Below are 115,343 nucleotides of genomic sequence, written 5' to 3'. Positions count from 1 at the left end.
AATTATTTTTTTGTCCCGCGCTATTTCTTCTTTTAAAAATTCTTGAGTTTTTTCCAGTTTTTTTATTTCCTTTCTTAATTCAAGGTGGATCAATAGCGAATTGGTATCAAAAAAAAGCATCCAAACAACAAAAACGGATAGTACCAATACATACATATTGGTCATGATCTTAAACCATTTTTTTTGTTTTAAGTCTTTGAATGCCATTACTCTTGCATAATTTTTTCGTTGATTATACTTTTAACTATCTCAACAGCTACCGTATTATATTTATTATTTGGAATAATAATATCTGCATACTCTTTGGTAGGCTCTATGAACTGCTCGTGCATAGGCTTGATCACTGCTTGGTATTTTTCTATGGTTTCATCTAAATTCCAACCACGTTCGTTTACATCTCGTTTTAGTCTTCTGATCAATCGTTCGTCTGTATCTGCATGAACAAATATTTTAATATCGAACATTTTACGAATAGCAGAATTGGTCATTATTAAAATACCTTCTACGATAATTACCTTGGTAGGGTGGGTAAGTATTGTTTTGGCGGTTCTGTTACATTCTAAAAATGAGTAGACCGGTTGCTCTATTGATTCACCATTTTTTAATGCAAGCAAATGCTGTTCCAGTAATGCAAAATCTATAGAACTTGGGTGATCAAAATTGGTTTTTCGTCTATCTTCAAGTGTTAGATGAGATAGGTCGTTATAGTAAGAATCTTGTGAAATTACCCCAACTTCTTCATTTGGCAATTCATTTATGATTTGATTGACTACTGTGGTTTTTCCACAACCCGTTCCACCGGCAATACCTATAATCAGCATACATTGAAATTTAATGCAAAAATACATATTTGAATCTCAAAATAGCATAAACTTAAAAATCAACTTTTATTAACATGGCTTGATATGTTAAGCCGTATTTTTGCACAATGCAGAATGAACAGGTAAAACCTAATTTTGAGTTTGTAGCCCTAATGGCTTCTTTGATGTCGATTGTAGCACTGACAATCGACGCTATTTTGCCTGCAATGGCAGATATTGGGGTGTCTATTAATAGTTTGGATCCTACCCGAAACCAGTTATTGGTGACCATGATATTTTTAGGATTGGGCGTAGGGCAGTTATTTTTCGGTCCACTGTCAGATAGCCTTGGTAGAAAACCTATAGTATACTTAGGGTTTATTGTGTTTTTAATTGCCAGCGTTATTTGTTTGTTTGCACCAAATCTTGAGGTAATGCTTGTGGGTCGTATACTACAGGGTATTGGTCTATCGGCGCCAAGAACTATAGGTATTTCTATTATACGTGATACGTACCGCGGTGATTATATGGCCAAAATAATGTCTTTTGTTACTGCTTTCTTTATTCTGGTTCCTGTGGTAGCTCCTGCCATAGGTAAGGCCGTAATGGGTATTATGGGGTGGCAAGGTATATTTTATATGCAATTGTTTTTTGCTCTGGTAGTGGGAATTTGGTTTTATAAAAGGCAAGAGGAAACGTTAAAGCCGGAATATAAGGTTCCTTTTTCTTTCAATGTTTTTATTAGAGGGACTAAAGAAATCTTTAAATATAAAGAGACGGTTTCTTGTACTATGATATCTGGTTTAATTACGGGCTCTTTTCTGGTCTACTTAAGTTCTGCCCAGCATGTTTTTGAAGAGCTTTATGGGCTAACGGAAACTTTCCCCTACGTTTTTGCAGGGTTGGCACTGTCCGTAGGGTTTTCTACCTTAATGAACGGCACGTTGGTGTTACGCTTTGGTATGCGTAATTTATCTTTTGCAGCTCTCGTGGCTTTTACCGTCATAGCTTTATCTTATGCCCTATTATTCTTGGATTCTAAAAATCCGAACATAACTATCTTGTTGATATTCCTTTCTCTACAATTTTTGTGTTTAGGTTTTATATGGGGTAACATGAGGTCAATTGCTATGGAGCCTATTGGTCATATTGCCGGAATTGGCGCAGCAATTACGGGCTTTATTTCAACGATTCTTTCAATTCCTATTTCTATTTTCGTAGGTAGTTTTATTGAAGATTCCGTATGGGCACTTTTTGCCGGTTTGGGGGTATGTGGACTAATATCGGTGATTTTGTTTATGACATTTAAAACGCGTCCGCTTTTTGCAAGTAACCGTGCTTTCTCCAATTGATGGATTTGGTAGAATGAAAGTGTAAGTCATTTTATGATATGAAAAATCCGTCAGTATATGTTTAAATAAATCTGACGGATTTTTGAGGAATTTAATTTTTTTTACAGTGAATTTTCCATAATTTCTTGAACAACTTCTGGGTTTAAAAGTGTACTGGTATCTCCTAAATTACTAGTGTCGTTGCTGGCGATTTTGCGTAAAATTCTTCGCATAATTTTACCACTTCTAGTTTTTGGTAGTCCAGATACAAATTGAATTTTATCCAATTTGGCAATAGGACCAACATGTTCTGTAATTTGCTGGTTGATTTCTTTTCTTAGATTTTCACGATCTCTACTTTCACCAGTTTCCTTAAGAATAACATAGCCATAAAGTGCATTTCCTTTAACATCATGTGGGAAACCTACAATGGCGGATTCCGCAACAGCCGGATGTTCGTTAATAGAATCCTCAATAGGAGCGGTACCCAAATTGTGACCAGAAACAATAATTACATCATCTACACGACCTGTAATTCTGTAATACCCAACGGCATCTCTCAACGCGCCATCACCTGTAAAATACATATTTTCAAAGGCAGAAAAATAGGTGTCCCTGTAACGGTCATGATTGCCCCATACCGTTCTTGCAATAGACGGCCATGGGAATTTAATGCACAGTCTACCATCAACTTGATTGCCTTTTATTTCTTTTCCATTTTCATCCATTAGTGCCGGTTGAATGCCAATAAATGGTAAAGTCGCGTATGTAGGCGTAGTTGGTGTTACGTACGGTATTGGTGTAATCATTATTCCGCCTGTTTCCGTTTGCCACCAAGTATCCACTATAGGGCTATTCTTTTTACCAACATTGTTGTTGTACCAATGCCATGCTTCTTCATTTATGGGTTCACCTACGGAGCCCAACACTTTAAGGCTAGATAAGTCGTGCTTTTCAACAAATTCCAAGTTTTCCTTTGCCAAAGCTCTAATGGCGGTAGGTGCAGTATAAAATTGATTTACCTTATGTTTTTCTACAACCTCCCAAAAACGTCCGTAATCTGGGTAGGAGGGAACTCCCTCAAACATTAATGTAGTGGCTCCGTTGGCAAGTGGACCGTACACAATATACGAGTGCCCGGTTATCCAGCCTATATCAGCAGTACACCAGTAGACATCATTTTCTCTGTATTGAAATACGTTTTTAAATGTATAGGCGGTATATACCATATAACCTGCCGTGGTATGTACCATTCCTTTGGGGGTACCGGTTGATCCGGAGGTGTATAGTATAAACAATGGATCTTCGGCATCCATGATCTCTGCAACACAATCTGCATAAGCTTCGTCCAATAAGGGTTGTAGCCATTTGTCCCTGCCATCTAGCATGTCTATTTTGGTTCCTGTACGTTTGGTCACTAAAACATTGGCTACACCAGGGCATCCTTCCAATGCTTTGTCGACAATTCCTTTTAGGTCGATAGATTTACTTCCTCTAAAAGAACCATCCGCAGTTATGACAACCTTACAATCAGAATCATTGATCCGTGTTGCTAGGGCATTTGAAGAAAATCCTGCAAATACTACGGAATGTATGGCGCCAATACGTGCACATGCCAATAATGCGACAGATAGCTCAGGAATCATTGGAAGATAAATACAGACACGATCTCCTTTTTTTACGCCATGGTCCAATAATACATTTGCCATTCGGCAAACTCTCTCGTGCAATTGCCTGTAAGTGATATGAAGAGCTTCTTCTTTAGGATCGTTAGGTTCAAATATGATGGCAGTTTTGTCACCTCTTGTGGGTAAATGCCTGTCTAAACAATTTTCAGTGATGTTGAGTTTTGCACCTTCAAACCATTTTATTTCAGGCTTTTTAAAATCCCAGCTCAATACATTGTCCCAGCGCTTGCGCCAGACAAAATGCTCCTCTGCAATCTCTTCCCAAAATGCTTCGGGATTTCTGATCGATTTTCTATAGACTTGATAGTATTCCTCAAGATGTTTAATGTGGTAATTACTCATGGTATGCGTTAATTAATATGCAAAGGTTGTTGAGGCCTTTGGTCGTTATTGTTTCTAATTGATTTATGTTGTTTAATGTCCCGTAGCTTCACCTGCACCACTGGGTATTCTAATATTTTCTACAATTTCTTGAACATCTTCTGGAGGTTCAGGAGTAAATTGCAGTATACTAATGGCTACTATAAAATTAGCTATCATTGCAATGCTACCAAAACCTTCTGGTGAAATTCCAAACCACCAATCGTTTGATGTTCCGCCCCCAAACCAACCGAATTTAAATTTGGTCATATAGAAGAGCATAAGTAAGATGCCAACGACCATGCCGCCAATGGCGCCTTCTTTGTTCATTTTTTTGTAAAATATACCAAGTACGATTGCCGGAAAAAAAGATGCGGCAGCAAGACCAAATGCCAGGGCGACAACAGCAGCTACAAAACCTGGCGGATTTATACCGAAGTACCCTGCAATTATTACGGCAATGGTGGCCGATCCCCTTGCGACCCATAATTCTGCCTTGTCAGAGATGTTAGGTTTAAAGACTTTTTTGACCAGATCATGTGATACCGAGGCAGATATAACAAGCAATAGCCCTGCTGCCGTTGATAGGGCAGCCGCCAGACCGCCAGCGGCAACCAAAGCAATTACCCAAGCGGGTAGATCTGCAATTTCGGGGTTTGCCAATACCATAATATCATTGTCAATAGTCAATTCATTCTTTGACTTTTCAGCTACGTATTGAATTTTGCCATCTTCATTTTTATCATCAAAAGATAATAGTCCGGTTTCTTCCCAATTTTTGAACCAAACAGGCATGTTTGAATATTCTTCATTACTGACCGTGTTGATGAGATTGGTTTTTGCAAATACGGAAACAGCCGGGGCCGTGGTGTATAAAATAGCGATTAGTAATAAGGCGAGTCCGGCAGATTTACGAGCATCTTTTACTTTTTTCACCGTAAAGAAGCGAACAATGACATGGGGTAAGCCTGCTGTGCCTACCATTAGAGCCAAGGTTATGGCAAAAATATCGGTGACAGATTTAGATCCATCGGTATATTCGTTGAAACCTAGTTCTGTAGATAATCCGTCTAGTTTATCCAATAAAAAAGTTCCAGACCCATCATTTAAGGTGGAGCCCATTCCTAATTGAGGTATAGGATTTCCTGTCATTTGTATGGATATGAAAATTGCGGGAACCATAAAGGCGAAAATCAGCACACAGTATTGTGCTACTTGGGTATAGGTAATACCTTTCATTCCACCTAACACAGCATAAAATAATACGATGATCATTCCTATAATCACCCCAGTATTGATATCTACTTGAAGAAATCTTGAGAATACTACACCTACACCGCGCATTTGTCCTGCCACATAAGTAAACGATACGATCAGTGCACAGATCACAGCTACAATTCTAGCCGTTTTTGAGTAGTAGCGGTCACCAATAAAATCCGGAACGGTGAATTTCCCGAACTTTCTAAGATAGGGGGCAAGTAAAAGGGCCAAAAGCACATATCCGCCTGTCCATCCCATTAAATATACAGAACCATCATAGCCAGCAAAAGAGATGATGCCTGCCATAGAGATAAATGAAGCTGCCGACATCCAATCTGCTGCGGTGGCCATACCATTGGCTAATGGAGAAACACCGCCACCCGCAACATAAAAATCTTTTGTAGAACCTGCGCGAGACCATATAGCTATACCTATGTATAGTGCAAAGGTGAGTCCTACTAAAATATATGTCCAGGTCTGTACACTCATTTTGTTAGTTTTAGTTGGTGTGATTAATCGTTGTATCCGTATTTTTTATCCAATTTGTTCATGAGTCTTACATAAACAAAAATTAGGATGACAAAGATGTAAATAGACCCTTGTTGCGCAAACCAGAAACCTAATTTGAAACCGCCGATCTTAATAGTGTCCAATGCTTCCTTAAATAAAATGCCGGCTCCAAATGATACAGTAAACCAAATGGACAGCAAGATGAATAAATAACGTACATTTTCTTTCCAATAAGCGGTAGCTTTCTTTTGTTTTTCAGACATGTTATATGCTATTTTAATGAGTGAATACGCTTAGAGTGCACTAAAGCCGTATTCGTTTAAAACTTGTACCATGACAGGGCAAAGGCTCTATTATTTTAAATTTCGATTATCAAGTAAATTAGGCATAAAAGTTTAATTAGGTATGAACAATACTCCACTTGATGAATCTTTTTTTGCTCCAGTTACAGAGGAAAGTGCATTTGTTAGTTGCTCAACCCTTAAAACGCCCATTAAAGCAAATACCAAAGCTTCTTTGAACTCTATAATTATTTTTTCGGGCACCACTACAGTTGTGGTTTCGCCCAATTTAGCTTGTAATGTTTCGGTTAGAAAGGAATTTAAAGCTCCGCCACCGGTTACCAATAATTCTTGGTTGTTGTGTTTAAAATTCAATTGAATCTGTTGTGCCACTTTATCGCAGATATGATGAACGCTGGTGTGTAACAAGTTCTCTAAGGTATCTTTTGTATCTTCTACAATGGGTACTACCTCGGCTAAAAACCACTCATACCCAATAGATTTTGGGTGTGGTAATAAATAGTACTCTAGACCATTTAACCTTTTTAACATGGTTTTGTTTATTTTGCCCTTGCGGGCTAGTTTACCGTCCTCGTCATATTCTAGATTTACCTTTCTTGTAATATAGTTGAGAATCATATTCGCTAAACCAATATCATAAGCTATGCGCTTTCCTTTTACATCAAAAGATATATTACTGATGCCACCTAAATTTAAACAGAAATCATATTGGTTAAAGAAAATACTATCTCCAATAGGTACTAAAGGAGCTCCTTGACCACCCAATGCCAGGTCATTTGTTCTAAAATCACAGATGACTTTTATGCCGCAAGCATTTGCCAAATGCTGTCCTGAGCCAACTTGAAATGTAAGCCCCATCTCTGGTCTATGGTGAGTGGTATGACCATGACTGGCAATATAATCTACTGCCAATGAATAGTCGTTAACAAAGGTCAAAACCTGTTCTCCTAGCCAAGTACCATAGGTGTTATGCAATTCTATAAGTTTTTCTGCAGATAAATCAATGGCATTTTTTAAGGTGTTCAACATTTCAGTTGAATACTTAATGCTCTTGGTTTCTTTGATTTCAAATTGCCAAGTTCCTTTTTTCTCCCAAATGTGACAGTAGGCTAAATCAAGGCCATCTAATGATGTGCCTGACATGAGACCGATAATTTTATATATTTTCATTTCTAATGGGTTGCCGTTTTTTTACTTGATAATAATAAATGATCAGTGCTGCCAGTGTTAGTTCTGTTATTAAAGAAAAAATAGAGCCTTCAAAACCGAATTGCCCTCCGTTCATCATATTATTTTCTGGAACAGTGAACTCTATGATACTATAGATATCTTGCCCGCTTACATTAAAGCCGAACAAGGATTGAAATAGATTCCAACTAAAATGGAAGGCTATAGGGTACCATAAATTTTTTGTGTAGATATATGAGACCCCCAGTGCAATTCCTGCTAAAAAAAAGCCTGTTAAACTGAAAAGACTAATATTTGGATTTGCACCATGAGCTATAGCGAACACTATAGAAGAAATTATAAGTGCTATATACTTGTTAAAGGATAGCATAAGGTTCTTTAGAATATACCCTCTAAAAAGAACTTCTTCTAAAATGGCTACAAGTATGAACAGTAATGTGGTATAGATTAACTCTAATACATCAAAGTTAAATTCAGTATAGATAATTTCTTCGGCAACCCATAAACCAACATAGGCCAATCCCATTATGACCAACCCAAGTAGAGTACCTATTAAAATATCGTTTTTTCTGTTTTTAATCTGAAGCCCAACGTCCATAAAATTTTGCTTGTCCATATATTTCATGAAAATCCAGACTAAAAGTAGCGTTCCTAAAAACGAGAAAAATGTCATGATCAGTTGCTGAAGAGAGGTTTCTTGAAAATCTTTATCTCCAAGTGGAATACCGGCAACGAAGGCACCGGCAACATAGAATAGACCAACTATTATAAAATATGGAAATATCAATGCAATTACTCTAGCCCATCCACTATGATTCATAAGATTCTAATTTAGTTTTACAGGTAATTTTCCTTTTGCCTCTAATGTACCCATAAAATGTGCTGTGGCAACGTCTTGAAACTCTTTGAAATTCTGATATGCAATTACGGTAGCCGTTGTTTTATCCGTTTTAAAAGATTGTAAAGCATATGGGTTTCCAAAATGATATAGGACCACTTTCTTGGTAGTGATTAAATCATTTACAAAATCTATTTCCTCTTGAAGAAAACCAAAATTATTAGTTGGTTTTATTTGAGGGGGAGTTAGCAGCAAAAGAATCTCGGTTTCATTTTTAACTTCTTTTCGCATTGCCGTAATATTTTCAACAATATCTTGGTTCGTTTGGTCTTTGGTAAACCTTTTAAGTGTCAATGTGCAGAAATTGGTTGTTCTAAAATGTTCAATATCTTGCGCAGTGCCGTTATGTAAGGTGATTGATCGCTCAGCTATTTGTTTGTTCAGAGCACTTGGGGCTGTTAATTCTAGAGTGGAATCAACTTCTGGTATTGCCTTTGCTTTCAGCTTCCAAATACGTTCTATACTCTTGTTAATTTGTGCTTCCGATGCATTTTTTAAAATACATTGAATGCCTTCTTCTATATGCTCGGCAAAGCATAAAACGTCACTACCTGCATTAAAGGCCAACCATTCCAATTCTCCTTTGGTCGGGTAGTTTTTAGATACTGCATGCATGTTCAAGGCATCTGAAATGACTACTCCGTCAAATCCCATATCATGTCTTAATACACCGGTTATTATATCTTTATTAATGCTAGATGGTAATTTTGGGCTAGTGGTCAGTGCAGGCACGGATAAATGACCTACCATCACGGAATCCACACCTTCATCTATTAATTTTTGAAAAGGGTAGAGCTCAGTTTCCAATAACTCGGCTTTTGTTTTCTCTATAACAGGAAGCCCCAAATGTGAATCTGTAGCCGTGTCTCCATGTCCGGGAAAATGCTTAATGCTTGTGAGTATACCTTCGGACTGGGTTCCTTTTACAAATGCTTTTGCCAATGAGGTTACTTGTTCTTTGTCATCACCAAAGGATCTATACCCAATTACAGGGTTGTTAGGGTTTACGTTGACATCTACTACAGGAGAAAGATTCCAATGTATACCTGCGGCTTTACAATCTTTGGCAATGTTCTGGCCTACTTTAAATACTAAGTCTTTATTGTCCTTATTGGCTCCTAAGGTAATGGCGTACGGATATTGGGGGGTGTTTTCTATGCGCATGGCCAACCCCCATTCTGCGTCAATGGAAATCAATAGGGGGTAAGTAGCCGCTTTTTGATATCTTTTGATGAGGTTTTTTAAAGTTTCAAAACTATTTTCATTGACAACAATTTTCTTTTTGCCTTCAAAGTTAGTTGCCGCACTTGCGCGTGAATGAAAAAAACAAAGCCCGCCAACATGGTGTTCAGAAATTAATTTTTCTAGCTGCTGTATTTCTTCTTCGGTATCATTTATAAAAGCTGCGGGCATAAATAATTGACCAACTTTTTCTGAAAGTGAAAGTTTCTTTAAGGCTTTATTTGTAGGTAGTAATCTATTCATTGGTAACCGTTGTTTTTTTACCGAAATCTGCTGGGTAGGTAATAAATTTTAAAAGTAAGAGTGCTGGTAGGGCCGCAATGACTACCCAGACAAAAAAGCCGTCATACCCCAGCCATTGCTGCATGTAACCGCTGATCATACCGGGTAGCATCATCCCTAAGGCCATAAAACCGGTGGCAATGGCGTAGTGAGATGTTTTAGATTTGCCCTCGGCAATGTAAATGAGGTACATTAAAAAGGCGGCAAAACCGAAACCATATCCAAATTTTTCAAAAACCACTGTTGCCGTAACGGCATAGATACTTGTAGTATTGGTCATGGCCAAAACGGCATAAAGAATATTAGGCAGGTTCAATGAAAGTACCATGGGTAACATCCATTTTTTTAAACCATCGCGTGAAATTAAGATACCCCCCAATATACCGCCAACGGAAAGAAAAATAACTCCTACGGTACCGAAAATAGTTCCTAATTGTTCAGTAGAATATCCTAATCCGCCTTTATCAGGTGAGTCTAATAAAAAAGGGGACGCCATTTTTACCAATTGTGATTCACCTAAACGATACGTAAGAATAAAAGCTAACGCAATACCTATGCCCGGTTTTTTAAAAAATGATGCGAATACCTCTAAAAAGCCTGCTGGTTTTTCTTTATCCTCTGTATTTTCAGATTCATATTTTGGTGTAACAAAAAAGTTGGCAACAGTCATGATCAACATTAAAAAAGCGGCAGCTGACATGGTTATGCTCCAAGCTTTGGTGTTGTCGCCATATTTGTTTTCTAAGAAACCGGCAAGTACAACTATTAAACCTTCGCCCGTTACCATGGCAAGTCTATAGAAAGTACTTCTCATGCCAACAAAGAACGATTGTTTTTTTTCTGTTAGGCCAAGCATGTAATATCCATCTGAAGCAATGTCATTGGTGGCAGAGGCAAATGCAGCCATCCAGAAACAGGCCAAAGATGAAACAAAGAACATATTAGTGGGCAATGTTAAACCCACACCTAACAATGCAATAGCTATTAATAGTTGCATACTTAAAAACCACTTTCGTTTGGTGCTTTTTAAATCAACGAACGGACTCCATAATGGTTTAAGTACCCATGGTAAATAGAGAATACTGGTGTATAAGCCTATGTCTTCATTGCTGACCCCTAATTTTTTGTACATGATTACGGAAACCGTAACTACCAATACATAGGGCAATCCTTGTGTGAAATAAAGCACAGGTACCCATGCCCAAGCTCCTTTGTCTTTTTGTACCATACTACTTATTCACTTGTTTTAGATTAATAATTATTGGAGTGGTCTCTTTACCGTAAACATCTATGAAACTAATGGCGTTGTACTTTTTCTTCAGCTGGTCAAGTGGTATGTTTAAGGTTGTGTTATTGTTCTCAACATAAATTTTTGATCTTAATTTCTTTATGTCATAGGTGTCTTTGACCTTTATGCCAGATGAGTAGACTAAAGCAAATCTTATATTGTTCAAGTCATTGAACTCTAGTGATAGTTCAGTATCGTTTTTACTTGCACTTACTAATTTTGGTGCTTTCGCCTTATGGTTTTTGGCTAAGCTAGAAATAGGATTCAATGCTGGTCTCTTATAGTATTTTTTGTGAATATATTCTACCACATCATCTTTGTCAGTCATTAATGATTTGGCACTGAACATGATATTGCCTTGAATTTGTGGTGTGTTACGCGCCAACTCTAATTGCATGGGCAATTCCTTTTTTTCTTGCCAAGCTTTATCGCTGTTATTTCTAATTTTATAAGGTCCGTTACCTACATATAGATTAGTGTTATAGTTGTTCTTTGCCCACCAATCAACAATTTTTCTGTGCGATGCTACAGGTAGATTCATACTCCAGTATACTTGGGGTGCTAAATAATCTATCCAACCTTTTTCCATCCAAAGCAATGGATCTGCATACAAATCTTCATAAGTAGTTTGCCCTGCTTTGGTGTCAGAACCTTTTGGATCTGTACTATTATTTTTCCAAACCCCAAACGGACTTATACCAAACTGAACCCAAGGTTTAATTGATTTTATAGTTTTATGAGACTGTCTTACTAAAGAGTCAATATTACTACGTCTCCAATCATCAAGCTTTTGATTTTTTAATGCATAGGTTTTAAATGCTAAGGAGTCGTTAAAAACAGCATCCTTAATGGTGTAGGGATAAAAATAATCATCAAAGTGTATGGCATCTACATCATAATTAGTCACTAACTCCGCTATAATATTTGAAAAGTGGTTGCGAACTTCTGGCAAACCTGGGTTGTAATAATTTTTCTTGCCGTAATGTACGATCCACTCTGGGTGGGTACAGTAGTCATGGGTTTCTGATAATACTTCAAAATTTTCATCGAAAGTTGCCCTGTACGGATTTAACCATGCATGGAACTCCATGCCTCTTTCATGGGTTTCGTTGATTATCCATTCTAGGACGTCTGTATTCCATTTAGGGGCTGTACCTTCTTCTCCTGTTAAAAATCGTGAATATGGCGCATAATCAGATTGGTAAAAGGCATCGCCGGCTGCACGTACTTGAACTATTACGGCGTTATAATTCTCTCTTTCATAAAAATCTAAAATCTTTAAAAAATCGGTTTTTTGTTTTTCTGCGGAATCATTGCCATTCTTTGGCCAATCTATATTGACCACAGTAGCGATCCAAACCCCTCTAAATTCTCTTTTAGGGTATTTTTCATATGACTTGAAAATGCCACATGAATTAAGAATAAGTAGTAAAGCAAATAGTGTTAGCTGTTTTATCATAAAGTTGAAGCCGATTAAATGACTTTTAACAAAAAAGGCCCATTTTAATTTTAAAAATAGGCCTTTTAATTCAATTCAGTTGTTAGTTGAATTTATGTCTTACAAAGGCTTCCATTGCTGCATATGATGATAAGCCCATTGCTTTGTATTTATTAGCGGTATCTCGATTTCTTTCTTCGGCGCGCATCCAGAATTCTCTTGAATCATCTCCTTGAAACATTACGCCATCTTTTTGGGATTGGTGACAGAAAATAGCATTACGCTTTTTCAAAACTTGACCCGGACTCATTGGTACTGCCATTTCAATTTCATTGATGTCCCACTCATGCCAAGCGCCTCTATAAAGCCATAACCAACAATCTTTCATAAAGTCTTCGGTCTTTAGTTTTTCGCAGGCTGCAAACACTGCATCTAAACAAACTTTGTGCGTGCCGTGTGGATCGGCAAGATCACCAGCTGCATATATTTGATGGGGTTTTATATCGCTTATAATATTGGCGACAATGGTAATGTCTTCATTGGAGAGATTTTTCTTTTTTATGGTGCCCGTTTCATAGAATGGCAGATCTAAAAAATGCACATTTTCATCTTGTAAGCCCATGTATCTTGTTGCTGCATAAGATTCTCCTCTTCTTATCTTGCCCTTTAAATTTCGAACTTCTGGCGAGTCTATACGGGTTTCATTCTTTTCAGAAAGAGATTTGATGATTTTATTAGCTTCGTCTGACGGACTGATTTGTAAAGCTATTTCTGCATATTTCCTGGCGTCTGTATCAGAAACCGCTATGTTACCAGAGGTTTGATATACAATATGCACCTCATGGCCTTGTTCTACAAGCCTGTCAAACGTACCGCCCATAGATATGACATCATCATCTGGGTGCGGACTAAATATTATCACTCTCTTTTTTGCAGGAGTGGCACGTTCTGGGCGGTGAGTGTCATCTGCGTTAGGTTTTCCGCCAGGCCAACCTGTGATGGTATGTTGCAGTTTGTTGAACATTTCAATGTTCAGGTTATAAGCATCATTTAGAGCCAATAAGTCTGCCATACCGTTATCGTTGTAATCTTTATCAGTTAAACTTAAAATTGTTTTTCCGGTAGTCTCACAAAGCCAAACGATAGCTTTGGCTTTCAATTCTTCTGTCCACTCACAGGCATCTACCAACCACGGAGTTTTGTTTTTTGTCAATTCGCTTCCGGCACCCGTATCAAGAACAAAGGTGCAATTGTCATGCTCTTGCAAATATGTGGCCGGTACGTGTGAAGATATTTCCCCTTCAATTGTTTTCTTAATAATGTTCGCCTTGTTTTGACCCCAGCCTAATAAAACAATACGTTTAGCTTTTCTTACAGTTGCAATACCCATGGTAATGGCTTTTCTAGGTACATTGTCTATGCCTAAAAAAGAAGGTGCGGCATCTACTCGTGTAATATGATCTAATGTAATTACCCGTGTGCCGGAATTAAAATGGGATCCAGGTTCGTTAAAACCAATATGCCCTGTTCTACCAATACCTAATAGCTGAAAATCCAGTCCGCCATGTTCTTTAATTTTACGCTCATAGCTTAAGCAGTAAGCCGTAGTTTCTTCATTGCTTACCGTGCCATCTGGAATGTGAATATTCTTTTCAGGTATATCTACATGGTTAAATAGATGTTCGTGCATGAAGTAGAAATAACTTTGAATATTATTTGGCTCCATGGGTAAATATTCGTCTAAGTTAAAAGTGATTACATTTTTAAAACTTAGACCTTCTTCCTTATGCATACGAACCAACTCTTCATAGACCCTGATCGGTGACGATCCTGTGGCTAAACCCAAAACGCAGTTTCTTTTTTGACCTTGTCTCTTTTTGATCAAAGCGGCAATTTCACGTGCCACTTGTATAGAGGCTATGTTTGAATCTTCAAATATTACATTGTGTATCTTCTCGAAACGTGTTTCTTCAAATTGCCCAATAGGCTTATGGGCAATATCCATTTTAGAATCTTTCAAAGTATTTTTCATCAGGCAGCAGTGGGTTTTAGTTCTTTTAAGCTTTACAAATATATGCGTTATTTTATCAACTTGCAGTTTTTTGCCATAAATTATGCCGTATTTTGCCGTTAAATAATCTTTAAATGATGTTTTCATAATATAAACGTCATAAAACGGCATGATTTAAAAATCCCTATCTTTGTATGATTCATTGGTAAAAATGCTTTTAACATGCTAAAAGAAGAACGGCAACAGACTATTTTAAATGAGGTGGATCTGCATAATAGAATTCTTATTACAGATATAGCAGAGGCACTGGACGTTTCTATAGATACTATAAGAAGAGATGTGAAGGAGCTTGATGCAGAAAATAAACTACGCAAGGTTCATGGCGGTGCAATTTCAATGGGGTATATGACCGATAGCGCCAGAAACACCAATATTTATAAATTAGACGATAAAGTTACTATTGCAACCAAGGCAGTTACCATGTTGCGAGATGGTGCGGTTATTTTTTTGGACGGAGGAACCACGTGTATGGAATTGGCGCGAATAATACCTGAAAACTTAAATCTTACCTGTTTTACCATAAGTCTGCCCGTTGCCATGGAACTTTCTCATAAAGCCAATATCAATGTAATTTCTATAGGAGGGCAAATTTCAAAAGAAGCACAGATCGCTATTGGTGCAAATGCCATTCACCATATTTCTGAAATACGGTTCGATTTTAGTTTCATAGGTACAGGATATGTAGACGCCACTTTTGGGTTAACGGAATTTGATTGGGATATTGTACAGATTAAAAAAGCGGTAATTAAAGCATCGAAAAAAACGGTGTTGCTATCTATTTCTGAAAAACTCAATTCTCAACATCGGTATAAAACGTGCGATATTAATTCGATCAATACCATGATAACAGAGTTAAAGCCCGATGACAAGTTGCTGAATGCTTTTAAAAATCACGACATAAAAATTTTATAATTATATGGATTACAAAAAAATTACCGAGACTCCGTCCAATCATGACAATTTAGAGTTGATGGATACCACAACTATTCTTCAAAAAATGAACGAAGAAGATAAAAAGATTGCCCATGCTGTAGAGAAAACGATACCTCAGGTAACTAAATTGGTAGATGCCTTGACGGAAAGATTCAACAAAGGAGGAAGACTTTTTTACATAGGCGCCGGTACCAGTGGTAGACTTGGTATTTTAGATGCCTCTGAAATTCCGCCAACGTTTGGTATGCCACATGAACGTGTAGTAGGTTTAATTGCCGGTGGTGATACCGCTATTAGAAAAGCTGTTGAAAATGCCGAAGATGCTACCAAACAGGCATGGCTAGATTTAAAAGCTCATAACATTAATGATAATGATGTTGTTGTAGGTATTGCGGCATCGGGTAGTACGCCATATGTGGTGGGTGGATTGGAAGATGCAAAGAAAAATGGAATTTTAACGGCTGCAATTACCAACAACCCTGGCGCTCCTATTGCAAAAATTGCGGATATTCCCATTGAAATTAATGTGGGACCTGAATTTCTGACCGGTAGCACTAGAATGAAAAGCGGTACATCTCAAAAATTAGTATTGAATATGATATCTACTACCTTAATGATTAAAATAGGTAGGGTGAAGGGGAACAAGATGGTAAACATGCAATTGAGCAATGATAAGCTTGTTGATCGTGGTACTCGTTATATTATGGAAGGTCTTGATATTGATTATACCGAAGCTGCTGCCTTATTGAAAAAGCATGGGTCTGTTAAACTGGCTATAGATGCAGGTAAACAATAAAGGCGATGATTACTTCTAGCTAAAGAGAAAGCCTGAATATATAAATTTATATTCAGGCTTTTTTTATGCTTTAGCTTTTCGGTATCAATTTGTAGATTCCTTTTCCTTCAACAGCTACATAAATTAATCCGTCCGGACCTTCATGTACGGCACGAACTCTTCCCATACCGTCCATTAATTTTTCCCTTGCAATTACTTTGTTACCATCCAAAATCAATCGTTCTAAATATTGGAAAGCCAAAGATCCTACCAATAAACTCCCTTTCCAGTTTTTGTAGGTGTCACTGGTAACATAAGTCATGCCACTAGGTGCAATAGAGGGTACCCAATAATGAATAGGTTGTTCCATACCTTCCATTTCGGTTTTGTCAGTGATAGGTGTTCCGCCGTAATTAATACCGTAGGTAACTAAAGGCCATCCGTAATTAGCACCTTTTTTTATGATATTGATTTCATCTCCACCTCGCGGTCCGTGTTCATGGTCCCAAATTTCTCCTGTTATAGGATGTTTTATAAGACCCTGCGGATTTCGGTGTCCAAAGCTATAAATAGCTGTTTTGGCACCTTTGACATCCTGAAAGGGATTATCTGCTGGTATACGTCCATCATCGTGCAAACGGTAAATTTTGCCCCCATCTCTTTTTATGTCTTGCGGGTTGATATCCCTATCGCCACGTTCCCCAATAGAAAAGTAAAGATAACCGTCATTGTCAAATGCTATTCTAGATCCAAAATGTTGTCCTTTGGTAGTATTGGGTACTGCCTTGTATAAAATATGTTTTTCGGTCAAAGAACTGTTTTTCAATTTTGCCCTCATAATTGCCGTATGGCCACCCTTTTCTTCTCCGTCAGTTGATGCATAAGTAAGGTAGATCCATCCGTTTTTTGTGTATTTGGGATGGAGGGTTATATCCAATAATCCTCCCTGGCCTCTATTATAAACCTCGGGAACATTGTTAATAATCGTTTTTTTTCCATTCGCAAAACGAATCAATTTTCCCTCTTTTTCAGTAATTAAAATACTTTTATCAGGAAGGAAGGTGAACCCCCATGGAATCTGTAGCTCATCGACGAACAGTTCAGCTGAAAAAACAGACTCTTTTGGTGTAGTTATCTTGTTGTCAGTATTTTGTGCGCAAGAAAAATTTAGCGATACAACGAATAAAAGGTTGAGAATAATACTATTTTTCATATACGGGCGTTAGAAATATATTAGAGAACACATGATTATTTAAAAGATAAAATATAAGCAAAAAATTACACCAAAGAACTAATTAGATCCCAAATCGACTTTGTTCTTAAAAACGAACCTTAACCTATGCTTCCAAAACAACAGCGGTATGCGCTGTATGTACTTCTTCTGATTGTTATTTCAGTAATTGGTACTACGGCTCTGGCCAACTCAAAAGTAACTACGCTTTATGAAGAGGTGGCTCATGTAATCGAAAAGGCTGTTTCGGTTTCTACCAACAACCAAACTACATTAGAAAATAAAATTGCATCCAAGTCTAGCTTAGCGGCTCCGGCAATGTTTACTACACCAATAGTAGGCGCGGACAATACGGTTACTTGTAACGATAACGGATTTACGATTGCACGGTTTAATTTATGTGGAGATTTCGATGATCGTATAATAAGTCTTACCGGTGGTCCTTATAGCTCAGTTTCATGGCAGGTATTGGGTGGTTCTTGTTCAGCAGATGTAAATGTTGAATGTCCTAATACAACCAATTCTTGTTATACAGAAGTTGGAACCGGACAAACTTTTAATCTAGATGCCAGTTCCGTATCAGCTACTTCAGGTGCTGAATATAGAGTTGAAGTAGATAACCAACCATATTACTTTAAAGTAAAGAAAAGTACTATAACCCAAACATATGTTAAGCAAGATTATATCTGTGGTGTAGATGGTAGAATACAGATAACCAATCTTTCCAGTGCTTATGAGTTTACTATTGATGGAGGTTCTTCTTGGCAAGGTGCTATATTTTCTAACTTGACACCAGGTACCTATAATATTCTAGCAAGATTAAGAAATACGGCAAATACTTGTGAGTATCCTTATGAACCTATAGTAATAGAAGAAAAGGAGATTGAAATTGCCACGACTTTTACAGATGCATTGTGTAGTGGAGATACAGGTACTATTACGGTAACGGCTTCTAATGTTCCCGGACCTTATAAATATACATTATTGAATTCTAGTGGTGTTGCCCAAGAATTTACGGCATTCATTCCAACAAATCCCTACACCTTTTCAGCTGTAGGCTTTGGTACATATACGGTACAAGTTGAAACGCAACAATGTACTGGTGATCCATTGAACGGAATAGATCCTCCAAGACAGAGTTTAGATATCAATGGAAACCCCATGACAATTGGTGCAGGGGCTTCTGCTTTAGATGCTTCTACAGAGGTAAATAGTAGTTTTGGCTGCTCTAACATTTCTAGTGTAGATATTACCTTAAATACATCTGGTGGTTCTGCGCCTTATACATTTACCGTAAACGGCGGACCGGTGCAGCCTTCATTTGGTGATGTCGCTACAGACTCCGGTACTACTACATATACCGTAAATGCAGCAGGAACATATGATTTTGTGATTACCGATAGTAATGGCTGTATTATAAATGCTTCTTCCGATGTTGAAGATTTATTACCACCAGATGTTACGGTAGCAGGTATTGATGGTACTTGTAGTAACGGAGGTGCCAAATTAGAATTTACTATAAACAACGGTAGGGGTTATAATATATCTTACAGGGAAAGTGCATCTGACCCTTGGGTAAGTATACCACAAATTTCAGTTGCAGCAGGTACATATAATGATATTGAAGTAAGATACCAACAAGGCGGTTTCGAATGTACTTTGGCATTGCCATCGGTTACGGTAGATACCGTTGGTTCATTGACAGGTTCTGCTACTAAGGTTGCTGATGTAACTTGTTCTGGAACAGGAAATATAGGTGGACAGATTGATTTTGTAGGTCCGTTTACCGGTGGTTCCGGAAGTGGTTATGAATTTAGTATAGATGGTGTTAACTTTTCAACCATTACCACTTATACTGATTTAGCTGCGGGTACTTATACCCCTATTATTCGTGATGCAGGCGGATGTAGATTAGAATTAACGGCAATTGAAATTTTAGATGTTGATCCACCTACAAATTTAGATTTTGCACAAAGTAATACTAGTTGTGCTGCCGGTACTACAGATGTGCAGTTGACACCAACTAGCAATGCAGCAATCAATAGATATGAAATTATTAGTCCGGCGTATGTAGATAACGGTACTAATGATACATTTACCGGGTTAATGACTTCCCAAGCATATATTTTTCAAATTACCGATGTAAACGGTTGTTCTTACACCGAAGGTTTTAGACCTGTAGAAATAAGCTCTATTAGAGTTCAGGTTAAATCTGGTGGAGACCTTAGAGTATGTAACGGTGCTACCGATGGTAGTGGAACTTTTATTGTTGATGGTTTTGCAAACAATTATACTTTTGATATTAATGGCGGTGCAACTAGTGCTCCACAAAATGATCGTGAAGTAGACTTGCCATTATCTGGTGCAGGAACATACACAATTACGGTAACCGACGCCGATACTGGTTGTACGGATACGGTATCTTTTGATATTAATGAGGCTCCAGTATTAGATTTATCTACCAGTACGGTTACGGCTATGAGCTGTGCCAATGGTAATTTAGGAGCGGTTAGAGCTAACGCAACGGGAGGTTGGGGTACGTTTAGATATACCCTAACACAACCGGTAGGTCCACAAATTGGTCCAAAATCTGGTAGGACCTTTAGTAATCTCTCTGCAGCGGGAACATATACATTAACTGTAGAGGATGCTGAAGGTTGTACAGATACTTTTTCTTTCGATCTAAATCCTATTGATGCGCCAGGTATAGCTTTGGACGGACCATCGTCAGATTTTTGTTTTGTAGCAGGTACTGGTGCAACGGTTGCCGTAACCTCTACAGCGGGTACAGCAGCAATTGGAACACATCAATATAGAATTAATGGAGGCGCACTTCAACCATCTCCAACTTTTGGCGGACTTTCACCTGGTAATTATACGATTGAAGTAGTTGATGGTAATGACTGTACAGATAGTATTGCGGTTACCATTGCTCCTCAATTAAGAGTAAATACAAATATTGAAGCGGAAATACCTTGTGGTGGAGCTAATGGTACCATTAGAGTAAGTGTTAATGGAGGTTATTTATCTGGTGCTGGAGCAAAACAGTATGAGGTTAGTTCTGATGGTGGTGCTACTTTTGGAGCTGCAATTCCACTAACTACAAATACATTTGATTATAACACAAATGTACCTGGAGATTATGTTTTCAGAATTACAGATAATAATACGACAAGTAGTGGTTGTGTAGCACAGTCTGTTGCCATTACATTAAATCCTCCTCAAAATATTGCTGCTGCATCTTATGTTGCTAGACCGGTTAGTTGTAGTTCTACAAATAACGGTTCTGTAACTATTATACCAGATGCAACTAGTGGTGTACCACCATACGAAGTTAATTTCAACGGAACGGGTTGGGCTTCAGAAACGGTATATTCCAACTTAACGGTAGGTACATACTCATACTTGGTTAGAGATGCTAGAGGTTGTGAAACCCCGGCCGATACGTTTGATATAATATTGGATACCACAGCACCACCAGCAACTACGGTTTCTGAAGTACAGGCTGTTTGTGGAGGTAGCGGACCAGTTAGTGGTGGTGTCAATATTGATGCTGTAACTGACGGTACCGCTAATTATACTTTTGTAATAGAAGATAATACAGGAGTAGAAATTACGAGAATGGAAGATGTTGATCCTTCTGCCTTACCGGTACAAATTTTAGATCCACTTTTAGTAACTGGAGATTATACGATTATTACCATTGATGCTAATGGCTGTACAGATATCGATACCGTTTCAATTACTTCTAATGAAGTAGTGATAACGCCAATACCGCCACCGGCACCAGCAGATTGTGATGATTCATCATTTACTTATGCAGTTACGGTAAGCGGAGGTTCTGGGACCTATCAAATAAGATTATTAGATCAACCTGGTTTTTACGCATTAAATAATACGCCAGCGGTTAACGATCATACTTTTAGTAATACTTCGGATAGTATTCAATACGGAGTTGCTTATACTGTGGTTGTTTTAGACGTGGTAACAAATTGTACCTATGAGCAAGAAATTCCTCCTATAGATGCACCTTCAACTTTAGATGTTACGGCAACATCAACACCTGGGGCTTGTGATGTAAATAGAAATGGAGAAATTGTTTATGATGTCATAGGTTTTACAATTGGAGATGTTTTAAAAATAGAGTTGATAGATAATTCGGATGGCTCAAGTACTATCTTGGAAAATTCCGTTGTCACTACCGCATTACCATATACTGGTTCTCATGCTGAATTACCAGGTAACTTTCAGATTTTAGTTGAGAATTTAACTGATACATGTACAGATGCAGCTCCTGTTACAATACTTCAGAATTTACCTGATATCGATATTTTACAAGAGGTTCCTGCAAATTGTAATGCTTTTGGCCAGGTAACCGTGCAAGGTAGAGGTGGTTCTGGTGGACCATATGAATTTGCTTTTATGGACAGTGGTGTAGCTCCTACGGGTTGGACTACAGATACGACATTCTCAGCGCCTGATGGTACGTATGATGTATATGTAAGAGATGCAAGTGGTTGTACTTCTTTTGATATTGCAACAATTATTTCATTAGATCCAGATTTACCGGTACCTACTTTTGCGGTAGTAAATCAATGTGATCCTACTTCGACAGCATTTGATATTACGGTAAGAGTACCAAGTTCAGTGAATACTCCTAGATTCACTTTGGGTGGTGATGAGCAATTACCAACGGTAAATGGTGCATTTTGGGAGTATACTTATGTTGTTAGTAGTCCTGGTGATTATGTAGTAGATGTAGTAGATGCCAATGGTTGTACTAGTGAAGGTACTGCTACGGTTTATGACTTCTTATCGGCAACTGGTAGATTTTCAACAGACAGTACTTGTAATGACGCAGATGGGGAAATAACAATTTCAACTACTGGTGGTAGTGGTGATTTTGAATTTGAGTTAACAGGTGTTGATTATAATTCTAACGCCGTTGGACCCGTAACACAAAATAATAATCCAGTTTTTACAGGACTTGCTCCAGGTACATATGAGGTTTTAATAACTGACAATATTGTAAACGATGGTGCTGGTTTCTGTGAAACAACCGTATCGAACATTATTTTAAATCAAGCGGCACAGCCGGTAATTGTTTCAGAAGAAGCAATTGATATTAGCTGTAGAGATGAAAATGATGGGTCTATTGAGATAGTAGTTGGTCCGGCAAATGCATTAGTGCCATTCACATCTCAAGACACTCCAATTACTTACATTTTAAATGATGTTAGCTCAGGAACTACTGAGGTGACCAGAAATAATACTGGTGCTTTTTCAGGTTTATCAGCTGGTGATTATCAAGTACAGGTGGTTACGGCACGTAACTGTGAGGTGCTATCTGCTGTTCATACCATTACAAATCCTGATGCTTTTAGTATTACGGCAAGTGCTGCGGATTTTGCGTGCGAGCCAGGTGCTAATAGATATAGTTCTACCATCATTACCGTAAATGTTGTAGATGCGGGTACGGTTGGGTCAGGATATCAATATAGTATCACTGGTTTTGAGAATTATCAACCTGGGAATACATTTGAAATTATTGATGACGGTAGCGCACAAAATATCACTGTTTATGCTATTGATGGTAATGGTTGTCAAACAACATTTGACGTTCCTACTATCAATCCACCTACAGATGTTGTTCCAACAATTGTTGAGGTAGATATTTTAAATTGTAGAGATGATGAGCGCGTACGTATAGAAGTAGCGGGTACAACTGATTTTACCGTTAATACAGTATCGGTTACAGCGGTTGCTCCTGTAACGAATACTTCTGGTAATAACTATGTAGATGTGTACTTGCCAGATGTGGGTGATTACTTATTCGAGATTGTAGATAATACAGTGGGTTGTACATACCCAATGCCTGTACATACGGTAAATACTCCAATAGCGCCAACAGTATCAATTACGGAGGCCAAACCGGTTAGTTGTGCAGTACCCGGTGATGATGGCGCATTGTTCATAACGGTCAGTGATTATGTTGGGGTGTATGATTATATTGTTTATGAGGCTACTGATGATGCTAGAACAACACCATTGGCTTCAGGGACTTTTGATACCAATAATTTTCCTGATATTAACGGGGATGAGGCTAGAATTGATAATTTAATTGGCGGTAATTTAATTATCGACATCGTCTCAATAGATACACCGTATTGTTCTGCTACAAGTAATGTTACCAATATTAGAACCCCTAATGGTGAACTTCAGGTTACGGCAGAATCTATAGGTAATGTAAGTTGTACTAATGATACTGGTGAAATTATAGCTACCGGCTCAGGTGGTTGGGATACTACTGCGTATGAGTACAGATTATTAATGAGTACTGATGGTGGTGCAAGTTATACTACAGAGATTGCTACATTCTCAAATGACAATGAATTTACAGGATTATCTTTTGGATTTTACGAGGTAGAGGTAAGAGATGTTGAGGGTTGTACAAATACCGTAGAGATTGAATTGGAAGAAGTTCCGCAAATAGTAGCGGGTATAAGGGAGCCTCAAAGTTTAGATTGTCCTAATGGTAACAATGCAGTTTTAGAGGCTTATGATATCACTACCGGTGATGCCATTACGGCCACACCTGGTGCAAGCGGTGGTTTTGCCGGCGCAGGTTATAACTACACATTGTTATATTTAAGTGGAGATGATAATACAGCCGTTGTTTCTGAAAGTGGATTGCAAAATACACCTACTTTTATTGGGGATAGTGGTGGTTATATTAGCGCTGGTTGGTATGCAATAGAAGTTTCCTCTAGTTTTGGGTGTTCCTTTGTTACGGATGCTTACTATGTTGATCCACCACCACCAGTTCAACCGGTTTTGGTACAGATTAGAGTACCTGGTTGTGGAGGCGATGGTGAGATAAGACTGACGATCGAAAATCCTGACCCATTATTTACGTATGAATATTTAAGGGTTGAAAATGGCGTAACTATTGGAACATATATGCCATTGACGGGGAATTCTGTGACAGTAACAGGAGTTCAGGGCATTACGTATCAGTTTGATGTTAGAAAAGTAAACGGAGCAGGTACTTGTCCTGCTATACGTTCTAATGGTATTACTATGACCGATGCTTCTGATCTTGAATTTTTGCCTAACTCTCCAGTAGATCCCATTTCATGTGCATCTGAATTGGATGGTAGAATAGAATCTTTTGCAAGTGGCGGTGTAGGAAATAATATGTTTACGCTGTATATAGGTCAACCAACAGATGGTTTTAATCAAGGAACGGCAACTATATTTAGGGGCCCGCAGTCTGAAGGTACATTTGAAGGTCTTCCCGAAGGTTCGGATTATTGGATTGGTGTTACTAGCGGGCTAACCTGTGAGGCTATAGACGGACCGTTTGAAATCATTAGGCCAGAACCAATTATTTTCGATGCAGTTGCAACAGATGTTACCTGTAACGGTGAAGAAGATGGTACAATTACAGTTTCTGTAAGTGATGGTGGTGTTGGTTTAATTCAATTTGCAATTGCACCAAACTTTAATGAATTTTTTAGTGATTCGGATAACCCAGGTGTTTATACTTTTGATGAACTTGCTGCCGGTACTTATGAAATTTTGATTAAGGATGATAATGGCTGTTTTGAAAAGGATTTTATTACGGTAGAAGAGCCTGATCAATTGGAAATAATCAATATTGAGACAACAGATGAATTATGTATTGGAGCAAATGACGGAACTGTAGTTTTTGATATTGTTGGTGGTACTCCTTTTAATGATGTTTTAGTGAATCCTACTCCTTATTTTGAGTATAAAATAGAAATGGTTGATCCGGTAGACGAAACGGGAACGGCAGTTTTTGCACCTTATAACGGAGAAATTATAGAGGATTTACAAGGCGGAGCGTCGTATATTATATATATACAAGATGCCAACTTGTGTACAGCATCAGAATTGTTCACTATTGATATTGGGGTAGATTTAACTGCAGAACCACAAGTACAATATGGTTGTGAGGGTATTTTTCCGAATAGTACAACAACTATTCAGTTAGATAATACCAATTTACTATCAGAGTTAATGTTTGCATTAGATCCTATAGATCCTACCGATGCGATAACCGCAAATGCAAATGATGAATATGTTTGGGGAGATTTACCTGCAGGTGATCATACTGTTTATATCTATCACGAAAACGGATGTACTAACTTTGTGGAGTTCAGTATAGATGCCTATGAGCCTTTAAGTTTGGTAGTTGATAAAACAGGACCAAATGAAGTTCAAGCTTTTGCAGAAGGTGGATATGGAGATTATGAATTCTTCTTTAACGGACAATCTTACGGAGGTGAAACTACATATACAACCAACGAAAGCGGAATAGTAAATGTTCGTGTTAGAGATGCAAGAGGTTGTGAGCTAGAATTAAGTGTACCGTTCGAATTTACAGGTATGCTAGAATTCCCTAATTTCTTTACTCCTGATGGAGACAACCTTAATGATATTTGGTCACCAAAGAATAGAGAGCTTTTTGATGGCGTAGAAGTCAGAATATATGACCGTTACGGTAGGGTAGTGGCTGTTTTAGATGAAGTTAGCGGTTGGGACGGTACCTATGAAGGAAAAGAAGTACCTACAGGAGATTATTGGTATGTGGTAAATGCCAACAGCGATGAGCTTAAATATGTAGGTCACTTTACTTTATACAGATAAAAAAATAGAAACATAAATTTAAAAAAGAGGATGCATTTTGCATTCTCTTTTTTTGTTTTATCATTTAACGATTAAGTTTTTAAAATCTTTACGGTCTAACTTTCTGAACGCAAATTAACCTAAAACTACAATTACTTTTAAGGCACTTGTTTTTAGGGTACATTTGATAGTAAATTAAGATTTCACAGATGAGGGCAATTGCATATATTATTTTATTGGTTATTTTTCAAAGCTGTGCATCTCAGGCAAAGCCTATTCTGATCGATTCGGAAATGGAAACTAACGTAAAAGAGAATCTTGCCTACTATTTATATTACCCAGAAGATTATGAAGAAGAGCCAGATAAGGAATTTCCTATTTTATTGTTTTTACATGGAGGTGGTGAGTCTGGCGACAGCCTTGTTACGGTAAAGAGAAACGGTCCGCCAAAATTAATTGTTCAAGGTAAAAAGTTCCCTTTTTTAATATTGGCTCCGCAAAATCCGAATGCTAAAAAATGGTGGAATACCAGGGCGGTTAAACAACTGCTGGATTCTATTGTGGATACTAATCGAATAGATAAACGTAGAATATATTTGACCGGACTTAGTAGAGGAGGAGGTGCTGCTTGGGAAATGGCAGTACAATATCCAAATACTTTTGCCGCCATGGCCGTAGTTTGTGGCATGGCACCTTTGCCTTACGCTTCATGGATAAATAAGAATATGCCAATTTGGGTATTTCATGGTGAAAAAGATAAATCCATTCCCTTTTCGGAATCTGAGACTATGGTGGCCAAATTAAAGGAAATGGGCTATGAGGTTATATTCACGAGATACCCTAACGTTGGGCATAGCGCTTGGATAAAAGCTTATGAAACCGAAGCCTTATATGATTGGTTTATAAATCAGGAGCTGCGGTAGACTCCCGTATTCTTTAATTCTTCTGAAAAACCCGTAAAGAATCTCTATTTTGGGTAACAACATAATAAGGCTTTTCTTTAATATTGCTGTTTACCTTTGTGATGCTTTTTGAATCACCGGGTACTAAAAATCCACTTTCAGCTGTATCGATTGTTTTGAATTTGCCGTTTTGGTCATTTTGTAATAAAAGACCATTAAAGGCATCGTTTCTACCAATAAAGACTTCATTTCCAAAATTGTTGCCCACCAACAATAAATCTTGGTGATCGTCATTGTTAAAATCTAAAATTTGTATGCCGTTTATAGGAGCTGTTTGAGCTTCTATGGGTAGAGGGCTATATTCAAATGTACCGTCTCCGTTATTTTTAAGAACTATACTCTTATCATAATTGCCAATTAATTTGATAGAACCTTCTAATTCTTTTTCAGTTAATAAAGTTGATATGGTTGCTTTGGAATACCCTTTGAAAGTATTGAATTTTGCCCTGAATATTGGGCTTTGACCATTTAAGTCTCCCCAGAAATTAATGGGGAACGCCTTATAGATGGGGTTATTAAAACTTTCTTTAAAATGAGCGAACATAACTGGGTCTATAGTACCATTATTATCAAAATCTTTCGCTATTACGGTAACTGGTCTTTTTGCAGAAGGTTGATAAAAATTATTCATACCTAGATTACCTACAACAAAGTCAATATCGCCATCATTGTCTATGTCGGTTTTAGAGATAGTTTCCCACCAACCTGAAAGTTCTTCAACTCCGGTTTTATCTAATTTTTGGAAACTGGTGCTATTATTTTTAAAAATGGAAATAGGCATAAATTCGCCAACTACAATTAAATCCTCATTCCCATCTAAATCAATATCCGCCCAAACAGCATCTGTAACCATACCTATGTTTCTTAAGTCAGGAACAAAACTTTCTGTAACATCTGTTAATATGCCATTGTCGTTTTTCAATAAGAAACTGTTTTCTGCATTTGGGTATTTTGAGTAAGGGGTTCTACCACCAACAAATAAATCCATAAAGCCATCTTTATCAAAATCTGTAGCCGTCACTATTGAGCCGCTTGCATTGATCAAAGGCATTTTATCCGTGGTTATTTTAAAATTACCTTGACCGTCATTGACCAATAGACGATGATTATAGTAGGTACTGCCTGAATTAAATTCATTACTGCCAGAAACTAAGTATAAATCTAAATCACCATCGTTTTCTAGATCGAACAGAACAATACTTTCCTCTTCAAAAGTTTTGTTTTCATCGTCATTAAATAATGCTGTTTGAGTGAACTTGCCATCGGTATCCTGAAAAAACAATTGTGGAGAAGCCCCCGAAGAACTGCCGATAACGAAATCCTCGTTACCATCGCCATTAATATCACCAACAGCTATTGCCGGACCGTTTTGGGTTAATTTATGTGGTATTGTGCGTTGAATATTATAATCAATAAAGTCTTTTTCTTTATGTAAATATGAAATTCCTATTTTACTTGAAACCTCTTTCAAAATTGGTTCCATTTTTTTGGCAACGAGCGGAAATTTTAAGTCTTGTGAAGATATCGCAGTTGCTTCGTCATATTTTATGATCAATCTCTGGTTGCCTTCTATGTACTCTAATCTCTGAAATTGATTATCTGCCCAAAGAACTTCAATAGATTCTATTAGTTTTTTGTCTCCTAAACCAAAATGAGCTATATCTTCAACAGTAGACATATACCCTCTGTAGGTATGATAGTCTTTATATTGAAATGTACCGTCGCTAAATCTTAAAACAATTTTTGTTCCTGTTTTTTGGGACTTTGAAGAAGAATCTTGGAGCTCTATGCTTAAATAATTATGTAGACCATCTTTTAAATCGGTTTTGTTTTCAAATATTAGAGCTTCATCGTTTATATTATTTATGATATAGTCCAAGTCGCCGTCATTATCTAAATCTGCAAATGCTGCACCGTTGGAGAATGATGGTATTCCAATTCCCCAATCTTCGCTAACATCTGTGAATTGATTGTTGGTATTGTTTTTATATGCGTAATTAGGAATTTTTATTTTTGGAATGGAATCTAAAATTTGAGCGGGACTTAAATACCTACTAACGTTAAATTTAAAGTCACCAAAATCTAAATCTGTAATATCTCGTGGAAAACCATTTGTAATCAGTAAATCTTCATAACCATCGTTATCCATATCTGCAAATAGGGGAGACCAGCTCCAATCTGTTTTAGATACGCCAGCCATTAACCCAATTTCACTAAACGGTACGTTGTTTCCATTACCTTTTTGTAACATGTTTCTGGTATGTTGGTATTCATAACCAAAACGATCGTTTAGAATATATTCTGTGTATTTATTTCCTGCTAATGTAGTTTTTAACCTTTCATTTGTTTCACCAAGCATATCTAGAGTGATGATGTCCAGGTAACCATCGTTGTTGAAATCGGAAATATCATTCCCCATAGAAAACTTACTCTGGTGTTTAATATTCTCTTTTATTTTATTAGAAAATGTACCGTCTTGATTGTTAATGTATAGAATATCATTTGAGAGGTAATCATTACTTACATAAATGTCTGGCCAGCCGTCATAATTTAAATCTGCAATAGAAAGCCCTAAACCGTAACCTTCAATTGTTATACCGGCCTCTATAGTTACATTGGTAAAAGTACCATCGCCATTATTTTTATATAATTTGTCATTACTTAGTGCAGAACCATCTGTTATTTTTTTTCTAAAATTAGACGGTAATATATGTACATCTACATTGTTTAAAACATATAAATCTAAAAGACCGTCTTTGTTATAATCTAAGAAAGATGCACCCATACTATTACCAGATTCTTCAAGACCATATTCACTAGCTTTATCTATAAACGTTGGTACATCATTTTCATTTAAACCTTGGTTTAGGTACAACATGTTTTTCTTTTCATCATCGCTGTCCAACATAGCGGAACAAACGTAAATGTCAAGAAAACCGTCATTATTAATATCTGCAAGAGCAACGCCGGTATTCCATTTATTGAGCGCCTCTATTCCAGATTCTTTGGAAATATCTTTAAATTTAAAATTACCTTGATTTAGGTACAGCTTGTTCGCAACTTGATTTCCGCTAAAAAATATATCGGGCATCTTATCATTGTTGAAATCGCCAATAGCTACACCACCACCGTTGAATATATATTCACTTGTAAGAATGTTAAAGCTATCCGTTTCTATAATTTTATTGTTGAAGGCAATTCCAGATTCAGAACTTGGTATAACATGAAAAAGGCTAGATTTTTTTTCGTTACACGAAATTATGGTAAGTGCAACAGTTATTATGGATAATGCAGTAATAATACGCATGGGTGTAAGTTTAAAAGGGTATAACTAGTGTTTAAAATATAGATGTTGGTATTGTTGTTAGGGTTTTAAATTGTGCTGTTTGATATTAAAATATGAACATTAAGATGTTATGTTTAGTAACAGCAAAATAGTGTTTTAGAATTAATATTGGAGGTCGATTAAAATTACTTTTTTTAACTTTTGTTATCAATATAATATACAGAACCAAGAAGTATAGTTTTTTATCTTATTTTGGACTTGTATTATTACCAAGAAATTAATTTTTTAATTAAGAAGAATTATAAAAAAAATAGCAGGACATCTTAAAAGATGCCCTGCTTTATAAAATTGATAACTAGTTATTAATAACCAGGGTTTTGTTGAAGTATACCTCCACTTAAATCTATTGCAGATAAAGGAATTGGTAAAACTTCATTTTTAGCTTCAAACGCGTTAGCCTTAGTACCAAAGTTTGCAATTGTACGACTTTCATTAGAAATATACTCATTGATTACTTCAACACCGTTACCCCATCTATATAGATCGAATAGACGGTGACCTTCCATACCAAGTTCTAAACGACGCTCATGACGAACCGCTTTTCTTGCAAATGCTTGATCGGCAAAACTTGTATAGGGTTCTATAACATAGTTAGCCGCATCTGCATCACCTGCTTCATTTTGAACATAGGTCATATTCTTAGCTCTATTACGAACCATATTTACCCATGTAAGGGCTGATGCTAAATCATTAGTTTCTACCGCAGCTTCTGCACCCATTAAAAGCACATCCGCAAATCGAATTATGTGGTAGTTGATGCCGGAATGCTGTTGCCCCCAAGCACCGGTACCTTGATTATCGGTATCGCCACTTTGGTAAACGTTTTTAGCTGGTAAATAAGGTCCGGAAATATCCGAAAAAGTTGCGCGTATCCAAGAATGACCTGGGAAAGTGCCGTAGCGATTATAATCAATGCCTCTTCTACCTACAGTGTAATCTAATCTTGGGTCTAATGGACCAGTATGTGGGGTAAAGGCATCTTCATCCTCAATACCGTAATCATTAGCTACATCTGACTGGTTGAAAGTGTCTAAAAGTGGAAGACCTGTAGTTTCATCAGTTTGAAATGCATTTACTAAATCTTGAGAAGGTTGGTAAAAACCACAACAAGAGCCAAATGGACCTGGATTTGGGAAATTTAAAACCCCACCAATGTTACCGTTGAACGATTGACCATCATCAGCAGTGAATTGAATTGCAAAAACAGCTTCTGAGCTATTTTCACCTGCACTTTCAAAATTTGCGACAAATTCAGGATTCAAACTATAAGGACCGTTGTTGATTACATCTTCTAAAAGAGCAAAAGCTTCTGCCCATTCAGATTGCTGCAAGTGAACTTTACCTAAATATGCTTGCGCGGCCCAAGAAGTTGGTCTTCCTGATTGCGCTTGTGTGGCAGGTAAATTATCCATTGCAAATTGTAAATCTGCTTCAATCTCATCCCAGATTGGACCAGGATTAGGTTGATTGAATTCTGTATTTGCATAGTTCTCTTCAGAAATGTAAGGTACATTTCCATAGATTCTTTGTAATTCAAAATTAAAATGACCTCTTAGAAAACGTGCTTCTGCTAATTTTCCAGATAAATCAGCGTCTTCAATCGTTCCGATCAAGGCTATAACAGCATTGGCTCTGTTTATACCAGCAAATATAGATGACCATTTACCTAAAACATAAGGGTTGCCCGTAGTCCAGTTGTAAATTTCCATTTCAAAAAGGTCAGCTTGATCACCATCGGTACTACCTTTATGTGCGTCATCTGCAATAACGTCAAACCACCAGTTATCTCCACTTGCTGCAAATCCATTTCCAGCAAGGTTGTTTCGGATACCATCAAGTGTGGAATATGCTCCAATTAAAAGGAGTTCTACACCATCTTCATTTTGTACCGCAGCGTCACTAAGAGCACCTACTGCTGGCTGCTCTGTAAAATCATCACTACATGCACTTATAACAGCGAATAGTGAAAATAAATAAATTAATTTCTTTTTCATTTTTTTACAATTTTAGATTAAATCCAAGTGTAAGAATTCTAGATTGAGGAACAACCTGGCTATCTACACCTAATGTTAAGTTATTACCGGTAACCGATGAAATGATTTCTGGATCAAAGCCATCATAACCCGTAACAGTAAGTAAATTCGTGGCTTGTACATATACACGTAGTAAGTCAAGGCCTATCTTATTTGCTACTTTATCAGGAAAAGCATAACCTAACTGAACATTTTTTAAACGTAAATAAGAACCGTCTTCAACAAAGTATGAGTTTGGTTGTGTTTCACTGTTTTGAATAGAATTACTTAATGCTGGTAAAGTAGCATTTGTATTCGTTGGTGTCCAAGAATCTAAAACTCTTACACTTCTATTACCATCAACAAATGTTGGGAAATCAGTAAAGATCTTAGTGTAATTGTAAATGTCATTTCCTTGAGAACCTTGTAAGAATAATGAAAGGTCAAAAGCTTTGTAGCCTAAATTAAAGTTGAAACCATATGTGAAATCTGGGTGTGGAGAACCAATAAATGTTCTGTCGTCATCATCAATTACGGTGTCACCGTTAACATCTCTGTACTCAAATCTACCTTCATCCGTAAAACCGATTACTTCTCTACCGAAGAAAGAAGAAATAGGCTGACCAACTTGGGTTCTAGATACTGCACCACCACGGAAACTGTCATCACCAGTTTGGAACTCACTGATCCAATCGGTTACTTCATTTTTGTATTTTGAAAAGTTTACATCAAAGCCATATTTCCATCCTGATTCAGTTTCGTCCTTGTAACGTAGATTGATGTCAAAACCAGTATTGGTAACATTACCTGCATTTACATAAGGTGCTCCTGCATCAATTGCTGTTGTACTGATCAAACTGTTGTCTTGAACAATTAAATCTTTTGTTTTAATGTTGAACCATTCAAAATCTAAATTTAATTTATCATTGAAGAATCCAAGTTCAATACCTGCATTGATTGCTTCACTGGTTTCCCATTTTAAATTTGGGTTTCCAACAGCGGATAACAATGCCCCTGTGGCGATTGAGCTTCCGTCAATAGCATAGTTGGATAAACTTTCATTTAGTGAAGAAATATTTATTGTAGGATTACTGGCCGGCAATGATTGATTACCCAATTGCCCCCAAGAACCTTTTAATTTTAACCAGCTTAAAGCTGAGTCAGATGAGATAAAATCCTCTTTACTTACTACCCAAGCACCACTAATTGAAGGGAAGGTGTCACTTTTATTATCTCCGGCAAAACGTGAAGAAGTATCATTACGTAAAGTTCCTGTAATAAAGTATTTGTCGGCATAAGAGTAAGTTGCAGATCCAAATAATGAATAAAGGCTTGTAGCTGCGTCATACGCGTTATCAATATTTGGTGTACCACTACCATTGTTCAGTAAATAAAAATCTGGTGTTTCAAATAAGAAACCGGTTCTACTTACCTGTTTACCTTTAACTCCATCTTCCACAGCTTCGATACCTACCAAAGCATCAATTTTACTGTTTTCAAAAGTTTTTTTATAATTCAAGGTATTCGTAAAAGTCCAAGAATAACCGTCTTGGTTCAGTTCTGTAAGTTGATTTGTGCCTAAAGGTTCGCTATGTTCTGGATCCAATGCTTGAAAACTACGTGTATTGAAGGAGTTTATAGTACCACCAAAGTTGGTTTTGAAGGTTAGTCCATTCGCTATTTCAGCAGATAAATAAATGTCACCTAAAACTCTAATTGTTTTGTTAAAGTTGTCACTTGCTCTGCCAAGTTGCGCTAACGGGCTTCTTGAGTTACCAGTACCTTGTGCCCCGGTACCTGCAAAATTACCATTATCGTCATACAATGGTATTAAGGGGCTACTACGAACAGCTTCCTCATATCTAGCTCCGGCTCCACCTTGGTTTCCATTAGAGTAAGCTGTGCTAAAATGCTGACCAACACGTACTTTGTCACCAAGTTTAAATTCTGAGTTTAATCGAATTTGACCTATTTTATAGAAGGTATTTACAAGATTACTTGGGTTGTTCAGGTAGTTTGCAGAAAGTGAATATTTGCTGTTTTCTTCACCATTAGCAACCGAAAATGCAACACTTTGAATAATTGAAGTTCTTGTAATCGCATCTATCCAATCCGTACCATTAGGATTTACGGCAGCAGAAGCATCACCTCTTACTATGGGATCATAAGATACTACTCTGGTATAACCATTTAAGGATGATGGGACAACTGCAGATGAACCATTACCAAATTGAGGGTGATCAAACACAGTTCCATCGTTTGCGGAACTTTGAAACAAAACATCACCTAATTGTTGTGCATTTAAAAAGTCAGGTGTGTTGGCTATTGAGGAAAAACCAGTGTACGTATCAACAGATACAATTGGCTTATCCATATTGTAACCACCACCTTTAGTTGTAATAATTACTACCCCGTTAGACGCTCTTGCACCATATATGGCAGCTGCACCGTCTTTTAAGACGTTCATTTGATCAATGTCGTTCGGGTTGATACTGTTCAATACAAATGGGTCATCTGTTTGTAGACCATCAATAATAAACAGAGGGTTGGTATTGTTACTAGTACCAAAACCACGAATGTTAATTTTTGGTGGGCTACCTGGTGTTGCATTTTGTACAACAGTTACACCACTTACACGACCTTGTAATGCAGATGCAGCATTTACAACTGGTGCTTTGGTTGCTTCAGAAACATCTACTGATGCTACAGAACCAGTTAAATCACCTCTTGTTTGTGTAGAATACCCTAATACGATAACTTCGTCAAGAGCTGCAGCATCTTCAGCTAAAGTTGCGTTAACACTTGATTGACCGTTCACGGCAATCTCCATACTTTTAAATCCTATATAGCTAAAAACTAATGTAGCACCATCAGATACATTTAAGCTATAGTTACCGTCAAAATCTGTTTGTGTACCATTGGTCGTACCTTTTTCTACAACATTGGCCCCAGGTAATGGTTGGCCGGTGTCATCTAAAACGGTTCCCGTAATAGTAGTTTGAAAGGTTTTTACTTCAACTTCGTTTGAAGTACTTGTGTTTTCATTTGCTTGTACCATTTGTGTACCTAGGCAAACGAGCATTGATAAAACTCCAGATTTAATAAAGGATGACCTTTTACTGAATTTCATCAACGTGTAATCACGTTTTTGATTCATAATAGTTGTTGTTTGTTAGTTTAAATTAAATACTTGGAAATCGAGTTTTTAAAATTTTTAGTTGCAGTTGTTAAATGTTAAAAAAATCAAAATCCACTATAATAATAGTACTTTTCCTTTAAATATCTATAAATCGTTAGTGTTAATTTGAAAAGGTCATAAAAGCAATATGGTGTATTGTTATTGTAATTATCTGTATTAATAGGCGTAAATATTGAGTAATCAATAAATTAGCCACAGTAAAATTTGGAAATTAGCACGTTAAATTTTTAACATTTTTATTTTAAATTGTAGACAAAAAAATCAAAAAAAATGAAAATTACAACGTTATAGTTGAGTCTGTTTTTTGGTGTTCTAGCTATTTTTTAAATCTCTATTTAAAGATAATTTACTATGATATTAGATCTGAGAACAAGAAATTATAATCAATTTCTCGTCTATGTTGGTGGTGAAAAAAAGGTAGTTGTCTCCACCATCTTTAATGCTTAATTTTTTTCTTATTTTTTCGACAGAATCAGGAAAGTTTCTCGTAGTAATATTGGCTTTAAACAGACCGGTTTTTTTGAATACTTTTTTAGAATAATCGTAGACTTTTTCAATTTTAAATATTCGGCCAGGAAATTCAAGTAGTGTTTCTGAGGTATAAAGATGAGAATTGGGGTGAAGTTTATGTAGGTTAAAAGATTTGCCTACAAACTGAAATGAACCAGATTTCAATATAGAGGCATTTGGTTCATATAGATAGTTTAACGGTTCTGAAAATTGGGAGAATGTATTTTCTTCATCGCTAAAATAAAAGTCAAATTTCTGTATATAGTTTAACTTAAAATTTATTGTCTTAACAATTGGTTCGTTGCTAAAGCCTTTTTGAATGACCCAAAGAAGTTCTTTTACATCATTGTTTACCGCAATAATATGAATCTCTTTTACAAATGACAGTTCTTTTAATCCACTTTTAATATCCAGTAGTGGTCCGGTCTTTATAATTAGGTTAGCAGATTTTGTCAGTAAAAGGTGCATGTTGCTAATTACGTTGGGTTCGCAATCAGATAGATAATATACTTTATTGTTTTCTTTATCTCTTCTAGATGGGTCTACATATAACCAATTGTAAGTTTCTGAGGTCTTCTCTAAAAACGCTAATCCATCTTCAGGTATACATGTAATATTTAACACCCCCATTTTTCCAAAATTGTATTTGGCAATTTGGGATAGTCCTTTGTTCTTTTCGATATGGGTTACTTGTTCTACTTTCTTGGAGAATGCGTATGAATCTACCCCAAAACCACCGGTGATATCAATTAGAGATGCGCCGGCAATAATTTTGGCTTTATAATTTGCCGTGATCTCTGATGATGTTTGTGAAAGATTTAGTTTGTTGGGGTAATATATATTATTGGTATTGTACCATGTGGGTAATTTTGTTTTAGCTTTAACTTTTGATTCAATTTGTTCAACTAGCTCTTTCTGGGTTACGTTTATAAACCTGGGTTTTGATAAAATAATTTTATGAACATCGGTCTTAAGATTATCACCAATAAACTTCTGTACTTCATTGTTTAAAATATCTATATTCACGAATATTTAAAGATTATGGGTCAATGATTTTACGATTTGGTTATCGGACAGGAATTCTTTTAAAATTACTTTAAGTGCCGTATAGCCGGGTACGGCTACAATCATTCCTACGGTACCAAATAACAGACCGGCAATGATGATTACCAAGAAAATTTCTAGAGGATGAGACTTTACGCTATTTGAAAAAATAAACGGCTGAGAGAAAAAATTATCTACCAATTGCCCTATCAGTAGCCCTATGAATACATAGCCCGTTTTTGGTAAAATTACTTCACTAAAATCTGATCCTAGATTGCTGGTCATGGTCAATGTCAGCATTATAACACCACCTATTATTGGTCCTATATAAGGTATAATGTTAAAAAGTGCGCAAAGAAATGCAATTACTACCGCATTCTCAATACCAACTATTAATAGCACTATGGTATAGATAACAAATAGAATAAAAATTTGAAGTAGTAGGCCAACAAAGTATCTTGACAACAATCCGTTTATCTTGCTAATGGAATTGGTAGTTCCCTTCTTTTTATCAATAGGAACAAATATTAATAACCCGTGTTCAAATAATTTGCTGTCCTTTAAAAAGAAAAAAGAAATGAAAAGAACTGAAAATAAACCAATACTTGCCGTACTCAATATATTTAAAAAAGAATTTAAAAAATTTGGAATAAAGCCTATATCCAAACCTTGTAATATATTTTGTTCTAATCCAGAATCATCAATTACATCTTCTACTATATGCGATGAAAGTCCAAGGTAATTCGTGATTTGATGGTATAATGTGTTTAAGCTGGTTTGTAGTTCATCAATATCAAGTAACGAAAGGTTTTTACCTTGTTCTGTTAATAATGGAATAAACAAAGCGACTATACCTACCAATACACCTACCATTAAAAGCATGGTAATAATAACTGCAAGTATATTTGGCAGTTTTAGGCGCAATCTAAAAAAACGTACCAATGGGCTGCCTATTAGTGCCGTTACAGCGGCAATTGCCAAATATGCTATTACAGATTGTATTGTATATAAAAAATATAGTAAAAGGGCTATACCCACTAATACACCTATAGCTCTTAGTATGCCTTGCGAAATAGTTTTTGAAGTCATTGATCAATTTTTAAAGGCATAAGTTATAATATTCGCTCCCATTTGTAACGCTTTTTTTCTTACTTCTGCCGGATCGTTATGTACTGTAGGGTCTTCCCAGCCATCACCTAAATCAGATTCTGACGTAAATAATAAAATGACTCTATTGTTTTTTGAAATGGCGAATGCCTGTGGTCTTTGACCATCATGTTCATGAATTTTTGGTAGTCCTTTTGGGAAGGAATATGTGTTTTTGAATATTTGATGATCAGCACCTAGCTCCTCTAATTCCATATCTGGGAAAAGCCTTTTTATTTCTCTTGTAACATACGGTTTCATTCCGTAATTATCATCGATATGTAAAAATCCACCGGATAGAAGGTAATTTCTTAAGTTTTCTAGTTCCTGATCAGAAAACACAACATTACCATGCCCTGTCATATGCAAAAATGGATATTGAAAAATGGAGCTGCTGCCAACTTCTACCGTTTTTGGTTTATTGATTAAGGTGGTGCCAATATTATCGTTACAAAATTTTATCAAATTTGGTAGTGCCGTTGGGTTGGCATACCAATCACCACCACCTTGATATTTTAAAATTGCTATTTCTTGTGATCTTAAGTTAAGGCAAGTAAACGTAACCGTAAGTATAAGATAGATAGTAAGGTTTTTCATTTTATTTCGAATAATAAAATATAATCACATTATTATGATTGATAAAAAGATTTGTGTTTCTATATTTTTAATAGTTGGTTTATTGTTGTCAACCATTATTTGGGCTCAATCGAGTAAAGATAATAAAGTTGATGCTGCATTGTTTTCTGAACAACCGGAAAAATTAAGTAAAGGTATTGTAGTGCTTGAGCTTTTTACCTCTCAGGGTTGTTCCAGTTGTCCGCCTGCTGATGAATTGTTGCAAGAAGTTAAAATGACTTATTCTGATAATGTATTCGTGCTTAGTTACCATGTTGATTATTGGAACTACATAGGTTGGGAAGATCCATTTAGTAAAAAAGAGTTTACGGAACGGCAAAGCAGTTACAATAAAAAGTTTGGTTATAACGGAAACTATACACCTGAATTAGTGGTCAATGGAAAAGAACATTTGGTAGGTTCTCATAAAGCTAAAGTTGTTAATGCCATTAAAAAGTATTCTGCTACAACATCGGAGAGCCAAATTCTAATTAAAAATTTTAAGCGACAAGAGGATAAAATATATTTTGATTATAATATTATTGGTAATACATGGGCTAAAACCGTGAGAGCTGTTCTGTTATTAAAAGAAAGAAACACACAGGTGAATAGGGGAGAGAACAGGCAAAAAACTTTAGTGAACACAAATATTGTTATTACCGAAAAGACTATTGATATTAATGATGATAATCCTTTTGGTTCATTGGCTGTTCCTTCAATGGTTAAAGAAGGAGAAGAACTTGTTCTAATGTTAATAGTGGAAAATATAAGAGGCGATATTCTAAGCGCCGTAAAAAAGGATTTCTAAAGTTACCCGTTGTTTATTGTTGCAACAATAGAACAGGCTACAATTGCGGCCGTTTCTGTCCTTAATCTTGTTTTGCCCATGGCAACAGGGGCATAGCCTTTCTGCATGGCATTTTTAATTTCTTCGGGAGAGAAGTCACCTTCTGGCCCAATTAAAATTGTAAGATCTTTATCTGCGGCCACCCTTCTTTTAAGCTCGTGGCGCTCCGTATCTTCACAATGGGCTATAAATTGCAGTTCTGTCATTGGTTTTTCTAAAAATTCCGAAAAGCTAATGGGTTCGTTTAATTTAGGTAAATACGTTTGCAACGATTGTTTCATGGCAGATTCTATTACTCGCTGCATTCGTTCTAACTTTATGACTTTGCGTTCTGATCTTTCGCAAATGATAGGCGTAATTTCGTCAATACCGATTTCCGTGGCTTTTTCTAAAAACCACTCAAACCGATCGTTCATTTTTGTAGGTGCTACAGCTATATGTAGCCAATGAGATTTTGGGTGGGTTTTCTTAGATGATACAAGCTCTACTTCACACTTTTTTAAATTATCTCCAATTATTTTTGCTTCAAATAAATAACCATTACCATTGGTGATCCATAATTGATCGCCATTTCTTTTTCTCAACACTTTAATGATATGTTTGCTTTCATTGCTGTCGAAAATGAAAGTTGTATCAATGGCCGTGATGTTTGGGTTGTAAAATAATTGCATTTGGGTCGTTTTTAACTAGGATATAACGTACCTCGCCTTAGCCGTAATATCTTGCTTGGAAAATTTCTCGTTCTTAAATTTATAATAGCCTACAATACCGATCATGGCAGCGTTGTCCGTACAGTATTCAAATTTTGGAATATAGGTTTTCCATCCAAATTTTGTTTGTGCTTCAACTAGTGCACTTCTAATACCGGAGTTAGCAGAAACCCCGCCACCAATAGCAACCTCTTTAATGCCAGTTTGTTTTACTGCTTTTTTAAGTTTTTTCATCAATATAGTTATGATCGTATATTGGATTGATGCACAAATATCTTCCAAATTGTTCTTGACAAAATCAGGATTTTCTTTTGTTTGTTTTTGAATAAAATATAGGATATTGGTCTTTAAGCCGCTAAAGCTAAAATCTAAATCTTTAACATTGGGTATGGTAAATTCAAATTTGTGAGGATCGCCCTTAACCGCGTGCTTATCAATTAATGGGCCGCCGGGGTAGGGCAGTCCTAAAATTTTAGCGCTCTTGTCAAATGCTTCGCCAACGGCATCATCCAAAGTTTGTCCAATAATTTTCATATCAAAGAAATCATTCACCTGAACAACTTGTGTGTGCCCTCCACTTATGGTCAATGCCAAAAAAGGAAAAGACGGTGCAGTCATACTTTCGTCATCTATAAAATGAGCTAAAATATGGGCTTTCATGTGGTTAACTTCAATTAGCGGTATGTCTAAACCTAAGGATAAAGATTTTGCGAATGAGGTGCCAACAAGTAATGAACCCATAAGTCCTGGTCCGCGTGTAAATGCTATGGCTGATAATTGTTTTTTATCGATATTTGCTTTGGCTATGGCTTGATGAACGACTGGGACAATATTTTGTTGATGTGCTCTAGAGGCAAGTTCTGGTACAACCCCTCCATATTCTTCGTGAATAGCCTGGGTGGCCACAACATTACTGAGCACCTTATCGTTCTTTAAAACTGCCGCAGAAGTGTCGTCACAAGAAGATTCTATAGCAAGTATATAAATTGGATCGGGTTCAGGCATAATTGGAATAAAATTTGAATAACAAAGGTAAAACATAAAGACCTATCAAAAAACTGAGAAAAATATTGGTTAGAACATTATTGGTGCTTTTGCTGATATGTGTTTTGGGTACCATCATTTTTTCCCTGCCAGTGGTACAGACCTTGTTGGCACAGTTTGCTACGAAAAAAATTAACGATCAGTATGGTACACATATCAATATAGAACGTCTAAAGGTTTCCTTAATTTCTTGGAATACGGGACTAGAGGGTGTTTTTATAGAAGATTATAAGCAAGATACTTTGTTTTATGTCAATGAGCTTAAGACCTCTATTTTGAGTATAGGTAATTTGGTTCAGGGAAATTTGGAATTTGGGGATATTGAGGTAGATGAATTAAATTTTAAGCTAAAAACATATTTTGGCGAAAAGAATACGAATCTTGAGGTTTTTGTTGATAAACTAGATGACGGTAAACCCAGAGCGCCCGGTACGCCGCCTTTTAGGTTGTCTTCTTCATATGTAGATATTGAGAAAAGCAGGTTTAAATATATCGATGAAAATCTAAATAACGCCACTGTTTTAAATTTTGACAGTCTTAATATCAATGCCGGCAATTTTTTAATTCTTGGCCCTGAGGTATCTGCAGATATTCAAGAGATGTCCTTTTTTAGTAAACGAGGGTTAAAGGTAAATAAGTTGGCAACGAACTTTAAGTATACAAAGCAACAAATGCGCTTTGATTCTTTGAAGATAAAAACGCCACTTTCCGCTCTGGATGGCAACTTGGTTTTTAATTACAACCGAGAAGATTTTGCCGATTTTTTAAATAAGGTAAATGTTGTTGCAGAGTTTAAGGAATCCAAGGTGGGTTTTGATGAAATTAATTTACTCTATAATGAATTTGGTAAGGGTAAAGAAGTAACCTTTAATGCCAACGTTAACGGAGTTTTAAATGATTTAAATACGGATAATCTTTTTTTGTTTTCTGACGATACAGGTATACGTGGTAATTTCAATTTCAAAAACCTTTTCAATAAGCAAAAACCGTTTAGCCTAAGTGCTGACATGAAAAATGTAACTAGCAGTTACTACCAGTTAAATGCCTTATTGCCCAATTTAATAGGCAAATCATTGCCGTCTACTTTTAGCAAATTGGGGCAATTTACAATTCGTGGTAATGCCTTTGTTACCAATTCGTCCGTTGATGCAAAAGTAAATCTCAATACTGCTGTTGGCAGTAGTTATGCGGATATTGTTCTAAGTGATTTTAATAATATTGATAACGCTACTTATAAAGGGTTTATATCTTTAATAGATTTTGACCTAGGGGATTTTGCCGAAAATAAAAACTTAGGAAAAACAACCCTGGATTTTAATGTTGAGGGAAAGGGATTTGTAAAGGAAAAATTGAATACAGAGGTCATAGGGCAAATCTACTCCATTGAATTCAATAATTATAACTATCAGGATTTGCGAGTATCAGGTATTATAAAAGATCAGCTGTTCGATGGTTCGTTGATTAGTAATGATGAAAATTTTAAATTTGATTTTAAAGGACTTGCCAACGTTGCCGAAACCCGGAACAATTTCAATTTTATAGCTTCTGTGGACTATGCGGATTTAAAAAAGTTAAACTTTATCAATGATAGTGTTTCGGTGTTCAAGGGTAATGTAAGTATGGATATTACGGGTACTACCTTAGATAATATTGTTGGTGATATAAATTTTACCCAAACAAGTTATCAAAATGTCAACGATACCTATTATTTTGAAGATTTCGCGGTAACATCAAACTTTGGCGAAGATCGCGAGCGCACCATAAATATAAATTCTCCTGATATAATTACAGGGTTTATGAAAGGGAATTTTAAGGTGCGGGAATTGGGTAGACTTGTGCAGAATTCTTTGGGAAGTATTTATACTAATTATAGGCCTTTTCAAATATCCAACGGCCAGAATCTTTCTTTTAATTTTAAAATATATAACAAAATTGTTGACGTATTCTTTCCTGAAGTTCGTTTTGATCCCAACACTTTTATAAAGGGAAATATAGTTGCGGATGAAGGTGATTTTAAGCTCAATTTTGCATCACCAAGTATAGAGGCCTTTGGTACGGCTGCAGATAGTATTGAGGTAAGGATAGATAATAAGAATCCACTGTTCAATACATTTGTCTCGGTCGGTGAATTAGATACGCCTTATTACAATTTTAAAGATTTTAACCTGATCAATACCACCTTAAAGGATACTTTGTTCTTTAGGTCAGAGTTTAAGGGGGGTAGTGAGTTTAATGATTCCTATAATCTAAACTTTTATCATACGTTTAATAAGGATAATAAATCTGTAATAGGTCTTAAAACTTCAGATGTCAATTTTAAAGGCAACAAATGGGTATTGAACAAAGATGGGGATACCAAGAACAAAGTCATATTAAATAGGTCACTGGATAGCATTATGATTCAGGAAATTGTAATGAACAATGAAGAAAAAGAGCAGATTCGTTTAAAGGGACAATTGGCAGATTCTACTTATAAAGATTTACAGCTGCAATTTAAAATTGTATCCTTGGATAAGATCACGCCTGTTATAGATAGCTTAAAATTACAAGGTGAAGTCAATGGTACGTTGAATGTTTTACAAAAGGACGGAATCTATTTACCTTCATCTAGTTTAAATATTGATCAATTTGGTATTAATAATATTCCGCTAGGTGATCTGGCAATTAATATTATCGGAAATAAAGACTTAACGGAGTTTCAGGTAAATTCTCAGCTATCGGATAATAGCGTAGAAAAATTTAGTGTCGTAGGTAGTATTGAAAATAAGGGAGAAATACCAAAAGCAAACTTAATCGCTAATTTTAATGATTTTGGGTTAGAGCCCTTTAGCCCCTTAGGAGAAGGTGTTATTGATAATATTAGGGGTAATATTGACGGTAGGGTAAAAATAAATGGTAATGTAGATAACCCTAATTTTAATGGTTTATTGACTTTGGATAATGCCGGTATTGCCGTGCCTTATTTAAATGTTGATTATGGTTTTGCTCCACGTTCAAGGGTAGTGCTGGAAAATCAAACATTTGATTTTGAAAATATAGCGTTGCAGGACGTAGCTAAAGGCACTCGCGCAAATTTAGACGGTACTATTACCCATAGTTTTTTTAAGGATTGGGTCTTAGATCTTAATGTAGATACCAAAAATGATAAATTCTTAATACTTAATACGGAGTTTAAAGAGGGAGAATTGTATTATGGTACTGGTTATTTGAATGGAACGGGGCGTATTTATGGTCCAACTACGGCGTTGAACATTACGGTCGATGGATCTACGGCAAAGGGCACATCACTTAAAATACCTTTAAGTGACGTGGTAAGTGTAGGAGATTATTCTTTCATAAATTTTTTGGAAAAGAAAGATAAGTTAAGAATTGAAAACCAGCGGCAACTAAAAGACTATCAGGGTCTTGAACTAGAATTTAACCTTGATGTAACGCCCGATGCCGAAGTTGAAATTGTAACCGATACCAAAACAGGTAGTTCCTTAAAAGGTACTGGTGTAGGTATTATTTTAATACAGATCAACACTAATGGTAAATTTGAGATGTATGGTGATTATGTAGTTGTAACGGGTGAATTCAATTATAAGTTTGGTGGTATCATAGATAAGAAATTTACAGTAGAGCCTGGTGGTACTATTAACTGGGATCAAAAACCTTTAGAGGCAATTTTGGATATGGAAGCGGTGTATTCGTTAAATGCAAACCCGGCCCCTTTGCTTGATGATGCCGGATTTACAAGAAGGATCCCTACTGATGTAATTATAAGCCTTACGGGGCAACTACAAAAACCGGATATTGATTTTGGTATTGATTTTCCAGGTACAAATTCTATAGTAAAATCAGAACTTGAATATCGTCTTCAAGATCCCACGGTAGAAGAAAAAAATGCAATATTTCTTTTGGCACAGGGAACTTTTGTAAACTCCCAAAGTGGTATTAACCAACAGGCAATAACAGGTAATTTGGTCCAAAGCGCATCAAGTATTTTAAATTCCATATTAAGTGGGGGTAATGATAAGTTTAATCTTGGTCTATCTTATGAACAAGGTATATTGGATCGATCGGCAGATATAGAAACAGATGATAGAATAGGGGTAACGGTATCTACGCAGATATCAGATAGAATATTGTTTAACGGTAAAGTAGGGGTGCCGGTTGGTGCATCTAGTGAAACTTTGGTTGCCGGCGATTTTGAAATTCAGGTATTGCTGAACGAAGAGGGTACCCTAAGCGCCAATTTTTTTAGTAGACAAAGTGAAATACAGGCCTACTTATCCGATCAACAAGGTTCTACACAGGGTGCCGGTATTTCTTATGAGGTAGATTTTAATAATTTTAGGGAACTTTTTCAGAAAATTTTAGCTACTAAGCCAAAAGTGGAGGAAGAACCTGTAAAGATAATTGAAACACCATCTTCCGTAATGGGCAACGATAGTCTTATTCGTTTTTACGATAAGCCCAAATCATTGAAATGATAATCGAATTCTTCTACTTTTGTAAATAAATAACAAATTTTAATAATTTGATTATGAATATGTTAAAGCGAAATCCTTTTCGTTGATTTTTTCTTAAAATGCGACTGAGTTTTATTCCTATTTAGACTTAGATTTCTTAATTTCGTTGGCTTAAATTTTTCCATGTCTTCAGAAATAAAAAAAATAGCAGTACTGACTTCAGGAGGTGATTCACCAGGTATGAACGCCGCCATAAGATCAGTTGTTCGTACGTGTGCCTACATGAAGGTAGATTGCGTTGCGGTCTATAGAGGGTACCAAGGTATGATAGAGGGGGATTTTAAACCCATGGACGCACGTAGCGTAAATAACATTATTAATAAGGGAGGAACCATTTTGAAATCTGCCCGTTGCGATGATTTCAGGACTCCGGAAGGTCGTAAAACAGCTCATGATCAGCTTGTTAAGGCGGGTATTGACGCGTTTGTGGTTATTGGTGGTGATGGTAGCTTTACAGGTGCCATGATTTTCAACAGGGAATATAATTTTCCGGTAATCGGTATTCCCGGTACTATTGATAATGATATTTTCGGTACCACGTTTACGTTAGGTTTTGATACGGCATTGAATACTGTTGTAGAGTGTATCGATAAAATTAGGGATACGGCAAGTTCTCATAACAGACTGTTCTTCGTAGAGGTAATGGGTAGGGATGTTGGGCATATTGCCCTTAACGCTGGCGTTGGTGCAGGAGCTGAGGAAATTTTGATTCCGGAAGAAAACTTAGGATTGGACAGGTTGCTGGAGTCTTTAAAAAGAAGTAAGGAATCTGGTAAGTCGTCAAGTATCGTAATTGTTGCGGAGGGAGATAAGTCTGGTAAAAACGTTTTTGAACTAAAGGAATATGTTGAAGAACACTTACCTATATATGATGTTCGTGTCTCCGTATTAGGGCATATGCAGCGTGGTGGTGCACCTTCTTGTTATGACCGTGTTCTAGCCAGTAGAATGGGGGTCAAGGCCGTAGAGGCATTATTGGAAGGCAAGACCAATTTAATGGTGGGTATTCAAGACAATAAATTAACATTAACGCCTATCAATAAGGCGATTAAAGGGCATACAAAAATTGATAAGGAGCTTATACGAGTTTCGGAAATAATGACTACATAATATTAAAAATTAAAAATAGAGAAAATGTCAAATTTGAAAATAGGGATTAACGGTTTCGGTAGAATAGGTAGATTAGTGTTCAGAACTACTATTAAACGTGGTGATGTTGATGTAGTTGCTATCAACGACTTGTTAGATGTTGAGCACTTGGCTTACTTATTAAAGTACGATTCAGTTCACGGTAAATTCGATGGTACTGTTGAGGTTGAAGATGGTCAATTGATCGTAAATGGTAAGACAGTGCGTATTACAGCAGAAAGAGATCCTAAAAATATTAAGTGGGATGCTGTTGGTGCGGACACCGTTGCAGAATGTACAGGTATTTTTACAACCTTGGAAACGGCTCAATACCATATTGATGGTGGTGCTAAAAAAGTAGTTATTTCTGCTCCTTCTAAAGATGCTCCAATGTTCGTAGTTGGTGTAAACCACAAAGATGTAAAAGCAACTGATACTATAGTTTCCAATGCTTCTTGTACTACAAACTGTTTAGCGCCATTGGCTAAAGTTGTTAATGATAACTTTGGTATAGAAGAAGCTTTAATGACAACGGTACACGCAACTACTGCTACACAAATGACTGTTGACGGACCTTCTAAGAAAGATTGGAGAGGTGGTAGAAGTGCTATGTTGAACATTATACCTGCATCTACAGGTGCAGCTGTTGCCGTGACCAAAGTTATTCCTTCGTTAAAAGGAAAACTTACAGGTATGGCCTTTAGAGTGCCAACTGCAGATGTATCTGTGGTAGATTTGACCGTAAAAGTTAAAAAGGAAACATCTTTAGATGAAATTAAAAAGGCTTTTAAAGCAGCTTCTGAAGGTGAATTAAAAGGTGTGTTGGGGTATACTGAAGAAAGTGTTGTTTCTCAAGATTTTATTGGTGATCCAAGAACTAGTATTTTTGATGCAGGTGCTTGTATTGAGTTGAACCCAGGTTTCTTTAAGTTGATTTCATGGTATGATAACGAAGCTGGTTTTTCCAATAAAATGGTAGACCTTATGCAACACGTAAATACCTTATAACCTTCATTTTAGTATAACATAGATATATCCTGAAAATGAGGCGGTTTTTCCTTATTTTCAGGATTATTTTTTAAAGACATTCGGTATATGATTTTAATAGTAGATAGTGGTGCAACTAAGTCTGATTGGATTGCATTGGACGAAAATGGCGAACAACTTTTTTTAACACAAACTTTAGGCTTAAGTCCGGAAGTATTGACAAAAGATGTTATTGAAGATCGTTTAGCGAATAATTTTGAAATCTCTAAAAATAGAGAAAAGGTAACCCATCTTTATTTTTACGGTGCAGGTTGTGGAACCGATCGTATGAAGTCTTTCTTAAAAGCTATTTTTAAAGACTTTTTTCCTAATGCAAAAGCAGATGTAAAAGAAGATACGTATGCGGCTATTTTTGCAACGACTAAAGTTGGCCATCAAGGTATTGTCTGTATTTTAGGTACAGGTTCTAATTGTAGTTACTATGATGGTAACCAATTATTTCAAAAAGTGACCTCATTGGGTTACATACCTATGGATGACGGAAGTGGAAACTTTTTTGGGCGTAAGTTGATACGTGACTACTATTTTCATAAAATGCCGGCAGATTTGGCACATAAATTTGCGAAACAACATGATTTGGATCCAGATGTTATAAAGGAAAATTTGTATAAGCAGCCCAATCCAAATACGTATTTGGCAACCTTTGCCCGTTTCTTGATCGAAAATAAAGATCACCCGTATTCTAAAGGAGTTATAGATAAAGGCTTTCAGCAATTCATAAATAATTATGTAATGCAGTTTGAGCTTGCTACAAAAGTGCCTATTAATTTTGTAGGAAGTGTTGCGTATTACTTAAGAGAAGAATTGACTTCCGTACTTTTAAGAAACGATTTAATAGTGGGTGTAATTCGACAAAAACCTATAGAAGGTCTTGTGGAATTTCATAAAGCGAATATGTAAACCATTATTTTACGGCAATCATAGAAATTTCAACATTTACAAACTTAGGTAAGTTTGCAACTTCTAAGGTTTCTCTTGCTGGTGCGGTATCAGCATTAAAGTAAGAAGCATATACCTCGTTAACTTCCGTAAATTGATTCATGTCACTAAGGAAGATCGAGGACTTAACAACATTTTCAAAGGTCATTTCAGCTTCGGTTAAAATGGCCTTTAAATTTTCCATAGATTGTTTTGTTTCAAGCTTAATATCTCCAGAAACCAATTCTCCTGTTTTGGGGTCTAAGGGTATCTGTCCTGATATATATAATGTTCCGTTACTTAATGTTGCCTGATTGTAAGGTCCAATAGGAGCTGGAGCGTTTTCGGTATTTATTATTTTCTTCATTCTAGCTAAATTTAGAGTTAGTTTTGACTTCGGTTTTCCCACTTAAGATCTTTAAGTATAGATGAATCTATACCTATAAAGAAATACCATCTTTTATAGGTTCCAAAAGGCGTCCAATTAAAGCGCATGGTAAAACTTTTCAGATCTCTTTGAAAACGAAGTTGGGTAAGGGTAAAACCTTGGTTTTTAAAATCGTAACCGGATGAGCCGCCAACAGACCATCTTGGTGCTAATTCAATATCTCCGGAGAACATAAGTGAATGACTGCTAAATTCACTTTGTCTTGCAGAATTGCTATAGTTGGCCGAGTATGCCAATCTAAAGTTCCAAGGAATTTTTGTTCCAAAAATGGGGTTTTCTACATCTGCATCTTTTTCGTCTCTTCTTACGGGATTAGCGTTAAAGTCATCTGCCCTACCAAATAGGTCGTCCTCTCTACCACCACTTTGTGCCACATAATCGAAAGGGTCTAACTCTTCTTCTTCGTCCCTATTTTTATCGTCTTTTTTGCCGAACATTTCGCTGCTTATGGCGTATGATATATTCGCATTTGCCCTTGTAAGTCTAAACAAGCTTCCGCCGTTATCGATATTCCAAGTATCAATTCTTCTTCCATTGTTGTCAATGGCATAGGGGTCAAGCCCTGCAGAAAAGTTAATGGACATTTTGTTGTCAAGTATATTGGTACCTCCGTTTATACTAAGCGGATTCAGTTTTAATGAATCCGATTCAAAATTATATCCACTTGAAATATTGAAATTGCTTAATAGGGATATTTTTTTAGGTTCAACCTTAGTGGAATCTTTGTCCCTAACCTTTGCTTCTAGTGTGTTGGCCAAAGAAAAGCTTAAATTATTAGATTTTCCTAAGGACGGTGCACCGTTCAGTGTACCTTGAAAACGGCTATATTGAACTTCAACATCATCTCCTATTAAATACTCATCATAAAACTGTTCAAAAGAAGGGGCGTAACCATAGCTTAAAGATGGTCTCATGGTGTGCCTGATCGCTTGAATCTTTTTGTCTTCTCCAAAATTAAACGTTCCGTACAGAGTAGTACCTACACTGGCGCTAAAATTATAGGTGTTGTACCTGTCAAAACCACTTACGGTATCAATGACAACTTCTTCCAGTTCATTGTCATAACTTCTGTTATAGGTTTCCAGTGCCCAAACATCTTCATAACTTCCGCCCATACTTACACTAAAAAATTTTGCTACTTTAAAATTTGTGGCTACCGGTATACTATGGCTTACTCCTGCACGGGCATTATCGAACATTTTTGTGGTCAAAAAATCTTCGTCGTTCGTGGTCAACCTGTTCTGTGCGTTTACGTTATATTGAAAGTTGATGTTGTCTATAATCCCTTTTTTTATTCCATCTCGTTTTACAAAGGGATATATACGCTCTACACTTGCCTGAAAGGTGGGTAAGGTCATGGTTATATTGTCTGTGTCCGACTCTGTTGCCGTTGCCGAGGTAAGCTGGGAATGGGTAGCGGTTAAACTCATGTTCACCGATGGGTAATTGGGGAACGTTTTAGAATATGATATGGATGATGATAAAGTGTTGTTTTGCGTGTTAGGTAAATTTCGTTGTTGCAGGGAATTTCTATAATATTCACTACTACCCAGGTTTACAGATGCCGAGAATCTTGAATTGGGACTGGATTTTGTATCCTGCGAATGCGAAAATTGAATGTTGTAATTTCTGGATAGGCTATAATCACTAAATCCTTTTTGACTGGTTACCTGGTTCTCGAACCTTAAGTTGACATTACCCCTGTATTTATATCGTTTGGTATAAATAGATGCTGTTCTAAAGGCATAACTGCCATTGGTATAAAAATCTCCGGATAGGGTTATATCTGCATAGTCGCCCAACGGAACATAGTATCCCATATCCTGAAGGAAATAACCTGTATTGGGGTCATTACCGAACGAAGGCATCAACACCCCTGCCGATCTGCCCTGAGAAAGTGGAAAATAAGCAAACGGCATGGCAATAGGCGTAGGTACATCTGCAATATATAAATTGCTGAAACCGGCAATTACTTTTTTCTTAGGTACAAATTTTGCCTTTCTGACCCTTATATAATAATCTGGATTTATAGTATCCGTTGATGTGGTAAGTTTTCCTTCGCTTAAAAAATAAACCGAGTCATTTTCTTTTTTGGTAATTTCTGCATAAACCTTCATTGCATCACTGCCCAAGGCACCGGCAGCTGCCTGTTGTTCCGTTCGGGAATTCCAGATCAATGCTTTTTGTGTATCGAAATTAAATCGAATAGAATCTGGTATTACAATGTTTTCCCCCTGTTTAAAATAAGGTAATTGCGTATAATTGCCCAAAGAATCTACCATTCTACCGGCATAGACTTCGTTTTTTATATAATCCATTATAATGATACCGGCCTTTAATTCTGTATCTTGATAGTAGATTTCTGCTTCGTTATAGAGGTATATCTTATTTTCTTTTTGACTTAATTTTACGTAATCTTTGGCTTTGTACGTTATCTTGTCCAATAGTAAAGGGGGCTTTCGGTTCAATGAATCTGCAGCTAGGGAATCGTTTGCTATAGAGTCTTTTATAGCGCTTGGCGGAAATAATGGCGCTATTATTGTATCTCTTTCAGCTTTAATATTGAGCGGAGTGATTTTTCCTTCTTGACCGATGGCAAAAAAACCACAGACAACAACCATGAATAGGAAAAGTAAGTATTGTTTGTTTGATTGCAAGGCTATATATCCTATTTTTGTAAAGGTTTGGCGGTCCAATGAGCCGTTATTTGAGATGTCAAACTTACATATATTTTTTAATCTGTATGTAGGGTCTTACAATAAATTTAACCATTATAAGGGCGATAAAATCCCTAATACTTATGAAAATTAAACTCTTTAGCATTTCTTTAGTTTTAACCACAGCGTTATTACTTCTGTCTTTTAAGGGTCCTGGCGAAGAAATTCAATCAGATGATCCATTTATAGTTGTTCTTGATGCAGGACATGGTGGGCACGACCCCGGTAATTTAGGTAATGGCTATCTAGAGAAAAAAATAGCCTTGAACATTGTTTTAAAAGTGGGTGAAATTCTTTCAAAGAACAAGGATATAAAAGTTATTTACACACGAAAGGACGATACTTTTATAGATTTATATGTAAGGGGTGAAGTTGCAAATAAAGCCAATGCGGACCTTTTTGTATCTGTGCATTGTGATTCTCATACCTCAGATGCCCATGGTGCTGGTACTTTTGTATTAGGTCTACATGCCAACAAACAAAATTTTGAAATTGCCAAGAAAGAAAACTCGGTAATCTACTTAGAGGATAATTATGAGAACAGATATGCCGATTATGACATTAATTCACCTGAATCCGTTATAGGGCTAACCATAATGCAAGAAGAATTTTTAGATCAAAGTGTTGCATTGGCTTCAATGATTCAAGAAAATTTCTCCAAGAAACTTAAAAGAACGGACAGAAAGGTAAAACAGGCAGGCTTTATAGTATTGCATCAAACTTTTATGCCAAGTGTTCTGGTTGAAACAGGATTTTTGACCAATAAAGATGAAGGTGCCTATTTAAATTCTACAAAAGGCCAGAATGAAATGGGAGATGCCATAGCTAAGGCAATTTTACATTACAAGGAAGGTGTTCAGCCAGCCTCATCAAATGTAGCACCAATAGTTACAAAACCTACTGTGCCTCCTGTTAAAGAAGAAGTTGTTGAAAAGGTAGAAGAGAAAAAAGAAGCTATTGTTGAGCCGATCACGGAAGTTGTTTCCAAAATTGATGAGCCAAAGGAGGTTGTAGCTACACTTGAAAAAGAAACCGTAGATGAAGTGGTGGAAGTGCCGGTTGTGAAGGTAAAAGAAGCAATAGATGACAAAGAAGTCGCAAATTCCATTGTTTTCAAGATTCAATTGATGGCAAGCAGTAAGAATGTTCCGCTTAATTCAATTAATTTTAAAGGATTGTCTAACTTATCTCAGGAGCCGTATAAAAATTTATATCGTTATATGTATGGAGAGACAAGGTCATATAGAGAGGCAAAAATGATGCAGAACCAAGCTCAGGAAAAAGGGTATAAAACTGCTTATATTGTCGCTTATAAGCTAGGAGAGAGAATTCCAATTCAAAACGCAATTGACGAGGTTTCTAATTTTAGACCATAAAGTGTAAATTTTATTCATAATTTTGAGAGGACTTAAAATAAATTTGCTTGAAACTATCTAGAGAATTAAAAACAGGAATTATCGTTATTGGTGGCCTACTATTGTTCATCATGGGGTTCAGCTATTTGAAGTCTACCCCTATTTTTGATAATAGTAAAACCTTTTTTGCTATCTATCCTAATGTTGGTGGCTTACAATCTGGTACAACAGTTTCTATAAACGGCTTTAGTGTAGGTAAGGTCAATGATATTAAATTTTTAGATGAGAAAGGAAATTTATTGGTAACGTTTACGGTTGGCAATGAATTCAAATTTTCTAGAAACAGTACGGTTGAGCTTTATGATACTGGTATTATTGGTGGTAAGGGCTTGCAAATTAAACCAATTTTTGATGAAGCTTTGGCACAATCTGGAGATACGTTGCCTACAGAAACAAGACCGGGTATTACTGACTTGGCACAGCAAAAACTAAATCCGTTGGTACGTAAGGTTGAATCTGCCATATCTGATGCAGATTCTGTTTTGGTCAATGTTAATTCTGTTTTGGATGAAAAAACTAAAAAAGAATTGAAAGAGGTTGTTGGAGGTCTAAATACATTAATTACCAGTCTTAACGGTAGTGCTACTCAGTTAAATTCTGTTTTAGATGTAAATAAGGATAAATTGAATAATTCTTTTGAGAATTTTGAGCAGTTGACCGCTAATTTTGCAAAGCTTTCAGATTCATTAAACTCGGCAGGATTAGGTAGAACCCTGGCTAGTTTGGAATCTACTATGGCTAGTTTGGATCAGGTTACGGCAAAAATAGAAAATGGTGATGGCTCACTTGGATTGCTTATGAACGATAAGGAACTGTATGATAACCTAAATAATGCATCACGTGAGTTAGATTTACTGTTGCAAGATTTTCGTTTAAACCCCAAAAGGTATGTTAATGTTTCTGTTTTTGGTAAAAAGCAGAAAGAGTATGAGTTGCCAGAAAATGATCCAGCAACAAATGCTATAGAAAACTAAAGAACATCGTGGCGTGTCTGCGAGAAATTGAATTAAATACATAATTATTACTTCGACACAACTGTCGGAGGCATTAAAATCTCGATTATCGAGTAAAGAAGACTAAATTATATGCAATATCTCCCAAATGTAATTTTTGTAATACTGCTTATCGCAGGTATTGGTTTTTTCGTGAAGAATGTTTCAAAATTGAAGAGGAATATTTTTTTAGGAAAAGAAGAATCTTTAACGGACAATAAGCCACAGCGGTGGAAAAACATGGCCATGATAGCCCTTGGGCAATCAAAAATGGTAGTAAGGCCTATTGCCGGTGCCTTACATATTATCGTCTATGTTGGTTTCGTAATCATTAATATAGAAGTATTAGAGATTATTTTGGATGGTATTTTTGGCACACATAGAATGTTTGCCGTGTTAGGACCTGTTTATGACTTCCTTATCGGTTCTTTTGAAATACTTGCATTACTTGTAATAATAGCGGTAGTACTATTTTGGACCAGGAGAAACGTTATTAAACTAAAACGATTTTTTAAACCGGAGATGGAAGGCTGGCCAAAAAATGATGGTAACCTTATTCTTTATATAGAATTGGTGTTAATGATACTTTTTTTAACCATGAACGGTGCTGATTATCAATTGCAACAAATGGGCGCAGCGCATTATGTTCAGGCTGGTGCATTTCCAATTAGTAGTATGATAGCTCCTGTTTTTGAAGGTATGTCCATTTCAAGTTTGGTTTTGTTGGAAAGAGCTGCTTGGTGGTTGCATATTGCTGGAATTCTATTTTTCCTGAACTACCTTTATTACTCAAAACATTTGCATATTTTACTTGCATTTCCAAACACATATTATGGTAAGTTGACACCTAAGGGACAGTTCAAAAACTTACAGTCCGTGACAGATGAGGTTAAAATGATGATGGATCCAGATGCCGATCCTTATGCTGAACCTGCTGAAGATGCTGCCGTTCCAGATAAGTTTGGTGCTTCTGATGTGCAAGACTTAAGTTGGGTTCAACTCCTTAATGCTTACACATGTACGGAATGTGGGCGTTGTACCAGTGAGTGCCCGGCAAATCAAACCGGGAAAAAATTATCTCCTCGTAAAATTATGATGGATACGCGTGACCGACTAGAAGAAGTTGGTAAGAATATCGATGCAAACAACGGTGAGTTTAAAGATGACGGTAAGCAATTATTGAACGACTATATAACCCCCGAAGAATTGTGGGCATGTACATCTTGTAATGCATGTGTACAGGCTTGTCCTATAAGTATTGATCCTCTTTCTATAATTATGGATATGAGACAGTATTTGGTCATGGAACAATCTGCAGCTCCTACAGATTTAAATAACATGATGGGTAATATTGAGAATAATGGAGCACCTTGGCCATTTAACCAAATGGACCGTTTAAATTGGAGTAAAGAATCTTAAAGATAGATATGGCAAGTGAATTAAAAGTGCCTACAATGGCAGAATTTTTTGCGTCGGGAACTGTACCTGAAGTGTTGTTTTGGGTAGGTTGTGCTGGTAGTTTTGATGATAGGGCAAAGAAAATAACGAAAGCTTTTGTGAAAATTTTGAACAAGGCCAATGTTTCTTTTGCTGTATTAGGTACAGAAGAGAGTTGTACGGGTGATCCTGCAAAACGCGCAGGTAACGAGTTTCTGTTTCAAATGCAGGCAGTGACCAATATAGAGGTTTTAAATGCTTATGAAATAAAGAAAATAGTTACGGCATGTCCTCACTGTTTCAATACCATAAAAAATGAATATCCGGGCTTGGGCGGCAACTATGAAGTGGTTCACCATACACAGTTTCTAAAAGACCTATTGTCTGAAGGTAGAATTTCTATGGAAGGTGGATCTTTTAAAGGAAAGCGTATTACTTTTCATGACCCGTGCTATTTGGGTAGGGCAAATGGAGTATATGAAGCGCCTAGGGACTTAATAAGAAAATTAGATGCCGAGCTTATTGAGATGAAAAGCTGTAAGCAAAGAGGTCTTTGTTGTGGAGCAGGTGGAGCGCAAATGTTCAAGGAACCTGAAAAGGGGGATAAGGATGTTAATATAGAACGTACAGAACAAGCTTTAGAGACTAAACCGGAGATAATAGCTGCAGGTTGCCCATTTTGTAATACCATGATGACAGATGGTGTTAAGAACAAAGAAAAGGAAGCAGATATTGCAGTAATGGATATTGCCGAAATGATTGCGGCCGCCGAAGATCTATAATTTAAAAAAAAAGTAAAATTTGCTAGTAGAATTTAATACGTTACCTGAGACTGCAAGAGTTTGGATATACCAATGTAATCGATCGTTTTCTGAGAAGGAAATGGATGAAATTGAAGCAGATTTAAAAACTTTTTTAACTACTTGGACAGCGCATGGCAATGATTTAAAAGCAGGTTACGAGATTAAATATAAACGATTTATTATCATAGCCCTAGACCAAACATTACAAGGTGCTACAGGCTGTTCAATAGATGCATCTGTGCATTTTATTCAGGCATTGGAAAAGAAGTACGATGTCTTGTTGCTGGACAAGATGAATGTATCCTATAAACAGGGTGAATTTGTAGCTTATAAAAGCTTAGTTGATTTTAAGGCTATGGCGAAACAAAAAGCGATTTCAAAAAACACAATCGTATTTAACAATTTGGTTGCCAATAAAGGGGAGTATTTGCAGCACTGGGAAGTACCTGCGTCCGAGAGCTGGCATGCTCGTTTTCTTTAACATAATTTCTTCTTAACTGTCGGAATTTATTGGGTTTTATCGATGAAATGCAATAATTTCAATCCATAATAGTTATCTCAGTACATATTTTTTTATGCGCTATATTTTTATTCTTATTTATGGGTTGTTTTGCTGTTCTGTTGCATTGGCTCAAAACCCTTTAGTAACTAAAGACAGTACCGATCAACAGAGATGGGTAGATGCTCAGTACGCTAAAATGAGCCTTGATCAAAAATTAGGTCAGCTATTTATGGTAAGCGTAGCTTCTAATCAAAGTAAGCAAGCAACAGATATAATCAAGAACTTAATAGTAAAAGAGCATTTAGGCGGGGTAATATTTTCTAAGGGCGGACCTGTAAGACAGGCAAAACTTACCAATGATTATCAAGCGGCTGCTAAGATTCCATTACTCATAGGTATGGATGCGGAATGGGGGCTCTATATGCGATTAGACTCTACATATGCTTTTCCTTGGAATATGACCTTGGGTGCTATTCAAGACAATTCTATTGTAGAAAAAGTGGGCTATCAAATAGGCAAACATGCAAATCGCTTGGGAGTGCATATTAATTTTGCTCCTGATTTGGATATTAATACTAATCCTAAAAATCCAATTATAGGTAATCGTTCCTTTGGGGAAGATAGGGATAATGTGGTTGCAAAAGGTACCGCTTTTGCAAAAGGCATGGAGCGCGCCGGGGTTTTGGCCAACGGTAAACATTTTCCCGGCCATGGCGATACAGAAGTAGATTCTCACCACAATTTACCGGTAATACCGTTTTCTAGGAAAAGGCTGGATAGTCTGGAACTTTACCCATTTAAAAAATTAATAAATTCTGGCTTAAGTAGTATTATGGTGGCTCATTTAGAGGTGCCTGCGCTTGAAATGAAAAAGGGACTGCCTTCTTCATTATCAGAACAAATAATATCTGGCATTTTAAAAGAACAATTGGGGTATAAAGGATTAATTTTTACAGATGCCCTGAATATGAAAGGGGTTTCTACAAAAGGTAAAGATGGTAGTGTTGAGTTAGATGCGTTTATGGCAGGTAATGATATGTTGTTAATGCCGGAGAATATAGTTAGTGCTAAGGAAAAATTGGCAAAAGCTTATGACAAGGGTAAGTTGACCGAAGAGCGATTGGCATATTCCGTCAAAAAGATTTTAATGGCAAAATACAAAGCAGGGTTAAATAAGTATAGGCCTATTGGTTTGAACAATCTTTACGAAGACTTAAATAGCCTTGAAGATGATATTATTTATGAGCAGGCTATTGAAAATGCGATTACGGTTGTAAGGAATAAGTTAGATATATTGTCCATTAAAAACCTTGACAATAAGAAAATTGCTTACGTTAAAATGGGTGATTCTGATAATGGAGCATTTGTAAAAGGCTTAAGGAATTATGCAGATGTTACCGTAGTTGAAGCGAATGATATCAATACTCTAAAAGCTAAATTAAAAGATTTTAATTTGGTTATTGTGGGGCACCACAAAAGTAATGACAGTCCATGGAAATCATATAAATTTTCTACTAAAGAATTAAACTGGTTACAAGCAATAGGTAACGAGCGTACTTCAAACTTAATACTTTGCGTGTTTGCCAAACCTTATGCTTTAACCGATATCAAGTCTTATGATATGATCGATGGCGTGGTCATGTCTTACCAAAACAGTGAGATAGCTCAAGAGAAAACTGCAGAGGTTTTGTTCGGAGCCGTCAGTGCTACGGGTAAATTGCCTGTTTCTGCACATGAGGAATTTCCTGTGAATACCGGTGCTCAAGTAAAATCTTTAAGTAGATTGGGCTATAGCATACCTGAACGTGTTGGTATGAGCTCAAAAGGACTTAAAGAGATTGATGAATTAATGAGCCATGGTTTGGATAGTTTAATGTTTCCGGGTGCTCAGGTCTTAGTAGCAAGAAAGGGAAAGGTCATCTACCAGAAAAGTTTTGGTAAACCTACCTATGATAGTAAAGAAAAGATAACCAATGATTACCTATATGATCTTGCATCATTGACAAAAATATTGGCAACCCTGCCCATGGTAATGAAAATGGAAGAAGAGGGTAGAATAGGTTTAAACAATACTTTTGAAGAGTTGGTTCCAAATTACTCAAATACCGAAATTAAAAATGTGACCGTTTTAAAAGCACTTTCCCACTATGGTCGTTTGCCTGCTTGGATACCTTTTTACATTAATACGCTAGACGAAAATAAAAAACCCTCAGGTGAATTTTATAGAAACAGGCCGCTGCCTGGTTTTTCAACAAAAGTGTATGATAATCTTTATTTGGCAGATGCCTACAAAGATTCCATTTATAATAGAATTGGTAGGCAAGATCTAAAGTCTAATAGATATCGTTACAGTGATGTACCTTATTATGTGATGAAAAAGGTCGTAGAAGAAAGCTACGGTCAAAGGTTAGACGACTTAACCAGTAATTTTCTTTATAAAAGAATAGGGGCAAACCGTACTACATATAACCCACTAGAGAAGTTTAATAAAGCTATGATCGTACCTTCAGAAGAGGACAATTATTATAGATACGGTACCGTACAAGGTTACGTGCATGATATGGGAGCGGCAATGCAAGCCGGTGTTGGCGGTCATGCGGGCCTTTTTAGTAATGCCAATGATATTGCTAAAATTATGCAGATGTATCTTCAAGACGGTTATTATGGCGGCACTAAGTTTTTTGATTCTAGAACTGTTAAAAAATTCAACACCTGTTATTTTTGTGATAATAATGTTCGTAGGGGTGTAGGTTTTGATAAACCTCAGTTGCAACATAGCGGTCCTACTTGTGGTTGTGTATCTAGAAAAAGTTTTGGTCACAGTGGTTTTACCGGTACCTATACTTGGGCAGATCCAGAAGAAGAAATTGTGTATGTATTTTTATCGAATAGAACATATCCTTCCGCATCTAACACGCTTTTAGTTAAATCTGGGTTAAGAACAAGAATTCAACAAGCCATTTACGATTCAATTCTGAATTAAAAAAGGTAATTTTGTTGTAATGAAAATAGCAATAGTATGTTACCCTACTTTTGGTGGTAGTGGTGTTGTAGCAACAGAATTAGGAATTGCATTGGCGAACAGAGGTCATGAGATTCATTTTATTACTTACAAACAACCCGTTCGTTTAGAACTGTTGAGTAACAAGATATTCTTTCATGAAGTTCATGTACCGGAATATCCACTCTTTCATTATCAACCTTATGAACTTGCATTGTCAAGTAAGTTGGTAGATACGATAAAGCTTCATAAAATAGATCTTTTACATGTACACTATGCCATACCTCATGCATATGCAGGATATATGGCGAAAAAGATGTTAGAAGAAGAAGGTATTTATGTACCTATGATTACCACGTTGCACGGTACTGATATTACTTTGGTAGGTAAACACCCGTTCTATAAACCGGCAGTTACGTTTAGCATCAACCAATCTGATGTGGTAACTTCTGTTTCGGCCAGTTTAAAACAAGGAACGTTGGATACTTTTGATATTCAGGGTGATATTGAGGTCATTCCCAATTTCATAGATGCAAAAAAATACAGCACTACTTTTACTGATTGTCAACGATCTAACATGGCTACAGAAGAAGAGCGTATTGTAACACATATTAGTAATTTTAGAAAGGTAAAACGTATACCTGATGTTATAAAGATTTTCAGTAAAATTCAATTAGAGATACCTTCAAAATTGATAATGGTTGGTGAAGGTCCTGAAAAGGCTGGTGCTGAGCGATTATGTGAAGAATTGGGTATTTCTGATAAAGTGATTTTTCTAGGTAATAGTAATGAGATAGATAAGATTTTATGTTTTTCTGATTTGTTTCTCTTACCATCACAATCGGAAAGTTTTGGACTAGCAGCCTTAGAAGCTATGATAAATAAAGTTCCGGTTATTTCTAGTAACGCAGGCGGTATCCCAGAAGTAAATACAGAGGGCGTTAGCGGATTTTTAAGCGATGTTGGCGATATTAATGATATGGCGGCCAAGGCAATTACCATTTTAAAGAATGATAGTGTTTTAGAGCGCTTTAAGCTGAATGCTTTAAAAGAAGCTCAGCGTTTTGATATTCAAAAAGTTGTGCCTTTATATGAAGAGGTTTATGAGAGAGCTTATAACGGAAGATTCAAAAATGTTTAAATATTCTATTTGTCTTTTATTGGTCATAATACTTCAATTAAATTCTTGTAAAACAACGGCCCAACACAGTTTACAGGAATCTAATAATAAGGAAATGGAACTTCTTTTAAATGAAAATTATAGCGGCTTTGAAAAAGAAGAATATATTCTTATAAAAAGTCAGAAAGAGTTAAATGCTTTTTATGGCAAAATAAATCGCACTAGAAAACCGGGATTAACACCTCCAGAAGTAGATTTTAATTCTGAAATGATTTTAATTTGGTGCGGAGATAATTCAGCATCAAACTACGCTAATTTAACGTTAAACGAAGATGATGAGTTTTTAGGGATACGTAAACTTAAGTCTAAGACTTCTAAAGACGAAAGTAAGCTAGTGGTCAGCCCTTTTAGCATCTATAAGCTACCGCTAAGCGCAAAAAGTTTAAAAATAGAAAAGTAATTAGTCGATAATTCTTCTACATTCAACTATCGGACGATTTTAATTGCTGTATACGGTAATAATTTGCTAAGGACCTTGTATACAATTAATTTTACGTTTTGTCACCCCAAATTATATATTATGAAAACTACTTCTATTTACAGTTTTTTAGTCTTTTTTATGCTTTCATCTTTATCTTTTGCCCAAGATGAACTACAAATTACGGCAAAGGATAGCATTGTTCAAAGCTCTTGGATTTTTGGCGTAGGCTTAAATGCCGTTGATGATTCAGGTAATGTTTTTGATGAACTTTTAAATTTTACGGATGAATGGAATCTTGTTCCTTATCCATCTAGAGTAAGTATAGGTCGTTATTTTAAAAGTGGTCTGGGCTTAGAAGCAATTGGTACGTATAACCAATATAAAGAGGGCAAAAATGTTGATGGAGAAATTTTAACTGAAAATATTAGTTATTACGGCATTGATGGAAGAATAACGTATGATTTGAACAAAATAATCGGTGAAACAGGCTGGTTTGATCCTTATGTTGGTATCGGTGCCGGTTATACGGACGCCAATAATAGAGGTAGGGGAACCTATAATGCTATTGTAGGTTTTAGAACATGGTTTTCAGATAGATGGGGCTTAGATTTAAATGCCACCGGTAAATGGGCTATGAGTGAGAGTGAAGGTGTTTCAAATCACTTACAGTATGCAGCAGGTGCCGTTTATCAATTTGGAATTGAAAAAGGTCTTTCTAAACGCGGAGAAGAGAAGTTGGAACTATTGGCGGCCATTGCCAAAGAGAAACAACGACAAACAGATTCTATTAATGAGGTTAACCGTTTAAAAGACGAAGCTTTACTGGCAGAAAGACTTAAGAAACAAAAAGAAGCAGATGCCTTGGCTGCTGCCGAGAAAGCAAAAATTGATGAAATAAATAAGCGTAAAGCAGAAATTAAATCTAAAATTGAAGATTTAGGTTATGTTTATTTTGATCTGAATTCATCTTATCTAAATTCATCTTCTAAAAAAGTGTTGGAATCTTTAGCAGATGTATTGATCGAGATACCTACTTTAAAACTAAAGATAACCTCACATACAGATTCTCGAGGAACATCCAAATATAATGATTGGTTATCTCAACGTAGAGTAGATAAAACAAAGGAATATTTAATATCTAAAGGTGTTTCAGAAGAAAAACTGACAACCGAAGCCTATGGTGAGTCTATGTTACTTAATGATTGTAACGACGATACGTATTGTCCAGAAGAGAAACATGCGGTAAACAGACGATCAGAGTTTATTATTCAAGAATTCTAAAAGGTTATTTTATAAGAAAAGCTCGATAAATGTTTATCCATTTATCGGGCTTTTTTGTTTATGTTAAATTAAGCAAGAGTACTTTTTTCTTATGTTTTAACTTAAGTTTCTCTCCTCTTATCCTACGCTAAAATTAAAAACTTCAGAAGTTGATTCATTTCCTACACTATCTTTAGTTACAACTTTCCAATAGTAAACTTTACCAGCCTCAACCGGAATGTCATTGAATCTAGTTTCGGTAAGATCTGTTCCATAGAGTTCAGGGTCTTTCACTTCTCCAAAAAATAAATCGTAAGAAATAATATCATTATCAGGGTCTTCTGACGCCCAAATTAAATTGACAGTTGTACTCGTTTGTGATATTGTAGCACCACTAACTGGTGATATTGCCGTGGCAGGATACGGTATAGTAGATTCTAACCCGGGTCCTTCATTGTAAAAATTCCAGACCTCACTAGAACTATTGATGTTACCTGTCACGAACCAAGAATAGGCGACACCTCTGTCTAATACAATAGCAATATTTGTGTCATTACTTGCAATTAATTCAGTTTGTGAACTTAAGAGGTTTGTTAAATGAACGGTGTACGGACCATTGTCATCGTTATCTTCCCATTTAAAAACTAGTTCGCTCTGTGTTTCGGAAACGATAACGCCTTCTGTGCATTCAGAATCATTTTCGGGAAAAATAAGCGTAATGTTTATTTCGTCATTGGCGTATTCCAGAACATCTGAATCTACACCGCATGACTGAATTAATAAAAATAGAAAAACTAAAAATCCGCTTCTTTTCACTGTTTTATTAGTTTGAAGGATTTATTAAAACCATCATTCTTCAATTTTAAAAAATAAATGCCCGAACTTAAATAGCTGGTATTTATTTTAATAATAGATTGTTCAACTTTAAGATTGCTAGAATGTAGTAAAACTCCCGCTTCGGTAAAAATAGCTATTTCAAGCTTATCTATTGTAAGAGATTTTAAATCAATTGACAGTATGTTGCCCACAGGGTTGGGATAGATTATTGGCGTATTTCCTAAATATATAGTTTCTTCATATTTGCCTTGGCAAAGTTGACCAGTACTAACGCTAATATTGTTGATGTCTTCATTAAGTGGCAGGGTAATTTGAGATTCTTTAGTTTGAAAACTTTTACCGTTAACTTGAACGGTATATTCTTCTGCACCATTCATATGAATATTGGCTTCATTTGTTAGAGCATTAAAATCTAAAAATACATTCAAGGGTACAGGCTCGGTTATGACTATTTTAGAACATGTTTGATAATTTGAAGAATTGATAGGGGATATGCATAAATTATAATCCCCGTTCGCTAAATCTTTTATAGATAGGGTTTGGGTGAAGGGTATTGTACTATTTACGCCCTCACCGGTAATAGTTGCCGAAAATTCTTCAGTAGTTATGGATTCTATTAAAACTGAGCCGTTTTCGGAACCAATACAAGAAGTACCGGTAGAAGTTATCTTAAACTGATTGTTAGGGTATGAAGCAGCTATGCATCCATTTTCATCCACAACTTCTCCGTTGGGTGTATTAGGGCAATTATCATCAGAATTCAATACTCCGTCGCCATCATCATCGTCATCATCAATACTAATAGTATCAATGATCAATGTAAAATTTCTGGTACATCCTTCTACCGTAGTAAAGGTGTAAGTACCAGCCTGTGCTTGGCTTACGTTTTCTATTAAATAATCATTTTCAACAATATCGCCCCCGGGAAGGGTGATTGAAAAAGGGGTATTGTTGGGTAAAATGCTTAAGGTAATATCCTCACCTTCAGTAATCGTTAAGTTGTCACTGCTACTATCCCAGCTACCATTTATGAAATATTCTGGAATTACGTTTTCATCAGTACAAAAAACTTCTGCCCATATAGAAATATTGTTGGCGTTCACATTTCCCGCTACATCAAAGTTACCGCCAACTAGAAGCTGGGTTTCATCCTTTATAAATTGTAAGGTGTTTACTCTGGTATTTACACCTACATTGGTATCTGTTCCTAAAGCTTCCCAACCACTTTGTTCGCTCCAGCGGGCAATATTGTTCATTACTTTATCAATAGATCCATTATCACTTGCAGTATCAAATGTACCTCCTACATAAATATACGGGCCACTATGGGTAATAGCATTTATGTTTCCACTTACCCCTGTTCCCATAGCTTGCCATGTATTACTGTTTTTATCAAATCTGGCTATTCTATTTACTGTTTTGTCCCCGGCAATGGCAAAGTTGCCTCCAACATATAAATAATTACCTATAGATTCTATTGCTTGTACAAATCCGCTGGTGCCAGATCCCAGGGCAGACCAATTAGTACCGTTCCATAGAGCGATTCTATTTGCGGCAATACCACCGGCAGTGTCAAAATTACCACCCACATAAACCTGACCGTTGTCTTCTATATGAATGGATCTTACTTCATTATTAACTCCTGAAATAGTAGTGGTATCATCTGTAAGCAGGCTCCAGGTTTCATTTTCCCATTTTGCTATATTATTGGCATTTAAGTCACCAGCAGTAGTAAATACACCGCCAACGAACAAAACTCCATCTTCATTAAAATCTATTGTAGAAACTTGACCGTTGGTTCCGGAACTCAAAGATGACCAAGTGCTACCGTTCCATTTTGCTATATTATTGGCTTCAATACCATTTACTGTTGTAAAATCCCCGGCTATATATAATGTCCCGTCCGTTGCCATTGCAGTAGTTAATATAGTTCCTTCTACAGCGACACCCAATGTGGCCCATTGTTCGTTTGTACTTAAAGTGGCCAAATTGGATACATTTATTCCCCCGGCACTAGAGAATGAACCTGCTATGTAACTTAAGTTATTTGAAGAAGTTGTAATAGTTTCTACAATTCCATTTGTTCCTGAGGATAGTGATTTCCATTCACCAATTCCATTTACAGGTGTTGTCACGGGACCGGTTACAGTTTCCGTAATTTTAAAAATTTTTACATTTTCTCCGTAATCGGAGAAATATAACTCACCAGCTTCATCTTCACCAAATGAGGAAATGAACTCTCCATTGGTTTTAAAAAGTAGTTCATTGGATATGGCGCCGTTCAATGGATTATATTCAAGAGCCCACACACGCCCTGAAACATAGTCGCCATAAATATATTTATTTTTTATACTGTTGCTAGTTAAGGAACCATAGTAGGTATAGCCGCCGGTTATGGAAAGGTCAGATGCATTGTGGTCATAGAAGAAAATAGGCTTAATATCAGGTGATGTGGCAAGTAAGGTTTCACTTCCATAGCTAGGTTCTGTATTGGCTTCAAACTTATTCCAGCCATAGTTGCCGCCTTTGGTAATAATATTAATTTCCTCATAGGAATTTTGACCTACGTCCGCTCCCCACAGGTTACCGGTAGGGTCAAAAGAAAATTTCCATGTATTCCTTATTCCCCAAGCATAAATTTCATCTAATCCTGATAGGCCCACTCTTGGGTTGTCACTTGGTATTTCATAATTGCCATTAGGTAATTCTGGGTTTGATTCAATTGGGTTGTTTCCGTCTAAATCAATATCAATTCTAAGTAAGCTACCAAAAACTGTGTTTAAATTTTGTCCATTTCCTTGCGGGTCGCCACCACCCCCGCCATCACCAATAGAAATATATAAGTAACCATCAGGACCAAAAGCAATTTTGCCGCCATTATGGTTGGAGTCTGATTGATTTTTGGTGTATTGTGCAATAATTGTTCTAGATGAAGAATCGATCAAATTAGGATTGGAACTATCTACGGTATAACGCGCAATATTAATTCTGTAATTACTGGGTTGATCAATATAGTAAACAAAAATATAACCGTTAGTAGCATAATTGGGGTGAAAAGCTAGACCTAAAAGTCCTATTTCCTGGCCGGAGCTATACGCTACATTAGATGAAATATCTAAAAATGTAACCAGTTCTTGGGTGGTTACATCTTCTTTATTTGGAAAAACTTTTATGAAACCTGGCTGCTCAACGACGAACATACGATTGGTACCGTCCACACTAGCTTGGATTTCAGTAGGGAAATTGAATGAAATGTTCGGGAAAGCCTCCTTATAAGATAATTCTTGGCTATGAGCGAACAAGAATACCAAACAGAAAATAAAAAATAAAAAGTGCTTGTGATTAACCATGAAATATTCGGGGGTATTGATATTAAAATCACTAATTAAAACTACAGCTTAGTTTATGATTATCAATAAGCTATGCGAAAGTAATAAATAATTGAATTTAAAGAATCAATTTAACCGAAGCGGTCAAAAAAAACTGTTATAGCATACTAAAAAATATGCTAATGAAATAGGACTTTTAAAGTAGTTATGATTAGTAAATTATGTGTTTTGTTCTATAAAACTAGGTTTCATTTTTTTATTTAAAAAAATGTGAACTACTATTAATACCAAAACTAATGGTACGGCCGTAAGTAATTGTAGACTTAAACTTTCGTGTATTACCAATAGCACAATGGTGTTAACTAAAATCTGTGTTATAGCGTAACCACCAGCAACGGTCAAGTGATTAACGGATCTTAAATGTACAAGGTTTTGATAAAGATGACTTTTGTGTGGTTTAAGAATATTCTCCTTTTTTATTAATCTAGAAATAATGGTAACACCTCCATCAACCAAATAAACGGCAATGAACATAAATGGTAGGGGCGTATTCAAATTAAAAGAGAATAGCAATAGTAAGAAGGTGATAAAAACTCCAATAGAAATACTACCAATATCGCCTGCAAAGAAAATGGCTTTTTTCCTGAAATTAAAGAAGCCAAAAACCAAGATTCCTAAAATTCCAAAAACTAAAATTTGATAGTCAATTAGATTAAATGAGTAGTTCAATACCAAAACGGAAAATAACCCAGCTAAGGAATAAAAGCCTGTAATACCGTTTATGCCGTCCATGAAATTATAGATATTTATAATTCCAAGACAGAAAATTAGTAATGGCAATATCCAGAAAATAGCATTGTCAAAAAGGTTTAGTTGATAAAAAACTAAAATAACAGCAATTATCTGTGCCCCCAATCTGCTTAGTGTACCAAGAGTTTTTAGATCATCTACAAAACTTATAAAGGCAACTAAAAATATTGCGGCAAATAAATAGGGTAGTGGTAGGGATTGCGTAAAAAAATAAATGAATAAGGATATTACGAAAAGTATACCGCCCCCTCTAATAGTATTTAGCGTATGTGAACTTCTATGATTGGGCACATCTTCAATCCCAAATTTTTGCGCTATTTTAATGTATAAATAGGCGCAGAAAAATAGAATTAAAAATGTGATTACAAAAAGAGTAATTGAACTCATTTATTTTCTTGTGGTTGAATGTTATCTTTCTACTACGATATTTTCCATAACCAAAACATCCATAGCCGTTCTTTCAAAACAAGCGTAGGCTTCAGCTGGCGTGTTTACTATTGGCTCATTTTCGTTGAACGATGTATTAAGAAGAATAGGAACACCTGTCTTCTGTCTAAAGGCTTCTATTAAGTTGTAATATCTTGGTGAAACCTCTTTATCTACACTTTGTAATCTACCTGTACCATCAACATGTGTAACAGCGGGTATTTCTTTATGTTTTTCTTTTTTAATAGGAAAAACTTTTTCCATGAAAGGCACATTTGAATCATATTCAAAATACTCACCCACATATTCCTTTAAAATAGACGGAGCAAAAGGTCTAAAACTTTCTCTACGTTTTATTTTAAGGTTCAATAATTCTTTTGCTTTCTCATTTCGCGGATCGGCAATAATAGATCTGTTACCTAATGCTCTTGGACCAAATTCTGCCCTACCTTGATACCAGCCTACTACAGAAGGTACAATTAGCTTATCTGAAATGTAATCATACAATTCTGCATCTTCCATTTTTTTATACGAAACACCTTTGCTTTTTAAATATGCTTCTATTTCATCATTATTGAAATGAGAACCTGTTGAAGCAGATTTTTGCTCTCCGGCTCTTGGAAAGTCTAAAGTTTGATTGTAATGGTATAGTGCCGATCCCATTGATATACCGGCATCATGACCTGCTGAAGGTATATATAGGTTATCAAAATCCGTATTTGCAATTATTTTTCCGTTTGCAACAGAGTTTTGGGCAACCCCACCTGCAATACAAATATTTTTACTGCCCGTAGCTTTTTGCAAATGGTTTGCCATATGGAAAATTACATCTTCAGTAGCTGTTTGAACGGACTTCGCCAAATCTTTATGATATTGCGTTAACTCTTCTTTTGAACCTCTAGGTGTTCCAAAAAGCTCTTCGAATTTTTTGGTGAAGAATGGCTCAACTATAGGTTGATTGTTTTCATACAACGCTTTGATCTCTCCAAAATATTGTTTTTTCCAAGTCCAAAGACCTTTTTCTTTGAATTTAATCAACTTCTTTACCTTGTCTACATATTTTGGCTCGCCATATGGTGCTAGACCCATTACTTTATATTCGTCTCCATAATGCGGGAAACCTAAAAAGTGAGTGAATGCCGTATATAAAAAACCTAATGAAACCGGATAATCTATAGAATCTAATACTTCAATTTTATTGCCTTTTCCATAAGCGAACATTGTAGTTGTAAAATCACCTGATCCATCAATTGATATAATGGCAGATTCTTCATACGGGCTAGCAAAAAATGCCGATGCTAAATGTGCCCTATGATGTTCTACGTTAACTAATTTGGCATTGATAATATCTTGGGGAATATTAAATGCATTTTCAAATTGCTCGGCCATAGAAGAAATATCCTTTCTATTTTCCCAACGGTTTTTTAATAATGATGTTCCGGTCTTTAAATTGGTAAGGGCATATAAGGCCTTCTTGTCAATTTTAGCTTTAGGGTCCCTACCTAAGGTTATATAATCTACCTCCTCTAAGGTAGTATTGGCCTCTTTCAAACAAAACTTAATGGCCTCGGCAGGAAAGCCGGCCCAATGTTTTATTCTTGTAAAACGCTCTTCTTCTGTAGCGGCAATTAATTTACCATCAACAAATATGGCTGCTGAAGAATCTGCGTGGTGTGTGTTTAATCCTAAAATTATCATTATTTATAGTTTTAAAAAGGTCTTATTTTAATTTATCCATAATTCAACGTTCGTCACTACTTTTTTTGGCCGCCAACCTATTTCAGTAGCCTTATCTGAACTGAACGTTAAATCAGTTGTCATTTGTTTTAATTTTTTTGTTGAAAAAGGAGCTTCTTTTTTTAAAATCATTTCAATAGAATCTCCAATTTTCGCAATTCCCTTGGCTAACCAAAGAGGCATATTTTTAACTCTTTTTTTATTCTTCTTTTTAGAAATCACATCAGATAATTGATGAAAACTTGCATCAAAACCATCCGTTAAATTATATACGCCACCAATAGTAATTAACGCTGTTGAAAATTCCGCTAGATCTTCCGCTAATACTACCGATCGTTTTGCATTACCGTCCGCAATATTAAAATATCGTCCCTTTTCTATTCCGGTAATCATCTTACCTAAATTTCCAGGAGCATTTTTTCCTATTATTAAAGGTGGTCTTATTATAGATACAGTAATCTTTTGCTCTAAACCCCATTCCGTAATAATTTTCTCAGCTTCAATTTTTGTTTTTCCGTAACTATCCGTGGCTTTTAATTCGTTTTCTTCTGTAATGTCTGATCCATCTTTAGCACCGTATACTGCTACACTGCTAATAAACATTAATCCTTTTATTCCTTTATTTTCTAAACCTTTAAGAAGATTAACTGTTCCATTTACGTTTACATTATAAAAATCGTCTTCATCGGCCTTCGTTTTTGGTACACTATGCGCCTTACCGGCAATATGAATAACATAATCTATATCCTGTTCAATTTCAGGTATTTCTGCCTGAATATCACATTTTATATCACTATTGTCTCCTCTGCCCAAGGTTAATACATTATGCCCTTTGCCGTTCCAGTGTTTAACAAAATAGCTACCTAAAAACCCGTTACCACCAGTTATTAGAACTTTCATTTAAGAAATTGTTTTAATTTGGGTAGTAATCTATATACGGGGTAGACCGCTGAAACTTTTAAGTCATTAGCTTTAAACGCTTCTACGCACTCTTTATTTCCTTGTAAAATATTTTTTAAACTTTTATTTGTAGCACCACCAAGTCTCATTCTAACCATAGGTGAAGGTATGTACTTACCTTTTATCTTATTACCTTCTAAAAAGCGTAACATTAATTCAAAGTCGGCAGCAAGACCAAAGTTTAGATTAAAATATCCTAATTTTTTATAAACTGAATTTCTTACAAAAAATGATGGGTGTGCAGGATGCCAGCCTTTTCTAAATGCATTTTCTTTATAAGGTCCTGTGACCCAATTTCTAACTACTTTGTCCGTATTTAATTGCTCCACATAAACTAGATCACCGTAAACACAATCTATGTTAGGATCCTCAAACGCTTCAACCACATTTTGTATTACTTCCTCAGAATTATAAAAATCATCAGAATTTAAAATACCTAATATTTCACCATCGGCTAATTTTAAACCTTTGTTCATGGCATCATAAATGCCATCATCTTTTTCTGAAATAAGTTTAGAAACCCTATTGGGCATATGCTCTATTATAGAAACTGTATTGTCCTTAGAGTTACCATCTATAATAATATGTTCAATATTTTTATAGGTTTGGTCATTAATACTTTTTACACAGTCACCAATAAATTTAGAGCTGTTATAAGTACCTGTTACAATACTTACCAATGGTTTTATATCTTGCTTTTCTGTATTCATTACAACATTTATATAAACTTATTGGTTTATTAATTCTTTATAGAAATCAAATGTTTTTTGAAATGTATTTTTCCAAGTAAACCTTTTGACATTTTCTAATCCTTTTGCTACTAAATCGTTTCTATAGTCTTCATCCAGTAACAATTTTATGTGACTTGCTATTAGTTCCGGAGATTCTTCTTCCAATAGAATACCGCTTTTTTCTACAACTTCTGGTATAGAAGAGGTATTCATTGCAATAATCGGGCAACCTGCGCTTTGAGCTTCTAACAACGGAAGTCCAAAACCTTCATACGATGAAGGGTACACCAAACAAAGTGCTTTATTATAAAACTCGTTCAGTTCTGCATTGGATACACCATTAAAATGGACGTAATCATCTGCCTTTAATTTAGAGTTTATATAAGTTTGTTCTTTCTCTGTCAAAGGGCTACCACCAATAATGGCCAAAGGTAAGCCGCTTAATTTACTGGCCTTAACCGTAAGTTTAAAATTCTTGTATATGGCTTTACGGTCTCCTACATATAAAATAAAGGGCCTGCCATTAAAATAGTCTTTGCTACTTAAATCTTTTTTATCAATCTGATAAAAATGTTTTCCAACACCGTGTGGAATAACAATAGTCTTCTTTTCAGCTAGTTCTGGAAAGAAGTGGAGCATATCTCTCTTTGTATTTTCCGATACGCAAATAATTCCGTCTGAATGCGCTAAAGCTTTTCTCTTTTGATTGGTATGTGCGTACAATTGAATACCAGTGAAAAAATGTTCATACGTAAAATCATGAACGGTGGTAACATTTAAATGTTTAGAATTCTTTGAGTATCTATAATAGCTAGAATGAAATATAGCTTGTTCACTTAATTGAGCAAGTTTTGGATTGGTGTATCTACCAACTAATCCAGGACTTTTGCCTAATTGTTTAAATTTTGAAAGATTCAATTCTTGCCTAAAAATATTGGAAGATTTTTCTGAATCATCAAATAAATATATGCTTAAGCCCTCTTCTTCTTTAATTCTTTTTAAGATCTGATACCAATAATTTGATATACCTCCTGCATCTTGTAAAGAAAATATAATGTTATCTAAAATTAAGTTCATTAAAGGACTTTTTCAATTTTCAATTGTTGATTTTGAAAATATTAATTTTTATTATAAGGCTAATACGTAATGTCTAACGTTAATTTAAAAGAGATTGGTATAGTTCGTCGTACTTTTTTAACTGAAAACTTTTGTCGAACTTCTTAATTGCATTATTTCTAATGGTTTGCGAATGCTCTTTTTTAAATGTAGCGCCCATTTTGTTAAATACTTTATATGCTTCTAAATAATTTCCTTGTTCTATAATAGCGCCGTTATAGTCTGTTATTTCTTCTACACTTCCCCCTGTTTTATAAGTAATAACCGGTGTACCACAAGAAAATGCTTCTAGGTTTGTGGTAGGATAAGTGTCCGCATATGTTAAGTTCATGAATACATCTGCCAATGAGTATAACTGAATCAATTCTTCTTTAGAATCGGTTCTTTCTATTCCAATAATATTTTTAGGTAATACCTCTATCTGTTGTTTTGATAGACCTACAAGTATAATTTTTTCGTCGTCTTTTAAATGTGGTGCAATTTTTATAAAATCTTCCCATCCTTTGGTTTTGTCCCACACACTTGCAACACCTAGTATAATTTTAAAATTGTTCCAGCCCTTTTCAACTTTATAAGTTGTAGTATTTTTAGGCTCAAAAGTTGAAACGTCAATACCATTTGTTATGGTATGGATAGGGTAGTGGCGTAAAAAGGATTGTTCTACCTTAGTGCCCAACCATTCAGAAACCGGTACTAACGTTAAGTTTTTTACTCCTGTAAAAGAAGCTTTCTTTTGTGCGAAATTTTTTGAAGAGCGATCTACCAACCAACTTTTAGGATACGTATACGTTAGTGGACATTTGGTACAGGCCGTTTTATATTTTTCACAGTCAATATATTCAAAATGGGTACAGTGCCCAGTAAATGACCAACAATCATGTAAGGTCCATACTACTGGTATATTTGTTTCTTTTATAAATTCAAATAACAATTCATAATTAATATAATATCCGTGAATATTGTGCAGATGAATTAAATCTGGTTTTAAAACTTTCAGCTTATTTAGAAAATCTTTTGTAGCTTTTTTAGAACCAAGCCCATGTTTGTCAAAAATTCGGGTATTTAGTATGTGCAGATAGTAGTCCAGCTTTGTTCCTATTTGGTAGGTGCTGTTACTGGTATCTCTATGTATGGGACCATGTGCAATATGAGGTTCATTTTCATGAGACTCTAGGTAATCGCTAATGTTCACACAAATTTTACCTGTAGAACCAAAATTAGATTCTACATTTATTTGAACTATATTTTTTTTGCGTAATACCAAACGTTCTATTTAGTTTTTAGACCCACCATCATTAAAAACTTTGATCCAAAATCTTTGAACATGGCAATGTAGTCTTTCTTGTAGTTAGATTTTCTTAGTAATGCATCGTGTACCGTTTTCAAGTATTCGTCTTCTGGTAATAATGTAAAATCATTTCCATTGGTAAGCATACCAAATAATTTATCTAAACCGGTATTCTTTTCATTAGGTAGGTGCCAAATGGCAAGATTAATGTCATCTGGCTGTACATTTCTAAAATAGTTTCTGTTCGTCCACAAACGTTTTATGTACTTATCCATGCCGGCCATTAATGCTTTGTGTTTGTAAAAGTAATAACTAAGTACGTGGGCTTCTTCATTAAACTTTATTCTTCCTTCTTTGTGTCGCTTTAACATATCGTCAAAAAGTTGAGGAAAATCGTTTGAAACATTTTTGATAAAGGCTCCTTTGGCAAATAGAAGCTCACCACCGCTATAATATGGATTTTGGTCTACTACCACGCCAAAGTCCTTAAAAATCTCTTTCATATTATCACCACTAACTCCATGTATCATATAATCGGTTTCATGGTCTACTACGTAGGTAATAGCCATTTCTTCCGCCTCTAGTTCTTTAAAGGCGTTATCCATTGGTTGGGTAAAAATACAATCGGAGTCCAATAGTAGAAAGCCATCCTCATCTTGCATACGGGTAGCCATATGATCAATAATGGAGAATTCAAAATATTGGTTTCTAAACTTACCAAAGTAGTTATTAGGTAATGGATATTTATTACTTAATGTAATAACCTCAATATTATTTTCTTTAAAAAAGATGCTTAAATCCATACCGTCAATGGTAGGTATATCAGCAGTATTCGTAAAAATTAAATGGGTAGCATTTTTATTGAAGCGTAAAGAAGTTTTAAAAAATAGAACAATACAGCGCCAATAAACCGCTTGGAATTCTGGTGTAGTAGAATCTCCTTTATTGTTTGGATATTTTGATTTTTCAGATGATGAATCTAAATAAACCCAGGTGGCTATATATTTGGTCATGCTTTTATTTTGAGACAAATTTTAGATAAAAAAGACGAATACTAAGTATTAATCGGTATATAGAATATATAATAGATGTAAAGCTTTTATAGTATCAGTGGATTAATTTTCTTACAATGTAAATGAATTTTAAAACCTAAATAATTTTACTTATTTGAAATAATTAGGTTTTAAGCAGTAATGCTTATCAACGGTTGTTTATCTATTCTTTCTTAATCCCTTTACGTAAATTGAGGGCATAAATAATTTCAGCCCTGCACTAAATAAAACAAAAGGAACACGTAATGGAAAGTGCCGTAGCATTAAATTAAAATTAGATTTAAAGTCAAGTGCCAAAGGACTTTTTAATAGAGCAAGTCGTTCAGAAAATGTCTTTTCTGGAAAGGTCATATAAATATCACTGTGATCATCTGTGCAGGTACCTGAATAGTTAGGTGTAATCAACACAGGGATATTTTTTTGGATGGCTTTTAGGGTGTAGTCATAATCGGCTACACCGTGTATATAACCTTCAGAGAGTATGCCTATTTCATTAACGACCTCTTTAGGTACTAACATAATATTAGCATTGCCTAACTCACAATTTTGAAATTTTCCGTTAGGTGTAAGAAAGTGATACTTGAACATAAATTTGTTAGTGAGCTTAGCTCCACCATAGCTTATTTCTTTAGTATTTTCATCATAGGTAGAACCTAAATAAATACCTTGGCGACCAAATTGTTTAAGACTATATTCATGAGCGTTTAAAAGCTCTTGAAATACGTTTTCGAAGACATTGGTGTCATCATTTAAAAGTAAATATGCATCAAAATTACCTTTCAAAGCTTCTCTCCAGGAATTTCGCATACCACCTGCCCAGTATAGGTTTCCGTTACCTTGTAGTATAATCGCTTCTGGATATTTTGCTCTTACTGCTTCCCCTGTACCGTCCGTAGAGCCATCATCGGTTAGGTAGACTTTTAAACTTACTTTTTCTGAAACAGTTTTATAAGCAACCATCAGTTTATAAAGCGCTTTTAAAGTCTTTTCTTTTCTATTAAAACACGTAAGTAGAACGGCAATTGTCATATTCGGGCTAGGTATTAAACTTCTAGGATTAACTAATAAACATTTTTTAATAATATTTATTATACTAGCTCATGAGATTTACCAATAGATAGACTTTCATTTACAATACCTTGAAAGAGACAATAAAAAACAAAAAGTTGGATAGAACCATCTAATATGGGTTCAACAAAAAACTGAAGATAAAAAGCAATAAAATAAATGAGAATTAAATTTTTAAGCCGTAAAGGTAAAATCTTATATTTAGTTACTTTGTAAACATTGATTGTTGATCTTATGGAAAACCATACTAAAAGTATGAAGCAAATAACTGTTCCAACTCTGGCTGCATCTAACCATAAATTATGTGAATATCCGAATTCTTGAACCTCCCAGCCTAAAGGTTTTTCAATTAAATTATCTATTGATTTGCTCCAACGCTCGGTTCTTCCTCCAGCAGTTCCGGCTCCATATTTTTTGCTATCCATTCTATCTGCATAAGCAGAAAAAATATCTGACTTAGAATTGACAGAAATATATGAAATTGAAAGTATTGTAAATACTGTTAATATTATCAACGATATAGCTCTTTTTACAATGCTCTGTTTTGCTAAAAAATAGAATATTGAAACGAACAAAGTAATTAAAGTTATACCCAACTGTGTTCTGCTCCCAAGTCTCAGGACGGCAGTAATTGATAAAATGTAGATGAGGATAAGAATCAGATTTTCTGAATGTTTATTATTTCTAAAACTAAACAGAATAATTCCGGGTAAACACATATTTGCGAATAAATAGGCAGCCATACCAGTTGCGTTCATAGGGTCATGACTCCATATCATTGAAACATCCCTGTTCACTTGATAAAAACCTACATTGTAAATATTTAAAAGTACAGATATCAATGCTATAAATGAGTAAATCGTAGCAATTAATAAAAGTATTTTATATATATTATCAAAATTGTTTATTTTATTGGAGATTAATTTACCTAATAAATAAAAGGTTGGAGGAAATAGTAAATAGATAAAGATAAATTGTGATCCACTTATGGGGTTAAAACTATAATAAATAGCATAAACAGCTGTAAAGAGCGTTATGAAAACAATATCTTTATCTAATAGCGGTAATATTGCTTTTCCGGAAAGGAAAAAATAAATAAAAATTAAATATCCAAACGCGAATCCAAAATTGAACGGATCAATTAAATATAGTGTTAAAAGTATGAATGGGCTTAGACCAACTTGTTTGATCAATGATAGCATAAAAAAGTTGTTATAATGTTATTAAGATATTATTCTTCAAATCTATGGCAATATTGCAATTTATTTGGAGTTATGAAGAGTAAAATTATTTTTAACGCTGAAATCATAGGAAATTCCTATGAAAATTTAATTTAAAATTATTTATGATTTATTTAAAACCTATTGGAGGACTTTGTAATCGTTTACGTACTATAGATTCTTTAATTTCTATTTGTAAAAAAAGTGGACAGGATTTAACCGTACTATGGGTTTTAGATGAATCACTAAATTGTAGCTATGAAGAACTATTTGATATTCCAAAAATTAAGGAATTTAAATTATTGATTTTAGATTGTCCGGTTGGATTTCCAGAATCATTTTTGAAGAGTTATGGAAAGAAAGAGGATGGTACTTTTGTCTATAGCAGTCGTGAATACAAAGTTGTTAGAACTTTAAAAAATGTTTTGAAAAAAAGATTTTTAAATAAATTACAAAAATCTATAATATCTAAGATTCGCAACTTGGATTTCGAACACGTTATTGTTAATGAACAACTTTCGGTTTTGTATAATTCTCAAAACATTCATTTGTCGGCTAGACAGTTAGATCAAAATTTTTTAAATAATATTGGAAATAAATTTATTAATTTGACTGGAGATTATTATATCTCATCATGTTATAGACTTAATCCTATTGAAAATAATTATAATTATTTTCAACCTGTATCTGATTTATTGTTGAAAATAAATAGAAAAAGGAAAAATTTTAAAAATACTTTTGGTTTACATATAAGAAGAACAGACCATACTATTTCTAAAGATATAAGTACTACAGATCTTTTTGTAGATAAAATAAAAAAAGTTTTAAAGGATAACAAGAATGCCTCATTCTTTTTATCAACTGATGACCAAAAAACAAAAGCAGAATTACAATTACAATTTGAAAATAAAATTTTGACAAATCCAGTTTCAAATTATAATCGCAACCACCCAGATGCTATTAAAGATGCGGTTTTGGATTTATATTGTTTAAGTAATACGAAAAAAATATATGGGTCTCATCATAGTTCATTTAGTCAGACAGCTGCAGATATAGGCGGTATAGAAGAAGAAACGGTTAGTTAATTTATGTTGTGTATATAAATATTTTTATAAATTTCTAAATTACGATTTGCGTTTATTTTTCTATTGTGCCTTAACTCTCCAGATACAATAGCATTAGAGCTTATTCTTTCACATAACTCATGTTTATTAAAAAGTTTAATTATTAATTGTGCTAAAATTTCTGATTCTTCAAATCTATACAAATAACCATCATGACCGTGATTTACTAAATTGTGATTTCCACCTACATAGGAAGCTATTGAGGGTACACCCAAAATTTGAGCTTCCCCTAAAGAATTAGGACTGTTTTCAATACTTGACGGACATACAAAAACATGACTTTTCAGATATTGGTCTTTCATTTGATGTTCATTTAAAATGCCCAAAAAATTAATATTATCCTTTAAGTTATATTTAGTTATTAACCTTTGAATTAATTTTGCATAACCTGTTATTTTAATTTTATTCTTTGCAAGAATATTTTCACCTGCTATATTTAAAGTCACATCAGGATTATACTTTTTTATAATAGTCAAAGCTTCAAGCATCTGATGTAAACCTTTTATAGGATAGGAACATTGACTTAAAAAAACAGAAAATTTTTCAATTTTATTAAATTTCCATTTGACTTCAGTATAAAAAGAGTCTCTAAGTGTTTCATTGCAAAAATGATAATTTACCTGTTGGTTAATACTTTTTGCATGAGCAAAATCCCAGTCAGTTCTACCCATCACGTTTTTTGTCTTAGTTAGGTATTGCAGTTCAAATTTTCCTCTTTTTTTGTATTTGGATTTTCCTTGCCAAATTGTATCGAATCTAATAACGTCTCTGAAACTTACATTTTTTAAAATTGTAGAAAAAGAAAGATTGGCTAAATAATATTTCACATAAACACTTACCAAACCTTGGATAGATATCACATATTTTTGATTAGGACAAGAATTCATCAATGCTAAACCGTGTGCATATTCTGTTCCATGAATATGTATTACATCCGGTTGTACTTCTGATATTAGCACTTTCCACTCTTTTTCTAAATTTTTATCATAGTCCTGATTGTTTTTTACAGATGGGACTACATGAAAGTTGATTTTATTATCATAAAACTGTTTTATACTATCAACTTGATGAACAGTAGAAATATGTAATTCAATAGATTCTTTAGTTTTAATATTATTGGCTAAACCATTAACCCAACCGCCAACATAGGACGTTTCTAGTTTTAGATAATCAGCCACTTCAGGAAACAATTCATTGATAACCCATAAAACTTTAATTTTCTTCATGTAGGAATATTTCTTTTAATGTAAGCATTTGTGATCTTGGGTTCCAGTTCTCATCAATAACGTTATAACATTTAATTCTAGTTTTATCTCTAATTTCAGTATTTAAATTTAACCAAGGCATAATTTTTTCCAATAAATCGTCTTGATTGTTTTCCTGATAAAAATCTCCTGTTTTGTTTGGAATAATAACTTCGTATTCAGGCATTTGAGAGTTAAAATTGTTGTTTGATATTACAGGTGTTCCATAGGTTAAGCTATGAAGTGCAGTTAATCCAACAGGACCAGGAGATACACAAACATTAGCATTAAATATAAGTTCGCCAATTCTCTGTTCTTCATAACATGGTCCGTAAAACCAAATTTGTTTTAATATATTTAGTTTTTTGGCTAATTTTAAAACATTATTATCCCCTAAATCTTTTCCAATAAATACAAGATTACAATTGTTTCCACTTTTGTTTAAATTAAATAAGCAATCAACTAAATTTTCTAGCTTTTTGCTTTTTTGGATTCTTCCAATATAAATTAGAGTAGGGAAATTATTTTTAAAATAGTTGGAATAAATAGTAGAAGATTTCAAAGTTTTTCTAATAATTACTTGTTCATCATGGTTTAGCGAATTATAGATACATATTAGTTTATTAGGATCAAATCCTTTTTTTATCATAATATTCCTGGAATGATTACCATATAGCAGAATTAATGGGCATAATTTGAAAAATAGTTTTTCAAACCACTCCATCCTAGAATTGTCTCCTTTTATTCCATGACTCCATGGAACCACTTTTTTTCCAAGAATGTTCCCTAGAATAATTAAAACCCAATTTGATATATAATACGGTTCTCCAGTTATAATATAATATTTGTACTTACTGAAAATTAAAGACCAAGCTCCTTTTTGCCAAGAAAAACTTGTGTTTAGGATAGATGCATTTTTTAATTCTTTTTTAAAACCTTTAAGCGAATTATAATCTAGTTTTTTAATTTCGCTTTCTACACGGTCACCAAAGTAGAAATCGCATGCCAATTCATCGCCCATTAATTTATAAATTGGAAATCTATAATGAGGCGCATAATTGAAAATACAACAAATTTTATTATTCATCAATAAATGTAAACTGTCCAAAAATTAACTACTTCTTTAAGGATTTAATTTTTTCTAATAATAGATTGAACTCATCAACCTTAAATATTTTAATACACGATATATATACAAATATAACAATTGGTGTTGTAAACAAAATTTTGAATATATTTTGGTCGAAAAGTTTCATAAAAAAGAAACCAATTATTGTCATAAGGACTCCACTCAAAAGTATTTTTAATATATCGAGTAGTTGTTTTTTTGAACCATAGTTAAATAATTTTCTGGGAAAGTAATTATTTATAAAAAAATGTGATGTTGTAGAAGCCAATTCGGCAAGTGCTATATAGTATATTCCATATGGCAATGCTAATAATAGAAAAATTACTCTAACAGCAATTTTAAAATATTCTTGTTTAAGGCTTAAATCCGTTCTTCCAACAACGTATAGCATATTAGAACTTATACCGATTGAAATGGTAATCATTCTTGCGATGCAAAAAATTTGCATGATAGGAATTGCCATTGCCCATTTTTCGGAAAGCAGTAATAATATCAGAGGCTCTGAAAAAATAGCTAAACAAAGGAAAATAGGTACTGTAACTAACGTTGTAATTTTTAATAGGGTTCTACAATAGGAAACCAAAGTTTCAACGTCATTTTGTACAGTGGAAAGACTAGGTAGAAGTACACTGTTAATTGATGAATTAATAACATTATATGCCATATCAGTAAACTGAGTGCCTCTTGTATAAAATCCTAATTCTTTAGTTCCAATATATTTACCAATTAGAATTGAGTTTAGATTACTCAATATATTAGCTAATAAATTAGATATCAAAAGTTTAGAACCAAATGAAAATAATTTTCGAAAAGACTCATTATAAAATTTTATTTTGGGAATACTTTTTATGGATATCCAGAATAAGATAGTTGAAATTATGCCTTTTAGCAATACCTGTAGTACTAAAGCCCATACCCCAAGCCCAGAATATGCTGCGATAATGGCTAAGATTCCACTAATTAATGTAGAAATGAATGTTATTTTAGCAAGTAACCTAAAATTCATTTCAATGGTTAAAAGAGTAGAAGGTACTGAAAACATTGAATTTATAATTAATGAGAAGGCTACTACTCTTAGTAAGTTTTTTAACTCAGTAATTTCGTAAAAGTCTGCGACAAATGGAGCGCCAACAAAAAGTAAAAAATAACATACTAATGCAACTATTATGTTAAAAGTTAAAACAGTAGAAATGTCTTTTTGATTTCTGTTTGGAGTTTGTATCAAGGCTTGACTGAAACCGCTATCTATAAATACTTGAGAAATAGTAATAAAAACAATTAAAAGTCCAAATGTACCATATTCACTTGGTGTTAATAATCTAGCTAGTACAATTCCTAGAGCAAATGAAATTACTTGAACTGATAGTTTTTCTATCACGCTCCATATTGCTCCTTTAAAAATTTTGTTTCCTAATTCCAAATTGTAATATTCAAGATTTTAAAGAAGTGTTCTTGAACGGTTCTAAACGTATACAAAAATCTTCTTCATTTAAAGTTTTGATTTTTTAACTATCGTAATCGATAAAAATACATTAAGTTATAGAGTATAGTGGTTAAATAATTAATTAAGTCTACTTTTAATTACTTTTAACATATGAGATGGATTAGTTATTTTTTCTTTTAAACTTTTCCAATTATAAAGGTCTTTATATAGCAATTCATCAAATTTTTGATAGGGTAGCATAATAGTAGATTTTTTCCAGTCAGAGTCAATCTCAATAGCCGGAATTATTTTATGACTACCTTTGGATGCCGTATGTGTAGCGTCTGTTCCATAACCAATATTTTCAATTAAATTCTTACTTGGAAAAGTAGAAAGTGCATTGTTAATATAGTTTGTGAATAACCATAAGTAATCCCATACATCAACTTTGTTGTCAATAGATAATTTCGCATTATCAATAATTATTTTTGATACAGCAGAATCATTAGATATGCTTTGTGACAAAGGGTCTTTATTAATTATTTCAAAATTTTCAATCATTTTCAAGTTTTGTAGCCATCTATCTCTCCATGTGGCCCAACCCCATATCATAGGAAGTTTTGCGTAAAAATATGGTTGATTTTTTGGACTATATTCACTATTATAGTTAAAGCCAGATATAGTAAAAATACGTAAGTCGTCTTTATATCTATTAAGCATCGTTTCGCAATAGCAGAAAAAACTATTTGAGGGTAAACAATCATCCTCAAGAATTATACCTTGTTCCTCATGTTCAAAAAACCAGCTTATTGCATTGTGCGGGCCAAACTTGCAACCTAAATTTTTTGTTTGGTAAAGCATTTTTACTTCGCAATCCCAATCAATATTTCTTTTTAAATAAGATCTTACCGCTAGAACTTTTTTTTCCTCATCTGGCTTTTCTTCCCTGGCCGCATCCGATGCTAAATAGAGTTTTTTAGGCTTTTGTTCCTTGATTTTTTGAAATACCTTTTTTGTTGTATCTAATCTATTGAACGTTATAAAAAGTATCGGTGTTTCAAAGAATGTTTTGTTTTGCATAAAATAGTATTTGCGGTTTTAATTTATTTAGCTGGTCATTAATAGATGTATTAATTGCATTTGTAGCTTTACCATATATTAAATCTACTTTAGATTGCTAATAAATAATATTAAGTTGAAACTTTGATAAATTTATCGACTATTAGATTGATTAATTCGAGTACTTTGAAGTATTTGACGATAGCAGTATTATCAAATTTGGCTAAACTTGGTCACATATACTTAACTTGTTGCAGAATTTAGAATTTAAAAAGCCCCTAAGTGGTTTCTATGGAAGAAAGTTAGCAACCGATCTTAGGGACTAAATTTTAAATGGTAACGTGAGAAATTTTATTCAAAATAATTTAAAATCCTATAACCACCATCTTTAAGATATTGGTCTTTTTGCATCAATTTTACATCACTTTGCATCATGTCTTTAACCAAATCTTTTAATTCGTATTCCGTATCCCATCCCAGCTTAGTTTTAGCTTTTGTTGGATCTCCAATTAATAGGTCAACTTCTGTTGGTCTAAAGTATTTAGGGTCTACACCTAAAACTTCTTTGCCAATTTCTAATTGAAATTCTGGGTTGTTACATGCTTTTACGTAACCTTTTTCGTTAACGCCTTCGCCTTTAAATTCTAATTCAATACCAACTTCTAGAAAACTCATGCGTACAAACTCTCTAACCGGAGTAGTTTTTCCTGTAGCAATTACCCAGTCTTCCGCTTCATCAGCCTGTAGAATCATCCACATCATACGAACATAATCCTTTGCGTGGCCCCAATCACGTTGTGCATCTAAGTTACCAAGGTAAATTTTGTCTTGAAGCCCTAGAGCTATTCTGGCTGTAGCACGCGTAATCTTTCTTGTTACAAAAGTTTCACCCCTAATTGGAGATTCGTGGTTAAATAAGATTCCATTACAAGCATACATACCATAGGCTTCTCTATAGTTTACCGTAATCCAATACGCATACATTTTTGCAACTGCATATGGGCTTCTTGGATAAAACGGGGTAGTTTCTGATTGTGGAACTTCTTGCACCTTACCATACAATTCAGAAGTAGAAGCCTGATAAATTCGGGTCTTTTCGGTTAAACCCAACATTCTTACCGCATCTAGAATACGTAGCGTACCAATACCATCAGCATTTGCAGTGTATTCAGGCACTTCAAAAGATACATGAACATGGCTCATTGCGGCAAGATTATAAATCTCATCTGGTTGTACTTCTTGAATTATTCTAATCAAGTTTGTACTATCGGTCATATCACCATAATGTAATATAAAGTTTCTATGCTCTACATGAGGATCTTGATATAAATGGTCTATTCGATCCGTATTAAAAAGAGAAGATCTTCTTTTTAGACCATGAACGATATATCCTTTTTTTAAAAGGAATTCACTTAAATAGGCACCATCTTGTCCGGTAACCCCTGTAATTAATGCAACTTTACTCATATTGTTTTTTTGATACTTTGTCGATTATTAATTTATCTAAAATGTTTAACGATGTATTTTAAAAAAAATTGGTTAACAATGGTACATTTCTTAATAATTCTTTTAAAATCTACATTAGTGTAAGAATAAATACTAATTCTAAATTTGTGGAACAATAAAAAAAAAGGCTATTAATAGAAATTAATAGCCTTTTTTTTAATTTTATTATTATTAAAATGCTCCAATATTTATAATATTATTTCGATTTTCATTATTGAAATTAGAAAAATTTAAATTAAGAATATTAGTAATATTAACTCCACGGTTTTTAAGAGGACTTGTCTCTTGTAATTCAAGTCCAGATACATCAAAATTGCCGTCTTCTATCCCATTTTCATTTTTAAATGACGGATTGCCTTCTATATTATTTTGTGATTGAAAACGATTAACAGAAGTTACAGATGTACTCCCTCCATTAAAATGACAATTTCTGAATAAAGTATTAGAATTAAGTGTATTATTACCATGTTCTGTCAAAAAGCTGTTGGTTGTATTAAAGCTAGTGTTATAAAATTTATTGCCTGAATTATTCATGAATATTCTTAATCCATATTCCACATCGTAAAATGTACAATTTATAAAATTGTTATTTAGTGGGCCTTGTGAATTATGGTCTTGACCATCCTTGAATATAACTGCATAACGACAGTTCTTAACAATTATATTGACAAAATTATTATTGATACCAGAAGTATAGGGGTCAATACCCGTATCACTGTGTTGACTGTAGTCATAGTCTCCAAATAAAATTCCACCCCAAGCATTATCAACAACGATATTTTCGAATGTATTGTCGTGTGATCCATTCGCAACTGTTATTGAACTTAGTTCATTGCCAGAGTTATAAAAACTTCCTTGGATATTTCCATTTTTAAAAGTATTATTAAACACATTTCCAAATTCAGTTTCAATACCAGTATTTATAATTTCAAAATTTGAAATTAAATTATTATTAGCTCCATTTTTCAAGGAAAATCCATGGCCTACATGAGGCACATTAGCTAATCGGTCTATTAAATTATATTTTAAAATTAAATTATGTGCGTTACCATTATCTGAGCTTAATAATATAGAATAATCAACGCCATTTATCATACTATAACTATAAACTACGTTATTTTCTACGGTACCGGTATTGGTGCCTCTTATTGTTATACCTTGTTGCTCTGGATTTAAAAAAGAACAGAATTCTACGGAAAAATTAGATGCTCTACTCGCAGTAACCCCTTCCCCGAAATATCTATCGGGATTTGATGTGTCTGTTAATTGAACGTTAAGATTTCCTTGCTCATGAAAAATGCAATTAATTACTTTTGCCCCATCACTATCGGCATTGATGAAAATGCCTGTTGAATAACCACTAATAACGAAATTGTGAATTTCTATATAGTCTGAGCCAATTAAAAAAGCATTTTCACCCCTTACATAATTCTTTTTAAACATAGGCATTTCGTTAGAACTTGGATTGCTCTTATAATCAAACTCAACATTGTTAGCATATCTAGTAGTACCTCTTCTTCCTTTTGTATCTGTTCCCGATAAGCTTTGTTTGGTGGCATCAATATCACCTGGAGTATTTTTATAACCAACGAATCTTATTGGATTGTCATAGGTTCCGTTTCTGGTGAAAGTGGTTGTTATATTATTGTATTCTCCAGCTTTTACGTATAAAATATCACCAGGTTGGGCTTGATTTACAGCATGTGACCAATTCCAAGCCGAGTTTTCAGATTTACCGTCATTGCTTGAATTTCCATTGGTAGTCACATAATATATGTTTTCACCTGAAGTTGCAAAAGATGAATTGGTTACAATTACAGTTACGGTCGCTTCTTCAGTTGTAGTAGTGTTGTCTTCTGGATTGGTAACCTCAGTTGTATACGTAAAGGTATCTTCAACAGTTTCTGTACTTGTTTCCGGTTCGGGAGTAGTTTCAGGCTCAGGGGTTGATTCCGGCTCTGACTCAGGAGTTGCTTCTGGTTCTGGAGTTGACTCAGGTTCGGGAGTTGTTTCAGGTTCAGGAGTTGTTTCCGTTTCTGGAGTTGACTCTGGAGTTGTTTCCGGATCTTCAGTAGGTGCCTGTTCAGAAGTGTCTAAATAACCATCAGGAATATATGTTAACGTTTTGTTGTCATTTAATATGACCTCGCCATTTGCGGGTGATGAGACACTTATAATTTTTACATTTTCCCAATTGTCATAATTATCATTTGATAGTACATCAATGACTATACTGGTATTAGATTGGGTGGTTACAAAATCGTTTTGAATTAGTAGGCCAATTTCTTTAGACTGATCAGTGTCATTGATGACATATTCCGATAATAGGTCAGCATCTTTTGAACAGGATGTTAAAATAAAAGAAAGTAATAGGGCCGTAGACAATTTGGGAAATCTAAGGTTAAAATTCATAGGTAAAGTAGGTAAATTGGGTTAACATGTTTTTCTTTCTCTTTTCAAAAATTCAACTTTTTATTGAATATGTCGATTAAAAACTCTTTTATTCGATGAAATGCACAAAAAAAATATCTTTTAGGATTAAACGTTCTAAAAGATGGTTTGGATGTCCAACTGTCTATTTTTTCGTTAAAATACATTCTTTTTAACATTTGGGCATTATTTCATCGGATCATACAATTTTAAAAAGCATAACTAGTTTATACTTAAGATTCAAAGAAAATGATTTTAAAAGTATCTTTGAATTAATGATATAAGTAAAATGAAAGATACCGAACTTGTTGATACATATGCACAAATTAAAAGTGCACAGAGCGGAAAATTTAGGGCGGCATTAAGGTCTTCTGTATTGGATGCTTTAAGTATGAAGCATTCTTTGTTTGGAGCGGAAAGCGAGCTTAAAACACCTCGGGTCCAATTTTTGTATTTCCATCATATATTTAAAGATGAGGTAAAGAATTTTGAGAAGTTGTTGGCATTTCTTTCAAGGGACCATGTTTTTATCAGTCATTCTGAAGCTGTGAATAGATTGCTTACGGATAGAATAGACAAGCCTTATATTGCCTGGAGTTCTGACGATGGAATTCAAAATAATATGTTGGCGGCCAAGGCACTAAATACATATGGTGCCAGTTGTTGTTTTTATGTTAACCCTGCAAGTATAGCATTGACCGATGTTAATAAAATAAAACAATTTTGCCAAGAACGATTGGAAATGCCACCTGTCGCATTTTTAAATTGGAAAGAGGTAGAGCTGTTGCAGCGTCAGGGTCACGAGATCGGTAATCATACCTTTCAGCATGATATGGTTTCTCAATTGACGCAAGAACAATTTGAAGAAGACTTTTTAAAGGCGGATGAAATTTTAACGCAAAAATGTGGTCCAGTAAAACATTTTGCTTACACCTATGGTAGATTTGAAAATTTTACCAAACCTGCTTTTGAATTTGTAATGAAAAATGGATATGAGTCTTGTATATCGGCTTCTAGAGGTTGTCATATAAATGGAAAAGGCAAACTTGACAAGAATAAGGTATTCTTAAGAAGGGATCAAATAATTGCAGATTGGAAACTTTCACACATAAAACACTTTTTGATCAAAGGTGCTCAAGAGCTGGATTATAATACTAATTTCTTACCCAATTCGTTGGCTTAATCTTTTAATAATGTTAGATACACCTATACTTTTTATAATTTTTAATAGAAAAGATGTTGCCTTAAAATCATTGGAGGCCATTAAAAGAAGTAAACCGAAAAAAATGTACATATCTGGGGATGGACCCAGAAACTCAGTACAACAAGATGCCGGGAAGGTAAAAAATACAAGGGAGGCAGTTATTAGTGCCATTGATTGGGATTGTGAAGTAAAAACTTTATTCCAAGATGAAAACCTTGGTTGCGGACCTGGAGTTTATACCGCTATTAATTGGTTTTTTGAACACGAAGAGCAGGGAATTATTCTAGAGGATGATTGTGTGGCAAGCGATAGTTTTTTTCCATTTTGTCAAACATTATTACAGCACTACAAGGATGATGAACGTATTGGTTTAATTTCCGGTTTTAATCAGGTAGGAAGCATACCGGTAAATGATTCTTACTGCTTTTCTAAATATGCTGTATGTTGGGGCTGGGCTACTTGGCGTAGGGCTTGGAAAAATATGGATTATGATATGCAATGGAAATCTGGTAACTATGAAGATTCTATCTTGTCTAATTGCGGTTATCTAGGGAAAGATTATACGTATTGGAAACGAAGAATCAAAGCTGTGGAAACGGGTCTGGTAAGTGCTTGGGATTTTCAATGGTGCTATAGTGTAGCATCTCAAAATCAATTGGGTGTTTTTCCAGAAGTCAACCTAATCAGTAATATAGGATATGGGGAAGATGCCACACATAGTTCTAAAAGTCCTTTTATGAATTATGATAAGAGGGAAGAACTTTCTTTACCGCTACGCCATCCTAAATATGTTTTACCTCAAATAGAATTTGATAAGTCGTTTTATAAAGAAAGAAATACGCTAATTAATTCTTTAGCATGGTTTTTTCCAAAATCTATTAAAGATGCCGTTAAAAATATACTCGCTGTTTTCTACAACAAATAAATAATACTAGTTCAAATTGAAAAAGCGTCAGAGATCATATGATCTCTGACGCTTTTTTTATTCAATTTGTAATACTTAGCGTATTAAACTAAAGTGGCCTTTAAATTGAATACTTCTATTATTATCAATGGCATCTATATATTCAATGACAAACCAATAGTCAGATTCAGGAAGTGACTCGCCATTATAAGTTCCGTCCCAACCCGTGCCAAAAGGGTCTAAATAATGCACTAGCTTACCATGTCTATCATATATTTCAGCTACTACATTGGTCGTTAAATTCGGGTCTGCCAAGCCCAATGGAAACCAGGTGTCATTTGATCCATCTCCGTTAGGTGAAAAATAAGTAGGGTAATTTACGATCAAGAAAGGGTCGCTTTCCAAAGTAGCACCACAATTACCAATAGACCTTACGAATATGGTATGTAAACCACCAACAACATTTTGAAAAAAGTTGTCGGTTTGGTAGGGTCCATCAGGATCATCCAAACTATACTCAAAGTTGGTATAGGCAAAAATGTCATTATTGATAATGGCTCTTACTCTATTGCCCGAATTTAATTCAAATCCTTCACTGGTTATTTCTATTTCAATATCCTGAGGTAATGGAGCTTCGGTAACATTAACAATATATTCTAAGCTACCTCCGCAATTAATCGTATTACCTATAGTAAATATTCTTAAGCTATATTCACCAGCTTGTGAGACATTGAAAATTGCTTCTTCAATTCCATCACCATTGGTATCGTTATTTGGGGTCCAGTCATAAATGTAATTAGGCCCCAGGTCAACACCAATAGGTACAGAAGCGGCAATACCATTAGTGTTGCTACAAATAGACACTTCGTACGGCAAATCAATAATTGGTTCTTCTAAAATTGTGACTTCAAATTGCGATTCAGAAGAACAGTCTTGATTGTTAGGAGATTGTGCGAAAATGTATATCGTTTGATCTTGACTTACTTGGCTACCTACTGTAAGAAGTTGACCTGTGCCATTTGCACCTGTGTAATAATTATTATTGTTGCTTAAATTCGGCAAGACAAAAAATTCACAGCCTTCAACATCATTTAAAGTGTCTGCCACCGGTATCGGTTCTATGGTCAGCGTTACCGGAATTCTATTTGAACTTATACAGCCGTTTACGGCTTCACTTGCTTCGGCATAATATGTATATGTGCCAATTGCCGTATCTGTAGGGGTAAAGGAAAGTCCATTTGCTATACTGGTACCCCCTGTAGCAGTGGTGTACCAATTAATAGTATCTCCATTGGTACCTAAAGAAACTTGTAATTCCGCACTAGGAGAACCTTCGCATGTATTTACATTTATTGGATTTGTGGCGTCATCTATGATAGGACACGAACAATCTGGTGCTTGTACTGTTAAAGTAGGCGAACATCCATTATTGTTTGCCGTGATAGTTACAAATGGCGTATTTGATGGAATGTTGATAACGCTATTACCACTTACGGTACCTGCGTTACTTGTTAATATTGCAGTTGGAATACTATTTGAAAATGTTACCGAATAGGTGTTTAAATCTGCACTACATGTTGCTGAAAGTAGATTTAATACAGGTGTTTCATTGATAGTTACCTCAAAGCTACTTTCGTCAAAACAGTTTGGCGTGGTACCAGATTCTGAATAAATATATATGGTTTGTGTACTGGTAATATCAGAACCTTCTAAAAGATTGGTGCCTGACCCGTTAGGTCCCGTGTAATAAAAGTTATCTGCAGATAAAACGGGTAGGGTGTAAGGAACACATTGGTTAATATCCGTACTTGTATCTGCAACTGGCATTGAATTAATAGTTAAGGTTACCGGAATTCTGTTACTTGTACAGCCAGAAACTGTTTCAATAGCTTCTGCGTAATATGTATACGTGCCAACTGCCGTTTCCCCGGTAGTATACGTGGTTCCAGTATTTAATAGGGTACCTGCGGTACTAGCGTCATACCAATTTATGGCATCGCCATTGGTTCCTAAATCTACGGATAGATCAGGAGTGGCGGTACCAAAACATATAGATTGGTTATTGGCGTTTACAGGGATGTCAATTACAGGGCAAGAACAATCTGGTGCGGTTATGTTCAGGTCTCTAATACAACCATTGTTATCTACTGTAATTGTAATGTCATTGCCTGCGGTTATACCTGTAATGGTATTACCTGTTAATACTCCTTCACTTGTATTTGTAATGTTGCCGGCGTTTACTACCACAGCAACATCATAGGTGGCCAGATCTGCGGAACAGGTAGCGGTAGTAGCTGGGTCTAGGGTAGGGATGGTGTTGACGGTTACCGTAGCGGAGGTTACGGGTACCAAATTTAATGTACATGTACCGCTTTCTATACTGCTAATTTCCATAGTAACATCTGCTGTAGTAGTAGTTTCGGTTATTGTTGCTATACCTGTGGCATCTAAAGTTACCGAAACAGACGTAGTTCCGCCATCCAATGAGTATGTTATGATATCTCCGGGAGTACCGGTTATAGTAAACTCGGCATCTTCGCCTTCGCAAATGCTTGCTGTAGTGGCTACAGGGGTAATTGGTGTTGGTCCGGCCGTTACATTTAATGTGGCTATTGATTCTTCATAACACAGGTTGTCATCTCCCATTACTCTAACTCTATATAAATTACCATCTAGACCTGTAGTAACCCCTGCAATAGTAAGTTCTGTGGTAGTTGTACCTATATAAGTAGCGTCTTCAACTAATAAAGTAAATGTTGTACCGCCGTCGGTACTTTCATACCATTCATATATTATAGTTGTATTTGTACCATCTCTAGTGGCGATAACCGTAAATACAGCATCACTACCTTCGCAAGCCTCGTTGGGATTGGTGAGCCCAGTGTCTATTACTGCAGGTTCTGAATAACTTCTAACATTTGGGCTAACTGGGGTGGTATAACCGTCTGTACCTAAAACTAATCCGTCACCATCTATTGCGGGTACACCATTACCAACAAAATCATCATTGTCGTCATTTGTAAAGCCTGCTTCGGTAGCATCTGGACAACCGTCGTTGTCTGAATCTGAGTCGTTGCAATCTGGGATACCATCATTATCATAGTCAAAATTAATTCGAATATTATCATAATTACCCGCTTCTTGATTGTTAGCTACATTAATAGTGTGTGTTATTCTCAATAGCAATAATTCACCTATGGCAGGGGAGCCAGCTGGTATTGGAACATTATAAGAAATATCTGTCCATGTGCCATTAGGTGTTTCATCAGGTGTTACAGTTCTTGAGCTTAATACCGTGAAGCCACTACCGTCATCGTAACCAGCTTCTAATAAACTTGTTCCATCATTTCTAAAACGGTCTTCAATATCTAATCCATCTCCAACAGAAACTGTTACGATATAACCACCTTCAATAATAGTAGGTACTCTATTGCTTAAATCATAAGCAAATCGATCCTGAGTTATAGAAGCAGTACCGTTAATGAAAACAAAAGAATCATTGTCATATCTAGTTGCATCTCCTGATGCTGCTGTTGGATCATCAGATATACCAGATCCATCAGCATAATAATTTGGAGAATAAGGTAATGTAGTTGCTGGGTCTATATAATCTTGGACTCGAACTAATGAAGTTCCTACAACAGAAAAATCACTAGGTAGCCAGAAATCTGGACTTCTTGTTCCCATGAGTGGATTACCTTGATTAGATGGTGTGTCGTTTCCAGCACCAGGGTCGTAAATAAAATTGTTTAAAGGTACTTCAAAAGCATAAGCCTCTCTCATTAATCCAACTGTTGTTAAATTACAACCCTCTTCAATATCTGTAATGCCATCATTATCATTATCCTTATCAAGTAAATCGAAATCATCATTGTTGGCTGGTAGATTTTGTGTGTATCCATCATCATTAGCCAATCCATCATTGTCTGTGTCTATTGGGTTACAAGTATCTAATAAGTTGTTGAAAACGGCATTTGTGGGACCACTATAACCTGTTGCGTAACCAGTAATTAAACCATCGGCATCGACTGCACCCCCGGCTAAAGTATCAGTGCCGCCATTAGCATGACCGGCTTCTTCAACATCAGGGCAACCGTCATTGTCGCTGTCAGTGTCAAAACAATTTGATATTCCATCGTTATCGGCATCCTTTACTATTCTTATATTATCATAATTTCCTGCTCTTTGATTTAGAATACCATTTTCTGTATGAGTAATTCTGACCACTATACCGTTTCCAAGTGCGGGACTTCCTAATGGTATATTTACATTAAGGTCAAAATTCATCCAAATGCCAGGAGGGGTTTCATACCCTTCAACTATTCTATTGCCTCCTGGTATAGTCTGGAAATTACCTATTCCATCTAAATACCCAAGTTCTATAATGCTTTGACCATCATTTCTAAATGGGTTTGACTCATTTATTCCATCACCTATATAAACTGATAGAATGTAATTACTAATCTCATATGAAGCATATACCTCTGATAATAAGATTGTACCTGTGCCATTGATAAAAGCTAATTGGTTTCCATCTGGTGCGGTAAAAAAATTGGGATCTACGTTTGGAGGCGAAATAATCTCTTCAATACCTGCTCCAGAAGTAGAATTGAAAATCCAACCTGTTTGAGGTGAAGAACCAGGTAAATCAGCTTCAAAACTGTGGTTTTCTATTGGAATTTCACATTCATATTCATCTCTAATACCATCATTGTCATCGTCTAAATCAAGATTATTAAGTACACCATCGCTATCATTATCATTGTAAGTTGGGTCACAACTATTTAAACTGTCATCAATAACCTCTTGGGTATTTCCAGAATAGCCAGTTCCTAACGGTATAACTGTTCCATCTGCATTTAACCCAGAATTATTTAATTCTCCGCTAGCATTTGCTAAATGACCTGCTTCTATAGCATCGAAACATCCATCATTATCTGCATCAATTTCTAAACAGTCTGAAATTCCATCTCCATCTGTATCTCTAACTAACCTAATATTATCATAATTTCCTGCTACTGCATTTGGCTGTGCTTCATGTGTAATTCGAATTAGAATTCCTTGTCCGATTGCAGGGTCACCCAAATTTAATACTGTGGTAAAAGAAAATTCATTAAAAGTTCCATCTAATGTATTTGTTCCATCCTCAATTAGTGAATTTATAGGAGTAAATGAAGCTGGGTCATTACCGTAGCCGAGTTCTATAGTGGAAATTCCGTCATTTCTATATCGGTTAGTAGAACTTAAACCATCTCCAATATTTAAAGTGAGTATATAACTTCCAGGTGCAAAAATACCTATATGGTTACTTAAGGTTATAGATACTACTGGGTCCGTTCCATCTGAATTAATGTATAGAAATTGATTTTGCTCTGGAGCTATAGGATAATTAGTCGTAGGTTCTATATTGTGTGTTCCAGCAATACCTTGACCTAAAGTGTATAAGGTGGGTGAGTAATCCCATCCATCTGGAAATGAATAGTATGTAGGGGATTCGAAACTATAATTGGGAATTGGTATTTCACAATCATAAAAGTCCAATATACCATCATTATCATCATCCAAATCACATACATCACCAACGCCATCACCATCAGAATCAGCATTAGATGGATCTGCAGTATTTGGGCAAAAGTCAACACCATCTAAAACGCCATCAAAGTCAGCATCTTGCGCAACGGCTATAAATGAGAAAGAAAAAAATAGAATGGCTAAATATAGTGTTCTGTGTAGCATAGTAGTAATTTGAAAAAAAAGTATCATTCTATGGGGTTAAACAAAAAGATACGTAGTAAAAATAGTGAGCGTTTTATCTAATAAAATCATTAATCGCTGAATCGCAAAATTACTAGATAAGAGCCTATTTATATCATTAATTTTTAATTGATTATCAACAAAAAAGGTCAAGAACAACGTTCTTGACCTTCAACTACTTCTTATGTAAAAAGTTGTTATTTCTTACCAATTTGGTAATATGTAAACCCTTTTTCGGGCATATTTAATGCTGTATATTGATTTCTACCGTCAAAAATAATAGGTTGGTTCAACCTTATTTTTAATTCTTCAAAATCTGGGGATCTAAATTCTTTCCACTCCGTTAGTAGTAACATTGCGTCCGCGTCTTTCAACGTGTCATATTTAGAGTCAAAATAAGTTACATTTTCTACATCTTTAAGGTAGAAACTCTTTGCTTCATGCATGGCCTTAGGGTCATATGCATTTACGGTAGCACCTCTTTTTACCAATTCTTTTATGATATAAATAGCCGGAGCTTCTCGCATATCATCCGTTTCCGGTTTAAATGCAAGACCCCAAATAGCAAAAGTCTTTCCGGTAAGGTCTTCGCCAAAATGACCGACTACTTTATTGGCTATAACAAATTTTTGGTCATTGTTCACTTTTTCAACGGCATCAATTAGCCTAGGTGTATAGCCGTGCTGCTGTGCGGAACGCTTTAACGCCTTTACGTCTTTTGGAAAACATGATCCACCGTAGCCACTACCAGGGTAAATAAAACTATAACCTATTCTACTGTCCGATCCAATACCAACTCTAACTTTGTTTACATCTGCACCTACCAATTCACATATGTTGGCAACCTCGTTCATGAATGAAATTTTAGTGGCCAGCATGGCATTGGCCACATATTTGGTCATTTCTGCAGAACGAACATCCATAGAAATCATTCTATTCTGTGTTCTAAAGAACGGAGCATATAAGGTTCTCATTTGTTCTTCAGCTTCGGGTGTTTCTACACCGATCACCACCCTGTCCGGCTTCATAAAGTCATTTATGGCATCACCTTCTTTTAAGAATTCCGGGTTAGATACCACTTCAAAAGGAATGTCTACTCCGCGTAAGGCCAAACGTTCTTGAATTTTAGCTTTTACTTTGTCCGCTGTACCCACAGGTACCGTAGATTTATCCACAATGATCAGCCTTTGCTGCATGTGGTCACCTATGTCTGAAGCAACTTGTAATACATATTGTAAATCTGCCGCACCATCTTCACCCATTGGCGTACCAACGGCAATAAATGCTATATCACATTTTTTAAGTGTTTTGGCTAGGTCTGTGCTAAAATGTAGTGTTTTGTTTTCAAAATTTCTCAATACCATTTGCGTAAGACCTGGCTCATATATAGGTATAATACCTTTCTCTAGGTTCGTGATCTTTTTTTCGTCTATATCTACGCAGGTAACCGTGTTTCCCATTTCAGCAAAACACGTTCCGCTAACTAGACCTACATATCCTGTTCCTATTACTGTTAAATTCATTTGGTAATTTTATTTACTGGCGATAAAGTTAATATCTATATATTTAATATTGAAAAATATATCGTTTTATGGGTTTATAATCGTGCTGTGTAACCACTTGCTAGTTTGCCTTTTATATCATAAACCAATGTGCTCTCCTTTTTAAAGCTAGATAAGTCCTCTTTTAAAAACTTATCATGAGCTACGGCCAATACAATGACATCATATGTATCCGTAGGCCTTTGCTGTGTTGTAATTAATCCGTATTCATGTTCTACTTCTTCTGGGTCTGCCCAAGGGTCATATATGGTGGTGTTTACCCTATAATCGTTCAAATTTTTTACCATATCAATAACCTTTGTGTTTCTGATATCCGGACAATCTTCTTTAAACGTTACCCCTAGTATTAAAACTTTAGCATCTTTGACCTGTAAGTCGTGCTTTAGCATTAGCTTAATGATTTGCAGACTAACATACTCGCCCATACCATCGTTAATTCTTCTGCCGGCCAAGATCAAATCTGGGTTGTACCCGTTTTCTTGCGCTTTCTGAGCTAAATAATAAGGGTCCACACCTATACAGTGACCACCAACTAGACCTGGTTTAAACGGTAAAAAATTCCATTTCGTACCTGCTGCCGCTAAAACATCATTTGTATCAATATCCAACAGGCCAAAAATTTTGGCCAATTCATTCATGAAAGCGATATTAATATCCCTTTGGGTATTCTCAATGACCTTGGAAGCTTCCGCAACTTTAATGGTAGGAGCAAGGTGAGTACCCGCCGTTATTACAGATTTATATAACTCATCTACCTTTTTACCGATTTCCGGAGTAGAGCCTGACGTTACTTTTAAAATCTTCTCTACCGTATGCTTTTTATCTCCCGGATTTATGCGTTCGGGAGAATAACCTGCATAAAAGTCCTTGTTAAAGACCATATTACTTGTTTGCTCTATTACAGGAATACATACTTCTTCCGTGGCACCTGGGTATACCGTTGATTCATAGATGACTATATCTCCCTTTTTTATAATTTTACCTACCGCTTCACTGGCTTTGATCAATGGCGTAAAAACAGGTCTTTTTGTGTCGTCAACCGGGGTAGGTACCGTAATAATATAATAAGTGCAATCAGCCAGGTCATTAATTGAGGTTGTGCAGATTAACCCCTTCTCTTTTTGGTTTAAATCCGTTGTTAAAACTTCTTCAAGATCTAAATCTGAAAGTTCAAGAGTAGTATCCTTTCCTGATCTTATTTCATCAACTCTTTTTTGACTTATATCATAACCTACAACTCTGTACTTTTTTGCAAATAGGGCAGCCAATGGAAGTCCTACATATCCTAATCCTATAATTCCTATTTTCATTCCTTAGTTTTATATAAATGTTCTGTTCTTTGTTTCTTTCTTACTTTATAATTAAAACTGGGGAACTTTAAATTTATAGAACGTTATCAGGATTTATAGAAACTCGTATACCACTTTGCAAATTGATGAATGCCAAATTCAATATCTATTGCAGGTAGGTAATTATAATTTTCTTTTAACTCCTCAATATCCGTCCAGGTTTTATAAACATCACCATCTTGCATGGGTAACATGTTATAAGTTGCTTTTTTATTCAATTCCTTTTCTAGAATAGCAATAAAATCCATCAGTTTAACCGGTTTGCCATTTCCAATATTGTATATGGCATTATTGCTGTTTTCTGAATTGCTTATAAAACCTTTTTCTACTATTTTATTGATTCCACCAATGATATCATCTATATAAGTAAAATCCCTTTCAAGCTGCCCATTGTTGAATACTGGGATACTTTCATTTTTTAAAATAGCTTTCGTAAATTTAAAGTAGGCCATGTCCGGTCTACCCCACGGTCCATATACGGTAAAAAACCTCAATCCGGTTGTCTTAAAGTCATATAAATGACTATAGGTGTGTGCCATTAGTTCATTGCTTTTCTTTGTAGCGGCGTATAAACTTACGGGACTATCAGTAAAATCTGATGTTTTAAAAGGGGTAGTAGTGCTATTACCATATACACTTGAACTACTTGCATATATTAAATGAGGAACTTTAGTTGTTTTGCAACCTTCTAAAATATTAAAAAAACCTACAATATTGCTATTTATATATTTATCAGGATGTTCTAAACTATAGCGTACACCAGCTTGAGCAGCTAGATTGCAAACAATATCAAATTTAGTTTCTTGAAATACATCGTTTATCGTAGGCGCATCTTCCAAACTACATTTAATAAACTTGAAGTTTTGGTAAGCCGAACTTTGAATATATTTCTTGTCGTCTTTAATATTGTCTTGTGTAATGCCTAGTTCCGTTAACCTTGCATATTTTAAGGCAACATCGTAATAATTATTAATGTTGTCCAAGCCAGTTACTTGGTGCCCAGATTTAAGCAAAGAAAGCGATAAGTGGAAGCCAATAAAGCCCGCAGCACCAGTTACAAGTATTTTCAAAATTTTTAAATTTTAGATATACAAATGTAACTATTGCCGTAATAAAACGCTTTATTACGGCATTGTTAAAAGAAGTTAAATGATTTAGTTGCCTTTTATAATCTTTTTGTAGGTGAATTCATTTGTTTCTACCCTTGTTATTTCAATTAAATATAAACCGTCAGATAAGAAGGAAACGTCAATTGCAATCTCTTCAGGGTGATCTTCATTCACAATATTTTGAAATACTAACTTACCATAAGAATCATAAAAACCTAAAGCTATAGATTCGTTCATAAAATCTGATAGGTTGATATTTAAATTTTCATTGCCTACAGGATTAGGGTATACTTTAATATCCTTTAAATCTACATTGTTTAGGGTTGTATTTGGTGCTGTAACAGTAATTGTAAGATTGGTTGTGGCCGTTAGCCCTTCTTCATCTGTAACTGTCAAAATTACTTCATAGATGCCTGGTGTGCTAAAGGTATGAGTAGTGGTTTTTCCATTGCCAGTTGTACCATCACTATAATTCCATACGTACGAGGTGATTGCGTTATCATCGGACGATCCAGATGCATCAAAAGTTACCGTTAAAGGTGTCTCTCCATTTAATGGGTTGGCAGTTGCCAATGCTGTTGGTGCTATATTGGTAGGTTGACCGTTAGTGACAACAATTTCAAGGTCAACAGTATCTGTAAGGCCTTCAGTATCAATTACCGTTAAGACAACATTGTAAACACCAACTGTTTCAAAAGTATGTGACGTTTGTATTCCTGTGCCTACTGAAGATCCGTCACCAAAATTCCAAGAATATGAACTGATTTCATTATCATCAGAGGAAGCTGAAGCATCAAATTCAACTAATAATGGAGCTTCTCCGTTCAAGGGCGTAGCCGTAATCATAGCAACAGGAGGGTTGTTACCTGAGGAGATTTGCGTTACCGTGATATCTATGGTGGCAGTATCCGTAAGTCCTTCCGAATCTACTACTGTTAATGTAGCTATAAAGGTATTTGCGGAGGTATAGGTATGTGAAGGATTTATTCCCGTACCCGTTGTACCATCACCAAAATCCCAAGAATATGAGGCAATGGCATCATCGTCAGAAGACCCCGAGGCATCGAATTCAACCAACAAAGGAGCTTCTCCGTTCATAGGAGTAGCAGTTGTCATGGCAATAGGAGGCATGTTGCCCGATGAGGGTTGTGTTACGATAATATCGATAGTGGTAGCATCCGAAAGTCCTTCCGAATCAATTACTGTCAATGTAGCGGTAAATGTATTTATGGAGGTGTACGTGTGTGAAGGATTTATACCCGACCCCGTTGTTCCGTCACCAAAATCCCAAGAATATGAAGCTATCTCATCATCGTCAGAAGATCCAGATGCATCGAATTCAACCAATAATGGAGCTTCTCCGTTCATAGTTGTAGCCGTCATCATGGCTATAGGAGGTGTGTTTCCCGATACAGGTTGCGTTACGTTTATTTCAATGGTGGCAGAATCCGAAAGCCCTTCCGAGTCAACTACAGTTAATGTGGCAGTAAAGGTATTTACAGCGGTATAGGTGTGGGAAGGATTTATACCTGTTCCGGTAGTACCATCGCCAAAATCCCAAGAGTATGAGGCTATCGCAACATCGTCAGTTGAGCCTGAAGCATCAAATTCAACTAATAGTGGCGCGGTACCCGTCATAGGGCTTGCTGTTGCTGCAGCTAAAGGAGCTGAGTTGGTTACAGTACTTGGTGAAACTATAATTTCTATTGTTTCTGTATCTATTAATCCTTCGGCATCGGTAACTGTTAAGATAGCTTCATAAGTACCTTCATTAGTATAGGTGTGTGATATTACCGCATCAGTTTCAATTGCGGTGCCGTCGCCAAAATTCCATGAATAAGAAAAAATTCCATTATCGTCGGTGGATCCAGAACCATCGAAATTCACTTCTAACGGTGCTTCGCCATTTAGTGGCGTTGCATTAGCAACAGCAGTTGGTGCATTGTTCAATGGTGCTTCTACCGTTATTAAAATGTTTTCCGTGTCCTTTAAACCAGCCGAATCTGTTATAGTTAGTTTTGCAGTAAAATTACCAACCAAGGTATAAGTATGGGTCGAAGTTATTCCAGAACCCATTGTTCCATCTCCATAATCCCAGGCATAAGAGACGATAGCATTGTCTCCAGAGGAACCAGATGCGTTGAATGATACATCTAATGGTGTATCTCCTGTTTGAGGTGTCGCAACTATATTAGCAATAGGTGCACCACTAGAAATGATTTCAATTGCTTCGGTATCCGTACCGCCGTCATTAGCGGTGATAGTCAAAACTACATTGTATGTTCCAGAATAGATAAAAGTTTTGTCAACATTTACACCTGTGGCAGTTGTACCATCTCCAAAGTCCCAACTGTATGATGCTATACCCGAATCATCAGTGGAATTGGAACCATTAAAATTAACTTCTAATGGAGCACTACCGTTAGTCGGTACAGCAGTTATGGCTGCAACTGGTGGAGTATTTCCCCCATTTTGTGATAAATTGATTACAGAAAGATTATCATAATATACAGTTCCAGGGTTATTTGAACCGTAATTTGTGTACAGCCATATATTAAGTGTAGTAATTCCACTTGGGACTATAAACGTATCTTCGAAGTTTGTCCACCCCGAACCAAATGTATGGTCGATAAGAGCAGTATTTACTTGGTTGTTTTGATTTACTTCAATTCTAGGAATACCTTCTGTACCATCGGCATCAAGGGAAACAAGTATTTCATTGCCTGCAACTATGCCTAAAGTATTTAAGTCAAGACTAATATTGTGTTTTACATAAGGAGAGTCATTGTCAACGTTAACAAGTCTAAGTGAGCAGTCCGATCCGTTGGTGTTTTCTGCATTTCCAACAGCAATTTCTAAATCGTTGGAGGTTCCTTTTGGTAATGTTATTCCACCGTCTTCGTTTATTAATTGATTGGGACAACCGTCTGTTTCGTCGATAATAGTGACTTTCAAATCAAAAACGGCTGTGCATCCATTTGCAGTTGTCATTACAAATTGACCTTGATTAGCTATATCTATAAGTCCATTATTTCTTTCTGGGTTAGTTCCTTGATAGACATCAGTGTCAATTTGATATTCATATGTGGCACTCCCGCCTGAGTCAAAAGTAGGACCATTTTCTTGTGGAGTAGTAATATAATATTGATTACCTGCTGTTTCCGCTCTTAAATAAATGTCACCACCTTCTTGAACAATTAATGACTCGCCAGGTGTAACTGTTAACCAAGTGCCCCCAGTGCCAATTCGGTATTGTGCTATAATGTCACCTTCTTCACATTCGACTACATTTGGGTTACCTGTATTTATGCCTTGTTGATAGTATTCGTAGATTTCAGTCTCTCCAAGCACTTTGTTAAATACTTTGAGCTCATCTATTTTACCGTTAATTTCATCAGTTATGCCACTGCCGTTTGCATAACTGGGTAAATTTGCAGCTGATCTTTCATCGTAAAAACCTGAAGATGTAAAGTGTGACTGAAGGCTACCATCATCTTTAAAAGGAATTGTACCGCTAAGTTCTTTCCAAGAAATTAATTTGCCATTAGCATAGAGTTTTGCAGTTCTTCCATCATAGGTAGCTGCCATATGTACCCAAGTGTCCATAGGGGCACGACCGGCATAAAGATCTACTGGACCGTTATTGGTTACAAATGCCCATTTGTACATGGTATTATGAAAGCCAAAAAATAGGGTACTTACATAATCGTGACTGAACAGTCCAACGTTAGCAACCTTTCCGGTATCAGGTATTGTACTTCCCGCAGAATTTCTATACGCCCATGCCATTACGGTTATTTGGTCGTCCAAGGTTTGTAAAGAAGGGGAGCTAGGGATATCTATGAGAGCATTGCTACTATGCTCAAGCCCATTAAATTCTATAGCACCATCTATAATTCCTGTTGTCCAATTGTAATTACCGCCATTTGTTATAATATTTCCATTATCATCATGCTCAACAATGTTAGCGTTGTTATTGTAAGAACTTGCGTCTGTTGCTGTGGAACCACTATTTTCATCGAACTTCATGTCTACCACCAAATTCGTATTTGTTATTTGTAATGGCTCGGCAGTACCTATTCTTAATGTTCTTGAAATACTGGGTGTGCCATTTGCATCTAGTGCAAAGAGCATATAATATCCTGGGGGTAAAAGATTTCTGTCCGGAATGGTCAAATTATGATCAGTGCCGGGAGTTGTAGCTAAAGGAATTCTTCTTTGTTCATTATTTGTTGAATGGGTAGCTGCGGAGAATCTTACCAAACTAAATGAGGAAACTGCAGTATTTGTAGTTACTCGAAGAGGGTCGCCATAATCCACTAATGGATTATTATTATAAGGTCCGTTTCCTAAAGAATATCCAGTTATACTAGTAATAGATGGTCTTGTAGCTAGGTCTCCATTGGTGTCAAATAAATAAGGCGGACTATAAATTTCAGCATTAGTATGGTCCTCACAGCCTAAAGTACCATCACATAGGCCTCCACCACCTACAAATACACGACCATCGGTCATTAATATAGCAACGCTATGATACGTTCTAGCTTCCGCCATTTCAGCTACGGTCTCCCATGTTCCAGGGTCGTTACCTTGCCCAGGCGTATAGATTTCAGCGGCGTAACGAGCACCTACATCTGTAAAAACGGCACCTTTATCAAGGCCGCCCGTAACCAAAACTTGACCATTTGGAAGAACCGTGCTATTGTGCATTGTGCGGCTTTCCGCTAAGGTGCCTGCACTGGTTACTTGAGCTTGGCTCCCGTAAGGAACATCTATATCGATAACAAATGAATTGTTTTTAGCAGGTGTGGTTGTAGTAGAACTTTCTCCATAAGAAGTGGCACCACCAACTTTTAAGATTTTTCCAATATCGAACATTACTGTTGTGCCTTTCATGGAGTAAGTATCATCCGCCCTAAATCCGGCTGACGTAATATCACCGCCTGATACATCTGGGTCTATCCAATGCATCTCTTCGCTAGGACCCGCATGAAATAGTTTGCCATTAGGTGCAGGCCATAGCCAAACGTGGTTGTCTACCCTGTATAAAGGGTTTGTCTGGGTTTCAAGACTAAGGTCATTGGCAGTATAGATATCCTCACCTGTAATATTAGGAAGATTTATCCACCCTGATTCCGGTGTCCATAATTCCGCTGCTTTACCTCCATTGTTACCAGCTCCTCCGCTCCAAGAACCACCAACTGTAAAAACAGCGCCATTTGATAGTGTAGTATTGCCCTGATAGCCTCGCGGAATATTCATGTCCGCAGCACGGGACCAAACACCTGTTAACGGGTCATAAATACTTGTGCGTTCACTAGTAGTACCACCTGCCGATAAAATACGGCCATCGGCAAGGTTGTTTATTCCAGGACAGAACATGTCATGATCTGTTTGTGTTACCTTTTCACCAAGAGCTTGACCAAGTCCGCCATTAGCATTAGGGTCAAAAAGCTCCGTATACGTCATACCATCACCAATCTCAATAAAAGTATTGCGGAATTGAGATGACCAGGTTATTAATCTTCCGTCAGGTAGGTTTGCCACGGCAACAGGTACAATCCCAAATGGAATAGGGTCTCCCCATTCACCAACTTCTCCTCGTGTTTGTGATTGCATTGTTGAGCTACAACACAAAACAAATATTAATATATATAAATTGTAAAATTGTATGCGCTTCATTTTTTTGGTAGAATCTAATATAGTTACATTCCGGGGACACTTTTGTTATAACAAAGATACTTTTGTATATACGAATTGAACGAACAAAACGCTGAAATCCATCAAATTGTCGATTAAGTACGTCAGTCTTTTTTAGTCCTCTTAAGTAGAAAAAACTTACTTGTCACTTTGATGAAATATAGTTGGAGAATATTCGTTTATAGAATGGATTTAGTAAATTTGCCTGATTGTCAGTAATTAAAGCAAAGTTATTAATGGTAGTATCATGTTATTTTCTAACCTAATAATCTGTTAGACGATGATAAATGCGAATTAAACGAATTTAAATAGGTTTTTTTTATTTTGAAATAATCCCATTTTATATTCGTATTCCACAAGTCCAATAAAAAACAACATAATGACCTACTTTAACTTATCTAATAATATAAATCGATTTGCATCTAAATGGATAGTTCTTGCTATTGACATTTTAATGATCGGTATTTGTTTTATATTATCTTATTGTATAAGATTTAATTTGACATTCAACTTTGACGTTAATCAATTATTGATTCAATTACCGGTAGTTTGTTTGATTACGGCAATTTCATTTTTAATCATTGGTTCCTACAAAGGTGTAATAAGACATACCGGTGTACGTGATGTCTATAATATATTTAATGCCGTTTGTTTGTCAAGTATTTTGTTGATAACCATGGTGTTAATCAATAAGGAACTAAATATTTTTGAAAACTTCACCATACCTCTTTCCATTATAATTATATATAGTTTACTTTCTTTTATAGGTTTAACTGCTTCACGTTTTGCATTTAAGTCTATGTACAATGCCGTATTGACCAAGGACATAAAATCTCACAAGAATGTGATTATTTATGGTGCAGGGGAGTCTGGTATCTTAACACACAATGCTTTGACCCAAAATACGGTAAACAAAGTTAGAGTTTTAGGTTACATTGATAATGATAATAAAAAAGTTGGTAAGCAGATAAACGGAATTGACGTTTTTAGTAGAAGAATTCTAACGGAGGAATTCATATTAAAAAATAACATCAGTGAAATCATTTTTTCCATCAATAAAGGAATCTCACAAAAGAAATTAAGGATTTTGGTAGAGAGATTGGTTGATTATCCCGTTAAGGTTAAAATAGTTCCACCTGTTGAAGATTGGATAAATGGAGAGCTTAAAGTATCACAAATTAAGCAAGTGCAAATTGAAGATCTTCTGGATAGGGCACAGATCAATATAGATAACAGTAAAATAGCCAATGAACTTAAAGACAAAACCGTTTTGGTTACGGGTGGCGCAGGATCAATTGGTAGCGAGCTTGTTAGACAAATTTGTACCTACGATTATAAGTCGTTAATTGTAATTGATCAAGCGGAATCTGCGCTTTATGATTTGCAACAGGAGCTAAAACAAAATGGCTTTCATAATTTTATTCCTATTGTAGGCGATGTTAGGGATAAAAATAGATTGAATTCAATTTTTGAAGAACATAAACCGAATATGGTATTTCATGCCGCAGCATATAAGCATGTGCCGTTGATGGAATACAATTCTTATGAGGCTATAAAAATAAATATTGCCGGAACAAAAAATATTTCTGACCTGTCTATCATGCATGGAGTGGAGAAATTCGTTTTTGTATCTACGGATAAGGCGGTGAACCCAACTAATGTAATGGGAGCTAGTAAGAGAATTGCCGAAATGTATATTAGCTGTATGCAACAAGAAGGCAAAACAAAATTTATTACCACTAGATTCGGTAATGTTCTAGGGTCTAACGGATCTGTAATTCCATTATTTAGAAAACAAATTGAAAAGGGTGGTCCAATTACGCTTACACATAAAGATGTTACAAGATACTTTATGACCATACCAGAGGCTTCACAATTAGTTCTAGAAGCTGGTTCAATGGGGCAGGGAGGAGAGATTTTTATCTTTGATATGGGAGAATCTGTTAAGATTTTTGATTTAGCCAAAAATATGATCAAATTATCTGGGCTGAACTACCCTGAAGATATTGATATTAAGATTACTGGATTAAGACCGGGCGAAAAATTATATGAAGAACTTTTGGCCAATGGAGAAAGTACGATGCCAACATATCATAAAAAAATAAAAATTAGTAAGGTAAGAGCTTTGGATTATCCATTAATTAGAACTAGAATTGATGAATTATGTATTACCAATATGTTCTTTGCAGGAGATCCAGTGGTTCTGATGAAGAAGATAGTACCAGAGTTCGTGTCAAATAATTCAGAATTATGTAAGCATGATGATGCGAACAAAACTAATGAAGAAACGGCGCCAGCATTAAAAATCGTTAAATCTTAAATAGTTAATCAACCTTTTTATTATACAATCTAGACATGATCAGAAAATCAGTAGTTAAGCTTTGCAGTTTATTTATCATTAGTTCTTTACTTTTAGTTTCTTGTGCATCTAAAAAAGATGTCGTTTATTTTCAAAATGCCGGTGATTATGAGACGATAGTTTCAGATAATTCACACACCAATAAGTTTAAGATAGATGATGTGATCAGTATAAATGTTTCTACTTTAGATCCACAAGCCAGTATGCCGTTTAATTTATTTAAGGGTGCTGAAGAAGGTGGTTTTCGTCCGGAGCAATTAGATTATATTATTGATAAAAATGGAGATATTGATTTTCCTGTACTTGGAGCTATAAAAATTGTGGGTCTTTCTCCTGAAGAAACAAAACAATTATTAACTGAAAAATTAAGTAATTATTTAAAGGATCCTATTATCAATATTAGATTAAAAAACTTTACCATATCTGTTTTAGGAGAGGTGGCCAGACCTGGTACATATCCTGTTAATGGAGAACAGATTACTGTATTGGAAGCTATTGGATTGGCAGGAGATTTGACAATTAAGGGTATACGCCAAAACGTTATGGTAATAAGAGATTTTAACGGGACAAAGGTTTATACCAGAATAGATTTGACACAAAAAGAATCTTTGAACTCACCGGTTTATTACTTGACCCAAAATGATATTGTTTACGTTGAACCAAATAAATCTGCAATTACTTCTTCTGCATTGGATAATCGTGCATCAATTTGGGTGTCTATAGCATCTGTACTGATTACATCTACAGTCTTGATACTAACTAGGCAATAATATTACTATTTAATTTTATGGAAAAAAATAAAAGAATTTCTCTAGGAGATAGTTCTGATCTGTCAGACCTGATTAAAGGATATTCTAAACATTGGAAATGGTTTTTATTATCGGCCATTTTCTTTTTAATGCTTGGGGTTTTGTATTTACGTTATGCTACACCTAAATACAAGGCAGCTGCAAAAATTCAAATTCTTGAGGATAAATCTGCTTCGTCAGAATTATCGGTATTTTCAGATTTGGACTTTTTAGGTAAAGGTCAAAATAATGTTGAAGATGAATTGGAGATTTTAGGGTCTCGTTCAAATTTGGTCGAAGTTGTAGATAATTTAGATTTGAATGTTGTTCTAACCGAGTTGGGTAATGTAAAGAGTAGGGAAATATACTCGAATAAGCCATTTAAGGTTAATTTTTTAGAAAATGATTCTATTGTAAATAACTCTAAATTAGAGTTTTTTGTAGAAATCTCAAATTCAACAACATTCGGTTTTAGCTTGGATAGAGATACACCTTCTAAAATTTACTCTTATGGAAAAAATATTCCAACGGAGATTGGGGATATTGTAATTACGCCTAATTTACCTTATTTCAATAATTATAAAGATAGCCAGATAAGAGTTTCGGTTAGTCCTTTATATATGGTTGCAGAGTCTTATCAAGATAAGATTGTGATGAGTCCGGCTACAGAATTTTCAAATATTCTTAATATATCACTTGAAGATGCAAATCAAGAAAAAGCAAAAGATATATTGAACAATTTAATTGCTACTTATAACAACAATGCCATAATTGATAAAAAGGCAATAGCGGATAAAACCTCTACTTTTATCAATGAAAGAATTAAGGAAATTTCTTCCAACTTAACTACTGTTGATCAAACTGCACAAGATTTTAAAACGTCTAAAGGTGTAACCGATATACAAGGTGAGGCAAACATAGCTTTAAACGTTGGGGCGGCCAATAGACAAGAATTGGAAAATGCCAAAACGCAATTGAATATTGCCAGTGGTATGAAAGAATATGTTAATTCTGAAACCGGCTATGAGGTATTGCCTTCAAATGTTGGTCTTTCCGATCCAACTATTGCAAATACTACGGCAAAGTATAATGAATTGGTTTTAGAAAGAAACAGATTACTTAAGAGTGCCGATGAACAAAATCCTATGATTGTGAATTTGGACCAACAACTGGATGGATTAAAACAAAGTATGAAATCTAGTTTAAACGGTATGGAACGTAATCTGGGTCTTCAAGTAAATAGTTTGTCGAGCCAGATGTCTAGAATTAACTCTAAAATATATTCAGCTCCTAAAAATGAAAGAGAGTTTAGGGATATTACAAGACAGCAACAGACTACAGAATCTCTTTATTTATATTTATTACAAAAAAGAGAGGAGTCTCAAGTTACTTTTGCATCTAGTTCGCCAAAATCAAAGGTTATCGATTACGCCTATCAGGTGGGCGATGCGCCAGTTTCTCCACAGCGGCCTAAAGTGTATTTAGCATTTTTGTTTGTAGGTTTATTATTGCCTTTTTCTGTAATATATGCCAACCAATTGATGGATAACAAGATCCATAACAAGATATCATTGGAAAAACTAATCAATGAAGTTCCTATTTTGGCTGAACTTCCTAAGATGGGGCGTAAAGAAGAAATGTTAATTAAGACTGATGATCGTTCAGTACTAAGCGAGTCTCTAAGAATATTAAGAACAAACTTAGATTATTTAATAAAGTCTAAAAGTGACAAAAAGAACAATGTTATTTTTGTGACCTCTAGTGTGCCTGGAGAAGGTAAAACATTTATCTCTTCTAACTTATCTATGATATTTGCGAATACAAATAAAAAAGTGCTTTTAATAGGTGGTGATGTTAGAAACCCTAAATTATATACATATTTCGCACAGAAAGATGTAGATAAAATAGGTGGACGTTCAAGGGGTAATGTTGATATAGGTTTATCTGAGTATCTTCATGATCCTAAAATTCAAACTAAAGATATCATTAACTCCATGTTAGTGCATTCAACTACTTTTGATGTTATTTATTCAGGTAAAATACCACCAAACCCTGCCGAGTTATTAATGGGTGATAGAATGGAAACATTATTATCCGAAGTATCTGAAATGTATGATTATGTTATTGTGGATACGGCACCAATAATGGTAGTTACCGATACTATGTTGATAACAGATTTAGCTGATCATATTATATATGTAACTAGAGCTGGGGTTACTGAAACAAAAGTATTGGAGTATCCGATCAACCTATGGGATCAAGGTAAGTTAAAAGGACTGGCATTTGTTGTCAATGATGTAAAAGAATCTAACCTTGGTTATGGTGGTAAATATGGTTATGGCTATGGAAAATCGGTTAAAAAATGGTGGAAGTTTTAATTACTTAAAACTTAGTCAACACTTTTAGTAAACTCAATTAGAATAATTTATACATCCTCGCAGTTCTTCTGCGGGGATTTTTTTTGTTCATCGTGTAATAGTGTAGTTCATCGATATTTTATAATAAAAAAATACAATAATTAAATACTATGCTTTCTTTTGTAATTCCCCGATTATAAAAGAGCAATATGTGTAAATATCATTCAAATTGGGGGCGTTTTTCAATTAGTTTTATCTTCTTATTTTATATTTCCTCTTGTTTTTCACAAGCCTTAAACGAAGTTGGTGAATGGGGCAACCCAATTCCATTTGAAATTGTTCCTGTTGCTGTGGCAAATCTTCCTGATGGTAGATTGTTAACATGGTCTTCCCAGTTTCCTAATACCTTTGATGAAATAGGTGATGGCTATACGTATACAGAACTATTTGATCCTAGTGGTAACAATGGATTAGGAAGTGCTTTAGGTATGACCTTGACAGATACGGATCATGATATGTTTTGTCCTGGTATTAATAATCTAGCGGATGGACGTATACTATCTGCCGGTGGTACTACGAGCGAACGTACCAGTATTTACGATCCTAAAACCAATCTTTGGACACGTGCCGCCGACATGAACATTCCACGTGGTTATCAAGGTAATGTTACACTTTCTAATGGAGCGGTATTTACCGTTGGCGGTTCTTGGAGTAATGGTGCCGGTAATAATGGTGGCAAAGCAGCTGAACTATGGTCTCCTGAATCTGGATGGATCAATCTTCCTGGCATCACTGGTGAAAGTATCTATAATTCTAATGATCTTAATTTGGAAAGCCAAACAAACCCTTTGTATAGGGTAGATAATCATGTTTGGCTATGGCCGGCACCTAATGGAAAATTATTTCATGCAGGTCCTAGTGAAGAAATGCATTGGATAGATTTAGATGTGCCGGGCGGCTCTATAACTTCTGCAGGATTTAGGGCAAATGATACATATTCAATGAAAGGGACTACCGTAATGTTCGACATTGGTAAAATTTTAAAAGTTGGTGGTGCCACTTCTTATGGTGAGAGTTACAATAGTACTACGCCAGCAAAAAATAATTCATATGTTATAGATATAGATGTACCTTATCCTCAATCACCAACGGTTATTAGTGCAGGCCATTTGTCTGAAAGTAGAACAATGCATAATAGTACGGTTTTGCCCAATGGTCAAGTTTTAGTTACCGGTGGTCTTGATAGGGGAGCGGTATTCACAGATGTGGGCGCTCGTCATGTAGCGGAACTCTATACACCGTCTTTAAACGGGGGGTCGGGTATTTGGGAAACCGTTGCGGAGATGCAGGAGGCCAGAACCTATCATAGCGTTGCCATTTTAATGACGGACGGTCGCGTTTTTGTTGGTGGTGGCGGTCTTTGTGATAATCTCCTAAATGGATGTAACAACCATTTTAGTGCCGAGATTTATAGCCCTCCTTATTTATTTGATTCTTCAGGCGATTTAGCTGTTAGACCTATCATTTCTGATGCTCCGGAAAGTTCAGGTTATAATTCAAGCATTACGGTTACGGCTAGTACAGGAATCACTGAGTTTAGTCTTGTTCGGTTTTCTGCTGCTACCCATTCAACAAATAACGAGCAAAGAAGAATTCCGGTTAGTTTTACGGGAAATGGTACTTACAATATAACTATTCCGAACAGAGAGCTTTTACCTCCAGGATACTACATGCTATTTGGTCTAGACAATGATGGTGTACCAAGCAAAGCCGCTACTATTAAAATTGGTTCCGCCCTTTCATTGGAAATAGCCAATGAAAATTTAATTGTTGATATGCAGTTTGAGGATGTAAGTGGAAGCAATGCATTGGATAGTAGTATATATAGTAACGATGCATCTATTGTTGAATACGATGATCAAGGAAGCCCAGTAGCTAATGCTGGAAATTACAGTTGGACATCTGGCATTATTGGTGGCGCTATTGAATTCAATGGTCTTGAACACAGCAGTAATGCGTTGATCGATATTCCTAGTTCAGCATCTTTACAAACATTGGATGAACAAATAACGGTTATGGCTTGGGCTTATAGAAATTCTGCCGGTAGTACTATACCCGAAACTGGAAAAGTAGCAAACGTAGGTCTTTTTAGCCATGATTATGTAAGTACCTTATTTTTTGGCTTCCATAACACATTGTATAAATGGGCCTTTGTAACCAATAACGGACCGGTAGACCTTTATGCTGGGCGTGCTCCAATGGATACTTGGGTACATATGGCGGCAACCTATGATGGTAACACCGCCAAACTTTATGCGAATGGTAAATTGATTGCATGGAAAGAATTAAGTGGTACCATTCCTTTTAAAGATGATGGAAGCTTACAATCGCATTTTACATCTTCTGGTTTTTATGATAGGAGAATTGCTGCTGAATTGCCAGGCTATGCTAATGGAAGTGGTATAACAGATGAAATAAACGGTAAAATTGATGAGCTTAAAGTCTTCAATAAAGTGTTAGGTGAATCTGAAATAAATGAATATTATCAACAGGGTATCAATACGGGTAATCCAGATGTTGTAATCTGTACTACTGAAGATATTATTGCTCAATATCGTATAGGCATCAATGGTCATTGGCAAACAGGAAATGCATTAAGTATAGAAGAAGGTGTGGATATTTACCTTAGGGCTCAAACTCCAAGCAATCAATATTATATTACTACTCCTCAAGAAAACGGACCTACATTCAATTCTGGAGGTAGTGAAAGCTATGTTTATAAAATAGATACCGGAGTATTTCAAGGGAGCAATCCAAAAAGAAATGACGGTTTAATTGATATTTCTAATCAAGGGCAATTTGTGATGACTACAGCGAATGGTTGTGCTACCGTTTTTGATTTGCAAGTAATTATAGTTGATGAAACAGATGGTTGTTCTAACCAACTGATAAATGATGACTTAGCAATAACGTTAGCCTCTGGTTTAAAGGTTGGGGGCTCTGATATTGTGGAGGGAACTTCGACTATAAATAATGGCTCACCTTGTAGTTTAATGGTAAGAAACTTTGATTATAATGAACCATGGAGTGGTTATAGGGCTTCTTTGAATTTGAATATCTTGGGCATCGATGCGGGCGACGAGCTATCGGTCTCCTTGGATGCCGAAGGGAGCACGGGAATCCCTAGGATAGAAGTAAACCAAGATAATAAAGTAAACACGGCATTGCTCTCGCATACCTTCGGTAGCGGATGGAGCACCTATAGCGGCACGTTTGTCGTACCGGCAAACCTTACCACGCTTGATATCTGGCTGTTCACGAACTATGCCTCGCAAAACCCGGGAACGGTCTATTACGATAACCTTAGTATCGTGAACCTGTCCAAAGCGGAAACGGATTTGCCCCCGTTATCGCAAGCGACGGTCTCTATGCTGCAAGGGCCTTCACCATTGACCGTGGACTTCAACGGCTCTTCCTCGTCCGACGACAACGGTATAGTTTCCTATGAATGGAATTTTGGCGACGGCAACACCGGTAGCGGTGTCCAGCTCTCACATGTGTATACTTCGTCTGGAACATATAATGCCGTACTGACGGTAACGGACTCGTCGGGACAGACGGCAACGGACATGTTGGAGATCACCGTTGAGCCGCCCCTGGGTTCCCCAGTATCCATATCCTCCGGAAGTCCGCTTAGCGGGGAGATCCCCCTTATGGTAGATTTCATCGGAAGCGCTTCTACCGACGACGTGGGCATAACGAGCTATTTCTGGGATTTTGGCGACGGTGGCAGCTCGGATGTTCCCGACCCGCAGTACGATTATGTCAATGCGGGCATCTATACGGCGACCTTGACGGTGACCGACGAGGACGGAAATTCCTCGGTGAGCAGCCTTGAGGTGGAGGCTATCGACGGTAGTGTGCCACTGGTATGCGAGGATCAACTGATTAATGATTTGCCAGGCATTACTTTGTCTTCGGGGTCAGTTGAGGGTGGTGCGGATAATTTTTTTGGGACATCAAATATGACAAATGGATCGGACTGTGCCTTTAGCATATCGAATGTTGATAGCGGTGAACCTTGGGGGCGCTACCAAGTTTCGTTGGACTTAGATGCCCTGGGCATAGACGCGGGTGACGAACTATCGGTCTCCCTGGATGCCGAGGGGAGCACGGGAATACCCAGGATAGAGGTGAACCGCAACAACCAGGCGAACACGGCCCTGCTCTCGCATACCTTCGGTAGCGGATGGAGCACCTATAGCGGCACGTTTGTCGTACCGGCAAACCTTACCACGCTT

The 115,343-nt window shown here is 35.7% G+C and carries 70 protein-coding genes (1 of these 70 cut by a window edge); 26 read left to right on the top strand and 44 right to left on the bottom strand.

The annotated features are described in order from the left end of the window. Together PXC01_RS15125 and udk are read right to left on the bottom strand one after the other, a co-directional pair. A protein-coding gene (locus PXC01_RS15125) for an FtsB family cell division protein (protein WP_276473127.1) crosses the window boundary here: on the bottom strand, nt 1-207 show its 5' portion. 126 nt of this gene lie to the left of the window's left edge; 207 of the gene's 333 nt are visible here — the first part of the coding sequence; its start codon is at nt 205-207; its stop codon lies beyond the left edge, outside the window. Beyond that, the gene (gene udk / locus PXC01_RS15120; RefSeq protein ID WP_276473126.1) at nt 207-821 is read right to left on the bottom strand and encodes a uridine kinase; all 615 of its coding nucleotides are present in this window, start codon (nt 819-821) and stop codon (nt 207-209) included. The genes PXC01_RS15125 and udk overlap by 1 nt, the downstream gene beginning before the upstream one ends. A gap of 107 nt (nt 822-928) precedes the next feature. Between udk and PXC01_RS15115 the strand changes: the two genes are divergently transcribed. Continuing rightward, a complete protein-coding gene (locus PXC01_RS15115) occupies nt 929-2,152 on the top strand; it encodes a multidrug effflux MFS transporter (RefSeq protein WP_276473125.1) in 1,224 nt (407 codons plus the stop codon). Between the two features lie 101 nt (nt 2,153-2,253). On the opposite strand, the gene acs is transcribed toward PXC01_RS15115, so the two are convergent. The 9 genes from acs to nagB all read right to left on the bottom strand — a co-directional run bounded on the left by acs (nt 2,254) and on the right by nagB (nt 14,619). Next, entirely contained in the window at nt 2,254-4,161 is a 1,908-nt protein-coding gene (gene acs, locus PXC01_RS15110; protein ID WP_276473124.1) for an acetate--CoA ligase, read from the bottom strand. A 72-nt stretch (nt 4,162-4,233) separates the two neighbouring features. Then, on the bottom strand, nt 4,234-5,928 hold the full coding sequence (locus tag PXC01_RS15105) for a sodium:solute symporter family protein (protein WP_276473123.1): 1,695 nt from the start codon (nt 5,926-5,928) through the stop codon (nt 4,234-4,236). Between the two features lie 23 nt (nt 5,929-5,951). Next, on the bottom strand, nt 5,952-6,212 hold the full coding sequence (locus PXC01_RS15100; protein ID WP_276473122.1) for a DUF4212 domain-containing protein: 261 nt from the start codon (nt 6,210-6,212) through the stop codon (nt 5,952-5,954). 132 nt (nt 6,213-6,344) lie between these two features. After that, nucleotides 6,345-7,421, bottom strand: coding sequence for an anhydro-N-acetylmuramic acid kinase (locus PXC01_RS15095; protein WP_276473121.1), 1,077 nt, complete (start codon nt 7,419-7,421; stop codon nt 6,345-6,347). Next, a complete protein-coding gene (locus PXC01_RS15090) occupies nt 7,408-8,259 on the bottom strand; it encodes a CPBP family intramembrane glutamic endopeptidase (protein WP_276473120.1) in 852 nt (283 codons plus the stop codon). Before PXC01_RS15090 ends, PXC01_RS15095 begins: the two co-directional genes overlap by 14 nt. 6 nt (nt 8,260-8,265) lie before the next feature. Further along, nucleotides 8,266-9,822 (bottom strand): glycoside hydrolase family 3 protein, encoded by a 1,557-nt coding sequence (locus PXC01_RS15085; RefSeq protein ID WP_276473119.1) that lies wholly within the window; start codon nt 9,820-9,822, stop codon nt 8,266-8,268. Then, nucleotides 9,815-11,089 carry an MFS transporter gene (locus PXC01_RS15080; protein WP_099191590.1) on the bottom strand — a complete coding sequence of 425 codons (1,275 nt, stop codon included), beginning with the start codon at nt 11,087-11,089 and terminating at the stop codon, nt 9,815-9,817. The genes PXC01_RS15085 and PXC01_RS15080 overlap by 8 nt, the downstream gene beginning before the upstream one ends. 1 nt (nt 11,090) lies before the next feature. After that, nucleotides 11,091-12,608, bottom strand: a complete 1,518-nt coding sequence (locus tag PXC01_RS15075) for a glycoside hydrolase family 10-like protein (RefSeq protein ID WP_276473118.1) — start codon at nt 12,606-12,608, stop codon at nt 11,091-11,093. A gap of 82 nt (nt 12,609-12,690) precedes the next feature. Beyond that, a complete protein-coding gene (nagB, locus tag PXC01_RS15070) occupies nt 12,691-14,619 on the bottom strand; it encodes a glucosamine-6-phosphate deaminase (protein ID WP_276473203.1) in 1,929 nt (642 codons plus the stop codon). A 201-nt stretch (nt 14,620-14,820) separates the two neighbouring features. Between nagB and PXC01_RS15065 the strand changes: the two genes are divergently transcribed. Together PXC01_RS15065 and murQ are read left to right on the top strand one after the other, a co-directional pair. Beyond that, nucleotides 14,821-15,570 (top strand): DeoR/GlpR family DNA-binding transcription regulator, encoded by a 750-nt coding sequence (locus PXC01_RS15065; RefSeq protein ID WP_276473117.1) that lies wholly within the window; start codon nt 14,821-14,823, stop codon nt 15,568-15,570. A gap of 4 nt (nt 15,571-15,574) precedes the next feature. Continuing rightward, nucleotides 15,575-16,387 (top strand): N-acetylmuramic acid 6-phosphate etherase, encoded by an 813-nt coding sequence (murQ, locus tag PXC01_RS15060; protein WP_276473116.1) that lies wholly within the window; start codon nt 15,575-15,577, stop codon nt 16,385-16,387. Between the two features lie 70 nt (nt 16,388-16,457). Here the strand turns inward: murQ and PXC01_RS15055 are convergent, their stop codons facing one another. Beyond that, nucleotides 16,458-17,579, bottom strand: coding sequence for a PQQ-dependent sugar dehydrogenase (locus PXC01_RS15055; RefSeq protein ID WP_276473115.1), 1,122 nt, complete (start codon nt 17,577-17,579; stop codon nt 16,458-16,460). Between the two features lie 126 nt (nt 17,580-17,705). Here PXC01_RS15055 and PXC01_RS15050 point away from each other — a divergent pair, with 126 nt between their 5' ends. Both PXC01_RS15050 and PXC01_RS15045 read left to right on the top strand, forming a co-directional pair. Beyond that, the gene (locus PXC01_RS15050) at nt 17,706-26,270 is read left to right on the top strand and encodes a T9SS type B sorting domain-containing protein (RefSeq protein ID WP_276473114.1); all 8,565 of its coding nucleotides are present in this window, start codon (nt 17,706-17,708) and stop codon (nt 26,268-26,270) included. Between the two features lie 188 nt (nt 26,271-26,458). Next, nucleotides 26,459-27,172: a carboxylesterase family protein gene (locus tag PXC01_RS15045; protein WP_276473113.1), complete on the top strand. Its 714-nt coding sequence runs from the start codon at nt 26,459-26,461 to the stop codon at nt 27,170-27,172. Between the two features lie 13 nt (nt 27,173-27,185). Here PXC01_RS15045 and PXC01_RS15040 read toward each other — a convergent pair whose 3' ends face one another. From PXC01_RS15040 to PXC01_RS15015, 6 genes are all read right to left on the bottom strand, one after another. Beyond that, complete coding sequence (locus tag PXC01_RS15040; protein WP_276473112.1) at nt 27,186-30,518, bottom strand: VCBS repeat-containing protein; 3,333 nt, start codon at nt 30,516-30,518, stop codon at nt 27,186-27,188. Nucleotides 30,519-30,859: 341 nt separating this feature from the next. Next, the gene (locus PXC01_RS15035; RefSeq protein ID WP_276473111.1) at nt 30,860-32,551 is read right to left on the bottom strand and encodes a RagB/SusD family nutrient uptake outer membrane protein; all 1,692 of its coding nucleotides are present in this window, start codon (nt 32,549-32,551) and stop codon (nt 30,860-30,862) included. 4 nt (nt 32,552-32,555) lie between these two features. Continuing rightward, nucleotides 32,556-35,726, bottom strand: a complete 3,171-nt coding sequence (locus PXC01_RS15030) for a SusC/RagA family TonB-linked outer membrane protein (protein WP_276473110.1) — start codon at nt 35,724-35,726, stop codon at nt 32,556-32,558. 399 nt (nt 35,727-36,125) lie between these two features. Continuing rightward, nucleotides 36,126-37,304 (bottom strand): THUMP-like domain-containing protein, encoded by a 1,179-nt coding sequence (locus PXC01_RS15025; protein ID WP_276473109.1) that lies wholly within the window; start codon nt 37,302-37,304, stop codon nt 36,126-36,128. 6 nt (nt 37,305-37,310) lie between these two features. Continuing rightward, nucleotides 37,311-38,411 (bottom strand): AI-2E family transporter, encoded by a 1,101-nt coding sequence (locus tag PXC01_RS15020; protein WP_276473108.1) that lies wholly within the window; start codon nt 38,409-38,411, stop codon nt 37,311-37,313. Nucleotides 38,412-38,414: 3 nt separating this feature from the next. Next, nucleotides 38,415-39,065 (bottom strand): DUF4159 domain-containing protein, encoded by a 651-nt coding sequence (locus PXC01_RS15015; RefSeq protein ID WP_276473107.1) that lies wholly within the window; start codon nt 39,063-39,065, stop codon nt 38,415-38,417. Between the two features lie 34 nt (nt 39,066-39,099). On the opposite strand from PXC01_RS15015, the gene PXC01_RS15010 reads away from it, so the two are divergent. Then, nucleotides 39,100-39,891 carry a DUF1223 domain-containing protein gene (locus PXC01_RS15010; RefSeq protein ID WP_276473106.1) on the top strand — a complete coding sequence of 264 codons (792 nt, stop codon included), beginning with the start codon at nt 39,100-39,102 and terminating at the stop codon, nt 39,889-39,891. A gap of 2 nt (nt 39,892-39,893) precedes the next feature. Here the strand turns inward: PXC01_RS15010 and PXC01_RS15005 are convergent, their stop codons facing one another. Further along, the gene (locus tag PXC01_RS15005) at nt 39,894-40,601 is read right to left on the bottom strand and encodes a 16S rRNA (uracil(1498)-N(3))-methyltransferase (RefSeq protein WP_276473105.1); all 708 of its coding nucleotides are present in this window, start codon (nt 40,599-40,601) and stop codon (nt 39,894-39,896) included. A 15-nt stretch (nt 40,602-40,616) separates the two neighbouring features. Next, on the bottom strand, nt 40,617-41,645 hold the full coding sequence (gene tsaD, locus PXC01_RS15000) for a tRNA (adenosine(37)-N6)-threonylcarbamoyltransferase complex transferase subunit TsaD (RefSeq protein ID WP_276473104.1): 1,029 nt from the start codon (nt 41,643-41,645) through the stop codon (nt 40,617-40,619). A 44-nt stretch (nt 41,646-41,689) separates the two neighbouring features. On the opposite strand from tsaD, the gene PXC01_RS14995 reads away from it, so the two are divergent. From PXC01_RS14995 to PXC01_RS14980, 4 genes are all read left to right on the top strand, one after another. Then, the gene (locus tag PXC01_RS14995; RefSeq protein WP_476703489.1) at nt 41,690-46,159 is read left to right on the top strand and encodes a translocation/assembly module TamB domain-containing protein; all 4,470 of its coding nucleotides are present in this window, start codon (nt 41,690-41,692) and stop codon (nt 46,157-46,159) included. Nucleotides 46,160-46,321: 162 nt separating this feature from the next. Continuing rightward, nucleotides 46,322-47,308, top strand: coding sequence for a 6-phosphofructokinase (gene pfkA, locus PXC01_RS14990; RefSeq protein WP_276473102.1), 987 nt, complete (start codon nt 46,322-46,324; stop codon nt 47,306-47,308). A 24-nt stretch (nt 47,309-47,332) separates the two neighbouring features. Next, nucleotides 47,333-48,334 (top strand): type I glyceraldehyde-3-phosphate dehydrogenase, encoded by a 1,002-nt coding sequence (gene gap / locus PXC01_RS14985; protein ID WP_276473101.1) that lies wholly within the window; start codon nt 47,333-47,335, stop codon nt 48,332-48,334. An 87-nt stretch (nt 48,335-48,421) separates the two neighbouring features. Beyond that, nucleotides 48,422-49,273 (top strand): N-acetylglucosamine kinase, encoded by an 852-nt coding sequence (locus PXC01_RS14980; protein ID WP_276473100.1) that lies wholly within the window; start codon nt 48,422-48,424, stop codon nt 49,271-49,273. 4 nt (nt 49,274-49,277) lie between these two features. Here PXC01_RS14980 and PXC01_RS14975 read toward each other — a convergent pair whose 3' ends face one another. Then, a complete protein-coding gene (locus PXC01_RS14975; protein ID WP_276473099.1) occupies nt 49,278-49,658 on the bottom strand; it encodes a RidA family protein in 381 nt (126 codons plus the stop codon). A gap of 17 nt (nt 49,659-49,675) precedes the next feature. Continuing rightward, nucleotides 49,676-52,360, bottom strand: coding sequence for a putative LPS assembly protein LptD (locus PXC01_RS14970; protein ID WP_276473098.1), 2,685 nt, complete (start codon nt 52,358-52,360; stop codon nt 49,676-49,678). A 179-nt stretch (nt 52,361-52,539) separates the two neighbouring features. Here PXC01_RS14970 and PXC01_RS14965 point away from each other — a divergent pair, with 179 nt between their 5' ends. From PXC01_RS14965 to PXC01_RS14925, 9 genes are all read left to right on the top strand, one after another. Further along, entirely contained in the window at nt 52,540-53,832 is a 1,293-nt protein-coding gene (locus tag PXC01_RS14965) for an N-acetylmuramoyl-L-alanine amidase family protein (protein WP_276473097.1), read from the top strand. 47 nt (nt 53,833-53,879) lie between these two features. Continuing rightward, on the top strand, nt 53,880-54,845 hold the full coding sequence (locus PXC01_RS14960) for an MlaD family protein (RefSeq protein WP_276473096.1): 966 nt from the start codon (nt 53,880-53,882) through the stop codon (nt 54,843-54,845). Between the two features lie 111 nt (nt 54,846-54,956). Further along, nucleotides 54,957-56,282, top strand: coding sequence for a 4Fe-4S dicluster domain-containing protein (locus tag PXC01_RS14955; RefSeq protein ID WP_276473095.1), 1,326 nt, complete (start codon nt 54,957-54,959; stop codon nt 56,280-56,282). Nucleotides 56,283-56,290: 8 nt separating this feature from the next. After that, nucleotides 56,291-57,082 (top strand): (Fe-S)-binding protein, encoded by a 792-nt coding sequence (locus PXC01_RS14950; protein ID WP_276473094.1) that lies wholly within the window; start codon nt 56,291-56,293, stop codon nt 57,080-57,082. Nucleotides 57,083-57,101: 19 nt separating this feature from the next. Continuing rightward, complete coding sequence (locus PXC01_RS14945; RefSeq protein WP_276473093.1) at nt 57,102-57,584, top strand: ABC transporter ATPase; 483 nt, start codon at nt 57,102-57,104, stop codon at nt 57,582-57,584. 94 nt (nt 57,585-57,678) lie between these two features. Beyond that, nucleotides 57,679-60,588 (top strand): serine hydrolase domain-containing protein, encoded by a 2,910-nt coding sequence (locus PXC01_RS14940; protein ID WP_276473092.1) that lies wholly within the window; start codon nt 57,679-57,681, stop codon nt 60,586-60,588. Between the two features lie 19 nt (nt 60,589-60,607). Beyond that, the gene (gene bshA, locus PXC01_RS14935) at nt 60,608-61,747 is read left to right on the top strand and encodes an N-acetyl-alpha-D-glucosaminyl L-malate synthase BshA (RefSeq protein ID WP_276473091.1); all 1,140 of its coding nucleotides are present in this window, start codon (nt 60,608-60,610) and stop codon (nt 61,745-61,747) included. After that, nucleotides 61,710-62,186 (top strand): hypothetical protein, encoded by a 477-nt coding sequence (locus PXC01_RS14930; RefSeq protein ID WP_276473205.1) that lies wholly within the window; start codon nt 61,710-61,712, stop codon nt 62,184-62,186. The genes bshA and PXC01_RS14930 overlap by 38 nt, the downstream gene beginning before the upstream one ends. 120 nt (nt 62,187-62,306) lie before the next feature. Continuing rightward, nucleotides 62,307-63,488, top strand: a complete 1,182-nt coding sequence (locus PXC01_RS14925; RefSeq protein WP_276473090.1) for an OmpA family protein — start codon at nt 62,307-62,309, stop codon at nt 63,486-63,488. Between the two features lie 117 nt (nt 63,489-63,605). Here PXC01_RS14925 and PXC01_RS14920 read toward each other — a convergent pair whose 3' ends face one another. The 11 genes from PXC01_RS14920 to PXC01_RS14870 all read right to left on the bottom strand — a co-directional run bounded on the left by PXC01_RS14920 (nt 63,606) and on the right by PXC01_RS14870 (nt 78,023). Continuing rightward, nucleotides 63,606-64,283 (bottom strand): fibronectin type III domain-containing protein, encoded by a 678-nt coding sequence (locus PXC01_RS14920; protein WP_276473089.1) that lies wholly within the window; start codon nt 64,281-64,283, stop codon nt 63,606-63,608. After that, a complete protein-coding gene (locus PXC01_RS14915; protein WP_276473088.1) occupies nt 64,280-67,654 on the bottom strand; it encodes a PQQ-dependent sugar dehydrogenase in 3,375 nt (1,124 codons plus the stop codon). The genes PXC01_RS14920 and PXC01_RS14915 overlap by 4 nt, the downstream gene beginning before the upstream one ends. A 198-nt stretch (nt 67,655-67,852) precedes the next feature. Then, a complete protein-coding gene (locus tag PXC01_RS14910; RefSeq protein WP_276473087.1) occupies nt 67,853-68,830 on the bottom strand; it encodes an MraY family glycosyltransferase in 978 nt (325 codons plus the stop codon). A 21-nt stretch (nt 68,831-68,851) separates the two neighbouring features. Next, entirely contained in the window at nt 68,852-70,567 is a 1,716-nt protein-coding gene (locus PXC01_RS14905; RefSeq protein ID WP_276473086.1) for a carbamoyltransferase family protein, read from the bottom strand. Nucleotides 70,568-70,594: 27 nt separating this feature from the next. Beyond that, nucleotides 70,595-71,506, bottom strand: coding sequence for an NAD-dependent epimerase/dehydratase family protein (locus tag PXC01_RS14900; protein WP_276473085.1), 912 nt, complete (start codon nt 71,504-71,506; stop codon nt 70,595-70,597). After that, nucleotides 71,503-72,276: a glycosyltransferase family 2 protein gene (locus PXC01_RS14895; protein WP_276473084.1), complete on the bottom strand. Its 774-nt coding sequence runs from the start codon at nt 72,274-72,276 to the stop codon at nt 71,503-71,505. The genes PXC01_RS14900 and PXC01_RS14895 overlap by 4 nt, the downstream gene beginning before the upstream one ends. An 18-nt stretch (nt 72,277-72,294) precedes the next feature. Next, on the bottom strand, nt 72,295-73,374 hold the full coding sequence (locus tag PXC01_RS14890; protein ID WP_276473083.1) for a glycosyltransferase family 4 protein: 1,080 nt from the start codon (nt 73,372-73,374) through the stop codon (nt 72,295-72,297). Nucleotides 73,375-73,453: 79 nt separating this feature from the next. Then, the gene (locus tag PXC01_RS14885; protein WP_276473082.1) at nt 73,454-74,677 is read right to left on the bottom strand and encodes a glycosyltransferase; all 1,224 of its coding nucleotides are present in this window, start codon (nt 74,675-74,677) and stop codon (nt 73,454-73,456) included. Between the two features lie 5 nt (nt 74,678-74,682). After that, a complete protein-coding gene (locus tag PXC01_RS14880; protein ID WP_276473081.1) occupies nt 74,683-75,714 on the bottom strand; it encodes a hypothetical protein in 1,032 nt (343 codons plus the stop codon). Between the two features lie 198 nt (nt 75,715-75,912). Continuing rightward, on the bottom strand, nt 75,913-76,782 hold the full coding sequence (locus PXC01_RS14875; RefSeq protein WP_276473080.1) for a glycosyltransferase family 2 protein: 870 nt from the start codon (nt 76,780-76,782) through the stop codon (nt 75,913-75,915). 59 nt (nt 76,783-76,841) lie between these two features. After that, entirely contained in the window at nt 76,842-78,023 is a 1,182-nt protein-coding gene (locus PXC01_RS14870) for a hypothetical protein (protein ID WP_276473079.1), read from the bottom strand. Nucleotides 78,024-78,166: 143 nt separating this feature from the next. Here PXC01_RS14870 and PXC01_RS14865 point away from each other — a divergent pair, with 143 nt between their 5' ends. Beyond that, the gene (locus PXC01_RS14865) at nt 78,167-79,126 is read left to right on the top strand and encodes an O-fucosyltransferase family protein (protein ID WP_276473078.1); all 960 of its coding nucleotides are present in this window, start codon (nt 78,167-78,169) and stop codon (nt 79,124-79,126) included. On the opposite strand, the gene PXC01_RS14860 is transcribed toward PXC01_RS14865, so the two are convergent. From PXC01_RS14860 to PXC01_RS14835, 6 genes are all read right to left on the bottom strand, one after another. Beyond that, entirely contained in the window at nt 79,123-80,391 is a 1,269-nt protein-coding gene (locus PXC01_RS14860; protein ID WP_276473077.1) for a glycosyltransferase family 4 protein, read from the bottom strand. The genes PXC01_RS14865 and PXC01_RS14860 overlap by 4 nt on opposite strands. Further along, a complete protein-coding gene (locus PXC01_RS14855; protein ID WP_276473076.1) occupies nt 80,378-81,430 on the bottom strand; it encodes a glycosyltransferase in 1,053 nt (350 codons plus the stop codon). The genes PXC01_RS14860 and PXC01_RS14855 overlap by 14 nt, the downstream gene beginning before the upstream one ends. Before the next feature lie 94 nt (nt 81,431-81,524). Further along, nucleotides 81,525-82,958, bottom strand: a complete 1,434-nt coding sequence (locus tag PXC01_RS14850) for a lipopolysaccharide biosynthesis protein (protein WP_276473075.1) — start codon at nt 82,956-82,958, stop codon at nt 81,525-81,527. 141 nt (nt 82,959-83,099) lie between these two features. Beyond that, nucleotides 83,100-84,041, bottom strand: coding sequence for a nucleotide-diphospho-sugar transferase (locus tag PXC01_RS14845; protein WP_276473074.1), 942 nt, complete (start codon nt 84,039-84,041; stop codon nt 83,100-83,102). Nucleotides 84,042-84,371: 330 nt separating this feature from the next. Next, nucleotides 84,372-85,487, bottom strand: a complete 1,116-nt coding sequence (gene gmd / locus PXC01_RS14840; RefSeq protein WP_276473073.1) for a GDP-mannose 4,6-dehydratase — start codon at nt 85,485-85,487, stop codon at nt 84,372-84,374. Nucleotides 85,488-85,697: 210 nt separating this feature from the next. Then, a complete protein-coding gene (locus tag PXC01_RS14835) occupies nt 85,698-87,938 on the bottom strand; it encodes an Ig-like domain-containing protein (RefSeq protein ID WP_276473072.1) in 2,241 nt (746 codons plus the stop codon). A 307-nt stretch (nt 87,939-88,245) separates the two neighbouring features. Here PXC01_RS14835 and PXC01_RS14830 point away from each other — a divergent pair, with 307 nt between their 5' ends. Both PXC01_RS14830 and PXC01_RS14825 read left to right on the top strand, forming a co-directional pair. Beyond that, nucleotides 88,246-89,139 carry a polysaccharide deacetylase family protein gene (locus PXC01_RS14830; protein ID WP_276473071.1) on the top strand — a complete coding sequence of 298 codons (894 nt, stop codon included), beginning with the start codon at nt 88,246-88,248 and terminating at the stop codon, nt 89,137-89,139. Nucleotides 89,140-89,149: 10 nt separating this feature from the next. Beyond that, nucleotides 89,150-90,085, top strand: a complete 936-nt coding sequence (locus PXC01_RS14825) for a nucleotide-diphospho-sugar transferase (RefSeq protein WP_276473070.1) — start codon at nt 89,150-89,152, stop codon at nt 90,083-90,085. Nucleotides 90,086-90,160: 75 nt separating this feature from the next. Here PXC01_RS14825 and PXC01_RS14820 read toward each other — a convergent pair whose 3' ends face one another. The 5 genes from PXC01_RS14820 to PXC01_RS14800 all read right to left on the bottom strand — a co-directional run bounded on the left by PXC01_RS14820 (nt 90,161) and on the right by PXC01_RS14800 (nt 105,457). Next, nucleotides 90,161-95,800, bottom strand: a complete 5,640-nt coding sequence (locus PXC01_RS14820; RefSeq protein ID WP_276473069.1) for a T9SS type B sorting domain-containing protein — start codon at nt 95,798-95,800, stop codon at nt 90,161-90,163. A gap of 215 nt (nt 95,801-96,015) precedes the next feature. Then, complete coding sequence (locus PXC01_RS14815) at nt 96,016-97,341, bottom strand: UDP-glucose dehydrogenase family protein (RefSeq protein WP_276473068.1); 1,326 nt, start codon at nt 97,339-97,341, stop codon at nt 96,016-96,018. 74 nt (nt 97,342-97,415) lie between these two features. Then, nucleotides 97,416-98,690, bottom strand: coding sequence for a nucleotide sugar dehydrogenase (locus PXC01_RS14810; RefSeq protein WP_276473067.1), 1,275 nt, complete (start codon nt 98,688-98,690; stop codon nt 97,416-97,418). A gap of 86 nt (nt 98,691-98,776) precedes the next feature. Beyond that, the gene (locus PXC01_RS14805; protein WP_276473066.1) at nt 98,777-99,799 is read right to left on the bottom strand and encodes an NAD-dependent epimerase/dehydratase family protein; all 1,023 of its coding nucleotides are present in this window, start codon (nt 99,797-99,799) and stop codon (nt 98,777-98,779) included. Between the two features lie 84 nt (nt 99,800-99,883). Continuing rightward, nucleotides 99,884-105,457 carry a PKD domain-containing protein gene (locus PXC01_RS14800; RefSeq protein ID WP_276473065.1) on the bottom strand — a complete coding sequence of 1,858 codons (5,574 nt, stop codon included), beginning with the start codon at nt 105,455-105,457 and terminating at the stop codon, nt 99,884-99,886. Nucleotides 105,458-105,917: 460 nt separating this feature from the next. Between PXC01_RS14800 and PXC01_RS14795 the strand changes: the two genes are divergently transcribed. From PXC01_RS14795 to PXC01_RS14780, 4 genes are all read left to right on the top strand, one after another. Further along, entirely contained in the window at nt 105,918-107,858 is a 1,941-nt protein-coding gene (locus tag PXC01_RS14795; protein ID WP_276473064.1) for a polysaccharide biosynthesis protein, read from the top strand. 35 nt (nt 107,859-107,893) lie between these two features. Further along, nucleotides 107,894-108,667 carry a polysaccharide biosynthesis/export family protein gene (locus tag PXC01_RS14790; RefSeq protein WP_276473063.1) on the top strand — a complete coding sequence of 258 codons (774 nt, stop codon included), beginning with the start codon at nt 107,894-107,896 and terminating at the stop codon, nt 108,665-108,667. A gap of 17 nt (nt 108,668-108,684) precedes the next feature. Continuing rightward, nucleotides 108,685-111,063, top strand: a complete 2,379-nt coding sequence (locus PXC01_RS14785; RefSeq protein ID WP_276473062.1) for a GumC family protein — start codon at nt 108,685-108,687, stop codon at nt 111,061-111,063. Nucleotides 111,064-111,251: 188 nt separating this feature from the next. Then, nucleotides 111,252-115,343, top strand: a 4,092-nt coding sequence (locus PXC01_RS14780) for a PKD domain-containing protein (protein WP_276473061.1), incomplete at its 3' end; no start/stop codon positions are given.

The organism is Maribacter huludaoensis, assembly GCF_029350945.1.
GTDB lineage: Bacteria > Bacteroidota > Bacteroidia > Flavobacteriales > Flavobacteriaceae > Maribacter > Maribacter huludaoensis.
This window is presented reverse-complemented; position numbering and strand designations above follow the sequence as displayed.

Excerpts from the sequence above, each read along its gene's own strand:
- PXC01_RS15075 (WP_276473118.1), bottom strand. The coding sequence starts at position 12,608 with ATGATAAAACAGCTAACACTATTTGCTTTACTACTTATTCTTAATTCA.
- PXC01_RS14975 (WP_276473099.1), bottom strand. The coding sequence starts at position 49,658 with ATGAAGAAAATAATAAATACCGAAAACGCTCCAGCTCCTATTGGACCT.
- acs (WP_276473124.1), bottom strand. The coding sequence starts at position 4,161 with ATGAGTAATTACCACATTAAACATCTTGAGGAATACTATCAAGTCTAT.
- PXC01_RS15020 (WP_276473108.1), bottom strand. The coding sequence starts at position 38,411 with ATGACTTCAAAAACTATTTCGCAAGGCATACTAAGAGCTATAGGTGTA.
- PXC01_RS14890 (WP_276473083.1), bottom strand. The coding sequence starts at position 73,374 with ATGAACTTAATTTTAGATAACATTATATTTTCTTTACAAGATGCAGGA.
- PXC01_RS14800 (WP_276473065.1), bottom strand. The coding sequence starts at position 105,457 with ATGCAATCACAAACACGAGGAGAAGTTGGTGAATGGGGAGACCCTATT.
- PXC01_RS14965 (WP_276473097.1), top strand. The coding sequence starts at position 52,540 with ATGAAAATTAAACTCTTTAGCATTTCTTTAGTTTTAACCACAGCGTTA.
- PXC01_RS14970 (WP_276473098.1), bottom strand. The coding sequence starts at position 52,360 with ATGGTTGTTGTCTGTGGTTTTTTTGCCATCGGTCAAGAAGGAAAAATC.
- PXC01_RS14955 (WP_276473095.1), top strand. The coding sequence starts at position 54,957 with ATGCAATATCTCCCAAATGTAATTTTTGTAATACTGCTTATCGCAGGT.
- PXC01_RS14785 (WP_276473062.1), top strand. The coding sequence starts at position 108,685 with ATGGAAAAAAATAAAAGAATTTCTCTAGGAGATAGTTCTGATCTGTCA.
- PXC01_RS15090 (WP_276473120.1), bottom strand. The coding sequence starts at position 8,259 with ATGAATCATAGTGGATGGGCTAGAGTAATTGCATTGATATTTCCATAT.
- PXC01_RS14825 (WP_276473070.1), top strand. The coding sequence starts at position 89,150 with ATGTTAGATACACCTATACTTTTTATAATTTTTAATAGAAAAGATGTT.
- gap (WP_276473101.1), top strand. The coding sequence starts at position 47,333 with ATGTCAAATTTGAAAATAGGGATTAACGGTTTCGGTAGAATAGGTAGA.
- PXC01_RS15080 (WP_099191590.1), bottom strand. The coding sequence starts at position 11,089 with ATGGTACAAAAAGACAAAGGAGCTTGGGCATGGGTACCTGTGCTTTAT.
- PXC01_RS14860 (WP_276473077.1), bottom strand. The coding sequence starts at position 80,391 with ATGAAGAAAATTAAAGTTTTATGGGTTATCAATGAATTGTTTCCTGAA.
- PXC01_RS14925 (WP_276473090.1), top strand. The coding sequence starts at position 62,307 with ATGAAAACTACTTCTATTTACAGTTTTTTAGTCTTTTTTATGCTTTCA.
- PXC01_RS15095 (WP_276473121.1), bottom strand. The coding sequence starts at position 7,421 with ATGAAAATATATAAAATTATCGGTCTCATGTCAGGCACATCATTAGAT.
- bshA (WP_276473091.1), top strand. The coding sequence starts at position 60,608 with ATGAAAATAGCAATAGTATGTTACCCTACTTTTGGTGGTAGTGGTGTT.
- PXC01_RS14915 (WP_276473088.1), bottom strand. The coding sequence starts at position 67,654 with ATGGTTAATCACAAGCACTTTTTATTTTTTATTTTCTGTTTGGTATTC.
- PXC01_RS15105 (WP_276473123.1), bottom strand. The coding sequence starts at position 5,928 with ATGAGTGTACAGACCTGGACATATATTTTAGTAGGACTCACCTTTGCA.
- gmd (WP_276473073.1), bottom strand. The coding sequence starts at position 85,487 with ATGAGTAAAGTTGCATTAATTACAGGGGTTACCGGACAAGATGGTGCC.
- PXC01_RS14870 (WP_276473079.1), bottom strand. The coding sequence starts at position 78,023 with ATGCTATCATTGATCAAACAAGTTGGTCTAAGCCCATTCATACTTTTA.
- PXC01_RS14865 (WP_276473078.1), top strand. The coding sequence starts at position 78,167 with ATGATTTATTTAAAACCTATTGGAGGACTTTGTAATCGTTTACGTACT.
- PXC01_RS14795 (WP_276473064.1), top strand. The coding sequence starts at position 105,918 with ATGACCTACTTTAACTTATCTAATAATATAAATCGATTTGCATCTAAA.
- PXC01_RS15015 (WP_276473107.1), bottom strand. The coding sequence starts at position 39,065 with ATGAAAAACCTTACTATCTATCTTATACTTACGGTTACGTTTACTTGC.
- PXC01_RS14820 (WP_276473069.1), bottom strand. The coding sequence starts at position 95,800 with ATGCTACACAGAACACTATATTTAGCCATTCTATTTTTTTCTTTCTCA.
- PXC01_RS14900 (WP_276473085.1), bottom strand. The coding sequence starts at position 71,506 with ATGAAAGTTCTAATAACTGGTGGTAACGGGTTTTTAGGTAGCTATTTT.
- PXC01_RS14895 (WP_276473084.1), bottom strand. The coding sequence starts at position 72,276 with ATGAATACAGAAAAGCAAGATATAAAACCATTGGTAAGTATTGTAACA.
- PXC01_RS15035 (WP_276473111.1), bottom strand. The coding sequence starts at position 32,551 with ATGAAAAAGAAATTAATTTATTTATTTTCACTATTCGCTGTTATAAGT.
- PXC01_RS14875 (WP_276473080.1), bottom strand. The coding sequence starts at position 76,782 with ATGACAATTGCCGTTCTACTTACGTGTTTTAATAGAAAAGAAAAGACT.
- PXC01_RS15055 (WP_276473115.1), bottom strand. The coding sequence starts at position 17,579 with ATGAAAAATAGTATTATTCTCAACCTTTTATTCGTTGTATCGCTAAAT.
- PXC01_RS14940 (WP_276473092.1), top strand. The coding sequence starts at position 57,679 with ATGCGCTATATTTTTATTCTTATTTATGGGTTGTTTTGCTGTTCTGTT.
- PXC01_RS15100 (WP_276473122.1), bottom strand. The coding sequence starts at position 6,212 with ATGTCTGAAAAACAAAAGAAAGCTACCGCTTATTGGAAAGAAAATGTA.
- PXC01_RS14950 (WP_276473094.1), top strand. The coding sequence starts at position 56,291 with ATGGCAAGTGAATTAAAAGTGCCTACAATGGCAGAATTTTTTGCGTCG.
- nagB (WP_276473203.1), bottom strand. The coding sequence starts at position 14,619 with ATGAAAAATACTTTGAAAGATTCTAAAATGGATATTGCCCATAAGCCT.
- PXC01_RS15115 (WP_276473125.1), top strand. The coding sequence starts at position 929 with ATGCAGAATGAACAGGTAAAACCTAATTTTGAGTTTGTAGCCCTAATG.
- PXC01_RS14845 (WP_276473074.1), bottom strand. The coding sequence starts at position 84,041 with ATGCAAAACAAAACATTCTTTGAAACACCGATACTTTTTATAACGTTC.
- PXC01_RS14835 (WP_276473072.1), bottom strand. The coding sequence starts at position 87,938 with ATGAATTTTAACCTTAGATTTCCCAAATTGTCTACGGCCCTATTACTT.
- PXC01_RS14815 (WP_276473068.1), bottom strand. The coding sequence starts at position 97,341 with ATGAATTTAACAGTAATAGGAACAGGATATGTAGGTCTAGTTAGCGGA.
- PXC01_RS15065 (WP_276473117.1), top strand. The coding sequence starts at position 14,821 with ATGCTAAAAGAAGAACGGCAACAGACTATTTTAAATGAGGTGGATCTG.
- PXC01_RS15045 (WP_276473113.1), top strand. The coding sequence starts at position 26,459 with ATGAGGGCAATTGCATATATTATTTTATTGGTTATTTTTCAAAGCTGT.
- PXC01_RS14980 (WP_276473100.1), top strand. The coding sequence starts at position 48,422 with ATGATTTTAATAGTAGATAGTGGTGCAACTAAGTCTGATTGGATTGCA.
- PXC01_RS15010 (WP_276473106.1), top strand. The coding sequence starts at position 39,100 with ATGATTGATAAAAAGATTTGTGTTTCTATATTTTTAATAGTTGGTTTA.
- PXC01_RS14790 (WP_276473063.1), top strand. The coding sequence starts at position 107,894 with ATGATCAGAAAATCAGTAGTTAAGCTTTGCAGTTTATTTATCATTAGT.
- tsaD (WP_276473104.1), bottom strand. The coding sequence starts at position 41,645 with ATGCCTGAACCCGATCCAATTTATATACTTGCTATAGAATCTTCTTGT.
- PXC01_RS14855 (WP_276473076.1), bottom strand. The coding sequence starts at position 81,430 with ATGGGCGATGAATTGGCATGCGATTTCTACTTTGGTGACCGTGTAGAA.
- PXC01_RS14905 (WP_276473086.1), bottom strand. The coding sequence starts at position 70,567 with ATGATAATTTTAGGATTAAACACACACCACGCAGATTCTTCAGCAGCC.
- PXC01_RS15040 (WP_276473112.1), bottom strand. The coding sequence starts at position 30,518 with ATGCGTATTATTACTGCATTATCCATAATAACTGTTGCACTTACCATA.
- PXC01_RS14810 (WP_276473067.1), bottom strand. The coding sequence starts at position 98,690 with ATGAAAATAGGAATTATAGGATTAGGATATGTAGGACTTCCATTGGCT.
- murQ (WP_276473116.1), top strand. The coding sequence starts at position 15,575 with ATGGATTACAAAAAAATTACCGAGACTCCGTCCAATCATGACAATTTA.
- PXC01_RS15050 (WP_276473114.1), top strand. The coding sequence starts at position 17,706 with ATGCTTCCAAAACAACAGCGGTATGCGCTGTATGTACTTCTTCTGATT.
- PXC01_RS14930 (WP_276473205.1), top strand. The coding sequence starts at position 61,710 with ATGAGAGAGCTTATAACGGAAGATTCAAAAATGTTTAAATATTCTATT.
- PXC01_RS14910 (WP_276473087.1), bottom strand. The coding sequence starts at position 68,830 with ATGAGTTCAATTACTCTTTTTGTAATCACATTTTTAATTCTATTTTTC.
- PXC01_RS15030 (WP_276473110.1), bottom strand. The coding sequence starts at position 35,726 with ATGAATCAAAAACGTGATTACACGTTGATGAAATTCAGTAAAAGGTCA.
- PXC01_RS15085 (WP_276473119.1), bottom strand. The coding sequence starts at position 9,822 with ATGAATAGATTACTACCTACAAATAAAGCCTTAAAGAAACTTTCACTT.
- PXC01_RS15005 (WP_276473105.1), bottom strand. The coding sequence starts at position 40,601 with ATGCAATTATTTTACAACCCAAACATCACGGCCATTGATACAACTTTC.
- udk (WP_276473126.1), bottom strand. The coding sequence starts at position 821 with ATGCTGATTATAGGTATTGCCGGTGGAACGGGTTGTGGAAAAACCACA.
- pfkA (WP_276473102.1), top strand. The coding sequence starts at position 46,322 with ATGTCTTCAGAAATAAAAAAAATAGCAGTACTGACTTCAGGAGGTGAT.
- PXC01_RS14880 (WP_276473081.1), bottom strand. The coding sequence starts at position 75,714 with ATGACCAAATATATAGCCACCTGGGTTTATTTAGATTCATCATCTGAA.
- PXC01_RS14830 (WP_276473071.1), top strand. The coding sequence starts at position 88,246 with ATGAAAGATACCGAACTTGTTGATACATATGCACAAATTAAAAGTGCA.